The sequence below is a fragment of the Polyangium sp. y55x31 genome, from assembly GCF_029946505.1.
In the GTDB taxonomy this organism is placed as follows: domain Bacteria; phylum Myxococcota_A; class Polyangia; order Polyangiales; family Polyangiaceae; genus Polyangium.
This window is the reverse complement of sequence record NZ_JARZHG010000015.1, coordinates 1-115343: the sequence shown is the minus strand read 5'-3', so window position 1 is coordinate 115343 and position 115343 is coordinate 1. Positions and strand designations below refer to the sequence as shown.

Sequence of the window (115343 nt, the reverse complement as noted above, 5' to 3'; positions counted from 1 at the left end):
TTCGCGCCATGATCGCGCTCGGCTTGCCGCTGCCCTTGCCCGACGACGATCGCGGCGGCGATGCGCGGTACGACCTCTACCTCGTCGAAGACGCTCTCCCGCCGTTCACCGTGCCCGACGGCATTGCCACGGGCGGCGCCTGGGACCGCGCCTCTGCGTTCACCGTCCTCCCGCCGCCCGATCCCGCGGCCGGCTGTGAGCTCGACGCTGCCGTCACCCGCGCGCTCGCCCATGCCGCCGTCCTTCGCCTCGACGCGGGCGCCGAACCTTCCGCCATTGCGATGGTCGGCTCGGAGCTCGCTTCCACGATCGTCGATTGTGGCCTCCTCGACGCTGCGGCCGTCGACGATTTCCAGCGCGCTCCCGAGCGTTCGCTCACCACCTTCGCAGACCCCGACGAACCTACGGGCGCCTTCCTTTTCACGCGTTTCCTCGACGAAAACTACGGCACGGGCATCCCCTCCGGTGTCCTTTTTGGCCTCCTCGCCGTCGCTGGCCAGCGCACCGACCCTTCCGCCCTTCATTTCGCCAACGAGCCCGACGTCTTCGACGCCTTGCGCAGCAATGCTCGCGCCCGCGAAAAACCTTTCGAGGACCTCCTCCTCGATTTTGCCGTCGATCGTGCCTTCGTCGGCTCGCGGAGCGACGGCGCGCACCTCGTGGACGTCGATCGGTTCGGTGATTTCGGCCGCGTCCGCTTCGAATGGTCCGTCACCTACGACACCCTTCCGCGACGGCTCGCGCCGGTCCGGCCGATTCAACCGACCGGCGCGACGTACCTCTGGCTCGATTTGCAAGGCGCGCCCGAGGACGCCGAGATCACGTTCGCCGCGGACTGGGAACTCGGCGTGTTTTTCCACTGGGCGCTCGTGAAGATCGACCGCACGGGGGCCGAGGTCGGCCGCGTGGCCATCGCCGGCATCAACGGCGCGACCCACGCCGATCGCTCGATTCGCGACCTGCGTGGCCTCGCGGGCCTTCTGGTCGTCGGCGTGAATGCGGGCAGCATCGATCGGAGCCACCCGTTCGACCCCGATGAGGGCCCCGAATTGCCGCGCGCCTATACCGTCACGCTCTACAAATGATTCAGGTGACGGCTTTTACTCGCCGTCGAGGTGTCGCAGGAGCAAACGCGTCAGCCATGCACGGAAGCGCGGGCCCGCGTCGTCGCCTTCGAGCCCCGCGTTCGCGAGCATCGTCGGTCCGATGACCGATGAGCCGAGCAGCGCGAGCGCCACGAGCACCACGACGTGCGCGGTGTCCTCGTGTGTCTTCGGGTCGAGGCCCTTCTCGCGTCGCTTCACCTTGCGCATGGCGTGCGTCGCGTCGACGACGTCCGCGAGCCGCACGTCGACGGGCTCGGACGGCTGGCCCTCGAGCGCGAGCCACATGAGCACGCGCCCGTGGCCGCTCTTTGTCAACGCGTCGAACACGGCTTCGAGCATCGCCGCGAGGTGCGCCTCGTCGCCGCTCGAAGCCTCGATCGCCTCGATCAGTTGCCTGTGAATCGATTCGAGCGCGCGGCTGCACACCGCCTTCACGAGCGCCTCGCGGCTGCCGAAATGGTGGAGCACCGTCGGGTGCGACATGCCGGCGTCGGCGGCGACCTCCTGCAGACGGATGCCCGAGGGGCCGCTCGACACGAGGCGCTTCGCCGCCGCCTCGAGGATGAGCGCGCGCGCGCTTTCGGCGTCCCGACGAACGCGGGGCTTCGGTTTGCGACGCGAGGTGGACACGCCCCCAACGTCGCATGCTCCGGCGTCGTCGACAATCTTGTCGGTTGTTATTGACAATATTGTTCATAGGGCCCATCCTCCGGAACACCCTTGATTTGGAGGTCTTCCTCATGGCCAAGTCGCACAGCCGCATCGAGCTCGGTCGCGCGCTCCGCGCCGCCCGCACCCTCGCCGCCGATCCCGACGACCTGCCGCAGGTCTTCACCATCATCGAGGCGCTCTCGGGCGGCACGCTGCAGCGCATCGCCGACCGCATGGCAAAGAGCGACACCGGGCGAAAGCTGCTCGCCGAGCGCTCCGACATCGTCGACGTTCTGGCCGACCGCGAGGCGCTCGCGCGTTTACCCGAAGGCACGCTCGGTCGCGCCTATCTGGCCTTCGTCGAGCGTGAAAACATCTCGGCCGAGGGCATCCGCGCGGCCGCCGAGCGCGGCACGACGGGCCGAACGCCGCTCCCCGAGCCGGTCGAATGGGTGCACACGCGCATGCGCGACACGCACGACCTGTGGCACGCCGCGGTCGGCTACCAGGGCGACGTCCTTGGCGAGACGGCTTTGCTCGCCTTCACCCTCGCACAGACGTACAACCCCGCGATTGCGCTCATCGTCGCGATCGGCCTGGTGAAGACGATCGGCCGTCCCGAGGCGCGCCACGTGATCCTCGATGGTTTCCGCCGCGGCAAAAAGGCGGCGTGGCTCCCCGGCCAGGACTGGGCGTCGATGCTCGCGCTCCCGATCGACGAGGTGCGTCGCCGCCTCTCGCTCGAAGCGCCGCCGGTTTACACGCGGGTCCATAGCGTCGAGCTCAAGGTCGCCGCCGCCGCCGCGTGAGGCGCGCCGGATTCAGGTGACGATCGGCACGCACAAGCTTTGCGAGCCGTTGATCGTCCCCGCCGCATGTCCGAGCAATCCTTGCAGGAAATACCCGGGCGGGCAGGTATCCGTGAACGGCACGCCGCCGGTGCCGCCGAAGGAAGGCTCGATGCTTCCCGGCGATCCCATTTGCACCCAGGGCCGCACGCGCGCGCAGCGCACGCCGATCCGATCGAGCGTCGTCGCGGCGCGGCCGCGCACGGCGATCACGGCCTCGCTTTGCGGGCATTCCGAGGAAAACTCCTCCCCCGTCGTCGCCCCGATCATCGGCCTCTCGTCCCGATTCGCGAACGTGCCGTTCTCCAGCATTCGCGCACAAACCAGCCCGAGCGCGCCGACGGTCGTATCGATCCGCCCCCGAAGCCCGACGACGAGCTCGTTTTGCGCGCACGTCAATGCGTAAGGATCGCCGGTCGTGCTGCCGCGCAGATCGAGGAGAAGCGGCGTGGTCGCGTCGATCGTGAACGTGGTTTGAAGCCCGGCGGGCGGGATCGGAGGCGGGACCTCCGCGTCGGAATCGACCGTGTAAAGTTCGGACGGCGGGGGAGAGGGTTCGCACGCGGCGAGGGCGATGCACGCGGCGAGCATGAGCAGGAGCTTCGCAGGGGAGGGGGGCGCGGGCATGGTGAGAGGCGAGCGGGCAGCGGGTGTGCCAGGGGGCGCGCGCGTTCGGAGAAACCTCCCCCTTTGCCCCAGCGCCCAGAGTTGCTACGCCTTGGCCCCTTCTCCGAGCTCGCCGAGCCATGAGCGAAACCAAGGAAAACCCGAGCGCCGCCGATCCCGAAACGGACCAACCCCGCGAGGCGGAAACGACGGAGGAGGCCCAAAAGGCCGCCGCGGGTGAGCCAGACGTACCCGAAGAGGAAGAGTCCACGGAGGCGGAGGCGGGTTCGGAAGCCGAAGCGGAAGCGGGTTCGGACGCGGACTCGGAAGCCGGAGCGGACGCGGACGCGGAAGCGGGCGCGGACTCGGAAGCGGACGCGGACTCGGACGAAGCCGACGACGAACCCGAACCTCCTCCCGCCCCCGAACCTCTCCTCCGCCCTGGCAACCCTCTCCAGCTCGTCCGCGGCGCCTCCACGCTCGCCACCGGCGCGCTCGTCGCCTTCTTCCTCATGGCGCTGCGCCCGCAGTACCGCGCCTCCGTTCCGATCGGCATCCTCGCCATCCTCGTCGCCACCTTCGGCCTCCTCGATCTCTGCGGCACCTTCGACGACCCGGAGGACCGCGTCGCCAAGCGGCTCGCGCTCGCCGACCTCACCGAGCCCCTCGGCCTCTTCGGCGGCTCCGTCCTCGGCCTTTTCGGCGCGGTCTCCCTCGCCGTCGCTGGTTACATCGGTCCGATCGGCGCCGGCCTCGCCGTTCCTGTCTGTTTCCTCGGCGCCGTCGTCGGCGTCTACCGCATCGGCGACAAACTCGGCGCGTGGGAGAGAAGTCCCGGCGGCAAACCCATCCCGCTCCTTCGTCGTCACGGATTCTGGCTCGTCACCCTCGTGACGCTCCTTTATTTGCCGGCGCTCGGCAGCCATTCGCTCAGCGATCCGTGGGAGACCCATTATGGCGAGGTCGCGCGGGAGATCCTCGCGCGGAACGATTGGATCTCGCTCTGGTGGGCGCAGGACGGCTGGTTCTGGTCGAAGCCCATCCTCGATTTCTGGATGCAGGCGATCGCGATGGCGAGCTTCGGCGTCCGTTATCAGCCCGGCGCCATGCTCTCCGCCGTCGCCGAGGGCCGCGAGCCCTGGCCCGAGTGGGCTGTACGTTTGCCGATCTTCCTGCTCACGCTCGTCGCGACGTACCTCCTTTACAAGGCCGTCGCGCGTGTCTTCGGTCGGCGCGCCGGCTTCCTCGGCGGCCTCGTGCTCACCACGATGCCGCAATGGTTTTTGGTCTCGCACCAGACCGTGACCGACATGCCCTTCGTCGCCACGATGTCCGCGGCGATGGCCCTCTTCCTGCTCGGCATTCACGAGGACGCCGAACGCGAGGTGCGCGTCTACGAGGTCTCCGCCTTTGGCGCGAAATACCGCCTCTCGGCGTATCACCTCGTCCTCGGCGTGATCATCGCCTGCGCGCTGCCGCAGATCCTCTACCTGCTCTCGCGCAACGTCGAGATCATCCCGAAACCGTTCTCCCTTCGTTTCCACGCGGACGCCTTCCGCTCCGGCTCGCCCATGAATTGTGGCCTGCCGGGCAACCAGCCCTGCGGCGACGCCTTCCCGGTGCTGAAGGGCCTCCAGCCCGCGCTCCAGGCGATCCTCTGGATCCAGGCGCTCGGCCTTTTGCTTTACATGTGCTGGGGCGAGCGGCGCGCGCAGCGGCTTTATTTCCTGGCGGCCTGGTTCTTCGCCGCCCTCTCCACGATGGCCAAGGGCCCCGCGGGCTTTGGTTTGCCCGTGCTCTGCGCCCTCGCGTACATCGTCGTTTCGCGCCGTTATCGTGACCTCCTGCGCCTCGAAATCGTCGCCGGCCTCTTGATTCTGCTCTCCGTGGCCCTGCCGTGGTTCGTCGCGATGTATGCGCGGCACGGGCAGCCGTTCACCGATCGGCTGCTCTTCCACGACATGTTCAAGCGCGCCTTCACGCACGTGCACGACACGAACGAGGGCGACGACGTGGGCTTCCGCTTCTACGTCTGGCAGCTCGGCTACGCCATGTTCCCCTGGACCGGCCTCGTGCCCGCGGCGCTCGTCGCGTGGCTCCGGCGCCGCGAGGAGGGCGATCGCAAGAGCGACGCCTCGATCTTCCTCGCGATGTGGTTCCTCTTCGCATTCGCGCTCTTCACGCTCATGCTCACGAAGTTCCACCATTACATCATGCCGGCCCTCCCGCCGGCCGCGATGCTCACGGGCATTCTGCTCGATGAAATGGTGCAACGCTCGGGTGCGCGAAAGATCACGGATACCTTCGCCGAGCAATACGAGCGCGTCCTCTGGGGCGCCTCCGGCATCGCGGGCGGCCTGCTCGTCTTTTTCGTGGGCCGCGATCTCGTGGGCGCGCGCGAGGGCATGCTCGGGCCGGTGCGCCTGCTCCACCTCTTCACGTACAACTACAAGCGGCCGTTCCCCTCGACGCTCGATTTCCGGACCGCGCTCATCGTCTTCACCTGCGCCGCCTCCATCTTCACGCTCGCCCTCGTCTGGGCCCGCGCCCGCCGCCACGTCGTCACGGGCCTCTGCGCCGTGTCCGTGCTCTTCGCCGCTTGGGGCATCGACGTGTATTTCGTGAAGACCTCGCCGCACTGGGGGCAACGCGAGACCGTGCTCGCGTATTACCGCGCCAAACAGGAGATCCCCGGCCCCATCATGGCCTTCCAGATGAACTGGAAGGGCGAGAACTTCTACACGGGCAACTCGATCCCGGCCTTCGTCTCGAGCGGCAAGAAGTTTCAGGATTACGTGCTCGAGCAAAAGAAGAAGGGCGTGAAGACGTTCTACTTCATGACCGAGCACGGCCGCATGGGCTCGCTCGCGAACGAGCTCGGAGGCCCGCGCATCTTCGACAAACTCACGACGCCGGAGCTCAACAACAAGTTCGGGCTGGTGCGCGCGACGTTCGAGTGATCAGGGGCAGGCGTCGAGCGCGCTGATCCCCCGGGGCTTCGTCTGCGCCGTGGGCGACGCGCGCCATTGCTTGTAATACCGGCAAGCCGCGTCGTGGTCTCTCTGGGCGAGCGCGGTCGCCGCGAGGTGGAAGAAGACCACATCGCCCGGCAAAATGCGGTACGCCTCCTCGAAGAGGCGCCGCGCCTCGGCGAAGTCCCCCCGATCGGAGGCGGCGAGCGCCTCCTTGAAGGCCCGCTTCGCGAGGGTTTTCGAGGTCTCCGGACAGCCGTCCTCGTCCTCGAACCCATCCCGGTTCTCCGCTTCGTCCGGGCAATGGTCGTTCGCGTCCGCGACCCCGTCTCCGTCGTTGTCGAGGTCGGGGCAGCCGTCGTCGTCCGTGAAGCCGTCCTGATCCTCGGGTTCGCTCGGACAGAGGTCCCGGTCGTCGGGGATCCGATCGTGGTCGGCGTCGCGCCACGCCGTGTCCTCCGACGCGCCGTCCGCGCGCGCCGAAGCCGCGACGGGCGCGGCGACGTCGACGACGGGCGTCGCCGAGCGCTCGGGCTGAGCTGCACAACCGACGCAGGCGAGCACGAAGAGAAAGGACGAGCCGAGGCGCACGGCGGGAGTGTCGGCGCGATGCGTGGCCGGAGCAACGGCCTTCCGTGGGCAACATGCCCGGGGCTGTCCAGGCCCACGGGATGGGGCTACGCTTGCGCCATGCGCTCGCGCGCCACGCTCCAGGATGCCCGCTTCGAGCAGACCGATCCGCGGCGCCTGGTCGAGTACCACGACCCCGAAGAGTTCGATCGCATCGACTTCGCCATGCGCGCCCTCGACCTGCTCCGGCCGAAGCGGCTGCGCATCGCCGTCTACAAGACCGTGAACGCCGTGCAGATCGAGACCGTCGAGGACCTGTCCCGCGAGGGCTACCGCATCGCGAGCGTGGGCATCCCGCCGCACGCGAGCCGCGAGCACATCGCCTATGCGCTCGCCGAGCTCGCCGGGGTCGCGTCGGTGCCGTACGTGGTGCGGACGCTGCTCGCGATGGAGCGGTCGAGGCCGTATCGCTAGCGGCCGAATTTCTTCCGGAGCGCCTCGCTCACGGCCGGCGGCGCGTAATGGCTCACGTCGCCGCCGTGGCTCGCGATCTCACGCACGAGCGAGGCCGAGACGAATCCGTAATTCGTGCGCGTCGGCAGGAAGACCGTGTCGATGTGCGGCGCCATGTCCGCGTTCGCGTGCGCGATCTGCAGCTCGTACTCGAAGTCCGTCGCGGCCCGCAGGCCCCTCACGATCACGCGCGCGCCGACCCGCTCGCAATACTGGAAGAGCAGGCCCTCGAACGAGTCGACCGTGAGGTTCGGGATGTTCTTCGTCACCTCTTTGAGGAGCGCGAGGCGCTCGTCGAAGTTGAAGAGCGGGTTGCGCGTCGGGTGACGGCCGATCGCGATGATCACGCGCTCGAAGAGCTTGGCCGCGCGCTCCATCAGGTCGAGGTGCCCGAGCGTCGGCGGATCGAAGCTGCCTGCGTAGACGGCGATCGGATGCTGCATGGCTCAGCGCTCCGGGGCCTTCTTCGGGGGCTTCGATCCGCCCGGCGCCGCGTTGCCTGCGGGCGGCGTGTTGCCTGCCGGCGCGGGCGCGGGCGCAGGTGCGAGACCACCACCCGGCGGCGCGAGCAGGCCACCCTGCTCGCCGAAGCCGAACGGCGAGGTCGCGGGGATCCCCGGCAGCTCCTCGGGGATCGGCTGCCCGCTGCCGCTCTGGGCCAGCATGCGCTGGATGAGCAGCGTCGTGTCCTCGAGCCACATGAGGCGGCCCTCGTCGCCGAACGTCACGCGGAACGGCGCGAGCAGGCCCGTGCCGAGCACGCCGTCGATGTCGAGCGAGATCTGACGCTCGATCTGCTCGACGGGCGTGCCGAACACGCCGGGCACCTTGGGCACGTCGAAGGCGCCGAGGCGCACCATCGGGACCACGCCCTCGCGCAGCTTCTGCTCCGGATCCTCGGCCACGATCTTGAGATCCTTCGCCACGGAGCCCGCCTTCTTCCAGCCGCCCTCGTCGAGCGCGAGCGGGAAGGTCATCGACGTGTCGAGCAAGAGGCTCACGGGCTCGCCGCGCTCGCCGCCGAACTTGCCGCGCAGGATCATGCCGCCGCCGCGGATGTACGAGAGATCGACGCGCGTCGCGTCGGGCGGTGGGGGCGGCGAGAAGCTACGCGCCACGAACTGATGGCCGTCGTAGTCGATCGTCGCGTGCAGGTGCCGGAGCAGGTTCACGCCGAGCAGCGCCTTGATCGGCGCGCCCATCTGCTTCGAGACGCCCGAGAGATCCTGCGTCAGCGCAGGCACGTCGTGCACCTCGAGCTTCTTGCCGAAGCGCAGCGAGATCCAGCTCGGCTCGGGGCGCGTCGCGCTGTCGAGCACGACCTCGGCGTTGCCCGTGGAGATCATCGCGAGCGCGCTCTCGCCGTCGATCTCGACCGGCACCACGAAGAACGGCGCGAGAGGGCTCACGTGCGGGAGCTCGACGGCCGCGACGAGGGCGCCCGAGAGCGCGAACGGCGTGCGGCCCGCGCCGCGACGCGCGAGCTTCGTGATCCCCTTGGCCCAGTCGTCGACGACGTCCGGATCGTTGAGCATCGCGTCGAGCTGATCGGCGGCGGCTTCGAGGTCGCCCTTGTACCAGTGCGCGCGGCCGCGCAGGCCCGAGGCCTCCGAGCCCTTGATGCCCTTGAGGAGGCGGAGCGTCTCGGCGTAGTCGAGCCGCGCGAGCGCGATGCGGGCCGCGAGCTTGCGGACCTCGGGGTCGTCGGGGACGATCGCGAGCGCCCGCTTCACGGCGTCGTGCGCGTCCTCGATGTCGGCGACCTTGAAGTCCTGCATCGCGCGCTGGAACCATTTGTCGGCCGTGGCGGGGCGCGCATTCTGCAGCGTGCCCGCGGTGGGACACCCGGAGAGGAGCAGCGCGAGCGCGGCCGCGCCGAGGAGGGAGACGCGGCCCAGCGGCCGATCGGAATCTCGTCGAGACATACTGCTTCCCACGGACGTTTCGCTTTCTACTTTCCCGCTTCGCCGGGAGCTTCGATCAGCAGGATCCGATCGGCTCGTAACTCCCTGCGGCTGCGCGAGGGAAGCAGATAGCCGAGAACCCGCGGAGGGTCGAGGTCCGTTCGCACGCCGGTCACGCAGAACTCGAGGTCCTCGGGCCCGCGATGGGCGGGGCGGTAGCGCAGACGCACGGGTCGCCCGATCTCGGCCGCCGCGACGGCCGCCGCGATGATGGCCGGGCGCGCGTAGCGTTGTCCGATACGAACGTGCCAGAGATCCCGAGGCGTCGCGGGCGCGAGCACCTCCCGTATTTTCTTCCAGACCTCGCGCAGCGCGTGCACGTCGTCCTCGGCCCGGTGCGCGCGGGACTGCGCGACGCCGAGCGAGGCGCAGAGCGCTCCGAGCGCGTGCGTCGGCAACGCGAAGGCGCGGCGCGAGAGGATGAGGGTATCGAGGAAAAACGGAAACCGTTCGGGCCGGTTCGCCCGCGAGAGCTCCGCCTCGAGGAACGTCACGTCCCACGAGGCCGCGTGCGCGACGAGGATGCCGCCGGCGCACACGCGGAGGAGCTCGTCGGCGATCTCGGCGAACGTCGGCGCGTGCGCGAGGTCCTCGCGCTGGATGCCGTGCACGTGGGCATTGCCGAAGGTGCCGTCGTCGGGACGCACGAGCGTCGTGAGCGATGCCTCGACGCGGCCTGCGCGCGTGCGCTCGGCGCAGAGCTCGATCACGCGGTCGGACGTGGGCCTGAGGCCCGTCATTTCCAGGTCCAGGAAGACGAGCGGCGCCTCGTCGATGGGATCGTCCCACGGCGATCCCGATGGCGGCCCGGCTGCCTCCGCGGTTGCCATCAGCCGCTCGACTTGGGCTTTGCGCCAGCGCCGCGCATCATCGCGATGACGGGCTTGATCGTGTCGGGCTCCATCATGGCGATCTGGTTGAACGTGCCGCCTTCGGTAAGCCATGCGCCGCCGTCGATCGTGATCACGTCGCCCGTGATGTACGCCGAATAATCGCTCACCAGGAATGCCGCGAGGTTCGCGAGCTCCTCGTGCTCGCCGTAACGACCGAGCGGGATCTTGCTCTTGCCGAAGCTCTCCATGCCTTCCGGCACGAGCGCCTTCCACGCGCCCTCCGTGGGGAAGGGACCGGGCGCGACGCCGTTCACGCGGATCTTGTATTTCGCCCACTCGACGGCGAGCGAGCGCGTCATCGCCATCACGCCCGCCTTCGCCGACGCGCTCGGGATCACGAAGCCCGAGCCCGTCCACGCGTACGTGGCGAGCAGGTTCAGGATCACGCCGCCCTTGCCCGCCGCGATCATCCGCCGACCGGCCGCGAGCGTCGCGTGGAAGGTGCCGTTCAGCACGATGGAGACGACGGCGTTGAAGCCGTTGGGGCTCAAATCTTCCGTGGGACAGAGGAAGTTTCCGGCCGCGTTGTTGATCAGGATGTCGATCGATCCGAACGTGCGCTCGGCCTCGGCGACCATGGCCTCGACCTCGGGGAAGTGCCGGACGTCGCATCGCACCGCGAGCGCTTTTGCGCCGCGCTCGCGCACCTTTTCGCACGCGGGCTCGATGTGCCCGGGGTCGCGGCTCGTGAGCACGAGGTTCGCGCCGAGATCGGCGAGTCGCAGCGCCATCGAGAGCCCGAGGCCCGTGCCGCCGCCGGTCACGATCGCGGTCCTCCCTTGCAAGCATCGCTCTTTGAACATGCGGAGCCTGTAAGCGATGGAGAGCGCGGGGCAAAGACCCGCGGCCGGAGGTGCTCTTTTTTTTCGTGCGGGGGGCCGCCAGGCCGGGCCATTTGTTGCTACATTCAGGCTGTGCCAAGGCCTGAGCTCTCCGAGCGATTGGGGGCCTCGCTCCTTTCGACGAGCCCCTCGGATGTTGGTGACGCCGACGTGGTGGGCGGGCACGACGAGCTCGACGGCTCGTTCGAAATCGATGACGACCTCACGCTGGCGAACCCGACGCTCCTCCATCCCGAGAGGCGGAGCCGTGATCCGCTGACGCTCCCGGTTCTCGCGTTGAACCGGCATTTTCATCCTGTCCAGGTGACGACCGCGCGCCGCGCATTTCTGCTTCTCTTCGGCGGCGCCGCGCACGCCATCGACGAGGCCGGCGAGGTGCACGATTTCACCTCCTGGCGCCGCTTGCCCGTTCGCGACACCGACGACGGCCTGCCCATCGTCGGCGGCTCGCTTCGCGTCCCACGCGTCCTGCACCTGCGCCGCTACGAGCGCGTCCGCCGTCCGACGGTGCGCCTCTCGCGCCGCAACGTGATGCTGCGCGACGCACACCAGTGCCAGTACTGCTTGAAGCGGCCGCCCGTGCGCGACCTCAACATCGACCACGTCGTGCCGCGATCCCGCGGCGGCGTGGACTCGTGGGAGAACCTCGTCACCGCGTGCCGCCCGTGCAATCTGCGCAAAGGTCGGCGCACGCCGGAGGAGGCCAGCATGCGCCTGCTCCGCCCGCCCACGGCGCCGCGCTGGTCGGCCTCCATGCTCCTTTTGCTCGGCAGGCCCGAGCCGTTCAAGGAGTGGGAGCCGTTCCTGAAATCCGCTTAGAGGGTGTTCCACAGGCTGCTACGCAGCTCGATGCGTCGGTCGGCCTCGAGCCGCTCGCGACGCCTGTGAAACACCCTCTTAAAGCTCGTGCCGCTTGCGCACTTCGAGCGTGACCGCGAGCTCGAAGCGCTCGCGCGACTGCGTCGTCGGGAACCGGAGCGCCGCCACGATTCGTTCGAGGCACGCGCGCGCGTCGTCCGTGCCGTAGGTCGTCGCTTGTTGCGAGGCCACGTCGAGCGTCGCGCCGTCCTCTTCGATCCCGAGCTTCAACGCGATCACGCCCGTCGAATCATCGGGGTCGAGGCACGAGAGAAACGCGCTCTCCGCGTCGCGCAGCACGGCGCGCACCGCTTCCGCGTCGATCGCCGCCTCGGAGCGCACCGAGACGACGTCCACGACCATGCTCGAAACCGGCGCGCGCGCGCCTTTCGCCGCGGTCTCGGCCGTGGGTTCCACGACCTCGACCGGGCCGCGTTCGTCCGGACAGCCCACGAGCATCATCGCCATCGCGAAGATCGCCGCGGCTCCCGGGCCTCGATGCAGACCTCGTCGCCTCACTGGGTCAGTACAATCGCCCCTTCTTCATTGCAGTATGCCACGAGGTTCCAGCCTTCTCCGGTGCAAATAAAAAAATCCACGCAATCGGTCAGGCAAACGGTTTCGAAGCACTGCTCGGCCGCGACCGCAGGGCAGTCCGGGTTCTGCAGATCCGGCTTGCAGCCCGTGGTCTCGCCCGTGTGGTCAATCACAGGTTTGGCGCAACCATCGGGCGAAGTGCCGGCGTCCGGGTCCTCGCCGCCGCCGGGGCAGTGCTCGGCGAGACGCCAGGCGCCGTCCAGGCAATCGTAAAGGGCCGCGCATGTCGGGTCGTCGCACGTCCCGCCGCGGCCGACGGGGCAGCCTTTTTCGGGGATCTGACCGCAAGGACGAACCTCGTAGGGGTCGTCGCACGCGGCCGGGAGGGCAAATGCGAGGGGGATCACGAGCAGCGCGAGCCTGGCGGGGAGCCTACGCATGACGGAAGGATGCCTCGGCGCGCGCGTCGGGGCGAGGTGACGCACGGGAAGGAGGCAGGATCGGGTAGGATGGCCGCCATGCGAGCCTGCGCGACAGCCTCCTTCTTCGCGACGTTGAGCCTCACTTTCGCGGCGCTGTTCTCGGCGTGCGCGAGCGGATCGCCTCCCGAGGCGAGCTCACCCGAAGCTTCACCGGACAAGGCCGCGAGCAGCGAGACGGCGGCGCCGAAGGAAGAGGCGAAGCCGGGGCAAGGCGCGGCGCCCGCCGATCAAGGCGCGACCGCGGCCGCGACGCCGCCGCCTGCGCCGCGCAAGGCGCCGGAGAAGGCGTCCGACTGCAAGGACATGCTCGCCGAGATCACGAACGAACCGCCGGCGAGCGGCGTCGTGATGAACAACGCGCAGACCGCGGGCGACGCGGGCGCGAGTGATCGCTTCCAGTCGATGAGCGACCTCGTCAAGGCGAAGCGCGACGCGTTCCGCTGCTGCTTCGATCTCTGGGCGAAGAACAACCCGGGGCAGAAGGGGAAGGTGACGTTCGTCTTCGAGCTCGCGCCGGACGGCCGGCTGAAGCAGTCGCAGATCAAGCGCGAGGCCAGCGACATCACGGCGCCCGAGATCGAGAGCTGCATGCAAGAGGTGGCGAGCGGGCTCGTGTACCCGAAGTCGCCGAGCGGCAAGGACACCATTTTCTCGTACCCCTTCGAGTTCAAGGCGCGCCGCTAGGCGCCGGACGAGCCCTTGACGAGCGATTCGAACCCTCCCACACGCGGCCAGGGCCTCGGCGGCGCGCACAACGCGTACGTCGAGCTTCTGCGCGACTCGCGCGGCCTACGTCGCGAGCAACGCGAGGCGCGCGACGCCTGGTTCTCGAAGCTCGCCGAGAAGCAGAAGGACGAGATCCTCTTCGAGCTCGAGATCCTCCTGAAGGGCCTCGCGTGCTTCGCGAACCCGCGCAACCACCCGGGCTCGGGTCGCAGACAAACCATCGTCAGCCACGACTTCCGCGAGCAGCTCGCACACGCGAAGGAGGGCATGGCGCGCGTCGTGCAACTCGCGCGCATGATGCTCGGCGAGCGTGATCGCGCGTTCGTGTTCCAGCGCTACCTCGAGACCGTGCTGCCCGAGGACAACTCGCGCACGCGGCTCGTCTACGCGACGATGGCGCAGGAGTCGCCCGAGGCGGCGCTCTTCCTCTTGCGGCAGGCGTTCACGAACCTGATCGAGACGGGCACGGCGATGTTGCGCCTGCCGCGCGTGAGCTATCGCGTCTTCTACGCGCACCTCTCGATCACGATGCGCGAGATCACGCAGAGCGCGTTCTTCAACCCGCTCTCGGCGCTCGAGTTCCGGCCCGAGTTCGATCGCATCGCCTCGTCGGCGGTGCTCGAGCTCATGCAGAACGTGACGGGCGAGCATCCGCATCGGCTCGTGGCGCTCACGTTCCTGTCGCTCTACCGCATGCTCAGGTACCTGCGGCTGCTCGACGCGATCGCGCTCGACGTCACCGATCGTCGCGTGGCGGGGCGCGCGTACCTCGTGCTCGCGGTGCTGCGCAGCGACGGGCGCGCGCTCTCGAACTACCTGCGCAGGCGAGCGGGCGAGCTGCTCGCGGAGGGCTTCAACCGGGAGCTCGGGCGCGTGGGCGCGGCGGACATCGCGGCGCGGCACGGCACGCTCGTGGCCGAGGGGCAGAGGCTCTCGGCGATCAAGGATGCGCTGCTCACGGTGTCGGCGAGCCTGCGCATCGAGCTGCGACGAATCTTTGAGCACGAACTACCTCCCGCGGACGCGAAGCTCACGGAGCAGGACCTGCGCGCGCGGATCCAGGGCGCGACGGCGCTCCTGCGGCCGGCGATCGAGCTCTGCGTGCTCTTCCTCGGGCGCGCGCTCGGGGCGACGCTCGAGGAGGGGCGCGTCTTCGAGGACGTCGGCGTGCGGCGCGGGACGATCGCGCGCGTGCGGCAGAACGTGTGGATGTTCGCGCAGATCACGCGCGCGTTCACGAGCAAGCTCCGGCACGCCGATCCCACGAGCGACAGGTGGGCCGTGCCCGAGAGCTTCGGCTTCGTGCGCGACTTCCTCGGCTACTTCCGCGCGATGGGCTATCCGCTCGTCGTGCTCGGCGATTATCCACGCGCGAAGGATCTCGTCGCCTCGCTCGCGGCGCTGCGCGACACCGATCTGCTCGACCCCACGCGCCTCGACGCCGCCGCGCGCGAGTGCGAGGCCTTCTACGATTTTTCGATCCAGCTCTTCGAGCGCATGTCGCAACGCGAGCTCGCGGGCGTGCCGTTCGATCGTCCCGCGGCGGCGCGCTCGCTCCGGCTCTACCTCGGCGACTAGCTTGACGACGCTGCCGGGTTTTTCCCGCGCGCGCCGGCAAACCAGAACACGGCCGAGAGCGCGAGCGCGACGGGCAGCGTGAGCATGCCCCAGAACAGGCCCGCGCCCGACGTGCACTGCGCCTTCGAATCACCGAACGCGTCGCTCACCGCGCCGACGATCGGCGGCGAGATCAGATCGCCGAGCAGGTGGATCAGGAAGATCGACAGCGCCATCGCGCTCGCGCGCCGATCCTCGGGCACGGACTTCAAGATGGCGAGGTTTGTCGGAGCCATGCTGGCGAACACCGCGAGCTCGCACGCGCCGAGCAGCGCGAGGAAGCTCGTCGACGAGGGCGCGAAGAGCGCGAGGACGGCGAGCGGCGTGGCCACGGCCGACGAGATCGCGCAGACCCAGAGCGCCGCGCGCACGCGATCTTCACCGGGCACGCGCTCCGCGACGATGCTTCCGATCGCGGTGCCGACGAGGCCCGTCAGCACCGTGAGCTTGCCGAACGCGCCGTCGGCGACGTGCAGATCGAGGCAGAGCCTTCGATAGAGGAACGGCACGGCCCACTGCACGAAGCCACCGAGCGCGAACGTCTGCGCGATGTAGCCCGCGACCGTGAGCACGTACGAGCGGTTCCGCGCGAGCGCGCGCGTGTCTTCGAGGAAGCTCGCGACGACGCCGCGATCGTCCTTCGTCTGCGCGAGCTTGCGTGGAGGCTCGTGGAGCAGCAGCGCGACGAGCGCGAGCAGCACGCCGGGCCCGCCTGCGATGTAGAAGGCGTTGCGCCATCCGTAGCGATGCTCGAGCAAGCCGCCGAGGATGAAGCCGAGCGCGGAGCCCGCGGGGATCGCGACGTAGAAGATGCCGAGCCAGCGGTTCTTCTTCTCGGCGGGCGCGACGTCGTCGATGAGCGTGGGGCTCAGGGTCGCGTAGCTCGCCTCGCCCACGCCGACGACGACACGCGCGGCGAGCAGCGACGCGAGCGCGCTTGCGAGGCCCGAGGCGGCGGTCGCGGCGGACCAGACGAGCACGCCGGCGGCGATGAGGGCTTTGCGCGGGAACCTGTCACCGAGCCAGCCGAAGACGGGGCTCGTGACGAAGTAGCCGAGCATGAAGGCGCTCGTGACGAAGCCGAGCTCCTTGTCGGAGAGCCCGAGGTGTTCTTGGATGCGCGGTCCTACGGCCGTGACGACGAAGCGGTCGACGTAGTTCAGGAGGTTCAGGGCCGTGAGCAGCGCGAGGATCGCGCGCGGGCTCTTGATCACGGGACGAGACTACGGAAAGAGGCGCACAAAAACACGAATGGACGTCCGGTGCGTTCCGACGTCCATTCGGTCGAGGCTCTTCGATGTCCCTACCGCGACGGGTCGAGCTTCTTCGGGGCACATCACCCTCGATCTTTGTCGAGGCCCCGACTCCCGCGAGGCGGATACGAAGTCCGCCTCCGGGAGGGCTGCGAAGAGCGTTGCGAGCTGGCGACCGGACCTATTCCTCTTCGTGCGAGGCGGCCGGAGCCGGAGCGGGCGCGGACTTCGGGGCGGGGGCCTTGGCGGCGGCGCGGCCCCGTGGAGCGGCCGACTTCTTGGCCGGCGCGCGCTTCGTGGCCTTCTTCGCCGTGCGCTTCGTCGTGGCGGCGGCGCGCTTCTTCGCGGGGGCGCGCTTGGCGGCCGTCTTCTTCGCGGGGGCGCGCTTGGCGGCCGTCTTCTTCGCGGCAGCCTTCTTCGCGGGCTTCTTGGCGGCCTTCGTGGCCTTCGTGGCGGCCGGCTTCGTCGCCTTCTTCGTCGCCTTCTTCGCGGGCTTCTTCGCAGTCTTCTTCGCAGCCATCTGAGACCCTCCTGATTGGCCGCCTCGCTCTCGCTCTCGCCTGTGCTTTCGCCTGAGTCGCGAGCCCCGAGACAACAGATGTTGCACGACGTATATTGCCACGCATGGTGACGGTCAAGGAAATTCTTGCAAGGCCTGCTCTGATGTACCCCTTCGGTTGAAGGGAGATCGCTCTGCAAGCATTGCAGAGGGCGGAACGCAGGAACAGATCGGGTGTAGTGTTCCTCGCGATCCCAAGCGCCTACAACCTCCCCTTTGGTCGTCCAACGTCGCCTATTGACATTACGACCAATTTGTGCTGCGTGGCCCGCGAGACATGTCTCCCCTTGTGCGGCACATCGGACCTCGGCTACCGTCCGGACGTCCGTCAAGCGTCCAGGAGGACAGGATGTCGATGCGTCGCACGACCTCGTGGCTCCTGCTCGGATCCGCGCTCTTCGCCTTCACGGGCGCAGCGGGGTGCGGCTACTCCGAGGAGGAGATGCAAGCCAAAGTCCGTGAAATCGAGGCCCTGAAGGGCCAGCTCTCCGATCAGGAGAGGCAAAACAAGAAGGCCCGCAGCGAGCTCGACGACGCGAAGGCGCAGATCGAGCAGCTCAAGCAGCAGCTCAAGAACGCCGGCGTCGATATCTCGAAGCTCAACGCGAGCCTCGAGGAGCAGTCGAAAGCCCTCGAGGAGTACCGCCGCCGCGCCGAGCAGCTCGAGGCGATCAAGAAGCGCTTCGAGACGCTGCGCGAGAAGCTCCAAGCCCTCACGAAGCTCGGGCTCAACGTGACCGTGCGCAACAACCGCATGGTCATCCAGCTCCCGGGCGACGTGCTCTTCGACCCCGGCAAGGAGACGCTGAAGAAGGACGGGCAGGACATCCTGCTCAAGGTCGCCGAGGTCGTGCGCACCGACTCGGCCCTGTCGCAGCGCTCGTTCCAGGTCGCCGGTCACACCGACAGCGACAAGCTCACGGGCGGTCGCTTCAAGGACAACTGGGGCCTCAGCGTGATGCGCGCGCGTGAGGTGCTCTCGTTCCTCATCGAGACGACCGAGAAGGGCGGCGGCGGCCTGAGCCCCGCTCGCTGGAGCGCCGCGGGCTACGGCGACACCGACCCGGTGAAGCCGAACGACACGCCCGAGAACAAGCTCGCGAACCGCCGCTGCGAGCTCGTGGTGCTGCCGAACGTCGAGGAGATGCTCGACCTCAAGACGCTCGCGAACTGATCGAGCGTCCGTCCGATCCTTTGCCCTCCAACCATTGGAGCTCCATGCGATTCGCCGCCATCGACATCGGCACGAACTCCGTTCTCTTGCTGGTCGTCGAGCAGAGGGGCGACGAGCTCGTGCCGATCCTCGAGCGCGCCACGATCACGCGCCTCGGGCAGGGCGTCGACGCGACGCGCACGCTCGCGCCCGAGGCCGTTGCCCGCACGCTCGACTGCCTCGCGCAGTACGGCAAGGAGCTCCACGCGTGCGGCGCCGCGAAGGTCGCCGCCGTGGGCACGAGCGCGATGCGCGACGCGAGCGGCGGCGACGCCTTCCGGGCCGAGGCGAAGGCGCGGATCGGCGTCGAGCCGCGCGTCATTTCGGGTCGCGAGGAGGCGGAGCTCACGTTCGAAGGCGCGCTGTCGGGGCTCGGTCTTTCGGGCCCCGTCACGGTCTTCGATGTCGGGGGCGGCAGCACGGAGATCGTGACGGGCGACACGGCGACGGGGCTCGCGCACGCGACGAGCCTCGACATCGGCAGCGTGCGGCTCACCGAGCGGCACGTGAAGAGCGACCCACCGACGGCGGCGGAGCTCGAAGCGGTGCGGGCGGACGTGCGCGCCTCGCTCGCGCGCACGGGCTTCTCGCCGAGCGGCGCGCTCGTCGGCGTGGCAGGCACAGTGACCACGATCGCAGCCTATGCACGGGACGTCTTCCCTTACGACGCGTCTCGCGTGCATGGGGCGCGTCTCTCGCAGGAGGAGGTCATCCGCGCCGTGGGCTCGCTCGCGGCGATGCCGCTCGCCGAGCGACGCGCCTTGCGGACGATCAAGCCGGAGCGTGCGGACGTGATCGTCGCCGGTGGCGAGCTCGTCGCCGAGGTGCTCGCGTGGGCTCGCGAGGCACGCGCCTCGAGCACGCCCGCCGTGGAATCCACCGTCGAGCTCGTCGTATCGGATCGGGGCGTGCGCTGGGGGCTCGCGCGAAGGCTGGCCGAAGGGCGCGAGGCGTAACGGCGATCGCTCGCTCTGCCGCCCATCCATACGCGTGTCCGTTGCCGTTTCACCGGACCGTTGCCATATCTGTATGGAAGCTCGCCGGGAGAAGCCAATTCGGTTGACAGATCCCGGCGTTCTCACTAGAGTGCGCGCGCCTGGCGCAAACTAACCCCTCACCGGGACGTCGCGATCTCGAGACGTGAGGGGACTTCTCTCAACAACCCCGAAACCCCTTCCACCGTCAGCTCCCCCGCGGTGTCTTCGATGGTGACCGAACCAGCAGCGCTCTGCGATTTCCCGCTTCCCCCAGGCCCTTATCGTGGTCGTCGCGGCGGCGCTCCCCTCTTCGGAATGAGACACCAGATCCAACGGTTCCTGGCCGACCTCGAGCGATCGCATCGCTCGGCCCAGCGGGAACAGGGGATCGAAGCGGCGGGGCGGTAGGCAAAGGAGACAGTATGCAGGCTCGTTCGGAGATCCAGTTCAAGGTAGGCGACAAGGCGGTGTATCCGGCCCAGGGCGTGGCCGAGGTCGTCAACATCGAAGAGAAAGACATCGCCGGGAACCGCCAGCGCTTCTACGTTCTCCGCATCCTCGACACCGACCGCAAGATCATGGTGCCGGTCTCCAACGCCAGTGCCGTCGGGCTCCGTCAGGTGATCTCGGAGCAGGAGATCCGCGAGATCTTCGACATCCTGCGCGAGCGCACGATCGCGTTCGACAACCAGACCTGGAACCGCCGCTACCGCGGCTTCATGGACAAGATCAAGACCGGCTCGATTTACGACGTCGCCGAGGTCCTGCGTGACCTCTACCGCCTGAAGACGGACAAGCAGCTCTCCTTCGGCGAGCGCCGCATGCTCGACACGGCGCGCTCGCTCATCGTCAAGGAGATCGCGATCGCGCGTGGCCAGACAGAGGAACAGGTCAAGACGGAGATCGAGGCGATCTTTCTCGCCAACTGAACCGTAGAGCCGCGCGGGCAAAGGGGGCAGCGCGGTTCCCCGAAACAGGGCCGATTCCACGAGGAATCGGCCTTCGTTTTTTTTAATTATTTCCCGGACGAACCTGCACCGGCGGCAGCGCCGGAAACGGGAGATCCACGCGCCACGCTTCGTCCTCGAACACGCACGCGACCTGCGCGTGGTCCTCAGGCCCGAGGCCGATGATCTCGACGAGCGCGTGGTTGCCGGAGATCTGCGCGGCATACCGCTGCGGCTCGAACCGCACGACGAAGCGCGAGGGCACGATCATCGCCTCGGGCGCGATCTGCTTGCCGCTCGCCGCGCTGTAGCGCTGAGCTCGCTCGGCGAGGTTTCCGCGCGCGCGCTTCGAGAGCAGCTCGAACGCGCTCTTCGCCGCGGCCGGGTCGCCGTTGACGAGCCGCAAGCGCTCGACGAGCTCGCGGACCGCGCCGTCGGGCGTGGCGTTGACCGGGCGCCGGTTGCAGCCCGCCGCAGAGGCGAGCAGGCCGAGGCAAAGCAGGAGAGGTCGCATCATCGCGTTCACCCGAGCGTCGTCTGCGAGAACGCGCCGATCTGCCGCAAGGCCTCGTAGAGCACGATGCCCACCGCGTTCGCGAGGTTCAGCGAGCGCACGGGGCCGAGCGTCGGGATGCCGTAGACGTCGTCGGGGAAGCGCTCGAGCAGCGCGTCGTCGAGGCCCTTGCTCTCCTTGCCGAACACGAGCGCGTCGCCGGGCTTGTACCCCGCGTCGAGGTAGCTCTTCGTGCCGACGGCGCTGAAGAGGCAGAGCCGCGTGTTCGGGAAGCTCGCGCGGAACTGCTCGAAGTCGGCGTGTTGCTGGAGCTCGACGAGGTGCCAGTAGTCGACGCCGGCCCGGCGAACCGAGTGCTCGTCGATGCGGAAGCCGAGCTTGCCGACGAGGTGCAGCTTGCTCTTCGTGGCTGCCGTGAGCCGGGCGATGCTGCCGGTGTTCTGCGGGATCTCGGGATCGACCAGCACGACGTGCAGGGGCTCGTCGAGCGGTCGTGCGCGGAGGCGAGGGCGCTGGTCCTTGGCCACGCGGTCTTTCTAGCCCCATGCGCCCCGGGCACAAGGTTCCGCCCTCAGAGACCTTGACGGGAAAGCGGCCCCCACCGTAGCCTCGCGGCTCGGAGATCCTGGTATGCGTCGATTCGGGTGGATCGCGGCGGCTGCCGCGCTCGTCGCGGCGGTGGCGGTGCCTCGCCAGGCAGAGGCGGACACGATGGACCCCGCCCTCGCGCGCCTCGTGACGGACGAGAGTTGCCGCGCGCCGGGCGGAAACGGCGGCCTCTACTACAACCCGCAGTCGGGCTACTCCCGTTGCGGCACCGACGATCTCGCCTTCGCCAAGCTCATCGGCGAGTGGGGCTTCGCGCTCGCGCCGACGGCGATGCATCCCGCGCGGACGACGGGCTACGGCGGGTTCGATCTCGCGTTCGAGGGCGCGTTCACGAACATCTCGTCGGACTCGCAATACTGGGCGCTCGGGACGCAAGGCAAGCAGGACCCGAACAACAAGCTCTTCTCGACGCGCAACACCGGGCCCGACGACTTCCTCCAGGTCTTCTCGATGAAGACCCGCTACGGCTTCGCGCCGCTGTCCTTGCCGCTCGGCATCCTCGGCATGGAGCTCGGGACGAAGATCGGGTTCATGGCGAACTCGAACATCGGCATCCTCGGCGCCGACGTGCGCATCGCGCTGCTCGAAGGCTTCCGCACGGGCATCCCCGCGATCTTCCCGGACATCGCGGTCGGCGGCTCGGTCACGACGTTGACGGGCAACCCCGAGTTCCAACTCACGGTCGCGGCCGCCGACGCGCAGCTCTCGAAGCCCATCCCGATCGCGGGCAGCGTCGTGCTCACGCCGTACGTCGGCTACTCGTTCCTCCGCATCTTCGGCGACTCCGGCCTCATCGACCTCACGCCGAACACCGACGCGCTGAACTACTGCGGCTACCGCGGTGGCAACTCCCCGGCCACGCCCGATCCGGGCAAGACGTACCACGACGGCCAGCCCGTCTGCGCCGCGGGCACGAGCGCGGACTTCAACAACACCGCTGTCTTCGATCCGGTCCGCATGACGCGCCACCGCATCGACGCGGGCCTGCAGTTCCGCTTCCAGATGGTGCGCATCGGCGCGCACTTCGTGACCGACGTCGTCGATCCCGAGGAGGCGAACCAGGACGAGGATTCGCAGGTCTTCACGCCGGATCCGAACGACGATCCGGCCGCGAAGGTGAACAAGTTCGAGGGCATGCCCCGGCAGTACACGCTCGCCTTCGACGTCGGCCTCGTCCTCTAGAAACGAGCGCGACGCAGAAAGCAAAACGGGCCACCTCGATCGAGGCGGCCCGTTTCGTTTTCAGGCCTGCGACAGGATCACTTCTTCGTGTTCACGTCCGGCAGCGTGTAGCCGAGCTCCCGCATGATCGCGCGGAAGTTCCGGTCCTCGTCGCGCGCCGTGTTGAGGTGCTCCATGAACTTCTTGAAGTTGCCGTCCTCGGCCGCGGACGCCGCGCGTTCGTAGTTCTCGAGCACGAGCAAGAGGTGCGGGTGCGCCTTCGTCACGGCCGCGGGCACTTCCATCTTGCGGCCGACACGCGCGCGCGCCTCCGCGAGCGCCTTCACCACGAGCACGAGCTCCTTGTCGAACGTACGGGGCTGGAGCATGTCCCCTTCCTTGCGCGCCTCGTCGAGCAGAAGGGCGGCGCGGTCGAGATAACTGCCCGCCCACGCCGGCAGCACGGTGAAGACCAGCGCGAGCGTCACGAGCACGGCGAGTGCGATTCGGCGCATCCTCGAAAACCTCCTCGAATGTCTCAGGCGTCGTCCTCCGACCGGGGGAGGGCCCCGTTGGACGAACGACCCTCCGACTCGTTGGATCCCGAAGATACTTCGCCCGCCGCGTCCGCGTCACCTGACCACAAGCGCAGGATCGCGGCCCGCGCGGCCTCCTGCTCGGCGACCTTCTTCGAGCGGCCCTGGCCTTCGCCCACGACCTGCTCGTCGATCTCCACGACCACCGTGAAGTCCCGATGGTGCGGAGGTCCCTCGACGCGCACGACGCGGTAGCGGGGCGAGGGGCCGCCCGTGGCCTGCACGCGCTCTTGCAGCTCGCTCTTCGGGTCCCGCGTGCGCCGCGGGCCCTCCGTGAGGCGCGCGAGCGGCTCCGCGATCACCGCGTGCACGAAAGCGCGCGCCGCGTCGAGCCCACGATCGAGGTAGAGCGCGCCCATCATCGCCTCGACCGCGTCCGCGAGCACGTTCGTGCGGTCGCGCTCGCCTGCCGCTTGCGCGCCTCGACCGAGCCGGATCGCCGCGCCGAGCTCGACGGTCCGCGCCCACGCGGCGAGCGGATCCGGGTTCACCAGGGCCGCGCGCATCCGCGAGAGCTCGCCCTCGTCGGCGCCGGGAAAGCGTTGCATCAAGAGCTCGGCCACGCAGAGCCCGAGCACCGCGTCGCCGAGGAATTCGAGCCGCTGGTTGTCGGCGCATGCGCCCTTGCGTTGCTCGTTCGAGAAGCTCGGGTGCGTGAGCGCCTCCTCCAGATGAGGGAGCTCGCCGCTCCATCCGAGCCGCGAAAGCAGCGCTTCTCGAGAGGAATCCATCACCGCGTCGGATCCTCGCTCACGGGCCTCCGTAAAGCCGATCGGTCGCTTCGGCCATCTCCGTGTCGACGCCCGTGATGCCGCCGGCGTCGTGCGTCGACCAGACGACCGTCACGCGGCCCCAGCCGAGGTGGACGTCGGGATGATGATCATGCTTCTCGGCCGCGAGGCCGACGCGCACGACGAAGGCGAGCGAGGTCGAGAAGTCGGGGAACTTGTAGGTCTTCTGGATGGTGTCGCCCGCGCGCGACCAGCCTGCGTGCGCGGCCAGGAACGCGTGGATCGCGTCGTCTTCGAGCTTCTGTCGCTTCGACATGGTGGGGGCATTTGTAGACGGCATGGCGCGCGCTGGGAACCCGGCGCGCGCTAAACTCCTCCCCGCTCATGCCCGCCCTCGTCGCGTGCCCCTTTTGCCGTGAGATGTTCGAGCCCTCGGAGGCGCGCGTCTGCCCCGAGTGTGGCCTCGCGCTGGAGGACATCCGCAAGCTGCCGCCCTCGCGCGAAGCCCTCGAAGACGAGGCGCCGGTGCCGCCCGAGATGGAGACCGTGCCGTTCGCGTACGCCGGGCGCGGACGCGGCGCGCTCGTCGGGATCGCGGCGCTCGGGCTCGTCGCGTTTTTTCTGCCCTGGGTGCGCGAGACCGCGCCGGAGCTCCAGGTGCTCACGGGGTTCGAGTTCGCGACGCGCTTGCAGTGGATGTGGGCGCCTTTCGTGTCGTGGATCGTGATGCTCCCGCTCGTGCTCTCGCGCCGCTCGATCCACGCGATGCGCGGCGCGCGCCTCGCGGTCGGATTCCTCGCGGCGATCGTGATCATGACCGTGATCGTGCGCGTCACCGTGGTCCCCGAGAGCACGCGCAACCGGCCCGTTCGCTTCGAGTGGGCGTACGGTCTGCACGTGACGTTCGTGCTCGGCTTGCTCGCGCTCGGCGTCGCGACGCGCTTCGGCGGGCGCGCCTTCGACCTGCCGTCGAAGGAGGCGCGCAAGGGCGACGAGATGCTGCATTGAGGCCTTTTTTGCGGCCGCCTTGGGTCGACACGGCCGGGGCGCTCGCGTATTCTGTGGGCGGCGGCTTTTCTTCGCGCGGCGCGGGGCGGGTCCGTCGGAGGTGCGCCATGGCCAAGACACCGATGAGCGCGCAACGAGTCCGTCCGAGAGCGGACTCGTCCGACACCGATGCTTTCGAGGTGCCCGCGGCCGTGCTCTGCACGATCTGCGGCCAGTCGGATTGCTCGGGGTGCACGCCCGCGGACGAGACGGCCTCGGGCGTGATGGCCATCGTGCCGTGGGAGCGTCCGGGAGGGACGTCGTGGTCGCGGCTCTGGGGGACGGCGCTCGCGACGACGCAGGGCGCGGACGCGTTTTTCTCGGCGCTGCCGGACGGCGCGTTGCCGCCGGCCGTGCGGTTCGCGATCCTGGCCGAGATGCTCGCGGTCGGCTCGATGGTGGCGATGCTCCTGCCGCTCGCCGCGCTCGCGCTGCCGAACCTCGCGCTTCAGGTGATCGGGGATCCGGAGATGCGCGTGCGGGCGATCGAGTGGTTCGTCATCGGCGTACCGGCGCTCGCGCTCTGGATGGTCCTGGCGCACGCGAGCCACGGCGCGGCGCTCGACGCGGGCGCGCGCAAGCAAGGCGCGCGTCCGCAACGAAGGCGCGCGCTCCGGTTTGGCCTGTACTCCTGCGGCTGGGATCTGATGACGGGGCCGCTCGGCGCGATCTGGATGCTCGGATCGCGGGGTGCGAAGGCGGCGGCCGAGGTGCTCGCGCTCTCGATGCGCGTGCCGGGTCGGGCTTCGGACGCGCTCCTCAAGGGCGTCTACGGTTTGCCCGAGGACGCGGCGGCGCGCGCGCGGCGCACGGGCACGGTCGTCGCGGTGATCTCGGCGATCGTCTCGGCGTTCGGGCTGCTCATGGCGATCGCGCTCGCCTGAGCGCGATCGCGTCAGCGCGGGCCTACGGGCGTTTGCGAGGGCGCGGGCGGTCCTGCGGGGCGCCGCGACGAGGGCAAGGTGCCGGGGCGTTTGGCCGGCGCGACCTCGCCCATCGCGCTCACGCCGAGCAGCTCCAGAAGATCGGCGTTCGTCTCGCCGAGGTGCTCCTTGCGCAGCGAGGCCACGAGCTCCTGGATCTTCTTCTGCGTGCGCTCGTGCATCAGGATCTGCTTGATCGAGGGCGCTTCGAGCTCGATCGGGCGATCGACCGCCTTGATGCTCTGGCGCCGCCAGATGACGGCCCAGGACGAACCTTCGGCCACGGGCTCTTGCACGAGCTCGCTGTCCTTGACGCCTTCGACGGCTTTGACGAGCGCGACGTCGACCTTCACGTTCGGGTCCGTCGTCGTTCCATCCGGCGCCACGAGCCCGAGGTTGCCGCCGCGCATGTTCGTCGTCTTGTCGAGCGAGAGATCACGCGCGAGCTCGTTCCAGCGCTTCGGCGAGAGATCGGCCTTCGCCTTCTGGATCACGTCGAGCGCCTGCTCGCGTGTCGCCACGAGGATGCGCCAGATCGCGACGCGCGGCGGCGCGTGGTACTTGTCGCGGTTCGCGTCGTAGTAGGCGCGCACCTCCTCGTCGGTCACGGCGCCTTGCGCGGCGACCTCGGCGCGGATCTGCGCGACGATCGCGTTTCGCAGCACGCTTCGAATGCGCTCTCCGACCTCGGGCAGCTCGCGCATCTTCGCGGCCTCGGCGCCCTCGGCGTAGAGCGTCTCCTTAAGGATGGTCTCTTCGACGAACTTGCGTCGGATCTCGTCGTGCGTCTTGCCGAAGTAGCGGAGCTGGAACGGCGGCATCGCGGCGAGCTTGCGCTCGACCTCGCGCACCGTGATCGTTCGAACTCCCACCTTCGCGACGACCGCGTCGCCGTCGCTCGGCGCGGCCGCCTGGGCGAGCACGTACGAGCTCGCGGCCGTGGCGGCGACGAGCGCGATCGAGGAGGCGAGGATCGCGCGCAAAATCGAGGCAGGGCGCATGACGAGGCCATTCTTGCCGGGCGGGGGCCGAGGTCAAGCCGGCTCGCCTTCTTTCAGCGGCAGAACGTGAAATACGTGGCGACGAACGCGATCACGAAGAGCGGCCACGTCGTCCGCACGAACCCCGCGACGTCCGACGCGAGGCCTCGGCTCGCGCGGCGCGCGGCTTCACGCTTGCCGATCCTGCGGATCGCTTCCTTCTCGATCTCCGCGTGTTCCTCGTCGTCGAGCGGATCGTCGCCGGCGAGGTGATGCAGGTGGTGGGTGATCTCGTGGTCGATCGTCTCGTCGATCTCGGCGGCCACGTCGAACGAACGATCGCGTCGGTGCTCGGTCTGGAACGTCCGGTAAAACAAGCGGATCTCGGGCGCCCGTGGGATGCCGAGCGTCGCGTCCGTGCCGCCGGGCGTGTAGCAGCCGAGCAGCGGCTCGCCGCCGTCGTCGCAGGCGGGCACGCCGTCGTCGACGAGGAGGTCGATGTTGCGAACGCCGCGCGCGCGGTAGATGCGCTCGGCGGCCTCCGTGACCATCGCCTCGAACGTATCGAGGTCCGGGAACGCGCGGCGTGGCTTGCGAGGTTCGCCGATCTCGTAGGGGATCTCGCGTTGCCACGGGACGTCGAGGTCGTTGCGCGCGCCGCACGCGGCGCAGCGATGCACGGCGACGAGGCGCGCGGCGTAGTGCGCTTCGTAGAGGAGATCGGCGACGGCCTGGTAGGCTTCGGGCGGGGCCTCGGTGAGCGCCTTGGCGATCGCGGAGGCGCGGCGCTCGCGGCCGAGCGCGGTGATGCCCATGGCGACGACGAGCGCGGGCGTGATGCGGGTCGGCGTGGACTCGGCACGGAAGAGCGGGAGGGCCTCCTCGACCGTGCGCGCGGCGATGCGGATCGATCGGGCGAGCTCGGTGCCCACGCGGATCGCCGGGATCGCGTGCGCGGCTTCGTGATCGAAGGGCGCGTCGAGCTCGGGGTCGTCGAGCTCGCCGTCGACGAACGGAGCGATCTCGAGCAGGCGCGACGGGACCACACGGAAGGCTTCGCCGCAGTTCTCGCAAGGCAGCTCGGCGGGCTCTTCGGTTTGCGCGCCGGCGTGGACGAGCAGCGCGCGGAGCACGTGGAAGTCACGCAGGGACAAACCGCGCACGTCGAGCGGCGCGCCCGCGTCGGTCTTCGCGACGTCCTCGGCTTCGAGGATCGCGAGCGCTTCCATGCAGCCGCCGGGGCGCATATCGGGCGTGCGAGCGCGTGCTCCGGCGCGTCGAGCGGCCTCGTCGGAGAGGCGCGCCGCGCGGCCGGACGGCAGATGCACGCGGGCGGAGAGGCGGGGCACGCCGAGGCGATGAGGCCGGAGCGCGCCAGCGTCAACCCATCGGAGCATGGGCGCGGCATTGATTCGGCCGCCGGGCTCCCGTAAAGTCGATTCCTCCCCCAGCGCGTCCTCGGCGCGTATTGCTTTTCGCACAGGAGAATGGTCATGCCCCACGCGGATCGTCGGATTCGTCGCTCTCTAGGTCTGCTCGCCGTGCTCGGACTCTCCGCGACGCCGCTCGCGTGCGGGCTCGATACGAATGGATCGATCCCCGTCACGACAGGCGGCACGGCCGGCTCGGGGGGGACGGCGGGCTCCGGGGGGATGGGCAACACGGGGGGCAACGGGGGCATGGGCGGCACGGGCGGCAGCGAGGCATGTACGCCGGGCGAGACGAGGGAGTGTTATTCGGGGCCCGACGGCACGAAGAACGTCGGCACCTGCAAGGCCGGCATGGAGATTTGCGGGGACAACGGCATGGAGTGGAGCTCCTGCGAGGGGCAAGTCCTTCCCGCGGCCGAAGATTGCACCCAGCCTGGAGACGAGGACTGCAATGGTGAGGCCAATGAGGTGGCGGTCTGCCTCTGCGAGCCGGGCCAGCCGGCCCCGTGCGACACGGGTCTGGAAGGCATCTGCGCGGCGGGTATGGGCACGTGCAGCGCGGATGGAAAAACGATCGAATCGTGCACGCAGACGAACCAGCCTGGATTCGACGATTGCACGACGGAGGCCGACGAGGATTGCGATGGTACGGCCGTCGCGTGTACGGGCACGCCAATCGGTTCGGTCACGTCTCCCCAGAACACCATGGACCCGATGGACGACGGGATCTACGACGTGGCGGTCACGCCCGACGGCGGATACGTGGTCGCGGGGATCATCGACGCGAGCCTGAACGCCGATCTCTTCGGCATCGGCGGGGGACGCGCGTACGTCGCGAAGATCGGCGCGGACGGCAAGCTCGCGTGGGAGAAGTCGTTCGGCAGCGACAGTTACATCGTCGCGCGCGGCGTGGCCGTCGGCAGCGGGGGCAATATCACGATCGTCGGCGAGTTCAACGGGACGGTCGATTTCGGCGGCGGCGGCCTGCAGAGCCAGGTCGGCGATATCTTCATGGCCACGTTCGACTCCGGGGGCGCGCACGTCTGGAGCAAGAAGCTCGGCGGGACGAACGTGCAATCGGCGCAGGACGTGGACACCGACGCGGCGGGGAATCTGTACCTGACGGGGTGGCTCACGAGCGACGCCGTGAACCTCGGGGGCGGCAATCTCGACCCCAACATGGAAGACGTGTTCCTGGCGAGCTACGATTCCGCAGGGAATCATCGCTGGAGCCGCGTCTTCAACTACAACAACAACCAACGAGGGCGGCGCCTCGCGGTCACGAAGAACGGCAACGTCGCGATCGTGGGCGAGACGGAGAGCGGCGCGAATCTCGGCGGCGGCAACATGGGTGGAGCCGGCGGCCGCGACATCATCGTCGGCATGTACGCGACGGGGAACGGCGATCACGTGTGGAGCAAGATCTTCGGTTCGGCCCCGGATCAATTCCACGGAAACATCGCCGCCGCGCCGAACGGCAACGTCCTGCTCACGGGCCGCTTCTCCGGCGCGCTCGATTTCGGCGGCGGCGCGATGACGGCCGCGGGGGCGGCCGATGTGTACGTGGCCGAGCTCGCCGCGGCGAACGGAAACCACGTGAACAGCAAGCGCTTCGGAATCACCGGGACCTCGCGCGGCGCGGGGATCGCCGCGGACGGCGCGGGGAACGTGGTCGTGACCGGGCATTTCGACGGCACGGTCGATTTCGGCGGCGGTACGCTCACGGCGGGCAATGGAAACGATGTATTCGTCGTGAAGTTCTCCGCGGGGAACGGGTCTTTGCTCTGGAACAAGACGTTTGGCGTCAACGGCACGCAGGCCGCCTGGGCCGCCGCCGTCGACGGGAAAGGCAACGTCATCGTGGGCGGCAGCTTCCAGCAGGAGATCGCGTTCGGCGATCAGGTCGGCACGGTCACGAGCAGCGGCGGCGCCGACCTCTACAGCGTCCGTCTCGCGCCCTGACGAACCCCGCGGCGATCGTTACCTCCTTGGAGGACCAACGATCGCCGCGCCTCCCGCTAGCTCCGGAACAACCCGCTCGGTCGCTTCGCCGGTTTGCCCATGGCGATGCGGTGCAGCTCCCGCGCGGCGTCCTGGTGGTCCGGATCGAGGTCGAGCACGCGGCGGAGATCCTGCACCGCGCCCTGCTCGTCACCGATCCGGCGGCGCAGATATCCCCGGTAGAACAAGGCCTGCGCGTGGTCCTCGCGTGCTTCGAGCAGCGCGTCGAGCTCGGCCACGCGGGCGCGAAGATCCGCGCCGCCGAGCAGCGAGCGGATCCACACGGCGAGCGCAGCATAGTCGGGCTGCGTCGGATCGACCTCGCGCGCGAGCTGGCACGCCGCGAGCGCGCCCGCGAGATCACGCTCCGCGATGCGCGACGTCGCGAGGCAGTAGAGCGCGTGCGCCGGGCGCGCGGCGTCCGGTTGGCCCTCGGGTGGCATGGGCACGGTGGGCGCTTTGTCGCTCTCCGAGGAGGGCGCTTCGGTGGTCGGAGGCTCGGCCGCCGCGGGCTTCGGGACGGCCGGCGGCGAAGGGTCCGTCTCGACGACCGCGGACGGCGGCGGCTCGGTCACGGCCACGGCCTCCATCGGCGGAGGCGTGCCGATGCGGCGCGCGGCGAGCGTGAACGCGCTCGGACGACCACGCTTGCGCGGACGAGGCTGCACGCGCGAGCGCTCCCCGTCGCCCGCGAGATCGGGCGCCGCCGCGCCCACGCGATGCGAGGCCGCGCGCAGGCGGATCCGCGCGAGCGTCACGGGGCGCGTCGTGGCCGGCTGCGGCTCGGGCGGGATCTCCGCGCAGAGCGGCGTCGTGCCGATGCCGAGGTCGAGCGAGCGCGTGATCACGAGCGCGTAGACCATCCAGCAAAGCGTCTCTTCCGGCGCGAAGCCCGCGGCGAAGAGCTGCGCGAGCGAGAGCTCGCTCGTGCGGATCCGATCGAGGATCTCGCGCTCGTCGGGCGTCGGCGCGAACCTCTCGATCGCCGCTGCGGCGTGGATGCGGATCGTGACGTCGCGCAGGCGCTCGATCGTCTCGGCCATCATCGACGAGGCCGCCGCGTGCGCGCGCACGCCGGCCCAGAGGACCGCGAGCGGGTGCATCGTCGAGGTCGGGGCCGCATCGTCGACGAGGTCCGTGCGGCCATCGAAGTAGCTGTACGTCGTGTCGGCGCCGAGGCCGAAGAGCCGCGTCATCCGCAGCGTGAACTGACGCGCCGCCGTCTGCTCGAGCAGGTCGCGTTCGACGCACCCCGCGAGCAGGAGCGCGTCGCCGAGCAGCCCGTGCATCGAGAGCGCGCCTTGCAGCGTGGCCTCGTCGATCGCGCCGGCCTCGACGAGCATCTCGCCGAGCATCACGTGCCCGTCGCCCGGACGAACTTTTACTGGCGCGCCCGCTTCGAGCCGGATCGCGTGCTCGACGCCCGACGCCTCGCGCAGAAAAAGCGCGCCCGTGAGCTGCTTGTCCAGCACGTAGACGAGCAGGTGTGCGAAGGGCGTTCGCCCGAGATCGCCTTCTGCGGTCGGAAGGATCTCGGCAGGCATGGGATCTCGAACGTACCACGAAGCGAACCACGTTCGTACATCCCCAACGTGGGGGGCTTTTCCCAACGTGGGGGGCTCCGGTCGGCCCTGAGCCGATTCTCGGCTGCGCGGAGAATCGTCGGGCCTTCCTCTGCCCCCCACCCCCCGCTCGCTCGCTTCCACTTCGCGGGGCTCCGTTACAGCTCGCGTTCGAACCGGTGCCGTTGCGGGGGCGTTCGGCATGGGCCCGTCCCCTGCCCGGCGGACGGGTGCTAGGGTCTGCCGATGCCGCGCGGCCATGTGCTCGTCGTCGACGACGAGCCCTCCATCCTCACCACGCTCCAGAAGGCCCTCTCCCTCGAAGGTTATACCGTCGACGTCGCCGGCGGCGTCCGGATCGCCGAGGAGAAGCTCGCCAAGAAGAGCTACGACATCGCGCTCTTCGACGTCGCGCTCCCCGACGGCGACGGCGTGTCGCTGCTCGAAAAGGTCCGCACCGGGGGCTCGGACCTGCCCATCGTGATGATGAGCGGCCACGCCTCGATCGACGCCGCCGTCCGCGCCACGCGCCTCGGCGCGCTCGATTTCCTGGAGAAGCCGCTCTCGACCGATCGGCTCCTGCTCGTGCTCGACAACACGCTCCGCCTCGTGCGGGCCGAGGCCGAAGCGAAGGTGCTGCGGGCGCAGGCCGGGCAGCTCGGGGAGCTCATCGGCGAGAGCCGATCGATGGTCGCGCTGCGCGAGCAGATCGCGCGGGCCGCGAAGGCGAGCGCGACGGTGCTCGTGACCGGCGAGCGCGGGACGGGCAAGGAGCTCGTGGCGCGCGCCATCCACCTCGCCGGCAAGCGCACGAAGGGGCCGCTCGAAAAGATGAACTGCGCCGCGGTCCCGAGTGAGCTCATCGAGAGCGAGATGTTCGGCCACGAGGCCGGCGCGTTCACGGGCGCGACGAAGCAACGGCGCGGAAAGTTCGAGCGTGCGAGCGGCGGCACGCTCTTCCTCGACGAGGTCGGCGACATGCCGATGCCGATGCAGGCGAAGCTCTTGCGCGTGCTGCAGGAGCGCGAGATCGAGCGCGTCGGCGGGCACGAGACGATCAAGGTCGACGTGCGCGTCGTGGCCGCGACGAACCGCGACCTCGAAGCCGCCTGCCAGAAGGGCGAGTTCCGCGCCGACCTCTACGATCGGCTCAACGTCGTGCCGCTCGCGCTGCCGCCGCTCCGCGCGCGCCGCGAGGACGTTCCGCTCCTCGCGCGGCATTTTTTGGGCCTCGCGATGGCCGCGAACGATCGGCCCGGCATGGTCCTGACCGAGGGCGCGATCGAGGTGCTCACGGGGTATGGCTTTCCCGGCAACGTGCGCGAGCTCCGGAATCTGATCGAGCGGCTCGTGATTTTGACGCCGGACGCGCAGATCGACGCGGAGGACGTGCGGGTTTGTCTGGGCGGAGCGTCGGCCGGGACGCCGACGGGCCTGTTTCGACCGGGCACGCCGTTCCGGGTGCTCGCCGAGGAGGCGGAGCGGCGGATTTTGGAGGAGGCGCTCGCACATCACGGCGGGGCGATGGCGTCGACGGCGCGCGGGCTCGGCCTCGAGCGGAGCCACCTTTACAAGAAATGCAAAGCGCTCGGGCTGCGCGGCGACAAGGCGGAGGCCGAGGATGAAGGGTAGAGCATCGAATTCGATGCTCGGAAGATCGCGAAGCGATCTTCCCTCGGGGGGTGAATCGACCGGGCTTTGCCCGGGCGAGAGGGGGACGCGAGGCGTCCCCCTCGGGACGAGAGCTTAGTCGTGGCGCAAAAGAGGCCGCGGCGAGGAGACGGGTCATGAAGTCGAAGACGTACGTTGCTTTGATTCTTTCGGGTGCTCTGGGCCTCGGGCTCGGGGCGTGTCGCGCGACGGGGAGCAATACGACCGGGATCGGCGGCGAAGGCGGCGAAGGCGGGTCGGGCGGCGTCGGCGCGTCGGGCGGCGGCGGCGCGGGCGCGTCGGGCGGCGGCTCGGGCGGGATGACCACGTCGAGCACGGGCGTGGCGGGCGGATCGTCGTCGAGCGGCACGATGTGTACGCCCACGGGCGACGAGAACACCACGGAAGCGTGTAGCGACGGCCTCGACAACGATTGCGACGGCTTCAAGGACTGCAACGACTTCAACTGCGACAGCGTCGCGCCGTGCGCGAAGATCCAGGAAGCGTCGAACCCGCTCTGCTCGGACGGGATCGACAATGACATGGATGGAAAAACCGATTGCCAGGAGACGGCGTGCCAGGCGCTCGCGTTCTGCAAGCGTGAATGGTCGAACGGCCGGTGTTCCGACGGGATCGACAACGACGGCGACGGCAAGAGCGATTGCCTGGACACCGATTGCCAGGCCGAGGGCATCGTCGTCTGCACGGGCGACCAGCCGGCGAACCCCCTGCCGACGCAGGCCGAGTGGGAGGCGCTCGCGAACGCCGCGTGCACGAACGGGCAGAACGAGGACGGCAACAACTTCATCGATTGCAGCGACAATGCCTGTCTCGTGAACCCGGACGTGACGGCGTGCAAGAACCTCGTCAAGGAAGATTCGAACATCTTCTGCTCGAACGGGCTCGACGACGACAAGGACGGGTACTCCGATTGCGAGGATCCCGGCTGTCAGCGCGAGGGCATCATCGTGTGCGACGCGAACGTGCCGGCGAACCCGATGCCGCCGGCGAACCAGTGGACGGCGCTGGCGAACGCGGAGTGCTCGAACGGCGCGACGGACGACAACAACAACTTCATCGATTGCGCCGATTTCGGCTGCTCGCTGAACCCCGACGTCACGATCTGCCCCGAGGCGAACGACGCCGAGTGCTCGGACAACGTCGACAACAATGGCAACACGTTCGTCGATTGCGCGGACAACTCCTGCAGCCGCAAGCCGAGCATCACCGTCTGCCAGCACGAGCTCTCGTACGCCGAGTGCAGCGACGGCATCAGCAACGACGGCAATCCCTTCGTCGATTGCGACGACTTCGCCTGCGCGAACAGCGGCGCCTGCGTGAAGTGATCGTCGGCCCGGGGGGGCGGCTCTCCTAAAAATATCCGTGAATCGTGGTGGCGACGCTCTGGTCGAGGAACTTTCCGACGCCCGGGGCGGGGTGCTGCGTCCAGTGCGCGTATTCGACGAGGAACTGGAGGTTGTCGTTCATGTTGTAGCCGAGACCCGGCTGATGCATGAACTCGCTCACGCCGGCGTCGTGGTACCGCACGCCGCTCACGTTGTAGCGGGCCACGAATTTCCAGATGCGCGCCTCGCCGCCGACGAGGAAATAATCGTTTCTCGCGGAGGCGCGGCCGGGGACGGCGGGCGCCGTGGCGGTCGCGGGGACGGGCGGGATCGGCCAGTCCGTGACGCTCTGGCCCATCTGGCGCATGACCTCGCCCCATACGCTCACTGGGCCGATGTTGACCGTGGCGTCGACGGCGAACCGGAGCACGTCCTTGTTTTTCCTGTCGAGCGCCGGGATGTCCGCCTGGAAGTATTGCCCGGACACACCCAGGAGGATCGAGGTGTCCTTGTTCCAGGAATAAGCGGGCTCGGCGCGGACGATGGTGATGTGCCTTCGCCTGGCGCCGGGGATGCTGATCGTGTCGCGGCCGACGTACGAGCCGTTCGTCCGGCCGTCGACGAGGTAATATTGCGCGAAATAATTGAGGCGCAGGCCCGTCTCCTTGCCCGCGTTGCCCTCGATCGAGATGCCGTAGTTCGGGTCGAGCTTGATGCCGTCGTAGAAATGGATGGGCCCGAAAAACGAGTTGTCCCAGAAGAGGCCGAAGCGGCTGTACGACTTGCCGACCTTCACCATGACGCGCGGGTGCTTGTAGTAAAAGTAGCCTTCTTCGACCCAGGCCGGGCCTTCGTAGAACTCGCGCATGCGGGTGTCGCGCACGCTCGCGTTGAAGAAGAGGCCAAAATCGCCGATCGAGCCGTCGAAATTCAGGTGCGCCACGTGCATCCGGAGGAACGGCTTCTCCTCGGGAGGCTGGAAGGGCTGGTAGTAGAAGAGCCAGGCACCGCCGTGGAGCTCGATCTTCAGCGTGGGTTTCGAGGGCGGCGGGGTCTTCGCCGCGTCCTTGGCCGCGCCATCTCCCGAGGGCTGCGGACCGGGCTCGGGCTTGGTCGCCTTCGGCGTCGGGTTCGCTTCCGGCTGCTGGTCACGGCGCGGAGGCGTGGACGTGATGCCCTGTCCCAGGGCAAACGAGGGCGCCGCGAGGAGGCAAGCGGCCCAGACCCATCCGACGATCGCACGCATGCCCGTTCTCCGCTCGCCCAGCACGGACATCGTACCGGATCGAGGCGCGGCACCGAAAAAGTTTAAGGGACTGTAGTGAAGGTCACTTGAAAGGTGTCGTGCACGGACGCTTGACAGAGGGCGCGGGATGGGGCAAAAACGCGCCCCTACCAGCCGCGGTGAGGTAGCCAAGCGGTTAGGCAACGGTTTGCAAAACCGTCATACGCGGGTTCGAATCCCGTCCTCACCTCCAGAAACTGCTTCGTTCGGCCGGGTTCTCCCGGCCTTGATCACCAGGCGTCGTGATCGGCGCGGTACGACAGGGCGTCGACGAGAGCCTCGACGACCGCGAGCTCACTCGCCCGCAGGCGCGGCGCCTTGCGGCCGAGCTCGATGGCCGCGGCGAGGCGGCCGCCCGCGAGCACGGGGACCATCCACGCCGCGTCGCACGAGATGCCGAGGTGCAGGAGTCGATCCCGCACGGCCTGCCCCGCCGGGCCCGGCGCCGGCTCGGCGACGACCGTGTTGCCCTCCGCCGCCGCCGCGAGCGCCGGATCCACGAGGCTCGTCCGCTCACCGATCATGTCACGCGCGAAGGGGCCATGCGCGTACAGGACAACCGCTCCGTCGGGACGCACCACGTGCACGAGCCCCGCGTCGGCCCCCGTGCGCACGACGGCCGCGTTGAACAGGAGCAAGAGCGCGTCATCGAGGTCCGCCGCGCCCGCGAGGACGTCCTGGGGCATCACCTCGTCCGGAAAGACGGGCCGACCAGGCTGCGTGATGTCGTCACCCGCGCCGCCCGGGATGGTCTCCGGGGGGCGAGGATGGTAGGGCGGCGTGGGCGCCGCGGAGTCGACCGAGACCACCGCGAGCTCCGAGAGAGGTCGCCACACCTTCCACGCCTCGTGACGAACGTAGCTCTCCAGCGGCACCTTTCCCGCCTCGAGGCCCCGCGCGATGAGCTCGATGCCGACAGGACCGACCGCCGTCGCCCCATCGGACACGTACCATCGATCGACGACGCCCGCGCTGGGCTCGGTGAGCAGCTTGATGGATCGCATACAGCAAAAGATCCCTGAGCGAGGAAGGGATGTGATGGGCGGAATCTAGGCGAATTGCGCATTGTGTCAAGGATATGGCAATCAGGTGAAGACGAAAGGCCGCGCGGGGATCATGAAAAATCGGTCAGAAGGCGAAGAAGGCGGGGAATTCACGCGATCCGCGGCACGTGCCGCCGCGCCCGGGACGGTGTACCTGGTGGGCGGGGGCCCCGGAGATCCTGGACTTTTGACCGAGCGTGGGGCCGAGCTTCTATCGAGCGCCGAGGTCGTGCTGCACGATGAGCTCATTCATCCGGCCTTGCTTTTGCGCGTTCGGCCCGATGCGGTGGTGATGCCCGTGGGCAAGCGCGGCGCGGATCGAGCCTCGAAGCAAGCGAAGCAGGAGGCGATCGAGGCGGAGCTCGTGCGGCTCGGGCGCGAAGGAAAGAGCGTGGTGCGGCTGAAAGGCGGCGATCCGTACCTGTTCGGGCGAGGCTCGGAGGAGGCGGAGGCGCTCGCGCGCGCCGGCGTGCCGTTCGAGGTGGTGCCCGGCGTGTGCTCGCCGCTCGCGGCGACGGCGTATGCAGGGTTTTCCCTGACGCACCGGGACCTCGCGTCGAGCGTGACGATCGTGAGCGGGACGATGCGATCGGGCGCGGGATACGACTGGTCGGAGCTCGCCAGCGTGAAAGGCACGATTTGCGTGCTGATGGGGATGCACAACCTGGAAGAGGTCGTGGCGGGCTTGCTCGGGCCTTCGAAGCGCGCGCCGGAGACGCCGGCAGCCGTGATCCAGTGGGGGACGCGGGCCGAGCAGCGGGTCGTGACGGGGACGGTCGCGGAGATCGCGGCGAAGGCGCGCGCGGAAGGGCTCGGGAGCCCGGGGATCGTGCTCGTCGGGGCAGTGGCCACGCGGCGGGAGGCGCTGCGCTGGTTCGATACGCGGCCGTTGTTCGGGAAACGCGTGGTCGTGCTCAGGCCGCGGGGTCAAGCGCAATCGGTGGCGAAGCGGCTCCGGCAGCGAGGAGCCGAGCCCTACGTGTGGCCGGCGATCGAGATCGGTCCGCCGCCGGACGCTTCGGCGGTGACGGCGCTCGTTTCGGAGCTCGGCGCCTGGGACGTGGTGGCGTTCACCAGCGAGAATGGCGTGGAGCGGCTGTTCGAGGCGCTCGCAGAGAAGGGCCTCGACGCGCGAGCGTTTGGCCGCGCGAAGGTGGCGGCGATCGGGACGGGGACGTCGGCGGCGCTGCTCTCCAGGGGAATTCGCGCGGACATCGTGCCGGCGGATTTTCGCGGCGAGGGATTGGCGGGCGCGATCCTGGCGGACGAGGAAATCCGGAAACGTTTGTTAGGCAATGAGATTGTGCGGGTGGTGATCCCGCGCGCGCTCGTGGCGCGGGAGGCGTTGCCCGAGATGCTGCGGGCGGCGGGCTGCGAGGTGCGGGTCGTGCCGGTGTACGAGACGCGCAAGGCAGGGCCCGAGCGGACGGCGGAGCTCGTGCAGCGATTCGAGGAAAAATCGATCGACGTGGTCCTGCTTTCGGCGACGAGCACGGTGGAAGGGCTCGTGTCGGCGCTCGGGGCGCGCGCGGGCGCGCTGCTCTCCGGCGTGACGGTGGCGAGCATTGGAGAGATCACGACGGAGAGCGCGCGGGCGCGGGGGATCGAGGTCGCCGTGACGGCGGAGACGAGCACGATGGAGGGGCTCGTGGAGGCGGTGGAGCGGTATTTCGCGCGAACGTGAAATGAGCGGGCGGGTTCAGCCGAAGACGCGTTTTCGCGCGGCGTTGGCGACCGCGCTCGTGGCGGGATTCTTGATTTTTCGCTCGCCCGTGATCGCGTAAAAGCGCTCCTTCACGGCGTCGGTCCGGCCGATGACGCGAAGGTCGTACTGGGCCTGGACTTCCTGTTCGATGACCGAAGGCGCGACGAGCACGCCCGCGCCGGCCTGGCCGAAGACCTTGATCAGCGCGCTGTCGTCGAACTCGCCCACGACGCGCGGCCGGATGCGCTCGGATTCGAACCATTGCTCGAGCGAGCGGCGGAGCGTGGTGCCCTCGGCGGGCAAAAGGAATGGCGCGCCGTCGAGCACGCCCGGGAAAGACCTCCGCGCGTCGAGCGTGACCGAGGGCGCGGCGAAGAAGCTCACCCCGCATTCGCCGAGCAAATGGCTGTACGCCTTGATCTTCATGCCGGGCCCGAGCGGGGCGTCGGTGATCACCATGTCGAGGTTGTGGAGGGCGAGCTCGGCAATCAGGCGATCCGCCTTGTCCTCGCGACAAACCATACGGACGGGCTCTTCGAGGCCGAGCGCCGGTTCGAGCAGGCGGTGCGCGATGAGCTTGGGCAGGACGTCCGCGATGCCCACCACGAACCGGAGCGGCCTGCCGGTCGGGCGGCCTTTGACCGTGTCGAGCAGCTCGCGGCCGAGCGAGAAGATGTCGTCGGCATAACGATAAACGACGCGCCCGACCTCGGTGAGGACGAGGTGCCGGCCGCTGCGCGCGAAGAGCTTTTCCCCGAGCGCCTCTTCGAGGGCGCGAATCTGTCCGCTGATCGTGGGCTGGGCGAGCCGTAGCTCCTGGCTCGCCCGCGCGATGCTGCCTTCTCGCGCGACGACCCAGAAATAAAGAAGATGATGATAGTTGAGCCACTCCACAGTGGGCTCAGCATACCATCGTTTTTCCCGATGTCTCGGCCACGATCCCTCGGGTTTTGTTCGGGCAGACGACCTCGCTTTGGCTTCAGGAAATGCGGATCGGATTGGCAAGGAGCCACAAGCGCTCGCGGATGTACGACTCGCCGGTGTCGCCGACGTGCGGGCGGAGGTGCGTCGGAAGGATGCGGACCTCGACGCGATACACGCCGGGCGGCGCATTCTCGAGGCGGATCGTGTCGCCCTCGGCCGCGATCGTGGTGCCAGACGCATCGATGCGGAGCAGGCGCATGGAAATCGTCGGCGCATTGACAGCAGGATCGAGGTTATGAACCTTGGGAGCGCGGGCCACGATTGTCGCGCCGACGGATGCATCCCCACCCATTTCAACGATGGAGCCGTTTGTCTCGGCATGAAAATCAAAACCGGACGGCGCGCCGAGGATCTCGAACGCGACGTAGCTCCGGCCGGCGGCAAGCGCAGCCTTGACCGAAATCGGCGTGATCGGGCCATCGACGAGCGCGATGTTCGAGAACCACCGCATGAGGCGGCGGTAGCTGTCGCCACGCTCGCCGTCGCGGAGCATGCCCGGGAAGCTGTTTTCGTGGACGTCGGTGCCCGCGATGCCCGTGACCTTTCGCGTGGCGAGCAAGGCGTCCCAGCGCTCGCCGTAGATGGGCAGTTCTTCGAAGAAGCCGAGGAACGCGAGGTCGGGCTGCGGGCCTTCCTCGTCCTGGCGAGTGAACGGGAGGATGGAGGCGCCCCCGCCATAGGCCTCGAGGCCGAGGTAGTCGCGGCGGATGTCAGGGTCGATGGCCGCGTGGACGTTGTAGACCTCGATGCCGTCGTAAGGCATCGAAGAGAGCCACTCGGGCGTGCGGGACTCGGTGTGCGCGACGAAGACGAGGGCGCCCGCTTCATGCATCGCATCGACGGTGGCCGTGGTCTCGCCCTCGTAGAGCGCGCGGCGCATCTCCGGGTCGCCAGGGAGGTGGCGTTCGAGGCCGGCCGACATGAAGGTGTTCTCGTTGCCCGCAGTGACGAGGACGCGGCGGCCGTCACCACACGCGACGTAGTTGCCGATGGGCGTGCCGTCCGCGCCGAGGACAGGCTCGTCGCCAGGCTGGATGAAGAGCAACGAGGAGAACTCGGCATCCGCCATGTGAGCAGCGTGGTCGGTGAGGAAGACGTAGTCCTCGGCGGCGTCGCACATGCCGCGGCGAAGGTTCGCGACGCAGTCCACGCGCGGGGCGCCGCTCTCGTCGAGGCCTTTGCCGTCGCACGCGTCGTGCGAGTAGGGCGAGTGGCTGTGGATGATGCCGCGCGCCTGCGTGAAGCCACGCACGGAGCCGAGCGCGACGTCACTCGGGGTGGCGAGTTTGTCCCAGGCGCGCGGGGTGGGTTTGACGGAGGGTGTTACGTCCTCACCAGAGCAAGCGAGGGCGAGGAGCGCGAGCGGAGCCACGAGGAGCGAGAGGCGAAGCATGGCCCATGATAGGCCGCTCGCGGGAGAGTGGGATGTTACAGGGTAGTGTAGCGCCGGGGTTTCACCCCGGGCCCGACGAGGGGTTGTCCACCCCTCGACCCGGACCAGGGCGCAGCCCTGGACCGAGGGTGCATCGACCGCGATGCGGTCGATGCAGGGCTAGGCGGGGCGCGTCGCCGAGAGCTCGACGGAGACCGCGTCGACCGAGACCGACGTGGGCGGGCCGAACTTCTTGACCTGCACGGTGACGGCGACCGCAGGCGTGTCGGCGAGGATGCGCGTGATGAGGCGCTCGGCGAGAATTTCGAGCAGCTTGTACGAGGCGCGCGTGCCCTCGTCGACGACGAGGTTCGCCAGGCCGTCGTAGTCGAAGACCTTCGCGAGGCTGTCCGTCCGGGGCAGAGTCGCAACGGGGAGCGCGACCTCGACATGGACGACGAAGTCCTGCGGCAAGCCGCGTTCGGCCCGCGAGACGCCATGGCGCGCGCGGAACCGGATCCCTTCGAGCCGAATCCGGTAGCTTTGGGCGATCGACATCGCGGTCGGGCGATAGCACGCCCGAGCGCAGCCGAGCACGCGAAAAGGACGCGCGAGTGGGGTCGACGCGCGGGGGCGTCGTTCAGACGAGCCGAGCTACGCCCCCGCGGGTCGCGTCGAGCGTCACCGACGTTTCGCGAGCGCGTCGCGGTCGACCACGATGAGCCGTCGACCCGCCACGGCAAGCAAGCCGTCCTTGCGGAGCGCGCCGAGCGTGATGGTGACGGTCTCACGCGTGGAGCCGATCGACTGCGCGATTTCGAGGTGCGTGATCGGCGCGGAGATCAACGTGCCGCGCGTGTCGGGCACGCCCCAGCGATCGACGGCCCCGAGGAGGAACTCGACGAGGCGGCCCTCGACGTTGCGGAAGAGCAGCGACTCGATGCGATCCTCGGCCGCACGCTGGCGGTCGACGAGCAGGCCGAGGAGCGCGAGGCCGAGCGCGGGATCGTCACGCAGCCACGCTTGAATCGCAGCGACCGGGAAGCGCACGACCTCGCTCTCGTCGATGGCGATTGCGCTCTCGGTGTACGTCTTGGCGCCGGCGAGCGCAGCCTCGCCGAGGAGATCACCGCTGCCGCGGTAACCAAGGGGGACCGTCTGTCCAGACGGTAGTTTGCGTTCGAGGCGCGCACGTCCGTGCCCGAGGAGGGCGAGCGAGGTGACGTCGTCGTCCTGCTTCTGGATGGACATGCCCGCGCGGACGACGTCGATCTCCGCGACTTCGAGCGCGCTCTCGAACGTCGAGCGCGCCACCTTCTCGAAGAGAGGGCAGAGCTTCAGCGCACGGTTGATGCGTACCTTCGGGGCGTCGACCGAGGGACGCCGGTTATCCTGGATCGTGACCATGATTCATGGTCCATATTACCAGGATTGGGCGTAACGCGAGATCGCTAACGTGAACCCACTGAAATTACGATGTCGCGGTGCAACACGGCCTCTGCTTCGCGGACGAAGCTCTGGAAGGTGCCATACGCGTCGGGCTGCACCCGGCCGGCAGGGATGTGGATCGCCCGTTCGAAGACGAGCGTGTCGCGATCCACGCGATCGCTGACAGTCGCCGTGCGGCCTCCGTCCTGGGTGGAAGCAGCGGCGAGTTGTGTGGTGACGCGCGCTCCCTCGGGCAGCTTGACCTTCAGGCGAACATTCGAAAAGACCGAGGATTGCTCCGAGATGTAGAGCGGCGTCTCGCGCGAGGGGAGGGCGGCGAAGGGCGAGAGGCGGAGCGCGAAGGGCGGCGAGATGACCATGTCGCCGGTACGGACACGGGCGAAGTCGTTCATCTCGAGGTCCATCACGAGGACGAGCGGCGCGTCGAGGTCGGTCGCGTTCTTGATGTCGAGCGAACGAAGGCGCGCGCCGGGCAAGGCCTGGCCGATGAGCTTGGTCTCGATGGCCTCGTCGCGTTGCGCGTCGGGCAGGCTCTCGAGGGCGCTGCGGAGCATGATGGCGAACTTGCCCTCGAAGCGCTGTTCGAGCTTGAGCGTGGCCGATCCGTCGGCGCGTAGGTCGACCGTGCCCTCGTAGGTGACGCCGTCGCGCGAGCCGGTGAGCGGCGTGGTCTCGCGCGGCGCGCGCTCCGCGAGCACGACGGCAGGCTGACCGCGCAAGGAGCTCGGGAGGTAGCCGTACGGCGCGAACTTGTCGCGCACGACCATCCAGCGCACGCCACGCTCGGTGCCGAGGCGGACAGCGAGCGCGTTGAAGGACTCGGCCTCGCTGAGCGGGCCGTTCCAGGGCGGCGTGAGGCGATCACGCACCATGCCGAGCGAGGCGTCGATGCCGACGAGGCGGCAGAGGTAGAGGAAGGCCTCGGTGCGGTTGCCGCTCTTGCCGATGACGATGCGGCGTCCGTCGTCCTCGCGGCCCTGCTCGACGTTCGAGAGGACCCAGCGATAGATGCGGCGCGCCTGCTCGTCGATCGAAGCCGGGCGGGCAGGTTTGTCCGCGTCGTCGGGCGCGGCGCCGGTGACGATGCTCTCGGCGATGCGCTTGAGGCGCGGGTCGCGCGGGACCTCGTCGCTCGTGGCGTCGACGAGGCGAGCGATGTGCTCTTCGAGGTTGATGCCCCAGCCGACACGCACGTTCGGGAGGAACTCCTGCGTCGGCGCGCTGCCGGGCTCCTCGGGGAGCGCAGGGCTGCGATCGACGCGGAAGCGACGCTCGACGAAGGCGCCGTTCTCCTTGATGGCGGGCCTCGGGACGCTGCCGCCGATCTCGACGTCGAGCGGGCGGTTCTTGGGCGAGACGACGACGTACTCGCTGATGAAGTAGGGGATCTTCTCCTCGCGGAAGAACCAGCGCGGGCCCTCGAAGCTGCGGCCGCCGCGGCCGTCGCCGCGCAGCGTGTAGAGGGTCTCGGTCTCGATGTAATCGCCGACCTCGAGGTGCGGCATGGTGACGGTGGGCTTGCCGTCGACGAACTCGGGTTCGAGGACGCGGCCGTCTTTCTTGACGGTGCGGAGCTTGAGGACGAGGCCACGCGGGACGCGCTGCTCGGCGAGCTCCTCGATGGCCTCGCGCGACTGGATGCCGATGATCTCGTGCTCCAGCATGCGCGCCGATCCGTCGGCGTGGACCCACAACGTGGCGTAGTCGAGGACGCGCGCCGCGGTGCCGGGCATGGTGACGCCCGAGGCCTCGAACTGCGCGATGACCTTCTTGCCGTCGATGCGATACGGCGTGAGCTCGGTCGTGCCCTCGACGAGCTCGATGGCCTCGCGCAGCGCGGAAGGATCCGCACCGGTCTGGATCGCTTCGACGAGCGCGGAGCGGAGGGCCGTCTTGTCGCCGCGGGCGAGGCGCGCGTCGGCGAGCGCGAGGCGCGCGGAGGCGTCCTCGGGGTCGTTCTTGACCGCACGCTCGAGGGCATCGATCGACTCGCGTTGCGCGCCGGCGCGGGTGAGGAGATCGGCGATCTTGATGGCGATGTCCTGGCGATCGCGGCGGGTCTTCCCGATGCGTTCGAGCTCGCGGATGGCGCCGCCCCAGTCGCGTCGTTCGAGCGCGCGCTGGAGGGCGACCTCGGCGTCGGGGTCGAGGGCCTCGATGCGCTTGGCGATCTTGTCGGCCTCGGCGACGTCGCCGCGCTCGTCGTGGAGGCGGAGGAGCGCGAAGAGGGCCTCGGTGTCCTCGGAGAAGCGCGCGGCCGTGTCCTTGACGGTGCGCGCGTGCTCGACGCTCCAGCCGATCTGCGCGTACATGCGGCCGAGTCCCTTCAGGATGTCCGGGACCTCGCGGAACCGATCGGCGAGCTTGGCGACCTTGGCCGCGGCCTCGGGCGCGCCGACCTTGTCGGCCTCGTCGAGCGCGAGCCAGAAGAGCGAGAGCCAGAGGTCGGGGTCCTTGGCGACAGCGCGGGCGCGGACGTCCTTCACGAGGTCACGCGCGTCGTTCTGCGGGAAGATCGGGTCCTTCTCGATGAAGAGCGCCTGCGTGGAGAGCGCGGGACCGGTGGCGCGCGAGGGATCCTTCACGAGTGGTTCGAGCAGCACGGAGGCGAGGTCGTCCTGTCCCTCGATGTGCGAGAGCCACGCGGCGAGGTAACGCGCGATGGGATCGTTTGTGTCGCGGGGCGCGGGGCGCGGGGTGCGCGGCGCGGCGGGGACGCCGAGCGCGAGGAGGAAAGGTTCGAGGACGTTCGGATCGGGAAGGACGAGCGGCGGTTCGAGGACGTACGGCGCCGTAGGATCGTCGGAGGTCTCGGCGCCGAGGGGCAAGCCGTTCGGCGCGAGGATGCGGATGCCCGTCTCGGCGCTGCCGACGCGCGCGAGGATGCGGTGGCGGCCCGCGGAGAGGCGGACGCGCGCGCCGAAGCGAGGCCAGATGCCCCAGTCGCGCGGGTCACGCGTGAGGACCTCGACGTCGTCGACGCGGATCGAGAACGCGCCCTGCACGGCGACGATGAGCTCACGCTCGGCAGGGAGCTCGAGGAAGGTCTCGGCGTAGAAGACGCCGCCCGAGACAGGCTCGGCGCTGCGGATCTGGCAGCCGCGCCGCTCGGTGGCGAGGACACTTGGACGATCGGCGCGGCGCGGATCGGCCGGGAAGAGGCGAGGCCAGGGGCCGGCGCGTTCGGCCTCGTAATGCACGCGGTGATCACTCGCGGCGAGGTGGCCGAACGGGCCGGCGAGGCGTGCCTTCTTGGCGCAGCCGAAGCGCTCGGCCGCGATCTCCATCGGGGTCTTGTCCTTGCCCTCGGCTTCCTTGCGCAGGCCCTCGACGCTCCACCACTCGGCGAGGTCGCTGCGCGCGCGCCAGCCGATGTGGCCCGGTTGATCGATCGTGCGCACGACCGTGTCCTTGGCGAGATCCCAGATGCCGGGGACGCTCGTGCGCAGGCGCAGGAGGTGGCTCGCCGCGTACCAGCCGACGAGCGGCGCGTCGGGGTGATCCGTGGTGCGGGCGGCGTTCACCGCGTCGAGGTGCGCGAGGGCGGCCGCGCGGAAGCGTCCATGGGTCTCGTCGTCGATGGCGCGCGCGAGCGAGGCGTAGAGGCCCTTGTTCGAGGCAGCCTTGTCGAGCTTCGCGCGCGCTTCGCGGGCCCGCGCCGCGTCGCCGCCGGGGACGAGCAGCTCGCCGAGCAGCCAGCGGCCGAGGACCTCGCCGTCTTGCGAGGCGCTCGCGCCGGCGCGCATGGCGTCGATCGGATCGGCGGCCGTCTTGGGGACGGCCGAGCCGCAGGCGCCGAGGGCCGCCACGAGCGTGGCGGCGGTTGCGATGCGAGCGATCGCGGCGATCAGGCGAGGACGCATGGCCGACGTGTTAGCGCGGCCAGGCAGGGGGGGCGAGCCGTCAGGGGACGACGCCGTCGAGTTGCGTCGAGATTTGATGGAGAAGCACTGCCTGCTCGACCACGCCCGGTGCGACGTGCTCACCCTCGGGACCGACCGCTCGTCGCAGCGTGGCGAGCTCCTGGTGGGCCGCGAGCAGGGCTTGCTCGAGCTCGACCGCCACGGCTGCAGGCGCTCCCTCGCCGCGCTCGGCGGACGCGAGGGCGAGTTCGAGCTGCGCGATGCGCCACTCCGCGGCCTTGAGATCGGCCTCGGAGCGAGCCGCGCGGGCCGCGAGCGTGTCGAGCTGCGTCTTCATGGTCTCGGCGTCGGCGACGGGCGTGGCGTCCGCGGCCTCCGCAGGAGCCACCTCGGTCGCGGAGGCAAAACCGCCGAGCGTCGACGGGGCCGCGGGCGCTCCGTTTTGCGTTTGCGGCGTGGCTGCCGGCGGAGCCGCCTCGCCCGCGGGGACCACCGCGGCCCCGCGCAGCGTTTCGAGCTCCTCGACGAGCTCCTTGCCGACGCGCAGGCCTTCGCGCAGCTCCGCTTCGAGCGCCGCGATGCGGTGCGCTCGATCCCGGAGCTGCGCTTCGAGCGCGTCGATCTCCGGCGCGAGCGACTCGCTCGCGGCGCGCTCGGCGAGGAGCGCGGCCGTCTGCTTTTCGAGCGTCTGGACCTTCTCGGTCAGGTGGAGCCGCTCCGCCGTCGTCGCGGCGAGCGTCTCGCCGAGCTCGTCGGCGCGGCGCACGGCGGCCTGCCGGGTGGCCTCCGACCGTTCGAGCGCGGCTTCGAGCTGGGCGACGCGCGAAAGCAGGCCGGGATCCGGCTCCCGCGCGGCGGCTTCCTGCGCGGCGAGGCGGAGCTCCAGCTCGGCGACGCGGGCGCGCAGCGCGGCCCGATCGTTCGAGAGCTCCTCGATGCCCACGCCCGCCGCGCTGAGCTCGCCTTCGAGCTCCAGGGCGCGCGAGCGCGTCGAGGTGAGCTCGGCCGTGAGCTGCTCGATGCGCTCCTTCGCGCCCGGGATCTCCGGCCGGCCGCGGGCGAGCCCGAGCTCGACCTCGGCCTTCGTGCGGAGCTTCTTCTCGTCGTCGAGCTGCTTGGCGAGCTTGGTCGCGCGGTCGCGCTGGCGGCGGAGCTCCTCGTCGAGATCGCGGATCTGGTGGGTGAGCCGCTCGGCCCGCACGTGCGCGTCGCCCGCGCGCGTGTCCACGTCGCGCAGCCGTTCGAGCTTTGCTTCGAGCTCGACCACGCGCGCCGCGGTCGTCACGGCGGCGGCCGCGCGCTCCTCGGCGGATTTTTCGTCCGTGCGCCTGCGCTCGTCGTGCGCGGCGAGCGCGGCTTCGAGCTCCTTCATGCGGCCCGCGTCCGCGGCCGTCGCGCCGACCGTGCCGATCGCCTCGCGCACCTCGGACAGCGAGAGCTCCACGACCACGAAGGCGTCGACGGAGACCTTGCGCTCGCTGGCGATCGCGATGAAGTGCTCGGGCTCCTCGGTCGCCTTGAGCAGCGACGTGTCGACGCTGACCTCGAGATCCGGCCCGGCGGCGAAATCCGCCACCGTGTACCCGACGAACGGCGCTTGCCCGAGCATGCGCACGACGGGGAACTGGAGCGAGACGAGGTCGTAGAGCGCGTAGTACCCGGGCGGAGACGTGTCCTTCCCGCGCGGCGAGGACAGCGCGAGCAGCCTCCGCGACGCGTCCGGGTTCGGCGAGGCGATCACCGCGACGCCGGCCGAGCCGACGAGCTTTCGCGCTCTGCGGAGCACGTCGGACGGGTCGGCGAAGAGCGACAGATCGGGCACGACGACCACGTCGAAGGCGCCATCGCGCACGCCGAGGTCGCCTTCGAGCACTGCGTGCATCACGTGCCGGTCGCGATCCTGGGCGGTGCGCGCGAAGGCCTCGGCTGCGCGCGCCGCATCGGGATCGTAGGCGTGGACGAGCCTCGCGCCGCGCTCGACGAGCCTCTCGGCGAGCTCCAGGGTCGCGTTGCCGAGCACGGCGACGCGACGCGCGCGGACGAGGCGCTCGAGGTAGGCCCCGAGCACCATCGACGGGTGGACCGGCCTGTGTGACGCCGCGGTGCTCATACCGACGCTTCGTCCTCCAGCTCGGCGCCGTGGCACTGCATGAAGGGCTTACCGCTGCCGCAGGGGCACTCCTGCTCGGCCGCGACGAGCGGCTCTTGCGGGGGCGGCTCTTCGGAGGCGCCGGGCGGCAGCTCATCGTCGTGGTGGGCCACGGCGTGGTCGAGCTGCGCCTGGTGGCGGGCGAGGTCTTGCTCCTCGATCGCCTGCTCCTCCTCCTCGCGACGCACCTTCATCGCGAAGACCTTGGTCATCACGTTCGACTGCACGCGCGCGACCATGGTCACGAAGAGGTTGTAGCCTTCCTTCTTGTACTCCTGCTTCGGGTCCTTCTGACCGTAGCCGCGCAGGCCGATGCCGTCGCGCAGGTGGTCCATGTCGGTCAGGTGATCGACCCAGGCCTTGTCGAGCTCTTCCAGGTAGATGTGCCGGAAGATCCGCAAGAGCAGCTCCGTCCCGATCTCCTTCTCGCGGGCCTCGAAGGCCTTCTCGGCGCGATCGAAGAGGTCGTGCGCGAGCTGCTCGGGGTCGGCGTGCTCGGCGATCTCGTCGGGCAGCTCCATCCCGAAGTGCTCGCGGAAGCCCTGGAAGATCCCGCCCCAGTCCCAGTCCTCCGGGGGCTTTCGCGGCGGGCAGTTCTCCTCGACCATCGCGCCGATGATCCGGTCCATCAGGTCGAGGAAGCGCTCGCGTTGCTCGGTCAGCGCGCGCGGGACGACGTCGACGCACTCGTCGTAGATCTCGACGCCCTCGTCCTCGCGGCCCTCGAAGTTGATCTTCACGCCGTAGCGCGTGTAGAGCTCCTTCTGCAGGTTGTCGGTCTCGACGAACTTCTCGACCTTCTCGAAGTCCTTGCGCGTGAGCGTCCGCGGATTGCCGTCCTTGTCGCGCGGCGAGATCGGGTCGGCCGCGAACATGCCGAGCAGGTAGCCGACGTCCGGCACCACGTCCTCGACGAGCCTCGCGAGCGGCTTGATCGTGCGCCGCTCGCCCGTCGGCTTGCCCTCCTCGTCGACGATCTCGGGGCTGTAGCGGCCCTGGAGGAGCTGCTGGCGCACCTCGTAGATCGTCTTGCGCTGCGCGCTCATCACGTCGTCGTACTCGAGCAGGTTCTTGCGGATGTCGAAGTTGCGCTCTTCGACCTTCTTCTGCGCGTTCTCGACGCTCTTCGTGACCCACGGGTGCTCGATGGGCTCGTCGTCGGGCATGCCCATCTTCTCCATGAGGTTCTTCACGCGGTCGCCCGCGAAGATCCGCATGAGGTCGTCCTCGAGCGACAGGTAGAAGCGCGACATGCCCGGGTCGCCCTGGCGGCCGGCGCGGCCGCGGAGCTGGTTGTCGATGCGCCGCGACTCGTGCCGCTCCGTGCCGATGATGTAGAGCCCGCCGAGCTCGCGCACCTCGGCGCCTTCGGCCTCGCACTCCTTGCGGATCTGCGCGATGAGCTCCTCGAACGCCTCGGGCTCGGCCTCGGGCAGGCGGTTTTGCTCCTTGAAGCGCAGCTTCGCGAGCATCTCGGGGTTGCCGCCGAGGAGGATGTCGGTGCCGCGGCCGGCCATGTTCGTGCTGACCGTGATCGCGCCTTTGCGACCCGCCTGCGCGACGATGTAGGCCTCGTTCTCGTGCTGCTTGGCGTTCAGCACGCTGTGCTTGATCCCCTTCTTCGAGAGGATCTTCGCGATCGCGGTGCTCTTCTCGACGCTCGTCGTGCCGACCAGGATCGGCTGGCCCTTCTCGTGCTTCTCGATGATCTCGTTGACGACGGCCGTGAACTTCTCGCGCTCGGTCTTGTAGACGACGTCCTCGTCGTCCTTGCGGATCGTGGTCTTGTTCGTCGGGATGATGACGACGTCGAGCTTGTAGGTGCTGTGGAACTCCGAGGCCTCGGTGTCCGCCGTGCCCGTCATGCCGGACAGCTTCTTGTAGATGCGGAAGAGGTTCTGGAACGTGATCGTCGCCATCGTGCGGCTCTCCTCCTGGATCCGCACGTTCTCCTTGGCTTCGACCGCCTGGTGCAGGCCGTCCGACCACCTGCGGCCCGCGAGCACGCGGCCGGTGAACTCGTCGACGATGAGGACCTTGCCCTCCTTCACCAGGTAGTTGACGTCGCGCTTGTAGAGCGAGTGCGCGCGCAAGCACTGGTTCAGGATGTGCAGCGTCTCCAGGTTGACCGGGTCGTAGAGGTTCTTGCTCTTCAGGACCCCGATCGCTGCGAGCAGCTTCTCGGCGAGCTCCACGCCGTCGTCGGTGAGGGTGACGGAGTGGCCCTTCTCGTCGACGTTGAAGTGCTCCTCGTTGCGCAGGCGCGGGATCACGTCGTTGATGACGCGGTATTTGTCGCTCGACCGCTCGCCCTGGCCGCTGATGATGAGCGGCGTACGGGCCTCGTCGATGAGGATCGAGTCGACCTCGTCGACGATCGCGTAGTTCAGCGGGCGCTGATGGTAGTCGAGCGCCGAGAACTTCATGTTGTCGCGGAGGTAGTCGAAGCCGAACTCGTTGTTCTGGCCGTACGTGATGTCGCAGCGGTAGGCGTGCCGCTTGTCGGCGTCGTTCTGCTGGTTGACGACGACGCCGGTGCTCAGACCGAGAGCGCCGTAGAGCTTGCCCATCCACTCGGCGTCGCGCTTGGCGAGGTAGTCGTTCACGGTGATGACGTGGACGCCTTTGCCTTCGAGCGCGTTGAGGTAGCAGGGCAAGGTGGCGACGAGCGTCTTGCCTTCGCCGGTGCGCATCTCGGCGATCGAGCCCTGGTGGAGCACCATGCCGCCGATGAGCTGCACATCGTAGTGGCGCATGCGCAGGACGCGCCGGGAGGCTTCGCGGCAGACGGCGAAGGCCGGGATGAGGATGTCGTCGAGCTTCGCGCCGTTGTCGAGCTGGGTCTTGAACTCGGCCGTCTTGGCCTTGAGCTCGTCGTCCGAAAGCTTCTTCAGGTCTTTTTCGAGGGCCCCGATGGCCTCGACTTTCGGTCGCATGCGACGGATGGCACGGTCGTGCGAGGTGCCGAAGATCTTCTTCATCGCCCAGGTGAGCATCGTCTTTCGCCTTGGCTCCGGGGCTCGTCGTCCCGGTCGGATCGTGCGGTGCGGGGGTGGCGCGGAGCCTGCCGAACGTAGTCCTTACGGCAAGCGAGCGCAAATACCCCGGGGGATGGGTCCCCGCGGGGTGGGGCCTGAACACGCCCCCCAAGGGTGGGCCCAGGGTGGGGCCTGAACACGTACCGGTTCGAGGCGCTTCCCGCAACGGAGCGAAGCGAAGTGGAGGGGAGCGCGCGGGGTGTGTGGGGGGCAGAGGAAGGCCCGGTGATTTTCCGCAAAGCGAAAAATCGCTTCCGGGCCGACCGGAGCCCCCCACGTTGGGCAAGTGCACGAGGAGGGAGTCGAACCCTCAATCCTTGCGGCGCCGGAACCTAAACCCGGTGCGTATGCCAGTTCCGCCACTCGTGCTCGGGGACCGGCACTCTAGCAGCATGTGGCGGACCTGCGCATTCTTCCGGGCAGCGGCGGGATTTTCCGGCTTCAGGGGGCCACGCAGACCTGGTTTTCGCACTTCGGCTTGGCCGGATCGGTGCAGTGCTCGTCCTTGTCGCACTGCACGCAGACCTCGCCCTTGCAGATCGGTACGAGCGGGTTCTGGCAGTCCGCGTTCGCCACGCAGCCCACGCACTTGTTTTTGTCTTTGCAGACCGGCGTTTGCGGGTTCGTGCAGTCGGCGTTCGTCACGCACACCCGGCAGTTGTTCGCGTCGCAGACCGGCGCTGCGGCCCCGCAGTGGGTGTTTGCCAGGCACTCCACGCAGCTCTTTTCGCTCACGTTGCAGACCGGCTTGCCCGGGTCCTCGCAGTCGGCGTTCGACGTGCAGGCCGAGTGGCACTTCGCGTCGGTCCCGCAGAGCGAGCCGGACGGGCAGTGCGCGTCGACCAGGCACTCCTTGCACTCGCCTTTTTGCAGGTCGCAGACCGGCTGCCCGGCGCCGCAGTCCGCGTTTGCCGCGCATGCCCCGCACTGCTTGCGCGTCGGGTCGCAGATCGGCTTCTTCGCGTCCGTGCAGTCCGTGTTCGAGAGACAGCCGACGCAGATGCCCGTGTTCGGCTCGCACATCGGCGCCTCGCCGGGGCAGTCGCCGTTCGCCGCGCAGATCGGCTCGCACGTGAATTTGTGGGGGAAACACGCCTTGCCGGCGCCGCACTGCGCGGTCGTCTGGCACTCCTCGCATCGGCCGAGCACGCAGAACGGCGCGCCGGCGGGGCAGTTCGCGTCGGCCGAGCACTCCACGCAGCCGAGCGTCGGGCTACAGCCGGCCGCGCACTTGTCGCCGCCGAACGTGCACGTGTTCTCGCCATTGCTGCTGCCGCCCGTCGTGTTTTCGCCGTCCGAGCCGCATGCGCTCGCGAGCACCGCCGTGGCTGCGAGCGTCACACACGCGACGAGCCAGGACTTCCAAAGACGTACGTTCGCCATGGTCACCTCCGAGGGGGACAAGATCGAAAAAGCCTTGGTTTACGGGGGAAAGGGAGCGGGATGGATCAGCGGGCGATGAACACGCCGCGCAGATCTTCGGTCTGCGAGATGGGCACGCCGTCTTTGATCGATGTCGCGCGGAACTGGTAGATCATGCCCGGGGTCAGCGCGTCGCCCTTGTACTCCACGCTCACCGTCTTCGAGCCGCTCACGCTCGGCACCGCGGGGTCTTCCCAGACCATCACGCCGTACGCGTCGAACACGCGCACCTCGTACATGTCCTCGCTCGAGTCGTCGGCCCAGACGAACGTCGGCGTGCCCGTGACCTCTTCGATCCCGTCCTTGCCGGGCGACTCGGTGGCGAGCGAGCCCGTCACCTTGAAGCCCTCCTTCGTCACGCTCTGCCCGCCCGCGATCGTCACATCGAGGATGCTCGTGCCGCCGATCGAGATGTCGGGATCGCGCACCAGGCCGTCGTTCTCGAAGGCCGCGAGGATCACGTAGTCGCCGTCGGGCACGCCGGTGAACTCGTAGGCGCCCGTCACGCCGCCCACGCGCAGGCCCTTCGGCACCTCGCCGCGCGCCGCGTCTGCGACGAACGTGTCCTTCAGCGCGAGCACCACGCTCGTCGTGCTGAAGCCGTTGCCGTTCACGATCTGCACGCTGCCCGTCACCTTCGCCGTCGCCGCGCTCGAGATGCGCAGCTCGACGTTGCCCGTCTCCTTGCCGGCCTCGACGGCCACCGTCTTCGGCGTGATCTGCAGGCCCGCGGCGTAGGCCTTCACGTCCACGCTCATGTTCGCCGGCACGTTGTAGACGACGAAATTGCCCTTGAAGTCGACGATGCCCGTCGATCCGCCGGCGACGACCAGCGCGCCTGCGGGAGCCAGGTTCACGCCGGCGTCGGCCACCACCGTGCCTGCGATCGACCCGAGCCCGGACGCGTTTTGCAGCGGCACGAGCGCGATGTCCGTCGACGCGTTTTGCACCACGGGCGGGCTGCCCGCGGCCGTGTCCACGTCGATCGGCAGCGCCACGCGCGGGGCCAGCGGGAACGTCTGGTAGCCCGACGCGTCCGCGCGCAGGGTCAGCTTCGCGGCCAGCGGCTTGCCCTCCGCGTTGCGTTTGGCCGGCACGTTCAGCGTGTACGTCCCGTCCGCCGCCGAGATGGCGACCGGCGAGACGGCTGCGTCGTTCGCGTCGCGGGCCACGATGCGCGCCCCCGCCACGGGTTTGTCGTCGAGGGCGTTCACGACCATTCCTTTGAACGCCACGGGCGCAAAGCAGGCCGGATCCGATCCTTCGACCTCCTCGCACACGAGCCCGGTGCCGCAGCCGGTCTGCGCCTGGACGGAGCAGCTCTTGTTCTCGTTCTCCGGCGGATCGTCGTCGCCGCAGCCCACGAGCGCGGCGGTTGCGAGGGAAAGCGTGGCAATCGTCAATACGCGAAGCGCATGCATCATCGTGCCTCCAAGGAAACCTGGACCGGGTGAACCGGCCCGGCGGACCTCGCGTATTGCACGATTCGATCCAGGCCGTCGAGGACGGTTAAGTGCTTGAAATCACGCCGATCTTGGAGTCTCGGGAGGACGTGCGGAACGACGTTGGTTGCTCCGTCTGGTCGAAGACCTTTCCACGTCCCGACCGCTCGTTGATGGGAAGAAAGCGCGCACGGCCCTCACGCGGCAATGTCCTCGGACGACGATTGCCTGTGTTTGGTCACCGATTTGCGCGCAAGGAGGCTCACGCAAGCCTCTTTCGGGCACAGAGCGTGATCGTACGGAAAGGAAGCAGGCGGCCGCGGGGGCGCCATTTGAACCAGGGATCTTCAGGCGCCACGACGAACGCTGGTAAGCTCAGAAACCAACTCGCCGACGCCGAACCCTGACGGCACGCGCGCTGCAAGGTGCCGCGGCGCCATGCTCAACGTACCGACGATCCTGCTCTTGGATGAAGAACAACTGATGCGTGAGGCCACGGCGCTCCTGCTCACGAATCGTGGCGCGAAGGTGACGAAGACGGCGACGCTCGACGAGGCGCTCGCGGAGCTCGGGCACCGGACGTACGACGTCGCGGTCATCGATCTCTCGACCTCCTCGCCGAAGTGTGTGGAGATCCTTCAGCGGATGCGCGCGCACGGGAACGTGCCGCACCGGGTGATCGTCACGACGAGCCAGCCCTTGCCGCGCCACGAGTCCGCCGAGCTCGCGGACGTGATCGTCAAGCCCTATCCGTTCGAGCGGCTCCTCGACGCGGTCTTCGGCGCGCGTTCGTCGCGACGAGCGGCGCCGCGCTCCGGCGTCTTCCCGCTCGTTCGTCGCATCACTGCGACTCGGCGTACCGCGCAAGCGCGTCGCGGTCGGGTATGACGATCCGGCGCCTGTCGAGCTCGATGAGCTTGGCGCGGCGCAACCTGCCGAGCTCGAGCGTGACGGTCTCGCGCGTCGAGCCGATGAGGCTCGCGAGATCGGCATGGGTGAAGGGGGCGGAGAGGGCTGTCCCGTTTCGATGGGGTTCGCCCCAGCGGCCGAGCCCGTCGAGCAGGAGCTCGACGAGCCGCGCGCGGACGCTGCGCAAGAGGAGAGAGGCGAGCCGGTCTTCCGCGGCGCGCTGGCCTTCGAGCAGCGCCCGCGCCACGACGGCTTGCAAGCTCGTATCCGTGGTCGTGAGCCGGTGCAGGAACGTGGCCGGAATCACGAGCGCCTCGGCCTCGTCGGCGACGATGGCGTGCTCCGGAGCGACGTTGCCCGTGAGCGCCGCTTCCCCGACGAGGTCGCCCGGGCCTCGGTGACCGACCGGGAACACGTGGCCGCCGCCGGCGCGCTCGAGCTTGACGCGGCCCTTTCCGAGGAGGAACAGGGCGGCGGCGGGCTCGCCTTGCTGCGCGATGCGCTGGCGGCGGAGGAGGCGCTCGACTTTCCCGCCGTCGAGCAAAGCGTGTCGTGTGGGCTCGGGCAGGCCGCGCAGGCCGGAGCGCTCGAGGATCTCGAGGGCGCGGGCGCTCGGCTTGGTTGTCGTCGCTTGTGTCTCGCCTTCCTGCAGACCCATGGCACCCCCCTGTCTGACCGTGCAACGCGTGAGATGGGCTGCTCGTACAACATCATGGGCTGGGCCTCACGTCCATCCCTGACCGAGGGGCTCATCAGGATTTTCCCGAAGCGTGAGGGAGCTTCTCCAGCGATTGTGTTTCAGAACACCGTGTGGCAAGGCTTGTCGCGGGCCTGAGGATGCGCAATTTTTGAACCAAGAGTTTATAGACGAGACAAAGCAAGACTCGGGCCGCGACGGGTTTCAGTGCTAGGGTGGGATGCGGTACCGGGCACGTAGTCGGTCCGGACCTCGCTCCCCACGCCCACCGGGCTTGGGGGTCCCAGGGTGTTCGACCAGGTAGGAGCTCTCGATGGGCATGGAGATGAAGCTCCAGTTCAAGCTGTCCCAGCAGCTGGTGATGACGCCGCAGCTGGTGCAGGCGATCCGGCTGCTACAGCTGTCGCGCCTCGAACTGGTAGAGGAAATCCGCAAGGAGCTCGACGGCAACCCGCTGCTCGCCGACGACTCGGGCGAATCGGTGTCGTCGAAGTCGCGGGACACCTCGGGGACGACGAGCCGGGAGGGGCAGGATGCCGACGGTCGGTCGAACCTGAACCTCGAGCGGTCGGGCTCGGAGCACTCCGACACCGATCTCGCGATGCGAGACACCGAAAAACGGGTCAAGGAGGTCGACTGGGAGCAGTTCCTCGAGAACCGCCAGCTCCAGCAGGCCATGCCCTCGCAGCGCGGCGGGTTCGAGGAGCTGCCGCCGATCGAGCAGAACCTGACCCGGAACCTGAGCCTGCAAGAGCACCTGCTCTGGCAGCTTCAGATGAGCGACTTCGTGGAGAACGAGTGTCGCTTCGCCGAGCTCGTCATCGGCAACCTCGACGAGCGCGGCTATCTCGACATGTCGGGCGGGGAGAACCCGGACGGGACGAAGCGGCCGGACCTGACGCTCGACGACCTCGCGAACGAGGCGGGGCTCGACCCGGAGGACGCGCCGGAGGTGCTCGCGATGCTCCAGCGCTTCGACCCGGTGGGCGTGGCGGCGCGCGACCTCTCCGAGTGCCTGCGCATCCAGGCGGAGGTGCTCGGCTACGACGCGGTCGAGATGGCCATCATCAAGGACCACCTGCACAACGTCGAGCGGCGCAACTTTCCGGCGATCGCGAAGGCGCTGAAGATCTCGCTCGAAGAGGTCTACGAGGCGGTCCAGGAGATCCAGAAGCTCGAGAGCGTCCCGGCGCGAAACTTCGCCGAGGTCGACGACAAGACGATCGCCATCACGCCCGACGTCTACGTCATCAAGGACGGCGACCTGTGGGTCGTGACGGACAACGACAAGGGTCTGCAGCGGCTCTTCATCAACGAGGGCCTGGCGCAGCGGATGCTGAAGGACCCGAAGGCGAAGGAGTTCATCAGCGAAAAACTCCGCTCGGCGCAGTGGCTGATCCGGGCGATCGAGCAGCGGCGGCGGACGATCATCAAGGTGACCGAGTGCATCGTCGAGAAGCAGAAGGACTTCCTCGAGCGAGGCGTGGCCTACCTGAAGCCGATGATCCTGCGCGACGTGGCCGAGAGCGTGGGGATGCACGAGTCGACGATCTCGCGCGTGACGTCGAACAAGTACGTGCACACGCCGCAGGGGCTCTTCGAGCTGAAGTACTTCTTCAACTCGTCGATCCACCGCGTCGCGGACGAGGACATCGCCTCGGAGAGCGTGAAGCAGGCGATCAAGAAGATCATCGCGGCGGAGGACAAGTCGAACCCGCTGAGTGATCAGGCGATCGTGAAGATCCTCGAGGACCAGGACGGCATCCGGATCGCGCGGAGGACCGTCGCGAAGTACCGGGAAATGCTCGGCATCCTGTCGTCCTCGAAGCGCAAGAAGATGTTCTGAGCGCGCCCCCTGCCATGAGCGCCGAAAAACGCACCGCCGAGCTGCTGTTCGCCAGGTTTTTCCAGCCGTACTACCCGAAGGACGTCCGGTTCGACCTCCAGAAGGCCCGGACCGAGGACGCAAACCCGGGGAAAAACCCGGCGATCCTCGCGCAGATCGACGACATCGCCGAGACGTTCGCCCACCTCGCGCCGAAGGCCCTCGGCGCGCCGGACCTCGCGCTCGACTACTCGGACGCGTCGGTGCATCGGCTCGGCGCGCGGCTCATGCGCGAGAAGCGGGATGCCTGGCTCGAACCTCAGGTGAAGGGGGAACCGCCGTTCCTCGTGCAGTTCGTGACGCACGGCGCGCTCTACGTGGGCGCGTGTGTCGTGAAGAACCACGGGGGCGAGTGGCAGGTGCGGAGGCCGCTCTGGGAGTCGCTCGTGCGGCTCACGTCACGCGCGGGCACGGGAGATCTGTCGATCTTCGGGTGGTGGCTGAAGGCGCTGTCCGACGACGAGATCGATCATCCGCGGCTCGTCGATCGATACCGGACGCACGTGGAAGTGCCGACGTTCGACGCGGACGCGCTGCCGGTGATCGCGCCTCCGGATCGGCGGATGCCGCGGCTCGCGAAGGTGCGGTACGACCTGCTCTACAAGCATTTGCGCGCGCACCTGCCGGAGCTGCGCGATGTGGGCGAGGACTTTCCGTCGGCGGAGCGGTTCGCCGAGCTCGGCTTCAAGTGGCTCGATTTCGTGTGGCTCGGCGGCGGGCGGATGTTGCTCCTGCACGGACCGACGCCCGAGGGCGTGCACCTGTTCTGGCTGGATGCGAAGGGGTTCGTGAAGAGCGCGTTTTACCCCGCGGATGCGTTCCCGGCGCACGTCGTGGAGACGGACGGGGACAAACTACGGGTGATCGTGAGCATCCAGGGGCAGATGCAGGTGCACGAGATGCTCTGGTGGGGGGCCTAGGCGTCAGGGGTCGAAGACGCCGCGGTAGATGTCGTCGAGCGAGAGCGTGACATCGAGCGAGGGGAGCTTGAGGGGCTGCGAGAGCCGCACGTCCCGGAGGGTCCAGGAGTCGTCCTCGTTCCGCGTGTAGTGCGTGATGCGCCGCTCGTCCTGCGAGATGAGCAGGTACTCGCGGAGCGTAGGTATGAGCCGGTAGTGGTCGAACTTCTGCTGCCGGTCGTACTTCTCGGTGCTCGGCGAGAGGACCTCGACAATCAGGATGGGGTTCGTGAGGGTGTTCGAGTTCTCGGGGTCGAACTCGAGCTTGCCGCAGACGACGCTCACGTCGGGGTAGGTCGCGAGGCCGGTCTCTTGCACGCGGATGCGCATATCCGGGCTGAAGACGCGGCATCCGCGAGCGCCGAGCGCTTGGCTCAGCGCGCTGCTCATTCCCGTCGTGAGCAGCGAGTGCCGGGCCGTACTACCCGACATGGCGTAGATCTCGCCGTCCACGTACTCGTGCTTGGTTTCGCTCTGCTCCTCGAGCGCGATGTACTCCGCGAACGTGTACTTGAGCATGCGCGCCGGTTCGTTCATCCCAGGACCTCCCGGGACAAACCTTACTTCGTTTCCCCGAGCTCCGCCGCCAAACTCTTGGCCTCCTCCAGGCCCACTCGCTTCTTCTTCAGCTCGTCGAGCTGAGTCCTCGACTCCGCCACGACCTCGGGCGGCGCCTTCTCGGCAAAACTCGGCAGCGAGAGCTTCTTCTCCAGCGCGGCGATGTCCTTCTCCGTCTTCTTGATCTCGCGCTCGATCCGCGCCGCTTCCTTCGCGCCCTCGACGAGCCCGCGCAGATCGACGAGCACCTCGACGCCCGCCGCCACGCTCATCACCGCGCCCTTCGGACGCGCCGCGCCGCGCGCCTCGATCCCAGGCTCCGCCGCCGTCTTCACGAGCGTCTTGATCGCGCGCGCCTCGCCGCGCAGCAACGACAGCGTTGCCTCCCCCTCCGCGCGGAGCAAGAGCGGCACCTCGGCGCCCGGGTGCACCTCGTGCTCGCTGCGGATCGTTCGCGCCGCCGAGATCACGGCCATCACCGTGCCCATGTCGCGCTCGGCATCCGCGTCGCGAGGCACCGAGCCCGGCTCCGGATACTGCGCGAGCGCGATCGATTTCGGCGCGTCCGAAGGCCGCGGCAGACGCTGCCAGAGCTCCTCCGTGATGTACGGGATGAACGGGTGCAGCGCGCGGATCGACGCCTCGATCACGTACGCGAGCACGTCCTTCGTCTCGTCCTGCTCCGGCCCAGGTTGCGCTCCCGCGGCCGGGTTCAGCACGGGCTTCGTGAGCTCCAGGTACCAGTCGCAGAGCTCGCCCCAGAAGAAGTGGTAGAGCGCGAGCGCCGCCTCATCCAAGCGGAACTCGTCGAGCCCGCTCTTCGTCGTCTCGAGCGCCGCGCCGAGCCGCGAGAGGATCCATCGGTTCGTCAACGTCGTCGCCTTCGGCGGCTCGCGCCCGACGCGCGCGCCTTCGAGGTACGGCAGCGCGTAACGCACCGCGTTCCAGATCTTGTTGCAGAAGTGCCGGTTGCCCTCGATCTTCTTCGGCGAGAGCGGGATACGTCGCGCCTGCGGGGAGTACGTGCTCAGCGTGAAGCGCAGCGCGTCGGCGCCGTATGCGGAGAAGCCCGCGCCCATCTGCGCGGCCGACGGGTACGCCTTCTTGAACTTCTTGAGCGACTCCTCGCGCGGCGCGCCGGGCAGCGTCTTCTCCACGACCGCGTCGAACGTCGCGCCGTGCACGAGGTCGAGCGGATCGATCACGTTGCCCTTCACCTTGCTCATCTTGTCGCCGGTCTCGTCGACGACCATGCCGTGCAGGAGGATGCGCTTGAACGGCGGCACGCCCATGAAGTGGATGCCCATCATCATCATGCGCGCGACCCAGAAGAACAGGATGTCGTAGCCAGTCTCGAGGTCACTCGCCGGGTAGAACTTGCGGAGCATCTCCGTGTCGTTCGGCCAGCCGAGCGTGGAGAACGGCCAGAGCCCGCTCGAGAACCACGTGTCGAGCACGTCCTCGTCCTGGCGCAGCTTCTCGCCGCCGCACTTCTCACACGCCGTGGGGTCCTCGCGCGTGACCATCATGTGACCGCAGGCGTCGCAGTAGAACGCCGGGATCCGATGGCCCCACCAGAGCTGGCGCGAGATGCACCAGTCGAGGATGTTCGTCATCCAGTGCTCGTAGGTCTTCGTCCAGTCCTCGGGGATGATCTTCGTGTGGCCGTGACGAACCGCGGCGAGCGCCGGGCCCGCGAGTGGCTTCATCTTCACGAACCACTGCGTCGAGATCATCGGCTCGACGATCGATCCGTTCCGATCGCTGCGCGGCAAGACGAGCGTGTGGTTCTTCGAGCCACGCACGAGGCCCTTCTCTTCGAGCGCCTTCTTGACGGCCTTGCGCGCGGCGAAGCGCTCCATACCCGCGAACGGCCCCGCCTCTGCGTTGAGCGTGCCGTCCTTGTTCATGATGGAGATCATCTCCAGCTTGTGGCGCTTGCCCGTCTCGTGATCGTTGAAGTCGTGCGCGGGCGTGACCTTCACGGCGCCCGTGCCGAACTTCGGATCGACGAGGATCGCGTCCGTGATGATCGGGACCTTCCGATCGAGGAACGGGTGCTGCAGGAATTTCCCGTGCAGGTGCTTGTACCGAGGATCGTCGGGGTGCACCGCGACGGCCGTGTCGCCGAGCATCGTCTCGGGGCGCGTCGTCGCGACCACGAGCTCGCCTTCGCCGCCGGCGATCGGATACGCGAACTCGAAGAGCTCGCCGTTCGACTCCTCGTTCTCGACCTCGAGGTTCGAGAGCACGGTCTGCGCTTCGCAGTCCCAGTGCACGAGGCGCGTGTCGCGATAGATGAGCTCCTGCTCGTAGAGACGGACGAACGCCTCGCGCACGGCGCGCGACATGTCGGCGTCCATCGTGAACTTGCTGCGAGGCCAGTCGGGGCTCGCGCCGAGCTCGCGCTGCTGGAGCGCGATGCGGCCGCCGCTCTCGGTCTTCCACTGCCAGACGCGCTCGATGAAGGCCTCGCGGCCGAGGTCGTGGCGGCTCTTGCCCTCGCGGCGGAGCTGGCGCTCGACGACGGTCTGCGTGGCGATGCCCGCGTGATCGATGCCGGGCTGCCAGAGCGTGTTGAACCCGCGCATGCGATGCCAGCGCGTGAGGACGTCCTCGAGCGTGACGAAGAGCGCGTGCCCCATGTGGAGCGACCCCGTGACGTTCGGGGGCGGCATGGGCAGGACGTAGACGGGCCGCTTGTCCGCCGGATCGGGGTTGGCGGCGAAGACGTCGTGCTCGACCCAGTACGCGTACCAGCGGGGTTCGACGTCCTTCGGCTCGTAAGCTTTTGCGAGTTCGGCAGTGCTCATCGGGGGGAAGGCACATTGCCACACCGCGGCAACATGCACGAGGCCCCGACGAACGAGAGGTCGCGAGAAAGCGGCTGTGAACGCCGCCGTCTACGAAAATTTAGGGGGGATTTGGGGGGGTTCTCGGACCCCCCATCGCTACTTGGTCAAGCGCGCGATCTCTTCCTTGATCAGCGTCTCGGCGAGGACGGGGACGACCTCCCACACGACACGCTCGACGACCTCGCGCGAGAGCGCGAGCACGCCTTCGATCTGCGCGGGCGTCAGGCCCAGCTCCTCGAGGCGCGCGGTCATCTGACCACCGTTCACGGCGGCGGCGGGCGTGCCGGGTTTGGCCGAGACGTCCGTCTTGGAGAGCGCCGGCTCGGGCTTCGTCGCGGCGGGGGGCACGCCGGGGATGGCTGCGTTCACGCCGCCCGGGTTGCCCGGGTTGTAGAGCATCGTCTTGGCGCGCTGGGGCGGCGCGGCGGCCGCGGCGGCCGGCACGGCGGCGGCGGGTTTGGCGGCGGCCACGGGGACCGGGGTCGGCGCTGCGACCGGCGCGGCGGCGGCCTTCGGGGCCTCGGCCGGCTTCGCGGGCGAAGCCAGCATCTTCTTGACCTTGTCGATCATCGCCGTGCTGTCGTACGGCTTGTCGATGTGGTCATCGGCCTGGGCCGCCGAGCCCTTGGCCTGATCGTAGGGGTTTTGCTTGGACGACAGGATGAGGACCTGGGTCGCGGGCGAAGCCTGTTTGATCGCCTTGCAGAGGTCGTAACCGCTCTTGCCCTCGAGCGTGACGTCCGCGATCACGAGGGCAGGTTTCTCGGTCTTGAGCTTCTCCAGGGCCGCGTCGTGCCCATTGACCGCGACGCAGCGAAACTCGGGACCCGCAAACGTGATCTCGAGGACCTTGCGCATGGTCACGCTGTCGTCGACGGCGAGGATGGTGCTGGCCACGGAACGGTCTCCTCTGGGGTAAAGCGCCGCAGGGGCTGCCTTTCGCGCTATCTTCGGTCTCGCGCGCGCAGCGTGTCAACAAGCCGGATGATTTTCCGCCGCGGGCGCCCATGCGGCGTTCGATGTCGGGCACCCACGATCGAGCGTTGCTCCTAAGAGCGCGGCGAGCATAGCGCAGTCGAGGCCCGCGAGGAAAAATGGAGCGGCGTATTCATGCGCGGCACGTCATCGTGCGCGCACGGTTGGTCCGCCTCCCCGCCGATTTCCCGCATGTCCTCGCGTCCTCCGCCTCGCACCCGCCCCCGCTCCGCCCCCCGTGGTTCTCCTCGCACACCGCCGCCCGCCGGGCAGCCCGCGAGCTCGCTCGGTTCGCCCGACGCGACCTGGGTCGTCCCGCCCGACCTCGCGGGGCGCCCGCTCGACGGGGTCGTCCGGACGCTCGCCGCCGTGTCGTGGTCCGACGCACGTAGGCTCATCGAGACCGGAAAGATCGCGGTCGACGGCACGCAGATCCTCGATCCGATGCGAAAAACCCGGGCCGGCGCGGAGATCACGCGGCACCCGCGCGCGCCTTCGCGCAAGGTCGTGCGGCTCGCGGAGCTCGGCGAGGAGCTCGTGGTGCACATGGATCCCGCCGTCGTCGTGGTGCGAAAGCCCGCGGGGATCTCGACGATCCCGTTCGGCGACGAGTCGCCCGAGGAGCGTGAAAGAACGCTCGACGCGCTCGTGCGTGATCTGCTCGCGCGTCGCGATCGGATCCGCGGGCGCGCGCCGCTCGGCATCGTGCACAGGCTCGACAAGGCGACGAGCGGCCTGCTCGTCTTCACGCGCACGCTCGCGGCGAAGAAGCACCTCGCGCAGCAGTTCCGCGAGCACTCGGTGCGTCGCGTCTACCTGGCGATCGTGCACGGCGACATCGGCAAGCGGACGTTCCGATCGCGGCTCATCGCGGATCGCGGCGATGGACTGCGCGGCTCGCTCGAAGAAGGAGAGCGTCGTGGCGAGGGGCAACTCGCCGTGACGCACGTCGAGCCGCTCGAACGGTTACGCGGCGCGACACTCGTCGCGTGCCGCCTCGAGACCGGACGCACGCATCAGATCCGCATCCACCTCTCCGAGGCGGGACATCCGATCGTCGGGGAGAACGTGTACGTGCGTGACTACGCGGGCCCGCGCATCGACGCGCCGCGGCTCATGCTGCACGCGGCGGAGCTTGGCTTCATCCACCCGCAGACGGGCGACGAGGTTTTTTTCGAAGAACCTGCGCCCGAGGATTTTCAGAGCGTGCTCGAACGACTGCGCGCGTCAGGATGAACCACGCCGTCCGCCGAGCGCTTCGCTCATGGCGGTGGCCGTCGCGTCGACGAGGGGCATGACCTTCGCGTAGTCCATGCGCGTCGGACCGAGCACGCCGATCGTGCCGGCGACACGTCCATGCTCCATGTACGGCGCGACGACGAGGCTGAGATCACCCTCGCCGAGTTCACCGGCCTCGCTACCGACGAACACCGTGACCGCGCCGGCCGCGATGACCTTGTCGAGGAGCTTGAGCAGATCCTCGCGCTCGGTGAGCGCGCGGAGCAGCTTCTTCAAGCGCGAGGCGTCGGCGTACTCGGGCAGATCGATCAGTTTGCCCTGTCCCTCGATGACGACGTCGCCGCTGCGGCGGTTCACGTCGGCGGTGGCGCGGCTGCCGAGCTCGAAGGCACGACGACGCAGAGCGTCGAGCGCGATGCGTTCGTCCGCGAGGCGACGCGCGAAGAGGTCGCGCGCTTCGCCGAGCGAGCGGCCTTCGATGACGTCGGCGAGCAGGTTGTGGATGCGCGTGAGCTCCGGCTCGTTCGGGACTTCCTCGATCTGGATGAAGCGGTTCTCGACGGTGCCGTCGGAGAAGACGAGCACGGCGAGGAGCTGACCCGGGCGCGTCGGGATGAAGCGGAGTTGCGAGAGCGCGCGGAGCTCGGTGCGCGGCGAGGCGATGACCGCGGCCGTGCCGGAGAGCTCCGACAGGTAGCGCCCGGCTTCGCGCATCGGGTCTGTCGCGACCGCGTAGATCTCGGCGAAACGCTGGCCGAGCTTGGCCTGCTCCTCGGGGCTGTAGGCGCGCGCCTGGACGAGCGTGTCGATGAAGAGGCGCAGCGCGCGATCCGTCGGCACGCGGCCCGCGGACGTATGCGGCTGCTTCAGGTAGCCGGCTTCTTCCAGATCGGCGAGCACGTTGCGGACGGAGGCTGCCGAGAGATCGAGGCCGTATTTCCGCGCGAGCGTGCGACTTCCCACCGCGGTGCCCGTCGAGATGAACTCCGTGACGACGGCGAGCAGGATCTTCCGAGAGCGGTTCGTCAGGTCACTCATGATCGCATCCGTCCGTACGAGTCACCCGGGGTCGTCGTCTCGCTCCCCTGTGCTAGCTTGCTTCGCTTTTTGTAGGCCTGCTCGATGGCGAGGTCAAATCCGACCGACGAATCCCGGGCAAATTCCTCCCGGAGCCACCGAAGTGCCGGATTCGTGCCCAATTTTTAGGGAGGTCGCCTTCCCGGTCGTCCAAGGAGCGTCTTTCCCTGGCCTGCTTCCACCTTCAACGGAGCGCGCCCTGGATCCCGGCTTCTCGATGCAGGTTCCCGGACACGCTCGCCCGCTGTGTCGCTATGGTAATCCGCGTGCTGCGCTCCCGTCGAAAGTCGTCCGCCCGACCGGCGGGCGCGTTCCTGGTCCTGCTCGTGCTCGCGCTCTCCTTCGCCGTGGCCGGCTGCCCTTGCGCCGGCACCGTGGTGAACGCGAACCCGCAGCTCCGCTGGTGGCTCTTCTCGAACTTCGGGGCGAGCCGGATCTGCCCGGAGATGCTCAAGCTCGGCGTGCCCTTGAAGACCGACTCGGCCTCGCCGGCGATGGGCCGCTTCTTCCCGATGACGTGCAGCTACACCGTCGACGACGCGCGTCAGACGGTGGCGGTGAGCTTCTCGGGGACGGGCTACGGCTACATGAACCCGGCCAAGCGTGTCGGGTTCTCGGCGTCGACGACGATCGAGCTCCGACCGGACTTCGCGATCGCCGACGAAGACATCTACGTGTGGGGTCGGCTCAACCGCATCATCTCGGGGCCGGACTTCCGCGTCGGGTACATCGAGAACGCCGCGTTCAACGTGGCCTCGAACATCCCGCCGTTCGGCACCTTGACGAACTTCTTCGGCAACCAGGTGATGACGGGCGAGTTGACGCGCGGCTTCACGGTCGTCGCGAACGAGGATCGCGGCAACGAGTTCACGCTCGGGATCCTCACGCCGCCGAACAAGCCCATCAAGCCGTTCAAGGTGCACGACGACGAGCGCTTCACGTTCGCGAACGAGAGCGTCGACATCCACGGCAACGCGCGCGACTACCTCGGCCCCTTCGAGGTCGGCTCGGGTCAATCGCTCTACCTGACGATGAGCGTGCAGGGGCCGACGGTCGACGTGATGATCGTCAGCAAGATGGTCGGTGATCCGTGGCGCGAGGGCTACCAGACGGGGCAGCCGCTCGGGGCGGCGCCGGGTCCGGTGCTCGGCGGCGCGCCGCTCGCGCCGGGGCCGGCGCAGACGCGCAAGTTCACGCTGCCGCCGGGGCTCTACTACGTGGTGCTCGACAACACGCAGTACGCAGGCCTCGTGGCCCCGCCGGTGCAGGTCTTGAATCCGCTCTACGATCCGATCGCGCGCGTCAGTTACGTGGCGCAGGTCGGCGAGTGAAACCTCAGCCCCTCTCCCGCGCGGGAGAGGGGCTCGCCCCTCACGACACCTTCTTCTGACAGTCGGCGCAGGTGCCGTACATCTCGTGCTTGTGCGAGCTCACCTGGAAGCCGTAACGACGCGCGACCTCTTCCTGCAGCGTCTCGATGCGCGGCTCCTCGAACTCGACGATCGTGCCGCAACTGATGCAGATCAGGTGATCGTGGTGAGCCTTCGCGTCGTCGGCGAGCTCGTAACGGCTGAGGCCGTCGCCGAAGCGCCGCTCGGAGGCGACGCCGCACTCGGCGAGGAGCTTGAGCGTGCGATAGACGGTGGCGTAGCCGATGCCTTTGTCGCGCGCGCGGACCTCCGTGAGCAGGTCCTCGATCGTCATGTGCGACGCGCCCTCGAAGAACGTGTCGACGATGAGCCGCCGCTGCGCGGTCGAGCGCAGACCCTTTTTGGCCATGTACGCCTGGAGTCGAGCCCGCAAGCGATCCACGGCGGCCCTGTCCAGGGTCACGGCTTCCTCCCTCAGGCTCGCGACCATGGCGTCATTTATCCCGTCCACGTTTCCGTGCGTCAAGGGGCGGTTGGGCCGTTTTCCCACGTGTGTCCTCGCGTCGTTCCGGACTCTCGCACGCGATCGAGCGCTCGCACGTGCAAAACCGCCATCGCTCCTCCGAGCAGCGACGCGAGCGGCGCATACGCCGGCGGAAGCACGCCGAACGCCACCGCGATCGCCCCGACGAGCGCAGGCAGGACGGCGATCGCCAGGCCCACGCGCGCTTCGAGGCGCGCGCGGTGCGCGATGGCGAGCGCGAGCGCGGCGTCCCGCACGTCGTCCGAGGCGAGCGAGACGGAAAGATCGCCCGGCGACGAGCCCGCCGCGCCGAGCGCAACCGCAACATCGGCCGCGCCGAGCGCGCCGTCGTCGACGCCCGGATGACCGAGGACCGCGACGGACATGCCCGCGTCGATGAGCCTGCGGACCTCGGCCGCGCGTTCGGTCGGCAAAACCTCGGGGCGAATGTGGTCGACGTCGAGCGAGTGGCCGATGGCCTCGCACGTCTCGCGCGCGTCGCCCGACATGATCACGGGTTCGATCTGCGCGTCGAGTAGATGTTGCACCGCAGCACGCGCGCCGGGGCGGAGGCCATCCTGCAAGCCGAGGATGCCGACGAGGCGCGCGCCGACCGCGACGAGGACGACGGTGCGTCCGAGGGCCTCGAGCTCGGCGATGCGTTGCTCGGCCGCGGCGATGGAGATGCGGTTCGCGAGGAGGAGGGCGCGGCTGCCGACGCAGAGATCCTCGCCCGAGCTCGTGACGGCCGTGACGCCGAGGCCCGGGACATGATGCGCGTTGCGCACGCCGTCGGGGCGAACGGAGCGGGTCACGGCGGCGCGCACGATCGCGGTGGCGATCGGGTGCTCTTCGCCGCGCTCGGCGCCGGCCGCGAGCGAGAGGACGTCGAGCGGTTCGAGCTTGCCGCCCGGGGCTTCGAGCTCCGCGAGCTCGGGCTCGCCGAGGAGGAGCGTGCCGCGCGCGCAGAAGACGGCGACGTTGACGCGCGCCGCGCGGTCCCACGCGCCTTCGCTCTTGTACGCGATGCCGCGACGCTGCGCGTGCAGGATGCCACGCGCGACGTGCACGCCCGCGACGCCCGCGATGAGCGTGGTCGCGAGCGCGGCGTGCGAGGCGACGGCGGTCATCGTGATCTCGACGTAGCTGCGGCCGCCGGCGATGAACGCGGAGAGCGCGCCGGTCACGAGCGCCGCGAGCGACCAGCGTTCGGCGAGGGCACGCGAGGCGCGCGCGATGGGCGCGAGGGCGTCGGCGCGGCGGCGTGGATCGAGCAGGACACGCGCGAACGCGCGGTCGTTGCCGGCGAACGTGCACGTGCCGCGGAGCCTGCCGCGCACGACCTTCGCGCCCGCGACGACGGGCTCGCCCGCGCGCCTGCGCACGGGCGTGGTCGCGCCGAGCCAGGGCAGGACGAAGACCTCGCCCGATCCGACGACGAGGTCGACAGGGACGACCTCGCCCGGCTCGACGAGGACCTGCTCGCCGGGGCAGAGGTCGAAGACTTTGTTCTTGGCGATCTCGCCGGTCGCGCCGTCGTCGGGCGCGCGCCTGCCGGGAACGGCGAGCGATTGCGCGACGAAGGCGCGCTCGGCGAGAGACGCGTGCCGCGCGCCTTCGAGCAGCCACGCGCCGACGGCCGTCGCCGTGACGATGATGCCGGCGAGCGAAGCGGCCTCGGCGCCGAGCGAAGGATGCGCGCGGAGCGCGGCGAAGGCGGCGAGGACGAGCGAGATGATCGAGGGCGCGAGGATCGGCGCGGGGTGCGGATCGGAGGGCTCGCGCGGCGTCGTGGCGGCGCGGCCGACGAGCATGCCGGCGCCGACGGACGCGAGCACGATACGCGCGCCGATGACGAGGGCCGCGTCACCCGCGAGGCCGAGCGCGACCGCGAGCGTGCCGGCGATCGTGGCGATGACGAGCAGGAGCGCGCCGATGTCGCGCGGCTCGGGCACGTCGATGCGAGAAGGCTCCTCGGTGTGGATGGCGTGCGCGATGGGCTCGACGAGGGTCCTGTCGTCGAAGGGCGCGGGCGGCTCGGGGAGCGCGGCGTCGCTCGAAGCGGGCGCGTGGAAGGGGACGATGGGCGCGTCGATGTGGCCGCGCGAGGGCTCGGGCTCGGACCTGCGCGGCGCGAAGAAGGAGAGCGGGACCCGCGCCTGGCGCGTGCCGTCGGCTTCGCCGGGGGGCTCGCCGAGGAAATGCGCGCGGCAGGCGTGGCGATCGCAGAAGAAGTGGAACTTGCTGTCGAAGATCGCGACGTGGCCGGCGCGCAGCGGATCGAGCAGCTTGCCGCACCCCGAGCACGGCACGGGATCGGCGACGGGTCCGAGCGCTCGCAACGTCGAGCCTCAGCCTGCCGCGCCGCCGCGGCCGACAGCGTACGGCGGCGGGCCGAAGCCCGGCCCGAGCGCGGCCCATTCGAGCAGCGCCTTGCTCGTGTGCAGACGCGACTCGACGGCGTCCCACACGAAGCTCCGCGGGCCTTCGAGCACGTCGGCGTCGATCTCCTCGCCGCGATGCGCCGGCAAGCAGTGCAGCACCACGACCTCGGGCGAGGCGAGCGAGACGAGATCCTGCGTGATGCGGTAGGGCGAGAGCGCGCCGATGCGGTACTCGCGCTCGTCTTCCTGACCCATGCTGACCCACACGTCCGTCAGCAGGACGTCGGCGCCCTTCGCGGCTTCGCGCGCGTCGGTCGTGATCGTGACGTTGCCTCCGCGGGCGCGCGCCTCCTCGACCTCGGGCAAGGGCGGGGCGAAGGCGGGCGGCGTCGCGAGCGTGATGTCGAGCTTGAGCAGGCCCGCCGCCTCGATCCACGAGCGCGCCACGTTGCTCGCGTCGCCGACCCAGCAGATGCGCAGGCCTTCGAGCCGGCCGCGCGCCTCGCGTGTCGTGTGCAGATCGGCGAGGACCTGCATCGGGTGTGCGTCGTCGGTGAGCGCGTTCAGCACGGGCGCGCGACATGCGCGGGCCATGGCCTCGAAGCGCGCCGTGGTGCTCGTGCGGTACGTGACGGCGGAGACCATGCGGCCGAGCACACGCGCGGTGTCCTCGGTGGGCTCGCCGCGGCTCATCTGCGTGTAGTCGGGCGTGACGATGATCGGGTGACCGCCGAGCTCGTAGGTCGCGACCTCGAGCGAGAGGCGCGTGCGGGTCGAGGGCTTGTCGAAGAGGAGGGCGACGGCGTGGCCTTTGAGCGGCTGCGGGTGCTCGGCTTTGCCTCGCGCGCGGGCGTAAAAGGCCGAACGATCCAGCATGGCGACGATGCCGCCGTCTCCGAGGTCCGAGAGTCTCGTCAAATCACGCTTCAAGGCTTCATCTCCGCGAGCACACGGCCCGTGATGGTGAGGGCTTCATCGATTTCGGCCTCGCGCACGACGAGCGGAGGCGTGTAGCGGAGCGTGCTCGCGCCGGCGACCGTGAGGAGCAGTCCGTGGGCGCGCGCGCGGCCGAGGACAGTGCGCGTGTCGACGCCCTGGGCGAGCGTGAGGCCTTGCAAGAGGCCGCGGCCGCGTTGTCCCGCGCAGAGCGTGGGGTGCTCCTTCGCGAGCGCCGCGAGGCCCTCGGCGAGGCGTTTTCCCTTGGTGACGGCGCCTTCGACGAGCTTCTCCTCGTCGAGGACGGCGAGCACGGTGCGCGCGGCCCGCGACGCGAGCGCGTTTCCGCCGAACGTCGAGCCGTGCGTGCCTGGCGTGAGCGCGCCGTTGAGGCGCTCCTTGATGAGGAGCGCGCCGATCGGAAAGCCGCCGCCGAGGCCCTTGGCGAGCGCGATCGCGTCGCCCTCGACGCCCTCTTGCGTGGAGCCGAGGAACGCGCCCGTGCGGCCGATACCCGTCTGCACCTCGTCGAGGCAGAGGAGCGCGCCGTGCTCGTCGCAGAGGCTGCGCAGGCCACGGAGAAAGCCTTCCGGCGGCGGCAGCACGCCGCCCTCGCCTTGCACGGGCTCGACGAAGATCGCCGCGACATCCGGGCCCATGGCGGCCTTCACCGCGTCGAGATCGCCGTACGGAACGTGCGTGACGCCGGCGAGCGGCGGGCCGAACCCTTCGCGGTACTTCGGCGTGCCGGTGAGCGCGACGGCGCCCATCGTGCGGCCGTGGAAGGCGTTGTCGAAGGCGATGACGCGGTAGCGATCGGGCTCGCCCTTCGTGAAGAAGTAGCGACGCGCGAGCTTGAGCATCGCCTCGTTCGCCTCGGCGCCCGAGTTGCAGAAGAAGGCGCGGTCCATGCCGCTCTTCTTGCAAAGCTCGTCGGCGAGGCGCGCGTTCTCGGCGTTGTAGAAGTAGTTCGACACGTGCATCAGCCGCGCGGCCTGCTCGGCGATGGCGGCGACGAGGCGCGGGTGCGCGTGGCCGAGCGAGCAGACCGCGACGCCGGCGCAGAAGTCGAGGTAACGACGCCCCTCGGTGTCCCAGACCTCGGAGCCCTTGCCTCGATCGAGGACGAACGGGGCCTGGCGGTAGTTGCCCACGAGCCTGCGTTCGGCGAGAGGGAGAAGGTCTTCGGGTTCGGGTTCGAGCAGCTCGACGATGGGGCTCTCGGCTCCGTATGCGGGGGCGAGGGACATGCGAGGCGATCTACGCCGACCGCCCCGCCGGGGCAAATGCCACGCGTGGCCCGCGCGACGCGAGCTCGCCTGTCAGGTGGGGTGGCCCCGTTGCCAGCCGATCTTGGGAGGTTATAGTGGCCCGCACCCATGTCCGAAGCCGAGTCCACGACGAAGTCTGCCCAGGATCCGAACGGTCAAAACGGCGAAGCGACGAACGGCGAGCAGCCGTCGGCCGCGACGGAGCCACAGGCTCCGCCGACGCCCACGGCGGAGCAGCGCCTCGCAGACGCCCTGGCCGAGGCCGCCCGGACGCGTGATCAGCTCCTCCGCACGGCGGCCGATTTCGACAATTTCCGCAAGCGCTCGCGGCGCGAGGTCGACGACGCCCAGCGGCGAGGCCGGGAGAGCACGGTGAAGGAGCTCCTGCCCGTCTTCGACAATTTCGAGCGCGCGCTCCAGCACGCCGAAGGCTCCGCCGACGCGAAGGCCGTGGCCGAGGGCCTGCGGATGGTGCTCAAGCAGTTCCTCGATACGCTGGAGAAGATGGGGATCCAGCGCGTCGTCGCGGTCGGTCAGCCCTTCGATCCCGCGCAACACGAGGCCATCCAGCACCTCGAATCGCCCGAGCACCCGGCCGGCGTGGTCCTGTACGAGGTGCAGCCCGGCTATCGCATGGGGGACTACCTCGTCCGTCCGGCGATGGTCGTCGTCTCGAAGGGCCCGCCCGGCGGCGGCGCGGCCGCGGCGAGCTGATCTTCCTAGGACGTCACGCAAAACCCGGCCCCGAGGTCCACCGAGGACCATCGTTCGCCGCGTCTTTGATATCCTCGCCCCGCCATGGGAAGGATCGTCGGCATCGACCTCGGGACCACCAACTCGTGCGTGGCCGTCGTCGACGTGGCGTCGGCTTCGTCGGCGAACGACGTCAAGGTGATCCCCAACGCCGAGGGCGCGCGGACGACGCCCTCGGTCGTCGCCATCGTCGCGAGCGGCGAGCGGCTCGTCGGGCAAGTCGCCCGCAGGCAGGCCGTGACGAACCCGCAGAGCACGGTCTACGCGGTCAAACGGCTGATGGGGCGCAAGATCGACACGCCCGACGTCGAGCGCGCCGCCTCGCTCGTGCCGTACCCGATCGTGCGCGCGCCGAACGGCGACGCGTGGGTCGATCTGCGCGGCAAGGCGCATTCGCCGCCGGAGATCAGCGCGATGATCCTCGCGCAAATGAAGGAGACCGCCGAGCGGTTCCTCGGCGAGCCGGTCACCGAGGCGGTGGTCACGGTCCCCGCGTACTTCGACGACGCGCAAAGGCAGGCGACGAAGGACGCCGGCAAGATCGCCGGCCTCGAAGTGCGCCGCATCATCAACGAGCCCACGGCGGCGGCGCTCGCGTACGGGCTCGACAAGAAGGCCGCGGGTGCCGAGACGATCGCGGTCTACGACCTCGGCGGCGGCACGTTCGACATCTCGATCCTCGAGATCAGCGGCGGAGTCTTCAACGTGAAGGCGACGGGCGGCGATACGCATCTCGGCGGCGAGGACTTCGACGGGCGGCTGATGGACATGCTCGTCGGCGAGTTCCAGCTCGAGTTCGGCGTGGATCTGCGCACGGACCGGATGGCGATGCAGCGCCTGAAGGAGGGCGCGGAGAAGGCGAAGCACGAGCTCAGCTCATCGCTCGAGACGCAGATCAACCTGCCCTTCATCGCGGTCGGACCGGACGGCGCGCCGCTCCACCTCGAACGATCGATGCAGCGCAACGAGCTCGAGATGCTCACGCAGGATCTCGTCGAGCGCACGATCGAGGTCTCGCGCGACGTCCTTCGCGACGCGCAGCTCGCGCCGAGCGCGATTCACACCGTGGTGCTCGTCGGCGGCATGACGCGGATGCCGGCGGTGCAGGCGGCCGTGAAGGAGCTCTTCGGCAAGGATCCGTGCAAGGGCGTGAACCCCGACGAGGTCGTGGCCGTGGGCGCGGCGCTCCAGGCGGCCGCGCTCTCGGGGCAGGCCGACGAGATCCTCCTGCTCGACGTCACGCCGCTCTCGCTCGGCGTGGAGACGGGCGGCGGCATCATGACGAAGCTCATCCCGCGCAACACGACGATCCCGACCTCGCGCGGCGAGATCTTCACGACGAGCCTCGATCGGCAGACGTACGTGCCGATCCACGTGCTGCAAGGCGAGCGCGAGATGGCCGCCGACAACCAGAGCCTCGCGCGCTTCGAGCTCACGGGCATCCCGCCCGCGCCGCGCGGCGTGCCGAAGATCCAGGTCGTCTTCCACATCGACGAGGACGGGATCGTGCACGTCGAGGCCACGGATCTCGGCACGAAGCGCGCGCAGAAGGTGCGCGTCACGCCGACGAGCGGGCTCGCGCCGTCGGAGGTCGAGCGGCTCGTCGGCGAGGCCGAAAAATTCCGCGAGGAAGATACGAAGCGGCGTGATCGGGCCGAGCTCAAGAACCAGTCCGAGACCCTGCTCTACACGACCGAGCAAGCCATCGAGGCGTACGCCGAGCTCGTCGACGAGGCGACGCTCTCCCGCGTGCGCGAGGGCTGCGTGATCCTGCGCAAGCTGCTCGACGAGGACGCGTCGAGCAGCGACCTGCGAGGCGCGTTCGGCAAGCTCGAAGCTGCGGCCTATCTCCTCTCGGAGGCGATTTACGGCGGCAGCGCCGGCAGCGCGTGAGCGCGGATTTCGGCTTGGTTTGGGGTCCCCGGATACGAGCGAGGTGGTAGGATTCATGTCCGCCGCGGGCATGCTCGGGGGACGAACTTGGAGAGACAGTTCGGGCGTTATGTGCTCCTCGAACGGCTCGGCGCCGGGGGGATGGCCGAAGTCTGGAAGGCGAAGAGCTTCGGCGCCTTGGGCTTCGAAAAGACGCTCGCGCTGAAGCGCATCCTGCCCGAGCTCGCGCGCGAGCCCGAGCTGCTCGAGATGTTCGTGCACGAGGCGAAGCTCTCGGTGCGACTGTCGCACGCGAACATCGTGCAGGTCTTCGACCTCGGCCGCGTCGAGCAGGAGGGCGAGCCGCCCGGTTACTACATCGCGATGGAGTACGTCGCGGGGCTCGATCTCGCGACGCTGCTCGCGCGGTGTCGGCGGACGAAGACGCGCCTGCCGTTCGGGCTGGCGGTGTTCGTCGCGGCCGAGGTGGCGAAGGCGCTCGATCACGCGCATCGAAGGCGCGACGAGCAAGGCAAGCCGCTCGGCATCGTGCACCGCGACGTCTCGCCGCAGAACATCCTCGTGTCGTGGGAAGGCGAGGTGAAGGTCACGGACTTCGGCATCGCGAAGGCCAAAGGCTTCATGCGCGAGGACGAGCAGGCGGGTGAATCCGTCCTGCGGGTGCGCGGAAAACTCTCGTACATGAGCCCCGAGCAGTCGCTCGCGCAGCCGCTCGACGGGCGCAGTGATCTGTTCTCGCTCGGCACGGTGCTCTACGAGCTCGTCGCGGGGACGAACCCGTTCGCCGGCGCAGGAGACGCCGAGACGCTCCGGCGCGTGCGCGCGGCCGAGGCGCCGCCGCTCGAGATCGCCCGGCCCGAAGTGCCGCGGGAGCTCGCCGCGATCGTGCGCCGCCTGCTCACGCGGCGGCCCGAGGATCGCGTGCCCGACGCAGGCCGGCTGCACGAGCAGCTCCTCGGGTACTTTTATGCGACGGGGGATCGTTTTGGATCAAACGATCTCGCGGAGCTCGTCGCGCCGTTCCAGGACGAGGCGAGGAAGGCGCCCGAGATCGAGGCGGGCTCGGTGCTCGGCGATCCGCAAGGCACGGAGCACGAGCGCACGCCGGTCGAGGTGCCGACGACGTCGGCGTCGCTGAAGGTCGCCTCGGAGAACGTCGCGACGGCGAATTTTTTGGAGCCCGCGGGCGAGCGGCGCGAGGGGACGGTGCTCGTCGTCGCGGGGACGTGCCGCATCCCGGCGCTGCCGTTCGACGTGGAGGGCGCGCGCGAGGTGATCACGCGGTACGGCGGGGTGATCCTGGAGCAGGAGCCCTCGCAGATCGTGGCGGTCTTTGGTCTCGAAGACGCGGATGGGCGCGACACGGAGGCGGCCGTGCGCGCGGCGCTCGTGATCCTTCGTGCTCAAAAGGGTCGCAGCGCGTCGGCGGGCGTGCACGTGGGGCGCGTGCTCGTGGACACGCGTGGCGTGCCGATCGTCGACGCGCGGCTCGGGACGCTGGTCACGCAGGCGCAAGGGCTCGCGCGCGCGGTGACGGAGCAGGTCGCGGTCTCGCACCCGGCCGCGCGGATCGTGCGCGCGGCGTTCGGCTTCGACGAGCTGCCGGGCGGAGCCGCATCCGTGCCGGAAGGCGGCCGCGTGATCGCGTCGGCGCGACCGCCGATCGGGGCGAGCGGAAAGTTCGTCGGTCGTCAGGAGGAGCTGCGCCGCATCGGGGAGATCCTCGCGGCCGCGACCCGCAAGCGCGCGCAGGTGATCACGGTCCTCGGCGAGAAGGGCATCGGCAAGTCGCGGCTCTGCGCCGAGATCGAGCGGCGGCTCGGGCGCGGCAACTGGTCGGTGGGGTTTTACGCAGCGAGCTGCCCGCCGAGCGGAGCGGAGCTGCCGTGGAGCGGGCTGCAGGCGATGCTGCAGGTGCTCTGCGGCGTGCAGGAGGGCGATGGCGAGCAGGCGATCCTCGCGACGTTGCCGCGGCTCCGCGCGCTTGGTCTGCAAGAGGAGGAGTCGTCGGCGGTGCTGCGTCAGCTCGGCGCGCGGCTCGGCGATCGGCCGTCGCGCCCGGTGGGCGGGATGGGGACGGCGCTGCGCGCGGCGTTCACGCGCATGGTGCACAAGCTCTGCGAGGACCGGATCCACTGCTTCGCGTGGGACGACGCGCAGGCGATGGACGCGGCGACGGCCGAGGCGATCGCGAGCGTGGCGAGCCGCAACGAGGGCGCGGCGTCGAACATCCGCGCGGTGTTCATGCTGGCGACGCGCACGGCGCCGCCGAGCGTGCTCTTGCCGCTCGCACGTCATCACGTGGTCGCGCTCGGCCCGCTCGGGGCCGAGGAGAGCGAGCGTCTCGTGGCGGAGCGGATCGGCGTGCGCGCGGCGCCCCGTGAGCTCACCGCGTTCTGCCGCGAGCGCGCCGCGGGGCATCCGCTCTTCATCGAGGAGCTCTTGAAGGAGCTCGTGGATGCGCGCGCCGTGGAGGTCGAGGACGGCCGCGTTCGGTTGCGGCTCGACGGCGCGCGAGCGGTGCCGCGAGCGCTGCGCGCGCTCATGGAGGCGCGCGTGAGCCGCCTGCCGCAGCGCGAGCGTGGAGCGTTGAACGCCGCGGCGATCCTCGGCGATCCGGTGCACACGCAGGTGCTCGCGGCGCTGCTCGGCGAGAGCTTTTCCGTCGTCGATCGAGGGATCGGCGAGCTCGTTGCGCGCGGCTTTTTGCGCGCGGCCGGCGCCGCGGAGGTGAGCTTCCCGTCGCCGATGCACGGCGAGATCGTCCTCGACACGATCCCGCACGAGGCGCGGCGTGATCTGCACGGCAAGGCGGCCGAGGCATACCGTGCCGTCTTTGGCGACGAGGTCGCCGAGGCGCACGGCGAGCGCGTGGGGAACCACCTCTACCACGCGGGCGATCGCGACCGCGCCGCCACGTTTTACGCACGCTCGGCGTCGCATCGCGTGCGCCTCTGCCAGCTCGAGCCGGGCATCCGCCTCTTGCTCCGCGCGATCGATCTCGCCGACCTCGATCGTCGACCCGCGACCGAGATCGCGGCGTGGTTGCGTGAGCTCTGCATCGCGGTCCTGCCCGTCCGCGCGGCGCCCTCGCTGGAGGATGTTTCAGCGCGGGCGCTGCGTCGCATCGATGCCGCGGGCACGCTCGAACAACGCGTCGCGGCTCGCGTCGACGTCGCGCGCGCGCTCGGCGCCGTGAACCGCTTCGATCGGGCGTACGCGGAGATCGACCTCGCGTTCAAGCTCGCCGCGGAGAACGACGAGCTGCAGCGTCGCGCGCTCGTCGCGGAGATCGATCTCGGCGCGCGGAGCGGTGATTTCGCCCGTGCAGCGCGCGCGGCCGATCGGCTCGAAGCCATGGGACCGGCCGAGGATCCACGCACGCTCCTCGCCATCGCCCACGTGCGCGCCGCGACCGGCGTCGCTGCGGCCGCGCTGCTCGCCATCGATCGCGCCGAGGCCAAGAGCCCGAGCGGCGACATCACGCTCGCGAGCGAGCGCGAGAAGGAGCGCGTGCTCGTGTACGCGTTCATGCGTGATTTTCGCGCCGCGGCCGAGGCCTCCGCGCGCGCCGTCGAGCTCGCTCGTGCCGCGGGGCTACGCGCCGAGATGGCGGCATCCCTTCACAACCTCGGCGACACGACGCGGCGCCTCGGCGACTTTCCACGCGCCTACGCCACGCTCACCGAGTCACTCCAGATCGCCGAGGAGGCAGGGTACGAGCGCATCGCATCGCTCAACCGCGTCCACCTCGCGTACCTCGACGGGCGGAGCGGCAAGCCCGGCGCCGAGACGCGGATCCGCGATCTCGTGAAGTACGCGGAGGCGCGCGGCTACCACGCCGATGCGATCGAAGGACGCTCGCTCCTGGCATCGCTCCTCGCCGAAGGGGGCGCGCATGACGAGGCGAAGCGCGAGTTCGAGCTGGTGCTTCGCATGGCCGAGGCCTACGGCAACGGCTTCATCGCCGACGACGCGCGCGAGGCGCTCGCAAAGCTCGGCTAGCTCGATCGGTTCACGCTCACGGCGACTTCGGAGGCGCGAGGCCCGTGAGGGTGACGGGCGCGGCTTCGCCGGTCGCGGTGATCGCGCGCCGCACGATGCGGCTCTTGTTCGTGTCGGCGACGACGAGGTCCTTGCCGGAGACCGTGATCCCCGCCGGCTCGGCGAGGCCCGTGAGTACGGTGCGTGTCGTGCCCTTTGCCGGGTCCACGCGCTTGACCTTGCCGTTGTACGAGTCGGCGACCCAGAGCGCGCCTTGCCCGTACGTCATGCCGATCGGGTGCTGCAGCCGCGCCTTGGAAGCCTCGCCGTCGACGTCGCCGAACACGAAGAGGTCGACGCCGATCACGGTGCGCACCTCGGCCGTCGTGAAGTCGATCGCGCGGACGCTCGACGTCTCGCTGTCGAGCACGAACAAGCTCTTCTCGTCCGTGGCGAGCGCGCTCGGCTGGGCGAACGCGGCGGCCTGGGCCGGCCCGTCCTCGCGTGCCTCCCGGCCGCTGCCCGCATAGAGGCGCACCGTGCCCATCTTCGGATCGAAGACCGCGATCTGATGCGAGCCGGCGAGCGCGACGTAGATCGATCCTTTGTGGTGCAATAAATCCCACGGCGAGCGCAGCGGGGCCGTTCGCGCAGTGTGCTCCTGCAATCCGAGCGGCTCCGTGCCGAGCTCGCCCGTGCCGGCGACGGTCGTGACCTCCCGCGTGCGCCGGTCGATCTTGCGGATCAGGTGGTTGCCCGTATCGGCCACGTAGAGATCCGAGCCGATCTCCGTGAGCCCCTGCGGCCGCTGAAATGTCGCGCTCTCCGCCGCTCCGTCCTTCGCGCCTGCCTCGCCCGCGCCGAATACGGCTTCCACCGCGCCCGCGGCGTTCGTCAGCACGATGCGGTGATGACCCGTATCGGCGATCGCGAGGCCGCCGTTCTGCAACGCGAGCACCTTGCCCGGGTATCGCAAGACGCCCGCCGGCCCGCGATCGGGACGCAGCCCTTCGATCGGCGCCTTCGCGAGCACGTTCGCGGCTCGCCCTTCGGCGAGCGCTTCCTCGACGGCGCCGCGGAGGTCGCCTGGATCCGGCTCGCCCGATCCGACCCACGCGAGCCTGCCTTCCGCGTCGATCACCGCGACCGTGGGCCACGCGCGCACGCCCCACGCGTCCCAGATCGTCATGTTCGCGTCGACGGCGACGGGGTGGACGATCTCCAGATCGCGAAGCGTGTCGCGCAGTCGCGCCGCGTTTTTCTCCTCGTCGAACTTGGGCGAGTGCACGCCCACGACGAGCACCGGATCCTTCGCGAAATGCCGCTCGATCGCGGCCAGCGTCGGCAGCGTTTGCAGGCAGTTGATGCAGCAGCTCGTCCAGAAGTCGACCACCACCACGTGGCCACGCAGCGTGTCGCGGCGCAGCGGTCGATCCACGTTGAGCCACGCCGTCGCGCCGTTCCATTCGGGGATCGAAGGCCTGTCGCCCGGCGGCAAGAGCAAGCGCTCCTTGGGCGCGCTCGCCTCCTTCGACGCCGCGTCGAGGATGGGCAATTCGACCTTCGGGGCGGGCTTCGTGACGGGCGCGGGGGCAGGGGAGGCGCACGCGCTCGTGGCGACGAGCAGCGCGAGGGACGGGATCCAGCGCATGGCCCCAGTCTACGCGCGGCGGGCCTTCGGGGATGCCGCGAGGCGCGGGAGGCTCAGGAATCGCCGGCGAGCTTGCGCTCCAGGGCTTCGAGGTGGGCGCGGACCTGGGGGTCGGTGTCGCGCTGGGCCTCGATCTTCCGGACGGCGCTCATCACGGTCGTATGGTCGCGATTGCCGAAGGCGCGGCCGATCTCGGGGAACGAGACCTTGAGCCGCTGCTTGCACAGGTACATCGCCACGTGCCGCGCGAAGGCGATGCTCTTGTGGCGATCCTTGGAGGTCAAATCGATCGAGCGAAGGTGGAAATGGTGGCAGACCGCGCGCTGGATGTCCTCCACGCTCATGATCGAGGCGCGCGGCGTGGCGGCCGTGATCTCGGCGCGGGCGAAGGCGAGATCCACCGGGCGGCCGGTGAGCGAGGACTTGGCGGCGAGGCGGATCAGCGTGCCTTCGAGCTCGCGCACGTTCGAGCGGATCACCTGGGCGAGGTAGAGCGCGACGTCGTCGGGAAGGACGATGCCTTCGAGCGCGGCCTTGTTGCGCACGATGGCCACGCGCGTCTCGAGCTCGGGCGCCTGGATGTCGGCGACGAGGCCCCACGAGAAGCGCGAGACGAGCCGCTCCTCCATGCGCTCGAGGTTCTGCGGGTACTTGTCGCTCGTCACCACGATCTGCCGATCGAGGCCGTGGAGCGCGTTGAACGTGTGGAAGAACTCTTCCTGCGTCTGCTCGCGGCCCGCGAGGAACTGGATGTCGTCGACGAGCAGGAGATCGCAGTGGACACGGTACTTCGCGCGGAAGTCGTCCATCCGGTGATGCTGGATCGCCGTGATGAAGTCGTTCGTGAAGCGCTCGGCGGAGACGTAGATGATGCGGGCGCCGGGGCGCTCGTCGAGGACGCGGTGCGCGATCGCGTGGACGAGGTGGGTCTTGCCGAGGCCGGTGCCGCCGCAGATGAAGAGGGGGTTATACCGCCTGCCGCCGCCGCCCGCGGCCGCGATCGCGGCGGCGTGCGCGAGCTGGTTCGAGGGGCCGACGACGAACGTCGCGAAGGTGTGCTTCGGGTTCAGATCCTCGGGCAGGGCAGGTCTGCGCTGAGGGGCGGGCGCGGGGGCCTGGGCGCGGGGCTCGGCCGCGACGGGCGCGCTCGGAGATGCGGGCGCGCTCGGCGGATTCGTCGAGGGGCGCACGACGAGGGAGCGGGGGCGCACGGGCGGCATTTGCGGGACGTTGGCGATGGGAGCCTCGAGGTGCTGGTCGATGGTCCAGGCGACCTGGACACTCCAGCCGGTGAGCTCACGGATCTTGTCGGTGATCGTGGGCAGGAAATTGGTCTTCACCCACTCGAGGACGAACTCGTTCTGTACCCGGAGCGAGAGGACCCCGTCGGTGAGGTCGTCGAACTGCACGCCGCCGAACCACTGATCGAACGTCGCAGGGGAGAGCCCGCGCGTATGCTCGATCGCCCGTTCGAAAATCGCTCGCGATTCGTCTCTCGAAGTGGTCATTCCTGCCCAGAAATCGCTGCGAATACAGTGCCGCGGCGATCCTCGTCGAGGATCGCCCCCAGGTTTTCCACAACCCGCATCAGCGATTCGTCTCGCTATCGTGCGGAATCAATACGGGATCTTTACTTCCCGTGACGAATTCCCCGCGTTGTCCACAAGATATCCACAGAATGCCGAGGGGAGCGCATGCTGCGGGCGCGAAGAGCACGATCAGGGGCCTGTGGCCCGGCGACGCTTCGGGGCTCGCCCGGCTCGGGGATGGGGGTCGCCCCGCGTGGGCGACCCGCCCATTTCCAGGGGGGCTGTTCGAGCTTCGCGCAATGGTTCATCACGGAACGCGAAAACGACAATACAGGATCAAGCCTCCCCTGCGTAAGCCCTTGGGAGGTTTCCTTCACGATCGTCAGGAAAAATCCGAGCCCCGACGGGCCCCGCCGAGGGGCCGCGACGAAGACGAACCGGAGGTAGCACCGGGGATGGGCGGGCGTCCATCCCCATCGAAAACAAATGCGCCAACCACCTGATTTTACGACGGTTTTTCCGGGTTCGACGATCCGACGCGTAGCGCCGTTCGCGCTCCCTCGGGCGTCACGTTGCGGCGAGGGCCGAATCCATAGCGTCCGGAGGGAGCGCGCCCTCCGGACGCCCGCGAGAGGCGGGCATTGGCAGACGCGTCCGTCCGTCAAGAGGGAAGATTGTCCATGATTTCCGGCGTTTGCCCGCGACGGTTGTCCCCTGCCCCGAAGCCGTTTTCCGCGGGACCCGAGAAGTTGCCCTGGGCCTCGACATGTGGCTAAGGCCCCCCCATGCGCCAGGTGAGCAGAAGAGGCACCACCACCGCAGTCCTGTCCGTGCTCCTGGTCGGATCGTGGGCAACGCGCGCGAGTGCGCAGGAAAGCGCCCTCGCCCCGCAGTTCGCCTACTCCTACGGAGAGAACGAGACCGCGCGGAGCCTCGCCATGGGCGGCGCGACGCGCGCCGTCGGCAACGGCACGACGGCGATCTTCTCGAACCCGGCGAACATGGCGCTCACGCGCCTCTACCACATCGAGGCGATGGGGCAGTTCACGCCCGAGGTGACACGCGCCATCGGCGGCGGTGCCATCGTCGACTCGATCACGTCGTCGACCCGCATCGCCGGCGGCCTCGCGTTCTCGGGCGGCATCATCGATCCCGAAGGCGTCGATCGCGGGTTCATCGACGCGCGCGCGGCCGCCGCATACCCCATCGGCGATCGCGTGTTCATCGGCGTCGGCGGTCGCTACCTGCGCATGATCCAGGACGGCTTCGGTCCACTCGATGACGCGGCGACCGGACGTTACAGCTCTGTGTCGGGCGGGCTCGTCGACGCCGCGGGCAAGCGCATGCCGTCGGTCGACGCGCTGACCTTCGACGCAGGGCTCACCATCAAGATCACGCAGTCGGTGCACCTCGGCATCGCGGGGCAGAACCTCACGCACCCGGGTCACGGCCTCTTGCCCACCACGATCGGCGCCGCGCTCGGGTACGGATCGAAGGACATCACGGTCGAGGTCGACGGCGTCGCCGATCTCGACTCGTGGAACAAGGCGACGGCGCGCATCATGGCCGGCGCCGAGTACCTCGCGGCCGACCATTATCCGATTCGCCTCGGCTACCGCTTCGATCAAGGCGCGGGCGTCCATCAGCTCTCCGGCGGCTTCGGCTACATCGGCCAGGAGATCGCCGCCGAGGTCTCCGTGCGCCGGACGCTCTCGACCGAGATCAACAGCACGATGATCGCCGTCGGCCTGACGTATCACCTCGAGTCGAGCGGCCTCACCCGCAACCGCGTGAGCGGCGAAGGGTCGAGCGGCGAAGGGTCGAGCGGCGAAGGCACGAGCGGCGAAGCGGAGAAGTGACGCAGAGCGTCCGAGCGCGCGGGCGCATCCAGGACGGAAGGATGCGCGGCGTGTCTTGCGCCCGGAAACGTGGTGCCATAGTTCGGGCGTCGTGCTCTGCCTGACCCGACCGACCGATCCCACCTGGGCTGCCTTGGCCCTCGCGGACCTCGCCACCCTGCTCCGGGATCACGCGCACTGCGAGATGAAGGCGGCGTCGAACGCTCTCTCGCTCGCGGCGCGATGGCCGGAGCGAACGGAGGTGGCGCGCGCCCTCGTCGAGCTCGCCGAAGAGGAGCTGCGTCATTTCCGAGGCGTGCTCGACGAGCTGACCCGGCGCGGGCTCACGCTCGGCAAGCCCGAGGTCGACGTGTACGCGGCGGAGCTACGCAAGGCGATCGGCGTCGGTCGCAAGGGCGCGCCCGAGGATCCGCTCGTCGATCGGCTGCTCGTCGGCGCGGTGATCGAGGCGCGCTCGTGCGAGCGGTTTCGCCTGCTCTGCGAGGCCTTGCGGGCGCGGGGCGACGAGCCCGAGCTGCTCGCGTTCTACGAGGAGCTTTTCGCTTGCGAGGCGCGGCACTACCGCACGTTCGTCGACCTCGCGACGAGCGTGAAGGCGGACGCAGCCGCCGTGCGCGCGCGCCTCGAAGAGATCGCGCGGGCCGAGGGGAAGCTCGTCGAGGTGCTGGGCAAAGAGCCCACCGTGCACGGGTGAAGCAATGGATCTGCCTCCGCACGAGATCGATCGTCTGATCGCGCGCGCCACGGACGAGCTGCGCCAGAAGGAGCGCGCCTTCCGCGTCGAAGGACCCGCCCACCGCGGCAACGTGCTCGAAGCCTTCCGCGCGGTGAGCACACGCTCGATGTGGATCGAGCTCGGCGAGCGGGGCGCGAAGGATCCGATCCTCGCGGCCGCGCGCGCGCACGCCGCAGCACTCACGATCACGCGCGTCACCTGGGCCGAGCGCGTGCGCGTCGCCGAGGCGTGGCACGCGCCTGCGATCGAGATCGAAGATCCCGTGCCCGAACGCGTGAGCCCACGCGTGACGCTCGAACGTCTGCTCGACGAGACCGTGCCGGCGCGCCGCCACGTCCTCGCCGATGCGTTCACGCGCGGCTCCGGCGATCTCTCGGACGCCGCGCTCGTCCACGAAGAGCGCCGCGCCGAGGCGTTTCGCCGTCTCGGGGTCGAGGACGTCGATGCCCTCGAGATCCCCGTCCATCCCCCGGCCTCGCTCGCGCGGATCGCCGAGCGCCTGCTCGACGTGACGGCCGAGCTCATGCCGAAGCGCGCGCCGCGCTGGGACGACGCGCTCGCCGCGATGCTCGCGCGTGACGCCGGCGAGGGCTGGCCTGCGCGCCTCTCGCCGCGCTGGTTCCAGGAGCTCTTCGGCAAGACGGGCCTCTTCGATGGCCTCTCGATCCCGCCGTTCCCGCTCCCGCGCCTCCTCGGCGCCGCCTCCTTCGCGCGCGCGCTCGCTCGTTTCGGACGCGCCTTCGCCGAGGCCGACGTCCCGCGCGCGGCGCCCTTCGTGCTCGCGCGTCCGCCCTTCGATCTTCGCTCCGCGCGCAGGGCTGCGCTCTTCGGCGCCTTGCCCGCCGATCCCACGTTCGGCGCGCGCTTGCTCGGCCTCGGACGCTCACGTGCGCGATCGCAAGCGCAAGACGTCGCTCGTGCGCTCCTCCTCTCGCTCCGCCTCGACGCAGCGCGCGTCCTCCTTCGTGGCTCGGTCACCCTTCCGCACCGCGCGCGACGCGAGCGCTTCGAGGAGCTCACCGATCGTGCCCTCGGCGTTTCCCTGCCCGGCGTGCTCGCGTTCGTCCTTCCCGCGATCGATCCTCAGGATCCGACGCGCCTCGCGGGCGCGCTCCTCGCCCTCTCGGATCGCCGCGCGCTCATCGAGCGCTTCGATGAGGACTGGTTCCAGAACCCGCGCGCCGCTCTCGCCTTGCGTGAGGAGCATGCCGTCCTGCCGCGTGATCCGACGAGCCCCGAGGCCGCGATCGAAGCGGGCTTGGTCGAGCTCTCGCGCTCGCTCGCCGACCTCTTCCGCTGATGCGCGCTCGTGACTCCGGCCGCCCGATCCGGTAGGTATCAGGCCGTGGTGCAGAAGTACGGGATCCCCATCGCCGACCTGCCGGGTCATTGCCTCGACGCCGTGGATGCGGCCGAACGCGTCCGCGCGCGCACGCTCGTCACGCGTGAGGGGCATCCGATCGCGGCCATCGTCCCGATGAGCGACCTCGACAAGATCGACCCACCCGATCCTGCGGTCGACGGCGTCGACCCGCTGCTCTCCTTGTGCGGCACGTGCCGCCACGACGAGTTCGTCGACTCGCTCCTCACCGACATCTCGCAGACCGGTCTCTGGCGTCGGGGCTGAGGCGCGCGTGGGTTACCTCTTCGATACGGCCACGCTGGCCGAGGTCCTCCGCACGGTCCCTTCGCGGCTGCTCGTCAAGCGCCTCGCCGGCGTGCCGACCTCCGAGCGCTGGACGACGTCGATCACGGTCAGCCAGATCCTGATCGCCGCGCGCCGCACGCGGCACCCGAAGCTCATGCAGGACGTCATCCGCCTCGTCGCGGCGGTGAAGGTCGCGCCGTTCGACACGCTCGCGGCGCAGTCCTTCGCCAAGCTCCGCACGACCGTAGCGCCGGACGTCGACACCGACGACGTCATGATCGCGGCCATCGCCGTCACGCACGACTTCACGCTCGTCACGCGCAGGCCCGCCGCGTTCCGCATCTATCCGCACCTGCGCGTCGAGGACTGGACGCTCTAGCGACGTGTCGCGCGGCCGGGCGGGTTCGTCCGCGCGACCCTTTCCTTTGTGGGATGTCCGTCGGGGCCGACCTCGGACCGGACGCACATTTTTCGGGAAACGGCAGGCTCGGACCCGGCTCCTTTGCCCCCTTTCTGCGCCGCGCGGGTGGGCCTGCTTCCGGCGAACAAAAGGGGCCTTCCCGTTCCCTTCGTCACGTGCTAGTTGCCCCCGCGCCCATCGAGAGGGTGTCTTTTTGCCTCTCGCGCGGCCCGTGACGTTCGGAGGCTCTCTCCTCGGGATCAACCGAGGGTCATGACCCCTGGCCTCCCCGTCTCTCGAGCCGATCGAGACATCGAGGCCCTCCGGAGACCGCCGGATCCCGTGAACCACCTCGCCTCAGCCAAGCTCTTCGCCTCGGCGATCAACGTCGATTTCGACCCGACGTTCATCGCCCAGTTCATCCTCTTCACGACGTTCGTCGTCGTGCTGCGGCCCTTGCTCTTCGATCCGCTCCTGCGTGTGTTCGAGGAACGCGAGAAGCGCACCGAGGGCGCCAAGGTCGAGGCCCGCGCGATGGACGCGAAGGCCGGCGAGCTCCTCACGAAGTACGAGGCGGAGCTCGAGAAGGTCCGCCGCGAGGCGGGTGTCGAGCGCGAGAAGCTGCGCCGCGAGGCCAAGGATCTCGAGACGAAGATCATGGCCGAGGCGCGTGACGAGGCGGCGCGCATCCTCGATTCGGGCAAGGCGCGGATCGCCGCGGAGGTCGAGCAGATGAGGAAGGAGCTGAAGGACGCGCAGCCGGCGCTCGCCGCCGAGATCGCGTCTCGGGTCCTCGGTCGGGAGGTCGGTCGATGATGTCGCGCAGGCTCGCGAAAGTCTTCTTCCCGCTCGCGGTGGGTCTCGCGGGCGCCTCGGCGTTCGCGCAGACGAACCCGAACCAGGGTTTGCCCGCGGGGCATCCGCCGCTCGACGTCCCGCCGGGCCAGGCGCGGCCGGCGCCGGGGCAGCCGGGGCAGATGGGCCGCCCGATGCCGGGTGGCATGCCGGGGCAGGGGATGCCGGGTCGCCCTGGTTTTCCGCCGGGCATGCAGCGGCAGCCGCAGCGCGCGCCTGCGCCGGCGCACGCCGAGGCGGCGGGTGATCACGGCGGCGGGCACGGCGGGCATTGCCCCGGCCACGGCCCGCACGACGCCCCGCACTTCGACCAGATCAACTGGTGGCACGGCATGATCGCCGTGAACAACGAGAAGGCGATCCAGCCGGGCTTCGTGAACAAGCTCCTCTGGCGCTACGAGAACCACGCGGATCCTTGCGATCCGAAGAACGAGCCGCCGCCGTTCCTCGCGTCGATCCTGAACCTCGGCGTGCTCGGGTTCATCCTCTACCGCTTCGGCAAGAAGCCGATCGGCGAGGCGCTCGTGAAGCGCAAGCAGTCGATCATGTCGGAGATCGACAACGCGGCGCGGCTGAAGAACGAGGCGCAGAAGCGGCTCGACGAGTACGAGAACAAGTTCGAGCAGATGGCCGAGACGCTCACGGCGCTCAAGGCCGAGTACGCGGCCCAGGCCGAGCTCGAGAAGAAGCACATCGTTGCCGAGGCCGAGGAGCGCCGGGCGCGCATGCGCCGCGACGCCGAGTTCCGCATCGAGCAGGAGCTCCGGACGGCGCGGATCGAGCTCATGCGCGAGGCGGTGCAGGGCGCGACGGCGGCGGCCGAGGAGATCATCCGCAGCCGCACGGCGCAGGCCGATCTCGATCGGATGAGCGAGGACTACCTGACCTCGGTGCGTGAAGCGCTCGCTGCGAGCGGGCCTGCGGGAGGAGCGCGATGAGCAGCGAGACGATCGCCAGGCGGTATGCGCGTGCGGTCTTCGAGCTCGGCAAGGAGCTCAAGAATCTGCCCGTGGTGGCGCGGGACCTCGCGGATTTTTCGGCGAGCTTCGAGAAGTCGGACGATCTCCGGATGGTCCTCTCGAGCCCGCTCATCGCGGAGGATCAACGCGAGGCCGTCCTCAAGGAGGTCGGCCAGCGCATGAGCCTCTCCGAGACGGCGCTCTCGACGCTGCGCCTGCTCGCCAAGCGCAGGCGCCTCTCGGCGCTGCCGGACATGGTCCGTCAGCTCGAGAAGCTCGTGGACGAGGACGCGGGCACGGTCCGCGCGACGGTCACGAGCGCTGGTCCGCTCAGCGAGAGCTACCTTGCGAAGCTCCGCGCCGAGCTCGAGAAATCGACTGGCCGCAAGGTCGTCATCACCCACGTGCAGGATTCCTCGCTCATCGCAGGCATCGTCACCCGCATCGGCGACCGGGTGATCGACGGGAGCGTCAAGGCCCGCCTCGAGAGCTTCCGCGAGTCGCTGCTCCGCACCTAGTCGATAGGCCGACCGAGGCCCCCAAACTTCCACCGCCCCTCGCACGGGCCGGGTCGAACCAGGATCAAGGACTTCCCCCATGCAGCTCAGAGCCGAAGAGATTTCCCAGATCATCAAGAAGCAGATCCAGAACATCGACAAGGCCGCGCTCGTCACCGAGGTGGGCACGGTGCTCACGGTCGGCGACGGTATCGCCCGCGTGTACGGCCTCAGCCGCGCGATGGCCGGTGAGCTCGTCGAGTTCGTGGGCGCGGGCGGCGAGACGCTCGCGGGGCTCGTGCTGAACCTCGAGGCCGACAACGTCGGCTGCGCGATCTTCGGCGACACGAGCCTCATCAAGGAGGGCGACTCCGTCAAGCGCACGGGCCGCATCCTCGACGTGCCGGCGGGCGAGGCGGTCGTCGGCCGCGTCGTGAACGCGCTCGGCATGCCGATCGACGGCAAGGGCCCGATCGAGACGAAGGAGCGCCGCCGCGTCGAGGTGAAGGCGCCCGGCATCATCCAGCGCCAGCCGGTCAAGGACCCGCTCCAGACGGGCATCAAGGCGATCGACGCGATGATCCCGATCGGCCGTGGTCAGCGCGAGCTCATCATCGGCGACCGCCAGGTCGGCAAGACCGCCGTCGCCATCGACGCGATCATCAACCAGAAGGGCAAGGGCGTTTACTGCATCTACGTCGCGATCGGCCAGAAGCTCAGCACGGTCCGGCAGGTCGTCGATCGGCTCGAGGCCTACGGCGCCATGGAGTACACGACCGTCGTCGCCGCGACCGCGAGCGAGACGGCGCCGCTGCAGTACATCGCGCCGTACACGGGCGTCACGATCGGCGAGTACTTCCGCGACACGGGCCGCCACGCGCTCTGCGTCTACGACGACCTCTCGAAGCAGGCCGTCGCGTACCGCCAGCTCTCGCTGCTCCTCCGCCGCCCGCCGGGCCGCGAGGCGTACCCGGGCGACGTCTTCTACCTCCACTCGCGCCTGCTCGAGCGCGCGGCGAAGATGGCCGACGTCTTCTGGGTCGTGAAGAAGGGCACGCCGGCGCCGCCGCCCGGGGACCGCGACTATCGCGGCGCCGACGGCAAGATCCACATCGGCGAGCAGGGCAAGGAGTCGTCGCACCACAGCCTGAAGGAGATGGGCAGCGACTACGAGATCATCAAGGACAAGTGGTCCGGCGGCTCGCTCACCGCGCTGCCAGTGATCGAGACGCAGGCCGGTGACGTCTCGGCGTACATCCCGACGAACGTCATCAGCATCACGGACGGTCAGATCTTCCTCGAGGCGGACCTGTTCTTCTCGGGTGTTCGTCCGGCCATCAACGTCGGTATCTCGGTCAGCCGCGTCGGCGGCAACGCGCAGATCAAGGCGATGAAGAGCGTCGCCGGTACGCTCCGCCTCGACCTCGCGCAGTACCGCGCGATGGCGGCGTTCGCGCAGTTCGCGGGCGACCTCGACGCGAAGACGCGCAAGCAGCTCGAGCGCGGCGCGCGCATGGTCGAGATCCTGAAGCAGGGCCAGTACGTCCCGCTCTCGGTCGAGAAGCAGGTCCTCATCATCTACGCCGGCATCAACGGCTACATCGACGACCTGCCGGTCGATGCGCTCGCGCAGTTCGAGGACGAGCTCTACAAGTACGTCGAGTCGAAGCACTCGACGCTCTTGCCGGAGATCGCCGAGAAGAAGGCGCTCGACGACGAGCTCAAGAAGAAGATGAACAAGGCGATCGAGACCTTCAAGAAGACCTTCGTCCCCGGCGGCAAGTCGAAGCCTGCCGTCGAGGAGGAGGAGGCCGAGGCCCCGAAGGCCGAGGCGAAGGCCGATGGCAAGGCGGCCCCGAAGAAGGCCGCGAAGAAAGCGAAGTAACCCGTGCCTTCGCTCAAAGCGATCCGCAAGCGCATCACCAGCGTCCGCTCGACGCAGAAGATCACGCGCGCGATGAAGATGGTTGCTGGTGCGCGGCTCAACCGCGCCCAGCAGCGCATCACCGAGCTGCGCCCCTACGCCGTCAAGACGCAGGAGGTCCTCGCGGCGATCACGGCCTCGGCGCGCGCGGCGAGCGCGCAGGATGGCGGGCAGGGCGTCCCTTCGGATGCCGACGTCGTCCTCGAGCGTCCGCTCCACCCGCTGCTCGTCGAGCGCCAGGAGCGCCGCGTGATGCTCCTGATCCTCACGAGTGATCGTGGGCTCTGCGGCGCGTTCAACACGAACATCAACAAGCGCGCCGAGCGCGAGTGGAAGAGCCGCGTCGAGCAGGGGCAGGAGGTCGTCATGAAGGTCATCGGCCGCAAAGGCCGTGACTACATGAGCCGCCGCAACGCCCCGAACCTCGGCTACCTCCCGGGTGTCTGGGAGAAGCTCGCCCTCGAGACGGCGCAGCGCGTGGGCAAAGAGATCCTCGCTCCCTTCCTCAAGGGCGAGGTCGACAGCATTTACGTCATCTACAACGAGTTCAAGAGCGCGGTCACCCAGCAGGTCGTGGTCGAGCGGCTCTTGCCCGTTCGTCCGCTCGCGGAGGCCGATCAGGCCGAGGCGACCTCGGCGACCGAGTTCATCTTCGAGCCGAACCGCGAGGCGCTGCTCGACGTGCTCGCGCCGATGTACGTCGACATCTCGCTCCTGCGCGCGCTCTACGAGTCGATGGCGAGCGAGTTCGGCGCGAAGCTCACGGCGATGGACGCGGCCACGAAGAACGCGAAGGAAATGGTCGAGCGCCTGACGCTCGAATACAACCGCGCGCGTCAGGCTGCGATCACCAAGGAGCTCATGGAGATCATCGGCGGCAGCGAGGCGTTGAAGGAATAAGTCCTTCCTCGTCCCGCTCGTGGGGCGCGTCGCTCGGAAGCGTCGAGCCGCGCCCCACGGCCCGCAGTCCTCACCTTCCGAGCCGCACCCGTGGCCATCCTCCTCCCCATCAACCCCGAGCACCCCGAGCCTCGCAAGATCCGGCGCGCCGTCGAGATCTTGGAGAAGGGCGGCGTCATCGGCTACCCGACGGACACCGTCTACGGGCTCGGCTGCGACCTCTTCAACAAGCAGGCGATCGAGACGCTCTACCAGATCAAGGGGATGCAGCGAGACAAGAACCTCGCCTTCATCTGCCCGGATCTCGGGGACATCGCGCGGTACGCGATCGTCGAGAACGCCGCCTACCGCGTGCTCAAGCGCTTCTTGCCCGGCCCGTATTGCTTTGTGCTCCAAGCGACCCGCGAGGTGCCGAAGATCGTGCAGATGAACAAGAAGACGGTGGGCATCCGCGTGCCGTCGCACCCCGTCACGCTCGCGATCGTGCGCGAGCTCGGGCGCCCGATCATCAGCACGACCGCGGCGCCGCCCGGCGAGGATCCCATGGTCGATCCGTGGGAGATCAAGGAGCGCTTCCCCGCGCTCGAGCTCGTCCTCGACGCCGGCGCCGGCGGCAACCAGCCCACGACCGTCGTCGACCTCAGCGAAGGCGACGTGCGTATCCTGCGCGAGGGCGCAGGGCCCATCGACGAGCTCGTTTGAGCTCGAACGAACGCCTCCCGCTCAAGGCTCCTTGACGTGAACCTCGTCGCCCTCGCCGGGCGGCCCTTCCGGCTTCAGCGTCGGCACCGGGATGACCGGGAGCGGCTCCTCGGCGCCCGCCTCCGCGCCTTCTTCGGCTGCGCCCGCCTCGCCCGTCTCCGCGTCCGCTTCGCCGTCCGGCGCGGCGTCGACGCCTGCGTCGGGCGAGGTGTCCTTCAAGAACACCTCGTCGATCGCGTTCTCTTGCCCCTCGTACGCGAGCAGGCCCGTCTCCGGATCGATCTGCTTGTGCTCGAGGCCCGGGGGCTCCACCGGCGCTCGCTTCGGTTTGCCCGCGTGCGCCTCGCGCATGAAGTCCACGAACGCGGGCAGTGACGCGACCGCGCCCGTCTCGCCTGCTCCGAGCGGCGCTGCGTCGTCGAAGCCCGTCCACACCGCGCACGCGATGTCCATCGAGTAACCGACGAACCACGCGTCCTTCGACTGATTGCTCGTCCCCGTCTTGCCGGCGATCCACCGATCGAGCGCCTTCGCGCGTGTCGCCGTGCCTCGCTCCACCACGCTCCGGAGCAGGCTGTTCATCAGGAACGCCTCCTCCTCCGTGAGCACGCGCTTCGGCTCCGGCTCCGCGTCGAGCTGAATGTCGACCCCGTTCGGCCCGGTGATCCGCGTGATGAGCCGCGGCTTCTTGTACTCGCCCCCTGCGGCGAACGACGCGTATGCGGCGGCCATCTCGCGCGGCGTCACCTCGTAGGCGCCGAGCGCGAGAGACAGATCCGCGCCGAGCTTCGACTCGATCCCGAGGTCTTGCGCGAACGTCATCACGTTCGCCGGACCGAGCTCCTGGATCGACCACACCGCGGCCACGTTCACGCTGTGCGCGAGCGCCTCGCGCAGACGCGCCGGCGTCTTCCCTTCGCTCTCGTCGTAGTTGTTCGGCTGGTAGCCCTTGAGCGCCGCGGGGCTCGTCTCCAGCAACGTGGCCGGCGTCAGCTTGCGCGTGTGGATCCCGTACGCGTAGACGAACGCCTTGAACGTCGATCCGGGCTGCCTCTTCGCGAGCGTCCGATCGAGCCCGGCGCGCACGCCCTCGTAGCCTCCGACGAGCGCCACGATGTCGCGCGACGCGACGTCGATCGCCACGAGCGCCGACTGCGGCCCGAGCTCGAGCCGTAGCCCTGCCGGCTGCGCCTTCTCCTTCGGCGTTTGTTCCGGCGGCGGCTCCTCGTGCGTCTCGGGCGCGCCCTGACGCGGATCCGCGGCCGACGCGGCGGCCTCCTTCGGATCCACGAGGCTCACGCGCAGCACCTTGCCGACCTTCGCGAACTGGCTCGGCAAGAGATCCTTCGGGTTGTACCGACTCTTCCCCCGCAGATCGACCGCGCCCGCGAGCGCGCCGATCCGCACGAACAAGAGCCCCTTCGTGTCGTCGTGTCCCGTCACGACGCCCGCGTACACGCGATGACCGACGGGCTTCGGCGCGCCCTCGAACGCGGGCGGCTCGCGTTTGCCCGGCGCGAGCGGCGCGACCATGTTGTGCCGCTTCAAGTACCCATCGAGGCTCGCGCGCACCGCGCCGCGCGCCTTCGACTGCAGCGTCGGATCGATCGTCGTCGTGATCGTGTAGCCGCCGCGATCCGCGTCCGGCCCCACGAGCGCGCGCAGCGTGCGCTTCGCCTCCTCGACGACCTCGGGCGCGAGCTCGCGCATCTCTTCCTGCGCGGGCGCGAGGTTCACCTCCTCGGCCCGCGCGCGCTCCACCTCTTCGGCCGTCGCGAAGCCCTTCGCGAGCATCTGCCCGAGCACGTACTCGCGCCGCTTCTTCGCGCGCTCGAGGCTCACGCGTGGCGAGTAGATGCTCGGCCCCTTCACGATGCCCGCGAGCAGCGCGGCCTGCGCGAGCGTCGCGTCGCGGATCGACTTGCCGAAGTAGTACCGGCAAGCCTCCTCGATCCCGTAACGCCCGTGCCCGAAGTAGATGTGGTTCAGGTAGAGCCCGAGGATCTCGTTCTTCGTGAGCTCCTGCTCGATGCGACGCGCGAGGATGACCTCCTTCATCTTCCGATCGAACGTGCGCTCGGAGGTGAGCAGCACGTTCTTCACGACCTGCTGCGTGATCGTGCTCGCGCCCTGCTTCGCGCTCGCGCCGCGCAGGTTCTTGTAGAGCGCGCGCAGCATCCCCGGATAATCGAGCCCCTTGTGCTCGTAGAAGGATGCGTCCTCCGCGGCGAGCGCCGCGTAGCGCACGTGCGGGGGCAAGGACTCGACGTCGATGATCGTGCGTCGCTCGACGAAGAGCTCGCCGAGCACCACCTGACCGTCCCGCGCGAGCACGCGCGTCACCTGCGGCGGCCTGTAACTCTTGAGCTCCTCCGTCGACGGCAGGTCCGCCTCGTAGTGCCGGATCGTCAGCGCCACGCCGAGCATCGCCGCCGCCGCGAGCAGCACGATCGCGATCCCCGCGCGCCGCGCCCAGCGCTGGATCGCTCGCTTGCGCCTGCGCGCGGCGCGGCGCTTCTCGCGTTCCTCGTCGTTCGTGCTCTTCGCTTCGTGCGTGCTTTGCGCCTCGTTCGGCGCAGCGGGCGAGCTCTTCCCGGTGTCGCTACCGTTCTGCTCTTCGGAGGGGCGATTCTGCTCTTCGGAGGGGCGATCGGCCGGCATGGTGGGTGTCTCGGAAACGCCGAGCGCGCTTCGGATCGTCCGCTAGCGGAGCAGCTTGAGGACGACGACGGCGAGTAGCACGCCCACGATCAAGAAGCCCACCGCCACGCCGACGAGCATCAGCGTCGACGGCGTGCCTTTCGCGACGACCGGCGCGGGCGCGGGCGCCGACCTCGACGCCGGCGGCGCGATGCGCAGCGACGACGGGCCCTCGTTCGTCCCCGACTTCGTCGGTGGCCGCACCGCGTGCGGCGACGGCATCGGCCGCGGCGACGACACCGGGTTGTTCGTGCTCGTCATCGGCGACGGCGGCCGCGGCGCCGACGCCGGATTGCCCGTGCTCGTCATCGGGTTCGCGCCGTTCGGCTTGCGGTTCGAGGGCGCGCCGTCCATCGCGGCCGGCGCCGGCGCTCCACCTTGCTTGTTCGACGGAGGCTGACGCTGCGACTCCGGCTTCGCCTCCGGCATGTGCGCGACCTCGGCGTGCGAGCGCGAAGCCTTCTCGAGCACCTCGACGCTGCTCGCCGGGAACAGCCCGGAGAAACCCTTGCCACCGCCCGGCGCGTACGGCTTCAGCGCGTCGGCGAAGTCCGCGGCCGTCGTGTATCGATCCTCGGGCCGCTTCTCGAGCGCCTTCGCGATCACCGCGCCGAGCCCTTGCGGGAAGGTTTTCCCTGGGACGCGCGTCTCCAGCGCGAGCGGCGGCTTCGTCACGTGGTGCTGGATGAACTCCATCGGCGTGCGCGCGTCGAACGGGAGCTTCCCGGTGAGCATCTCGTAGAGGATCACCGCGAGCGAGTAGATGTCGCTGCGCGCGTCGAGCGGTTTGCCCTGGGCTTGCTCGGGCGACATGAACTCCGGCGTCCCGAAGACCATGCCCTCCTGCGTGAGCATCACGGAGCCGGGACGCAGCTCGCGCTCGGTGACCTTGGCGAGGCCGAAGTCGAGCACCTTCGGGAAGTCGCGCAGACCTCCGTTGGTGGACAAAAAGATGTTCTCGGGCTTCAGGTCGCGATGGACGATCCCCTGCGAGTGCGCCTCTTGCAGCGCGCCGCAGACCTGGATGAGCACCGGGATCGCGCGGTCGAGGCCCATCGGCCCCTCTTTGCGGACGATCTGGTTGAGGTTTTTCCCCTCCAGGTACTCCATCACGATGTAGAGCGAGCCGTCTTCGAGCTCGCCGTAGAGCAGCACCTTCACCGTGTTCGGGTGCGTCAGGTGGCTCATCGCGCGCGCCTCGCGGCGGAACCTCGAGACGAGGTCTTTGCGGTTCGCGAGCTTCGGATGGAGGATCTTCACGGCCACCATCCGGTTCATCGCCGGTTGCGCGGCCTTGTAGACGGATCCCATCCCGCCCGAGCCGATCTTCTGCAGGATCTGGAACTGACCGCCCAGAATGTCTCGGCCGATGTTCGGGTCTTGCGGGCGCATCGGATCTTCAGCCGGAAAATATCACCTCGCCGGCCTCGCTCGTCCATGACAGCCTCACGTCCGGCGAGGAAGATCCGTGAAAAGCCCGAATGGAGAGCAGGCGTCCCAACGCACCACGCCATCCCGGGATTCCGGTAACCCCCCGGTCGAGGACCTCGCGGCCCCCCCTCCGGGCCCCCCCCTGGCGAGCGCGCCGAGCCCTGTTTTCTCGGCACTTCTCGACGCCGAGGGCTTCCGCCACGCGTTCTTCACGCGCTCGGGCGGGGTCAGCTCTCCCCCATGGGACTCCCTCAACGTCGCCGCCGCCGCCACCGGGGATGACCCTTCGGCCGTGCAGGAGAACATTCGTCGTTGCGCAGAGGCCCTGGGTGTGCCCCTGTCGCGCCTCTACATCCTCAGCCAGGTTCACGGCACCGACGCGCACATCCTCGACGGCACCGAAGACCGCGAGGAGGTCGTCAAACGCCTCGGCGACATCACCGCATCACGCACGCCCGGCGTCGCGTGCGGCGTGCGCTCCGCCGACTGCGTGCCCGTCCTGCTCGCCGATCGACAGAGCGGCGCCGTCGTCGCCGTGCACAGCGGATGGCGCGGCACCGTGGCGAACGCAGCCGCCGCAGGCGTCGCCGTCCTCCGCACGCTCGCGCCTTCGCCGAGCATCGTCGCGGCGGTCGGACCGCACATCGAGCCGTGTTGCTTCGAGGTCGGCGACGACGTCGCGGCCTCGCTCGCGTCCGCATCCGACGCGGGCGACGACGTCGTCGATCGCAGCCGCGAACGCGCGCACGTCGACCTTCGCCGCATCGTCCGCGCGCAGCTCACAGCCGCGGGCGTCGAGCCTGCGCGGATCGACGACGTCCGCGGCTGCACCGTGTGCGATCACGAGCGCTACTTCTCGTATCGGCGTGATGCCGCGAAGAGCGGACGGCTCCTCTCGGCGATCGTCGCGCGCGCTTGATCAGCGGCTCTGCGGGACGAGGACGATCTTGCCGCCGCGGCCTTCACGCTGCGCGTGCGTCACGGCGTCCTTGATCCGATCGAACGTGTACGTCGCCTCGACCGGCACGTTCACCGCGCCCGTCGCGACCAGGCCCGCGAGCCGCTTCCAGAGCTCGCGCAGCTCCTCCTTCGGGATCGTCGCGAGGTGCGAGGCGAGCCAGAAGCCACGCAGGTGGATGTCGCGGAACACGAGATCGTTCGTCGCGATGTGCCCCGGTTGTCCGCTGAGCATCCCGTAACTCACGACGGTGCCGCCGCGGCCGAGGCAACCCGCGATGCGTGTCGTCGCGCCGCCCGCGACCGCGTCGAGCCCGAGCTTGATCGACGCGCCGCGTGTCGCCGCGGTGATGCGCTTGCCGAGCTCGGCGCCGTCGACGAGCACCACGTTCGCGCCGAGCGCGCGCAAGGGCTCGCATTGCGACGCGCGCCGCACCACGTTCACCGTCTTGATGCCGCGCTCCTTCGCGAGCGTGACGATCCACCTCCCGATCGCCGAGTTCGCCGCGTTCTGCACGAGGAAGTCGCCGGGCCCGAGGTTCACGATCGCCGTCAGCAGGAAGTGCGCGGCGAGCGGATTGAACGTCGCCATCGCGACCTGTTCGGCCGGCACGCCTTCCGGCCCAGGGATCACGTCCTCGGCCAGCACCTTCACCCGCTCGCGCCACGCGCCTACGCCGATCGGCAAGAGCACGCGGCTGCCTCGCTCGATCCCGCGCACGCCGGGGCCCACGTCGTGCACGCGGCCCACGCCTTCTTTTCCGGGCACCGTCGGCAGACGCGGCAGCGCACCGTAGATGCCCGACAGGATCAGGAGGTCGGACGGGTTGATCGGGGTTGCCTCGACCGACACCGTGATCTCGCCCTCGCGCGGCGGCTCCGGCTCGGGCACCTCGAGGTAACGGACCACCTCGGCCGGGGGCCCGAACGCATCGACTCGAATTGCCTTCATGTCTCGCTAAAAGGGCCGCTTCTTCAGGTCCTTGACGTCGCCGAGCGGGTCGTCGGGTTTGTCCTTCATGAGCCCGCGTAGCACTTCCTTCACGTCTTTCTGAGGCGGCCGATGGGGTTCGTCCGAGGGCGATTGTTTCTCGCCGCTCCGCACTTGTGCGGACGCGTTCCCGCTCGCGCCGGCCTCGCGGCTTTGCTTCGCGTCGCCGAGCTGCGAGGCCGCCATCGAGCGCTGCAGGAGCACCTGCGCGATCTTGCGGTGGTAGGCCTGACGCGTGTTGTGGAGCAGCGACTCGTACGCCGTGTCCTGCACGAGCACGTACTTGAACGTGTACGTCGCGCGCGGGATGCGGCCGCGCTGGTAGAGCACGTCCGCCTCGACGAGGCGATCGAGCTCGCGCTGCAGCGCCGCCGGATCGATCGGCGAGACGGCTTCGATGAGGTCGTAGGTGAACTCGCGCCCGAGGATCGCGCCGAGCTGCGCCACGCGTTTGGCCGAGCCGAGCCGGTCGAGCCGCGCCATGAGCGAGTCGCGCAGGGTCGCGGGGATCGCGAACGCGGGCAGCGGGCCCGTGAGCACGTAGCGACCGCCGCGCTCTTCGAGCAGCCCCGACTCGAGCAGCATCTTCGTCACTTCCTCGACGAAGAGCGGCACGCCGTCCGTCTTCTCCACGAGCTGGTCGAAGACCTCCTGGGGCAGCTCTTTCCCCTTCGTGATCTCCTCGACCATCATCTTCACGCGCTTCGGCGTGAGGCGGCTCAGCGTCACGGTGCTGACGTGCGAACGCGCGGGCCACGGCGGGACGAACCCGGGGCGCGCCGTGCCGAGCAGCAACGTGCTCACCGTCGGCAGGTCGTGCACGATGTCGCCGAGGATCGCGAGCGTCGCGGGATCGGCCCAGTGCAGATCCGCGAACATGATCACGACCGGCCTCTTCCGCGCGAGCGTCTCGATCGCCGTGAAGAGCACCTCTTGCAGCTTCGCGCGCTGGTCGTCGGTGGCCATCGCGATCGGCGGATAACGATGCCAGACCGGCAGGCCGAGCAGCGCGCCGAAGATCGGCATCACCTCGGGCAGTTGATAGCCGTAGTGCGTGAGCGCGCGCTCGAGCTTGCTGATCTTCTCCTCGGGGCTGTCGCGCGGGACCAGCACGAAGAGCTGGTTCACGAGCCCTGCGATCGGGAAGAGCGGACGGTCGCGCTGATCTTGCAGGCAACGCGTCTCGAGCCACGTGTGCGGCGAGGTCTCGAGTCTGTCGCGGAACACGCGCGTCAGGCGCGACTTGCCGATGCCCGCTTCACCCGAGATCAGAAGGAGCTGCCCCGAGCCCTCTTCCACGCGGGCCCAGCGATCGAGCATCAGGCCGAGCTCCAGATCGCGGCCGACCATGGGCGTGAGCCTGCCCGTGGTCATGCCCTCGATGCGGCTCTTCGCGCCGCTCTCGTCGCTCACCTGGTACGTCTCGACCGGCTGCGGGTAGCCCTTCAGCGTGCGCAGGCCGAGGCCCTGGCACTGGTAGTAGTTGCGCACGAGCCGGAACGTCGTGCCGCTGATGAGCACCGTGTTGCGTCGCGCCAGGTTGGCCAGGCGCCAGGCCATCGTCGGCGTCGCGCCTGCGATCGCGGCGGGCTTGCTCCCCGCCTCGTCGATGATCTCCCACGTCAGCACGAGGCCCGTGTGCACGCCGACCCGCACGTCGAGCAGCGGTTTGTCGTGGCGGCTGTTCAGCTTCTGCGCCGACTCCACGAGCTCGAGGGCCGCGCTCACGGCGCGCCGCGCGTCGTCCTCGCGCGCGATCGGGTAACCGAAGTACGCGATCTGTCCGTCGCCGAGCGGCTGCGCGGTCTGGCCCTTGTAGCCCTTCATCACCTGCGCGAACGCGTCCTCGTACTCCTTCATCGACTCGCGCAGCTTCTGCGGATCGAGCTTCGAGGCGTTTTCCGTCGACGGCAAAAGCTCGTACGAGACGATCGTGAGCTGCCGGCGCTCGCCCTCGGGGATCAGCGTGTCGCTGCCGGCGCGCAGCACCGTCCCGATGCCCACCTGCATCGGCTCCGAGCCCTTCGGCGCGGGCATCGGCGTCACGATCCCGGGCTGCGCCTTCGCCTCGGCTTCGGCCTTCGCCTCGGCCTCGGCCGCCTTCTTCATGTTGTGCCGCGAGCGCGACGAGGGCCGCGTGTGCGTGCGCTCTCGCTCCGATCGCGGCAGCGCGCCCGAGGGCATCGTCGCCGGCGGCGGCGGGTTGCTCGGCGTGTTCGGCAGGTTCTGCGGGCGGAGCGTCTCCGCGTGCTCGATCGTCTCGGGGGCTTGCGGCGTCTGGCCCGTGAGCATCGTCCGGTGCGCGTCGCCCGCCTTCTCCGGCGGCCCGATCCCGAGGCTCTCCGCCAGCGCCTTGACCTGATCCCACACCGTCGCGAACCGCTTCTTCGGATCGCGATCACACGAGCGCAAAAACCACGCGTCGAACGCCTGCGGCAGGCTCGGATCGCGGAGCGACGGCGCCTCCATGGGCTTCGTCAGGATCTCGACGAGCAGCTCCGCCATCGTGTGGGCCTTCCAGTAGACCAGGCCCGTGAGCAGCCGGAAGGCGATGAGCCCGAGCGCCCACATGTCCGCGGGCGGCCCGACGCGCGGCGTGTCGCCGGTGGCTTGCTCGGGCGGCATGTAGAGCGGCGTCCCGAGCACCGCGCCCGTGCGGGTCAGGCGCGCCTCCTCGATGTTGCCGTCGTCGCCGGCCATCTTCGAGATGCCGAAATCGAGCACCTTCACGATCACGCGGCCGTCGTAGTGCTCGTGCAGGAAGATGTTCTCGGGCTTGAGATCGCGATGGACGATCCCGAGCGCGTGCGCCTTGCTCAGCGCGTCCGCGACCTGCCAGTAGATGCCCACGACCTCGGAGGCGGGCACCTTTTGCATGCGCTGCACGTACGCTTCGAGATCCGAGCCGCGCAGGAGCTCCATCACGAGGAACGGCGCGTTGCCGAGCTCGGGAGCGACGTCGGCGTCGATCACGCGCACCACGTGATCGCTGCGGATCCGCGCGGGCAGCCAGGCTTCGCGCTTGAAGCGCTTGACGAGCTTCGCATTGGTGCCGACGTGGGCTTGCAGCACCTTCATCGCCAGCTCTTCGCCGGTGTACACGTGCTCGACGAGGTACACCGTCCCCATGTTCCCCTCGCCAATGGGGTGAACGACGCGATATCGCGAGGCGATGAGCTCGGGGATCTTCTCCGGCAGCATAGTCAGCGACGCGCACCACACCGAGCGGCGGGCCGGGCAACTTCGTTCCCGTACGCGTGCGCGTGGCAAGCAGGCCTCGGCGCGCGCGCGGCAGGGACGGGGAAGGACATCCCGAGCATCGTATTCCTCCTCTTTGCGGCTTACCAGCCTTCTACATGCGGATCGTTCGACCGTCCGCGCCTGCTCTGCTTACGAAACGTCGGCAATTCTTTCGCACCTGGTCACTCTGCTTGCCATCGCCCGCGCGAGGCGGCCCCTCCGGTTTTTCGTACGACTCCATCGGACTCGCTCCCCGCGGGATCGATCGCTCCATTCTTGGCCTCGGGGTACACCTCCAAGGTACGCTCGTGTCCCACGCGACCGGAGGTTCTCCTACATGACGAACGAACGACGCAGGAAACGGAGCGAGCTGGTCCAGGAGGCGGCCAGCCTCTATCTCGAAGCCGTGCTCGAGCGGAGCCGGATCAAGGCCATGGCGCTCGCGAGCGACGAGGGTCTGCTCGTGGCCGGGGCTGGGGCCGGCTACGACCACGAGTGGCTCGCGGCGCTCGGCATCGTCACGGGGGAGCCTCATTTCGATGACGTCATCGCGGAGATCACGCGGGGCGAGGGGATGATCTCGTTCGACGTCCCGGTCCATGGCCGCGTCCTTCGGCTCTCGGCCGTGGGCAAGGTTCCTCCTTCGATCGAGGACGCGAGCGCGGCGCTCTCGCGTATCTTCGCGCCGCTCTTCGGGGCGAGCATGCCGGTCGTCGCGACTTCCTGAGCTCGCTCCCTTCCTGATACGTTCGGGGTCGTGCTTGCCCTTCGCTCGACCTCTTCGCTATTTGCGCTCCTCGCCTCGTTTATCGCTGCCGGCTGCGCGCCGGCGCTCTCCAGCATGCAGCCTGCGCACGTGGCGCCGAAAGGCCACGTCCAGGCCGAGATCGGGATGGACGTCTCCGTGCCGACGGGGCCCATTTCGGACCTCGTCGACGTCGCCACGGTGCTCGTCGACGCCGTCGACGATCGGGAGCTCACGCAGGCGGAGGTCGATCAGATCTACGACGCGGCCGGCGGCCTCTTCCTGAATCCGCCTTCGGTGACGCCGCACGTCGGCGTCGGCTACACGGCCGTCGACAACCTCGAAATTTCGCTCCGTTTCGCCACGAGCTCCATTCGCCTGGGGGGCCGTTATCAATTCTTGAACAAGGACCGGCATGGCGTCGACGCCACGGTCGGGCTCGGGCTCGGCTATTACGTCTTGCCCTTGCCGCTCGGCGATACGCTGCAGGTCATCGAGCTCGAGGATTTTTCGCGCTGGCAGATCGACGTCCCGATCGCGTTCGGCAAACATGGCAACTGGTATCGGCTCTGGGGCGGGCCGCGGTTCATGTACACGCATTTCGGCACCTCGCTGAGGCTCGCGATCCCGGAGATCGTCTCGAAGGCGATCCCGGGCCGCACCGAGATCGCGTCGTTCGGCGGAAATGCGTTTTACGTGGGCGCACAGGGCGGCGTGGCCGTCGGATACAAGCACGTCTTTTTCGGTTTCGAGCTCACCCTGGTGCAGCTCATCTCGAACGGCACCCTGAAGGTGCTCGACAAAACCGTGCGCGAGCTCGACCACAATAGCTTCATCGTGTATCCGGCGCTCGGCTTCATGGGCGAGTTTTGAAGGGAAGACACCCCGCTCCGTGCATCGTCCCTGGGCGGGGGTAAGATGTCGGCGCGCCGGCCCGCGGCGCCCGAGGAGGGACGATGATCGATCTGCATTTCTGGCCCACGCCGAACGGTCGCAAAATCACCATCATGCTCGAAGAGGTGGGGCTCCCGTACCGGATCATCCCGGTGAACATCGGGCGCGGTGAACAGTTCAAGCCCGAGTTCCTGGCGATCAGCCCGAACAACCGCATGCCGGCCATCGTCGACCAGGACCCCGAGGGCGGCGGCGCGCCGATCAGCGTCTTCGAATCGGGCGCCATTCTGGTCTACCTCGCCGAGAAGACCGGCCGCTTCCTCCCGAAGGACGCGCGCGGCCGGGCCGAGACGTTGCAATGGCTCTTCTGGCAAATGGGCGGGCTCGGGCCCATGGCCGGCCAGGCCCACCATTTCCGCATGTATGCGCCCGAGAAGATCGAATACGCGATCGATCGATACACGAAGGAGGTGAACCGCCTCTACGGCGTCATGGACAAACGCCTCTCGGACCGTGAATACCTCGCGGGCGACTATTCGATCGCGGACATGGCCGCCTGGCCGTGGGTCGTGCCTTGGAAGGCGCAGGGGCAAAACCTCGACGATTTCCCGCACTTGAAGCGCTGGTTCGAGGCCATCGAGGCCCGCCCGGCCGTCGAGCGCGGCCGCGCCGCCGGCCGCGAGCTCGTGCAGAACCAAAGCTCGACGATGGACGACGAGGCGAAGAAGGTTCTCTTCGGACAAACGGCCGCGACGGTACGCGGCCAGTAAAAGGAATTCGGGGCTCCCTCCCTCTCCACCGCGTGGAGAGGGAGGGCAGGGGTGGGGGAGGCGTCAGACCGCGGGCTCGGCCGCGCGCTTCGCCAGGTAGTCGATCAGATCGATCTTCGAGATGATGCCGACGACCTTCGTGCCGTCGGTGACGATGGCGACGCGCGCGTCGTTCAGCACGCCCTTCAAGAGCTCGACCTTCGTGTCGACGGTGACCGTCGCGTACTCGCTCTCGATGAGCTCCTGGATGTGCGAGTCGAGGCTGCCCTTGCCGCCGACGAGGTGGCGGAGCAGGTCGACCTCGTGCACGAGGCCGCAGAGCTTGCCGTCGTCGACGATGGGGATCTGGCTGATGCCGTGGGTCTTCAGCGTGCTGATGACCTCGCCGACCCGGTCCTGCGGCCGCGCGGAGACGACCTCGCCGAGGGGTTTGCCCGCGAGCAGATCACGCACCGTGCCGAGGCTCTTCTCCTCTTCGAGGAAGCCGTTCGAGCGCATCCAGTTGTCGTTGAAGATCTTGCCGAGGTACTTCGAGGCCGCGTCGGGCAGGAGGATCAGGATGTTCTCCTTCCGGCCGCTCTGCCGCGCGTACTTGATCGCGCCCGCGACGGCCGCGCCCCCGGATCCGCCGACGAACAGGCCTTCCAGACGCACGAGATCACGCGTCATGAGGAAGCACTCCTTGTCGTCGACGCGGATGACCTCGTCGAGGATCTGCAGGTTCATCGTGGTCGGGAAGAAGTCCTCGCCGATGCCCTCGACCTTGTAGCTGAAGGGCTTCGTGATGCGGCCCGTCTTTACGAAGTCGTAATAAAGCGAGCCCACGGGATCGACGCCGACGAGCTTGATCGAGGGCTTCTTCTCGCGGAGGTACCTGCCCGTGCCGCTGATCGTGCCGCCCGTGCCCATGCCCGCGACGAACACGTCGAGCTCGTCACCGCACTGCTCCCAGATCTCGGGGCCCGTCGAGAGGTAGTGCGCGCCCGGGTTCGAGGGGTTGTGGTACTGGTTCGCGTAGAAGCAGTTCGGCGTCTCTTCCGCGATGCGCTTGGCGACCTGGTAGTAGCTGCGCGGATCGTCGGGCTCGACGGCCGTGGGACAAACGACGACCTTCGCCCCGAACGCGCGCAGGGTATCGACCTTCTCCTGCGACATCTTGTCGGGCATGACGAAGATGCACTTGTAGCCTTTGACGGCCGCGTTCATCGCGAGCGCCGCGCCGGTGTTGCCGCTCGTCGCCTCGACGATCGTTCCGCCCGGCTTGAGCCCGGCCGCCTCGGCGTCCCGGATCATGTTGATGGCGACCCTGTCCTTGTGGCTCCCGCCGGGATTCAGGTACTCGCACTTGACGTAGATGTCGCTCTCGATCCCCTCGGTCACCTTGTTCAGCTTGACGATGGGAGTCCGACCGACGGCCTTGGTGATGTCACTCAGGGCGCCTCGCATCATGGGGGTCGTTTCTAGTAGGCCACGGGAACCGACACAAGCTTTGTCGGGCAGACCCGCACGCCGCGGCGCGTCTCGGTGGGCGCGGGGACGGACCGGAAAAAGTGCCACGATCGCCGGCGATTGGCCTTACCCTCGAAGCGTGGCCGCGCGCGGCCGAGCGCGCGAGGTGGCCCATCCCTCACCATGGCGGATCGAGAGATACGCGCGAGATACGAGCTTCTAGGTGCCGTCCACGACGCGCCGGTGAGCCTCTTCCGCGCGCTCGATCGTGTCACGGGCAAGGCCGTCGCAGTCAAGATCCTCCGCGGCGCTTCGAGCGATGACGCAGCGCGTTTCGCGCGCGAGACGAGCATCCTCGCGACCCTCGACCACCAGGCGATCGTCCGGTACCTCGACCACGGCACGACCGAGGCAGGCGAGCCGTTCCTCGTGATGGAATGGCTCGACGGCGTCACGCTCGCCGAGCGCCTGGCCGAGCCCGCGCCCCTCACGATCTCCGAGTCGATCACCATCGCCACACGCGTCGCCGAGGCGCTCGAAGCCGTGCACGCGCTCGGGATCGTGCACCGCGACGTGAAGCCGGAGAACGTGCTGCTCGTCTCGGGCGGGCCCGACGACGCGCGCTTGCTCGATTTCGGCATCGCCCGCGCGTCGAGCCCCGCGCGCGCCTTGACGTGTGACGGGCTCGTCGTCGGCACGCTCGGGTACATGGCCCCCGAGCAGGCGCGCGGCGCGGGCGAGATCGACGCGCGGACCGATCTCTTCGCGCTCGGCTGCCTGCTCTTCGAATGCATCGCGCGGCGCCGGCTTTTTTCGGGCGCGAGCGAGGGCGAGGTCCTCTCCGCGGTGCTGCACACGGCCGCGCCGCGCCTCTCCACGATCGCGCCGGGCGTGCCGCCTCCGCTCGACGATCTGGTCGCGCGCCTGCTCCACGAAGACCCGGCGTCGAGGCCGCAGAGCGCGGCCGCCGTGCTGCGCGCGCTCGCCGCGATCGACGTCGAGGAGGCCATCTCGGAGCGACCTCCGGGCGCGCCGCCCGTGCTCACCGAGCGCGAGGTGCGCACGCGGGACGTCACGGCGGCGCGGGTGTTCGGCGCGGCGTCGGCCTTGCTCCTCGACGCGCCGTTCGTGGGCCGCGAGCGCGAGCTCGGTGTGTTGTTCTCCGCGCTCGAAGCATGCCTCGAAGAGGTGTCGCCGCGCGCGGTGCTGGTGACGGGCCCGCCGGGCATCGGCAAATCGCGGCTCGGACGTGAGCTCGTGCGCGGGGTGCGCCGTCGCGGGATCACGAACGTGGCGATCACGCAGGCGGGTCGCTTGACGGCCGACGCCTCGGTCGATTGTGCCGAGGCGCTCTCCATGGCCCGCGCCGGCCGCCCGGCGATCGTGGTCGTCGACGACCTCCAGTGGTGCGACGCGCGCTCCGTCGACGCGCTCGGCGACGCGCTCTGCGAGCTCCACGATTGCCCGCTCTTCGTGCTCGCCCTCGCGCGGCCCGAGCTCTTCGACGAGTTCGGCCACACGGCCGCCGTCACGTTCACGCAGGTCATGCCCCTCGCGCCGCTGCCGCGCAAAGCCGCGGTCGAGCTCGCGCGCGTCTGGCTTGGCGATCGGGCCGAAGCCGCGCGCGTGGACCGCCTCGTCGAGCGCGCCGCGGGCCTGCCGCTCGTGCTCGAAGAGCTCGCGCGCGCCGAGCTCGAAGGCCGTGGCGACGAGCTGCCGACCTCGGCGCGTTCGCTCCTCGAAACGCAGATCGGCGCGCTCGACGCCGAGGCGCGGCGCACCTTGCGCGCGGCAAGCATCTTCGGCGACGTCTTCTGGTCGGGCGGCCTTTCGGCGCTGCTCGGCCACACGCGCACGACGACCGAGAGCGGAAGGCTCCGCGTGCTCGTCGATCGGGGCTTCGTCGTGCCGCACGCGGGCAGCCGTTTTCCCGGCGAACAGGAGCTCGCCTTCCGCCACACGCTCGTCCGGGAGGCGGCCTACGGCATGCTCACCGAGGCCGATCGCGCGCTCGGGCACGCGCTCGCCGCGGCGTGGCTCGAGCAAAAGGGTGAGCGGGACGTCGTCCTCGCCGAGCATTTCCACCACGCCGGCGACCGCGCCCGCGCCACGCTCCACGCCGAGCGGGCTGCGCGGACCGGGGACGTCCACTTTCGTCGGGGGCCCATCCGCTGGTAGCATCGATCTCGATGACGGACGCGCACGGCAAGCGGCAACCTCTCCTCGTCGCCGTCGCCGGGAGGCCGGAATCGTCGCCGCGTGTCGTCGCGCCGCTCTCCCGCCTCGGGCGCGCCGCGCGCATCGTGCCCACGACCGCGGCCGAAGCGCAGAGGCGCGCGCCCGATCTCGCGGCCAAGCTCGCGGGCGAGGGCGGCTGCCTCGTGCTCGGCGACGACGTGCCGGAAGACGCTGCGCGCGCGCTCGTCGCGACGGCGCCCGGCGTGCGGATCGTCGTCCCCGCGGCGCTCGCGCAGGCGCTCGGGGACACGGCTTCTCCCGACGTGATCGACGCGGGCGCGCTCGTGCTCGAACCGTTGTTCCTCGCGCTCGTCGAGGAGGCGCGACGCGAATCGATGGGCGCGCTCGTGGGTTTGTCCGTGCGCTCGCCGGCGGGCCGCCGCGTCCGGCGCGCGGCCTCGACACGCACGCCGTTCGTCGCGGGCGCGCGCATCACGTTCGACCTTCCTGAAGCCGCCGCGGCGCGGATCGCCCGCCTCGCTGCGGTCCCGTTCGCGCTCGCGGACGCGGTCGTACCGGGCGCGGCGCGCGGGCTCGAAGTCACGGAGGTCGTCGCGCTCGCGGGCGCCGATCGGCTCGTTTGCAATGCACGGATCGGCGACGTCGTGGTCGAGGTCGACCTCGACGAGGAGATGCAGGGCGAGGGCCCGCTCGAAGTCGAGGCCGTCATGCGGCGTGGCACGCTCGTTTGCCGCTGGAGCAAGCAGGGCGCATCGCTCACGCGAAAGGCGCTCCTCCGGGACGGCCCCGTGCGGCTCGACGTCGTCCCGAGCGCGTTCGAGGTCGCGACGCGCCACGCATTGGCGGCGCCCCGCATCGAAGACGCGCCCTCGCCGGCCTCGCTCGCGGGCGCGGCCGCGTCCGTCGCCATGGCGCGGGCGAGCCTCGTGCGATATGCGACGCGCGCGACGAACCGACCCATCGAAATGGTCCTCGTCCACGTCCCGCGGTATCGAAACAGCTACGACGAGCTGGAATTGCCCTCGCTCGCGTCCGCGCGGCTCACCGCATTCACCCGCGGCCACGGTTTTTCCACGCGCGTCTTCGATCTGCAAATCACGCACGCCGACGACCGGCTCGATGGCTTCGTCGACAATGCCGCCGTCGACGGCTGGCTCGCCGGCGCCGAGAGCCCCGCGGTCGCGGCGGCGGCCGAGCATTTGTGGAATTCGTTCGGCCCGGAGCTCGTGCGCGCCGCCGAAGCCGGCCGCCGCGCGCTCGTCGGCTTCTCCATCGTCGATTACTTCGGCCATTTCCAGATGAACATCGCGGCCTGCCTCGCGCGGCTCGTCAAGGAGCGCACGGGTTTTCCCACGGTCCTCGGCGGCGAGCGGGATCAGGTCGACGGCGATCGCGCGCTCGGCACCGAAAAGACCTTCGATTACGTGGTCGACGGCGACGGCGAGATCCCGCTCCTCGGCCTTTTGCACCTCGAGGCCTACCGGGATCGCCGCGCGGCCGACATTCCGGGCGTCTGGTCGCGCGAGGGCGAGAGCGTCACGAAAAACAAGCTCGTCCGCTCGCACCTCAACGCCATGCCGCGCCCCGATTTCGACGACGTCCCGTTCGAGCTGTACCGCGGCAAACCCACCGAGCGCCTCCTCGCCGCCCTCGCGCGTGATGGCCTCCATCATGGCGAGCCCGTCGAACCCTTCGCGTATCTCCCTTACGGATTCGTGAAGGGTTGCACCGCGAAATGCGAGTTCTGCAGCGCGAAGGAATGGCTCGACGTCCAGTCGCCGGAGAAGACGGCGGACGAGCTCATCGAGCTCTCCGAGCGATACGGGGTCCGGGACTTCATGTTCCTGAACAACCTCGTCAACGTGAGCCCGCGCCTGCTCGAACGCCTCTGCCGGCGGCTCGTCGATTCGAAGGCGGGCCTGCAATGGACCGACTCCTGCCGCCCCACCGACATCTCCGCCGAGCTCGCCGCGCTCATGCGTGAATCGGGTTGCCTCCTGCTCAATTACGGCGCCGAGAGCGGCAGCGACAAGATCCTCGAATTGATGAAGAAGGGCCTGCTCTCGCGGGACATCGTCGAGACGCTGCAGAACACCCACAAGGCCGGCATCATCAACCGCGTCAATTTCATCGCCGGGTATTTCCACGAGACCGAGGAGGACGTCGACGCCACGGTGCGGCTCGTGGAGACGCTCGCCGAGGAGATCGACATCGTCGGCTGCTTCCAGGGGTTTTACCTGTTCCCCGGCATGGGCGTCGTCCCCGAGGACGCCGGCATCGTGCTGCGCCCCGGCTTCGACCGATTGAAGACGGGGCAGGTGACGCTCGCGTACGACGAGATCGGCGGATTGAAATGGGAGGAGAAACGCGACGTGATCGATGCGTCGCGCAATCGAATCCTCGCCCGCATGGACGACCTCGGCATCCGCACGCTCGACAAGATCAACGAGTATGATCTCTTCTGGATGTCGCGGCGTTACGACAAGGCGACCGTCACGAAGTACCTGCTCGAAATCCCGCCGCGGCCGGTGGGGCGACGCAATCAGGCGGCGATCCCCCCGGGCGGCCAGCGAGGTCGCGTCGACGCAATGCCCGGCGGTTCGGGGTATCTCGGCTGAGGTTTACCCGGACAACCCGCTGAACGGCAAGAGCGCGCCGAGCCGCGGCGAGGTTCGTCCGAGTCGACGCGTGAAGGAGGCGCCGCGCACCTCGAACGCATCGTCCGTGCACTCGAGCGTGCCGCCGCCATTAAAAAGCGCACCGAAGAGCTTTCGTGCGAAGAGTTCGCCTTCGGGATCGAGCGGGGCTGGGGCGGGGAGGAAACGCGCGGATTCGAAGGTGATCACATTGCCGTTTGGCTGGGCACCTTCGAGCGCGACGGCGCGCGCCTCGTCGAGGTAGAGCACGGGCCGCGTGAGCGCGCGGGTGAGCGCTTCGGCCTGTTCGCGCGGGAGCGCGGCGACGACGCGGCTGGCCACGGTCGCCGCACGCTCGCAGCCGAACGAACACGGGGTGAAGGGGACGACGCGCCGGACAGCCACGTCGAGCAGCGGATGAAAAGCCGCGCCGAGGGCGCGGGTGCGCGCGGCCGTGACGTACACGAGCGCCGCGTTGTTCCGGCGATCCGCGAGCGCCACGAACGCGGCCGTGCAGCAGGGCGGATACCCGAGCAGCTCGCCGATCGCGGCTGCGTTCCGGGACGAACCCTGCTCCCAGAGCGAAGCCGCGCGCGCGGCGAGATCCGGGTTGGTCGAGAAAAACGCATGCACGGTCGCCTCGCCCGACGCGCCTTCGATGCGCCGGCCCGTCGCGCCCTCGACCGCGAGCGGCAAAGCCTCCGCGCGCGCGAGCGCCATCGCCGCGCCCGGGTGCCGCGCGCGCACGGCATCGAGCGAGCGGGCAGGAACGACCAGATAAAGCACGGGTTTGTCCCCGTTCGCGAACGCGACCTCCTCCAGGTTCTCGGACAAACCCGGCACGGGCGCATCCATCGGCAGCGGCGCCGCGGCCTCTGCGGCTTCTTCCCAGGCGGCATCCACGTCGAGCCCGATCGCGGCCGCTCGCCTGCTTTCTCCCGCTGCGACGCGCACGGCCGCTTCCCACGCCGCGACCTCGGGCGCGCCCACCTGAACACGCTCGCTCCCCGCTGGCACGCGCCCGTATCCGCGCGCGTCGTCGTGCACGAAGAGCTCGCGCCCGAAGCTCCGCGCCCGCGCGGCGAGCTCCTTTTCGTGCGCCTCCGAGAACGCGCCGCGACGCAGGACCACGGCCTTCACGCCGCGTTCGAGGCACAGGCTCGCGCGAAAAAAACCTTCGTCGCCGCCCGAGGTCACGACGGCCGCGCGTGGGCTCCGGGCGACGAGCGCCTCGAGGGCTTCGAGGCCGCCGCCTGCGGGCTCGACGAGCACGTCCCCGTCTGCCGCCGCGAGCGACACTTCGCCTTTGCCGAGGAGGATGACGGGCTGCCGCACCCGGTGTAGCCTACGGGCTTCCGGGCCCCGATGCGATCCTTGCCGCTCGTTCGCGAGGCGGGTGTGCCGCCGCTTTCCTTGCCTGCCGAAGACACGCGTGGCGAAGGCGCGCTGCCGGCGGCCGTCCTCAGCCTGCACAGCCACCGCGATCGGTCGTTCCTCGACGACGTGGGCCTGCACCACATCGCGGGCGCCATGCGCGCGGCAGGGCTCTCGGGCGACCTCGTCGTGGCGTACCTGCCGCAGGGTGCCGAAGCCGAACCGAGCGCCGCCTGGGACGCGCTCGTCCGCGCGCTTCGTCCTTACCCGACGATCCTTTACGAGCGGCTCTGGAGCGCGGCCATCGTCACGCGCCTCGCCCGCGAATTGCCCGACGCGACGTTCGTCCGCCTCGTCGGCGAGCACGACCTCTCCGATGCGCCGGCGAAGCACGTTTGTCCCGCAGAACCGAAGGCCGTGGTCGCGCTCCTCTCCGCGCTCGTGGGCCGCGCGCCGCCGAACGAACCGCTGCCGCGATATGCGCCGCTGCTCCGGCCCGTGTACGCGAGCGAGGACGCGCGCCCGCGGTTCCCTTCGTTTCCGATCACGGGCAACACGGGCTGCCCGTACCAGGCCGACGCGCGGGAAAACCCGCTTTATGCGGGCACGAAGATCCCCGAAGGCGCGGGCCGCGGCTGCGGGTTCTGCACCACGGGCAACCATTACGAGCACAAGTCGCGCGACGAGGCGCTCGCCTGGGCCCTCGTCCAGCTCCGGTATCTGCGGGCGAACGCGCCGGAGATAGAGGCGCTCGTCCTGCGTGATCAGAACCCATTTTATTACCTCACCGAGCTCGTCGAGGCGGCCGAGGCCGAAAAGCTCGGGCCCTTCACGCTGCTCATCGAGTCGCGCGCCGACTGGTGGCTCCAGAACTCGGCCCGCTTCACGCGCGCGCTCGCGTCCGCGCGGCGCTCGTCGATCCGCCTCGCGCCTTTCCTCGTCGGCGTGGAGAACTTCTCCCAGCCCGAGCTCGATCGCTTCAACAAAGGCGCGACGCAGGAGACGCTCGTCCGCTTCCTCGAAGCGCTCCGCCGCTGGAACACCGAATACGCGCCCGCGATGGACCTCTCGCACGCGGCCTTCGGCTTCATCCTGTTCACGCCGTGGACCACGATGGAGGACCTCCGGACAAACCTCGCCTGCATCCGGCAAACCGGCATGCACGAGCTCCGCGGGCACCTGCTCCTCTCGCGCGTGCGGCTTTATCCCGACACCGCGCTCTACTGGCTCGCAGAGCGGGACGGCCTGCTCGCCGACGCTTACGAGAACCCCGAGGACGACGCGAGCGCGCGTTATGGGTATCTGCCCGCGCGGCCGTGGCGGTTCCAGGACAAACGTGCGCAACGCGTCGCCGACCTCGCCGCCGCTTCGATCCGGCGAAGTGGGGGGCGCGACGAGCTCATGCTCTTCGAGACGTTGCTCGCGCTCGTCTCGTCCGCGGCCGATCCGGCGCTGCTTTTGGTCGACGACGTCGAGCGCGCCATGGCCACGAAAGGCCCGCGCGGCCGCGACGTGGGCCGTACGAGCGGCGTCGTCTTCCGGGATCCGCCGAGCGTCGAGACCGAGGCGGCCGAGAAGAAACGCGAGCTCGCGCGGGCGCTCGTGAACGCGCCGTCGCTGCCCGTGGACCTGCCCGCGTTCGGGCTCGCGCTGCTCGACGTGAATGCGGACAAACATCACGTGGAGCTCGTGCTCGGCAAACGGGATCCCGTCGCGCGCCTGCGCCTCGGCTGGGACAAGGCTTCCGGCAAAGCCACCGTGGAGGTTTGTCCGAGCGTACCCGAGGCCGCGCGATGGTCGAAGGCGTTCGAGGCGATGGCGGCGCGGCTCGTCGTGGCGACGACGAAAGAGCGATGGGAGCGCGCCGCGGGGATTGCAAAGGAGCTCGCGCGGCTGCCTCTCGGCGTGCCGCTCGGCTTCTTTCGGCAGATCGTCGCCGGCGTCGAGCCACCCGAAGGTATCGTGCGGACGGGCTTCGGCTGCAACCAGGATTGCGGCATGTGCTGGCAGGGCCGCGATTGGGGGCGCTACGGGCCCGAGCAGGTCGTTCGATGGATCGAGGACCTCTGGGCGGCCGGCGCGCGCTCGCTCATCGTCTCGGGCGGCGAGCCCATGCTCGACCCGGAGCTCATTCGTTACGTGGAGCGGGCGCGCGCGCTCGGTTTTACCGGGGTGACGCTCGAGACGAACGCCATCCAGGCGAGCAAACCGGGGTATGCCGCGCGCCTCGCAAAGGCGGGCGTCACGCAGGCGTTCGTCTCGCTCCATAGCGGAGACGCGAAGGTATCGGATGCGATCACGCGAGCGCCCGGCACGCATGAGCGTACCGTGCGGGGCATCCATGCGCTGCTCGACGCGGGGATCCCGATCGTGCTGAACGCCGTGACCACGGCCGAGGGCATCGACGCGCTCGGCGCGCTCCCCGATTTCATCCACGACACGTTCGGCCGCCATCCGAAGCTCCGGCACCTCACCATCTCGTACCCGACGATGCCGTTCGATCGTGCGCTCGTCGGGACGATCGTGCCGGAGCCCGCGCGCCTCCGGGCTGCGCTCCGCGAAGCGCTCGATCGCGCGTTTGTCCTGGGGATCCCGGTGCGCGGGCTCGATGGGCCGTGTGGACCGCCGCTCTGCGCTTTCGACGCCGACGAACGGTTCATCTCGGGCAAACCCATCCCCGGGCCGGTCGAGTTTCGCCGGAAGGTCCCCGCGTGCGAGCGTTGCGCGGTGAAATCGGAGTGCTTCGGCATCCGGCACATGGACGTCGAGCGTTACGGCGAAGCGTGGGTTCAGCCGATCGAGCGCCGTTCGTCGCGGTCGACCTAAAAAATCGGGGCCACCTTTCAGGGCGGCCCCGATTTCGGGATCGGTGAGATACGGGAGGGAGCCGCGTAGCGAGCTCGCCTCGGGGGGTGAATGGGCCGGGTTTTGCTCGGCCAAGAGGGGGACGCGAGGCGTCCCCCTCGGGACAAACATCAGCGTTTACGGAGACCGAGCTGCACCTGGAGCTGACGGCGGAGCTTGCGGACCTGATCGGCGGGGAGCTTGCGAACGAGCTCCGCGGCGTGCGCGCGCTCGTCCTCCGCGGGGAAGGTCAGCAAGTAAAGCGGCGGCAGCGAGAGCCCCCGGGCGAGCCGGGAGATCGTCTGGATCGTGATGGCAGCGAGCCCGTGTTCGACGCTGGAAAGGTGTCCTTTCGACAGCTCGCTCGCGTCCGCGAGCTCGGCCAGGGACATGCCTCGTTCCAGACGAAGCTCACGGATGCGGCCACCCACCTGCGTTGCGAAAGGATCCGGTACGGTTCGTCGCGGCATGGCGTTTCTTTCGGGACGTCCTCACGGACGACCCCGCCGGCCCTCCTCGTGCCGGATCAAGTAAGTGGTTGATTGCTGGGCCTCGTGCCTGGTTTGTCGTCGGGCGGGCGCGGGCCCCACGTCCACCCTGTTATGCTTTTGGGCGAGCACGACCCTACTAGAAGTCATCTCATAAATCGTCCAGGAGTCTCCTGAGGTACACGACGATGCATCCGAGGTGGACGAAGCCGAGGAAGTTTTCGACGTGGCGCTCGTACCGTACCGCGATGCGGCGGAAGC

At 69.1% G+C, this 115343-nt stretch carries 91 protein-coding genes and 2 tRNA genes (1 of these 93 running past the window's edge); 44 read left to right on the top strand and 49 right to left on the bottom strand.

What is annotated here, in order from left to right; translation table 11 throughout:
• A protein-coding gene (locus tag QHF84_RS25325) for a hypothetical protein (protein WP_281315980.1) crosses the window boundary here: on the top strand, positions 1–1085 show its 3' portion. It extends 49 nt beyond the left edge of the window; 1085 of the gene's 1134 nt are visible here — the last part of the coding sequence; its start codon lies beyond the left edge, outside the window; its stop codon occupies positions 1083–1085.
• Positions 1086–1100: 15 nt separating this feature from the next.
• Here QHF84_RS25325 and QHF84_RS25320 read toward each other — a convergent pair whose 3' ends face one another.
• Entirely contained in the window at positions 1101–1736 is a 636-nt protein-coding gene (locus QHF84_RS25320) for a TetR/AcrR family transcriptional regulator (protein ID WP_281315979.1), read from the bottom strand.
• Between the two features lie 110 nt (positions 1737–1846).
• On the opposite strand from QHF84_RS25320, the gene QHF84_RS25315 reads away from it, so the two are divergent.
• A complete protein-coding gene (locus QHF84_RS25315) occupies positions 1847–2566 on the top strand; it encodes a Coq4 family protein (RefSeq protein WP_281315978.1) in 720 nt (239 codons plus the stop codon).
• A 12-nt stretch (positions 2567–2578) separates the two neighbouring features.
• Here the strand turns inward: QHF84_RS25315 and QHF84_RS25310 are convergent, their stop codons facing one another.
• On the bottom strand, positions 2579–3232 hold the full coding sequence (locus QHF84_RS25310) for a hypothetical protein (protein WP_281315977.1): 654 nt from the start codon (positions 3230–3232) through the stop codon (positions 2579–2581).
• 119 nt (positions 3233–3351) lie between these two features.
• Between QHF84_RS25310 and QHF84_RS25305 the strand changes: the two genes are divergently transcribed.
• The gene (locus tag QHF84_RS25305; protein ID WP_281315976.1) at positions 3352–6171 is read left to right on the top strand and encodes a glycosyltransferase family 39 protein; all 2820 of its coding nucleotides are present in this window, start codon (positions 3352–3354) and stop codon (positions 6169–6171) included.
• On the opposite strand, the gene QHF84_RS25300 is transcribed toward QHF84_RS25305, so the two are convergent.
• On the bottom strand, positions 6172–6774 hold the full coding sequence (locus tag QHF84_RS25300) for a tetratricopeptide repeat protein (protein WP_281315975.1): 603 nt from the start codon (positions 6772–6774) through the stop codon (positions 6172–6174).
• A 99-nt stretch (positions 6775–6873) separates the two neighbouring features.
• Here QHF84_RS25300 and QHF84_RS25295 point away from each other — a divergent pair, with 99 nt between their 5' ends.
• Positions 6874–7227 (top strand): hypothetical protein, encoded by a 354-nt coding sequence (locus QHF84_RS25295; protein WP_281315974.1) that lies wholly within the window; start codon positions 6874–6876, stop codon positions 7225–7227.
• Here QHF84_RS25295 and coaD read toward each other — a convergent pair.
• The 4 genes from coaD to QHF84_RS25275 are packed head-to-tail and all read right to left on the bottom strand — an operon-like array spanning position 7224 to position 10926.
• Positions 7224–7709, bottom strand: a complete 486-nt coding sequence (gene coaD, locus QHF84_RS25290) for a pantetheine-phosphate adenylyltransferase (RefSeq protein WP_281315973.1) — start codon at positions 7707–7709, stop codon at positions 7224–7226. The genes QHF84_RS25295 and coaD overlap by 4 nt on opposite strands.
• Before the next feature lie 3 nt (positions 7710–7712).
• On the bottom strand, positions 7713–9191 hold the full coding sequence (locus tag QHF84_RS25285; RefSeq protein ID WP_281315972.1) for a hypothetical protein: 1479 nt from the start codon (positions 9189–9191) through the stop codon (positions 7713–7715).
• Between the two features lie 26 nt (positions 9192–9217).
• Complete coding sequence (locus QHF84_RS25280; protein WP_281315971.1) at positions 9218–10060, bottom strand: 3'-5' exonuclease; 843 nt, start codon at positions 10058–10060, stop codon at positions 9218–9220.
• Positions 10060–10926, bottom strand: a complete 867-nt coding sequence (locus QHF84_RS25275) for an SDR family oxidoreductase (RefSeq protein WP_281315970.1) — start codon at positions 10924–10926, stop codon at positions 10060–10062. Before QHF84_RS25275 ends, QHF84_RS25280 begins: the two co-directional genes overlap by 1 nt.
• A gap of 111 nt (positions 10927–11037) precedes the next feature.
• On the opposite strand from QHF84_RS25275, the gene QHF84_RS25270 reads away from it, so the two are divergent.
• The gene (locus QHF84_RS25270) at positions 11038–11784 is read left to right on the top strand and encodes an HNH endonuclease (protein WP_281315969.1); all 747 of its coding nucleotides are present in this window, start codon (positions 11038–11040) and stop codon (positions 11782–11784) included.
• 78 nt (positions 11785–11862) lie between these two features.
• Here the strand turns inward: QHF84_RS25270 and QHF84_RS25265 are convergent, their stop codons facing one another.
• Together QHF84_RS25265 and QHF84_RS25260 are read right to left on the bottom strand one after the other, a co-directional pair.
• Positions 11863–12342: a hypothetical protein gene (locus QHF84_RS25265; RefSeq protein WP_281315968.1), complete on the bottom strand. Its 480-nt coding sequence runs from the start codon at positions 12340–12342 to the stop codon at positions 11863–11865.
• Entirely contained in the window at positions 12339–12800 is a 462-nt protein-coding gene (locus tag QHF84_RS25260; protein ID WP_281315967.1) for a hypothetical protein, read from the bottom strand. Before QHF84_RS25260 ends, QHF84_RS25265 begins: the two co-directional genes overlap by 4 nt.
• A 78-nt stretch (positions 12801–12878) precedes the next feature.
• Here QHF84_RS25260 and QHF84_RS25255 point away from each other — a divergent pair, with 78 nt between their 5' ends.
• Both QHF84_RS25255 and QHF84_RS25250 read left to right on the top strand, forming a co-directional pair.
• Complete coding sequence (locus QHF84_RS25255; RefSeq protein ID WP_281315966.1) at positions 12879–13526, top strand: AgmX/PglI C-terminal domain-containing protein; 648 nt, start codon at positions 12879–12881, stop codon at positions 13524–13526.
• Between the two features lie 15 nt (positions 13527–13541).
• Complete coding sequence (locus tag QHF84_RS25250) at positions 13542–15146, top strand: hypothetical protein (protein ID WP_281315965.1); 1605 nt, start codon at positions 13542–13544, stop codon at positions 15144–15146.
• Here QHF84_RS25250 and QHF84_RS25245 read toward each other — a convergent pair.
• Both QHF84_RS25245 and QHF84_RS25240 read right to left on the bottom strand, forming a co-directional pair.
• A complete protein-coding gene (locus QHF84_RS25245; protein WP_281315964.1) occupies positions 15143–16399 on the bottom strand; it encodes an MFS transporter in 1257 nt (418 codons plus the stop codon). The genes QHF84_RS25250 and QHF84_RS25245 overlap by 4 nt on opposite strands.
• A gap of 220 nt (positions 16400–16619) precedes the next feature.
• Positions 16620–16958, bottom strand: a complete 339-nt coding sequence (locus tag QHF84_RS25240; protein WP_281315963.1) for a hypothetical protein — start codon at positions 16956–16958, stop codon at positions 16620–16622.
• 388 nt (positions 16959–17346) lie between these two features.
• Between QHF84_RS25240 and QHF84_RS25235 the strand changes: the two genes are divergently transcribed.
• The 3 genes from QHF84_RS25235 to QHF84_RS25225 all read left to right on the top strand — a co-directional run bounded on the left by QHF84_RS25235 (position 17347) and on the right by QHF84_RS25225 (position 20116).
• Complete coding sequence (locus QHF84_RS25235; protein WP_281315962.1) at positions 17347–18171, top strand: OmpA family protein; 825 nt, start codon at positions 17347–17349, stop codon at positions 18169–18171.
• Between the two features lie 44 nt (positions 18172–18215).
• A complete protein-coding gene (locus QHF84_RS25230) occupies positions 18216–19166 on the top strand; it encodes a Ppx/GppA phosphatase family protein (protein ID WP_281315961.1) in 951 nt (316 codons plus the stop codon).
• Positions 19167–19609: 443 nt separating this feature from the next.
• On the top strand, positions 19610–20116 hold the full coding sequence (locus tag QHF84_RS25225; protein ID WP_136920397.1) for a CarD family transcriptional regulator: 507 nt from the start codon (positions 19610–19612) through the stop codon (positions 20114–20116).
• Between the two features lie 82 nt (positions 20117–20198).
• Here QHF84_RS25225 and QHF84_RS25220 read toward each other — a convergent pair whose 3' ends face one another.
• Both QHF84_RS25220 and QHF84_RS25215 read right to left on the bottom strand, forming a co-directional pair.
• Positions 20199–20651 carry a hypothetical protein gene (locus tag QHF84_RS25220; protein ID WP_281315960.1) on the bottom strand — a complete coding sequence of 151 codons (453 nt, stop codon included), beginning with the start codon at positions 20649–20651 and terminating at the stop codon, positions 20199–20201.
• Positions 20652–20656: 5 nt separating this feature from the next.
• The gene (locus QHF84_RS25215; RefSeq protein ID WP_281315959.1) at positions 20657–21175 is read right to left on the bottom strand and encodes a tRNA (cytidine(34)-2'-O)-methyltransferase; all 519 of its coding nucleotides are present in this window, start codon (positions 21173–21175) and stop codon (positions 20657–20659) included.
• A 103-nt stretch (positions 21176–21278) separates the two neighbouring features.
• On the opposite strand from QHF84_RS25215, the gene QHF84_RS25210 reads away from it, so the two are divergent.
• Positions 21279–22439, top strand: coding sequence for a hypothetical protein (locus QHF84_RS25210; RefSeq protein ID WP_281315958.1), 1161 nt, complete (start codon positions 21279–21281; stop codon positions 22437–22439).
• A 77-nt stretch (positions 22440–22516) separates the two neighbouring features.
• On the opposite strand, the gene QHF84_RS25205 is transcribed toward QHF84_RS25210, so the two are convergent.
• The 3 genes from QHF84_RS25205 to QHF84_RS25195 are packed head-to-tail and all read right to left on the bottom strand — an operon-like array spanning position 22517 to position 24061.
• The gene (locus tag QHF84_RS25205; RefSeq protein ID WP_281315957.1) at positions 22517–22933 is read right to left on the bottom strand and encodes a hypothetical protein; all 417 of its coding nucleotides are present in this window, start codon (positions 22931–22933) and stop codon (positions 22517–22519) included.
• 23 nt (positions 22934–22956) lie between these two features.
• On the bottom strand, positions 22957–23745 hold the full coding sequence (rnc, locus tag QHF84_RS25200) for a ribonuclease III (protein ID WP_281315956.1): 789 nt from the start codon (positions 23743–23745) through the stop codon (positions 22957–22959).
• A 19-nt stretch (positions 23746–23764) separates the two neighbouring features.
• Positions 23765–24061 carry a 4a-hydroxytetrahydrobiopterin dehydratase gene (locus tag QHF84_RS25195; protein WP_281315955.1) on the bottom strand — a complete coding sequence of 99 codons (297 nt, stop codon included), beginning with the start codon at positions 24059–24061 and terminating at the stop codon, positions 23765–23767.
• Positions 24062–24129: 68 nt separating this feature from the next.
• On the opposite strand from QHF84_RS25195, the gene QHF84_RS25190 reads away from it, so the two are divergent.
• A complete protein-coding gene (locus QHF84_RS25190) occupies positions 24130–24753 on the top strand; it encodes a hypothetical protein (RefSeq protein WP_281315954.1) in 624 nt (207 codons plus the stop codon).
• 107 nt (positions 24754–24860) lie between these two features.
• Positions 24861–25676, top strand: a complete 816-nt coding sequence (locus tag QHF84_RS25185) for a hypothetical protein (protein ID WP_281315953.1) — start codon at positions 24861–24863, stop codon at positions 25674–25676.
• 11 nt (positions 25677–25687) lie between these two features.
• Here QHF84_RS25185 and QHF84_RS25180 read toward each other — a convergent pair whose 3' ends face one another.
• Positions 25688–26716, bottom strand: a complete 1029-nt coding sequence (locus tag QHF84_RS25180) for a peptidyl-prolyl cis-trans isomerase (protein ID WP_281315952.1) — start codon at positions 26714–26716, stop codon at positions 25688–25690.
• Positions 26717–26769: 53 nt separating this feature from the next.
• Positions 26770–28044, bottom strand: coding sequence for a metallopeptidase family protein (locus QHF84_RS25175; RefSeq protein ID WP_281315951.1), 1275 nt, complete (start codon positions 28042–28044; stop codon positions 26770–26772).
• A 192-nt stretch (positions 28045–28236) separates the two neighbouring features.
• On the opposite strand from QHF84_RS25175, the gene QHF84_RS25170 reads away from it, so the two are divergent.
• Complete coding sequence (locus tag QHF84_RS25170; protein WP_281315950.1) at positions 28237–30087, top strand: hypothetical protein; 1851 nt, start codon at positions 28237–28239, stop codon at positions 30085–30087.
• Between the two features lie 56 nt (positions 30088–30143).
• On the opposite strand, the gene QHF84_RS25165 is transcribed toward QHF84_RS25170, so the two are convergent.
• Complete coding sequence (locus QHF84_RS25165; protein ID WP_281315949.1) at positions 30144–31670, bottom strand: hypothetical protein; 1527 nt, start codon at positions 31668–31670, stop codon at positions 30144–30146.
• Between the two features lie 264 nt (positions 31671–31934).
• On the opposite strand from QHF84_RS25165, the gene QHF84_RS25160 reads away from it, so the two are divergent.
• Positions 31935–33320 carry a sigma-54 dependent transcriptional regulator gene (locus QHF84_RS25160; protein ID WP_281315948.1) on the top strand — a complete coding sequence of 462 codons (1386 nt, stop codon included), beginning with the start codon at positions 31935–31937 and terminating at the stop codon, positions 33318–33320.
• A 155-nt stretch (positions 33321–33475) separates the two neighbouring features.
• Positions 33476–34684, top strand: coding sequence for a hypothetical protein (locus QHF84_RS25155; RefSeq protein ID WP_281315947.1), 1209 nt, complete (start codon positions 33476–33478; stop codon positions 34682–34684).
• Between the two features lie 25 nt (positions 34685–34709).
• Here QHF84_RS25155 and QHF84_RS25150 read toward each other — a convergent pair whose 3' ends face one another.
• Complete coding sequence (locus QHF84_RS25150) at positions 34710–35930, bottom strand: hypothetical protein (RefSeq protein WP_281315946.1); 1221 nt, start codon at positions 35928–35930, stop codon at positions 34710–34712.
• A gap of 157 nt (positions 35931–36087) precedes the next feature.
• Here QHF84_RS25150 and QHF84_RS25145 point away from each other — a divergent pair.
• A tRNA-Cys gene (locus QHF84_RS25145) sits at positions 36088–36162 on the top strand.
• Positions 36163–36199: 37 nt separating this feature from the next.
• On the opposite strand, the gene QHF84_RS25140 is transcribed toward QHF84_RS25145, so the two are convergent.
• On the bottom strand, positions 36200–36973 hold the full coding sequence (locus QHF84_RS25140; protein WP_281315945.1) for a GAF domain-containing protein: 774 nt from the start codon (positions 36971–36973) through the stop codon (positions 36200–36202).
• Positions 36974–37058: 85 nt separating this feature from the next.
• Between QHF84_RS25140 and cobA the strand changes: the two genes are divergently transcribed.
• Positions 37059–38696, top strand: a complete 1638-nt coding sequence (cobA, locus tag QHF84_RS25135) for a uroporphyrinogen-III C-methyltransferase (RefSeq protein ID WP_281315944.1) — start codon at positions 37059–37061, stop codon at positions 38694–38696.
• Between the two features lie 15 nt (positions 38697–38711).
• On the opposite strand, the gene nhaR is transcribed toward cobA, so the two are convergent.
• From nhaR to QHF84_RS25085, 10 genes are all read right to left on the bottom strand, one after another.
• On the bottom strand, positions 38712–39611 hold the full coding sequence (gene nhaR, locus QHF84_RS25130; RefSeq protein ID WP_281315943.1) for a transcriptional activator NhaR: 900 nt from the start codon (positions 39609–39611) through the stop codon (positions 38712–38714).
• Between the two features lie 85 nt (positions 39612–39696).
• Positions 39697–41094 carry a hypothetical protein gene (locus QHF84_RS25125; RefSeq protein ID WP_281315942.1) on the bottom strand — a complete coding sequence of 466 codons (1398 nt, stop codon included), beginning with the start codon at positions 41092–41094 and terminating at the stop codon, positions 39697–39699.
• 159 nt (positions 41095–41253) lie between these two features.
• Positions 41254–41631, bottom strand: a complete 378-nt coding sequence (gene folB, locus QHF84_RS25120; protein WP_281315941.1) for a dihydroneopterin aldolase — start codon at positions 41629–41631, stop codon at positions 41254–41256.
• Between the two features lie 123 nt (positions 41632–41754).
• Positions 41755–42480, bottom strand: coding sequence for a Crp/Fnr family transcriptional regulator (locus tag QHF84_RS25115; RefSeq protein WP_281315940.1), 726 nt, complete (start codon positions 42478–42480; stop codon positions 41755–41757).
• A gap of 44 nt (positions 42481–42524) precedes the next feature.
• Positions 42525–46385 carry a hypothetical protein gene (locus tag QHF84_RS25110; protein ID WP_281315939.1) on the bottom strand — a complete coding sequence of 1287 codons (3861 nt, stop codon included), beginning with the start codon at positions 46383–46385 and terminating at the stop codon, positions 42525–42527.
• Between the two features lie 40 nt (positions 46386–46425).
• A complete protein-coding gene (locus QHF84_RS25105; protein ID WP_281315938.1) occupies positions 46426–48495 on the bottom strand; it encodes a hypothetical protein in 2070 nt (689 codons plus the stop codon).
• Positions 48492–51530: a preprotein translocase subunit SecA gene (secA, locus tag QHF84_RS25100; RefSeq protein ID WP_281315937.1), complete on the bottom strand. Its 3039-nt coding sequence runs from the start codon at positions 51528–51530 to the stop codon at positions 48492–48494. The genes QHF84_RS25105 and secA overlap by 4 nt, the downstream gene beginning before the upstream one ends.
• Positions 51531–51859: 329 nt before the next feature.
• Positions 51860–51941 (bottom strand) — tRNA-Leu (locus QHF84_RS25095).
• A gap of 72 nt (positions 51942–52013) precedes the next feature.
• Entirely contained in the window at positions 52014–52955 is a 942-nt protein-coding gene (locus QHF84_RS25090; protein WP_281315936.1) for a hypothetical protein, read from the bottom strand.
• Positions 52956–53020: 65 nt separating this feature from the next.
• On the bottom strand, positions 53021–54418 hold the full coding sequence (locus QHF84_RS25085; protein ID WP_281315935.1) for a hypothetical protein: 1398 nt from the start codon (positions 54416–54418) through the stop codon (positions 53021–53023).
• Positions 54419–54874: 456 nt separating this feature from the next.
• Between QHF84_RS25085 and QHF84_RS25080 the strand changes: the two genes are divergently transcribed.
• Positions 54875–55324, top strand: a complete 450-nt coding sequence (locus QHF84_RS25080; protein WP_281315934.1) for a response regulator — start codon at positions 54875–54877, stop codon at positions 55322–55324.
• Here the strand turns inward: QHF84_RS25080 and QHF84_RS25075 are convergent.
• A complete protein-coding gene (locus tag QHF84_RS25075) occupies positions 55278–56003 on the bottom strand; it encodes a Crp/Fnr family transcriptional regulator (RefSeq protein ID WP_281315933.1) in 726 nt (241 codons plus the stop codon). The genes QHF84_RS25080 and QHF84_RS25075 overlap by 47 nt on opposite strands.
• Positions 56004–56355: 352 nt before the next feature.
• Here QHF84_RS25075 and rpoN point away from each other — a divergent pair, with 352 nt between their 5' ends.
• Positions 56356–57888: an RNA polymerase factor sigma-54 gene (gene rpoN / locus QHF84_RS25070; RefSeq protein WP_281315932.1), complete on the top strand. Its 1533-nt coding sequence runs from the start codon at positions 56356–56358 to the stop codon at positions 57886–57888.
• A 14-nt stretch (positions 57889–57902) separates the two neighbouring features.
• The gene (locus QHF84_RS25065) at positions 57903–58847 is read left to right on the top strand and encodes a hypothetical protein (protein ID WP_281315931.1); all 945 of its coding nucleotides are present in this window, start codon (positions 57903–57905) and stop codon (positions 58845–58847) included.
• A 3-nt stretch (positions 58848–58850) separates the two neighbouring features.
• On the opposite strand, the gene QHF84_RS25060 is transcribed toward QHF84_RS25065, so the two are convergent.
• The 3 genes from QHF84_RS25060 to QHF84_RS25050 all read right to left on the bottom strand — a co-directional run bounded on the left by QHF84_RS25060 (position 58851) and on the right by QHF84_RS25050 (position 63196).
• Entirely contained in the window at positions 58851–59423 is a 573-nt protein-coding gene (locus QHF84_RS25060; RefSeq protein WP_281315930.1) for a Uma2 family endonuclease, read from the bottom strand.
• 23 nt (positions 59424–59446) lie between these two features.
• Positions 59447–62257: a valine--tRNA ligase gene (locus tag QHF84_RS25055; protein WP_281315929.1), complete on the bottom strand. Its 2811-nt coding sequence runs from the start codon at positions 62255–62257 to the stop codon at positions 59447–59449.
• 138 nt (positions 62258–62395) lie between these two features.
• A complete protein-coding gene (locus QHF84_RS25050; protein WP_281315928.1) occupies positions 62396–63196 on the bottom strand; it encodes a response regulator in 801 nt (266 codons plus the stop codon).
• 447 nt (positions 63197–63643) lie between these two features.
• On the opposite strand from QHF84_RS25050, the gene QHF84_RS25045 reads away from it, so the two are divergent.
• Positions 63644–64510, top strand: coding sequence for an RluA family pseudouridine synthase (locus QHF84_RS25045; protein WP_281315927.1), 867 nt, complete (start codon positions 63644–63646; stop codon positions 64508–64510).
• Here QHF84_RS25045 and hrcA read toward each other — a convergent pair.
• Positions 64502–65551, bottom strand: coding sequence for a heat-inducible transcriptional repressor HrcA (hrcA, locus tag QHF84_RS25040; RefSeq protein WP_281315926.1), 1050 nt, complete (start codon positions 65549–65551; stop codon positions 64502–64504). The two genes, QHF84_RS25045 and hrcA, sit on opposite strands and share 9 nt — an antisense overlap.
• 305 nt (positions 65552–65856) lie before the next feature.
• Between hrcA and QHF84_RS25035 the strand changes: the two genes are divergently transcribed.
• Positions 65857–66921: a hypothetical protein gene (locus tag QHF84_RS25035; protein ID WP_281315925.1), complete on the top strand. Its 1065-nt coding sequence runs from the start codon at positions 65857–65859 to the stop codon at positions 66919–66921.
• A gap of 40 nt (positions 66922–66961) precedes the next feature.
• On the opposite strand, the gene QHF84_RS25030 is transcribed toward QHF84_RS25035, so the two are convergent.
• The 4 genes from QHF84_RS25030 to QHF84_RS25015 form a co-directional block, all read right to left on the bottom strand.
• Complete coding sequence (locus QHF84_RS25030; RefSeq protein WP_348652878.1) at positions 66962–67417, bottom strand: transcriptional repressor; 456 nt, start codon at positions 67415–67417, stop codon at positions 66962–66964.
• 65 nt (positions 67418–67482) lie between these two features.
• Positions 67483–69825, bottom strand: a complete 2343-nt coding sequence (locus tag QHF84_RS25025) for an HAD-IC family P-type ATPase (RefSeq protein WP_281315923.1) — start codon at positions 69823–69825, stop codon at positions 67483–67485.
• 9 nt (positions 69826–69834) lie between these two features.
• Positions 69835–70797, bottom strand: a complete 963-nt coding sequence (gene argF / locus QHF84_RS25020) for an ornithine carbamoyltransferase (protein ID WP_281315922.1) — start codon at positions 70795–70797, stop codon at positions 69835–69837.
• Positions 70794–72053: an aspartate aminotransferase family protein gene (locus QHF84_RS25015; protein WP_281315921.1), complete on the bottom strand. Its 1260-nt coding sequence runs from the start codon at positions 72051–72053 to the stop codon at positions 70794–70796. The genes argF and QHF84_RS25015 overlap by 4 nt, the downstream gene beginning before the upstream one ends.
• A 129-nt stretch (positions 72054–72182) precedes the next feature.
• On the opposite strand from QHF84_RS25015, the gene grpE reads away from it, so the two are divergent.
• From grpE to QHF84_RS25000, 3 genes are all read left to right on the top strand, one after another.
• Positions 72183–72788, top strand: coding sequence for a nucleotide exchange factor GrpE (gene grpE, locus QHF84_RS25010; protein ID WP_281315920.1), 606 nt, complete (start codon positions 72183–72185; stop codon positions 72786–72788).
• Positions 72789–72872: 84 nt separating this feature from the next.
• Positions 72873–74720: a molecular chaperone DnaK gene (dnaK, locus tag QHF84_RS25005; RefSeq protein ID WP_281315919.1), complete on the top strand. Its 1848-nt coding sequence runs from the start codon at positions 72873–72875 to the stop codon at positions 74718–74720.
• 87 nt (positions 74721–74807) lie between these two features.
• Entirely contained in the window at positions 74808–78725 is a 3918-nt protein-coding gene (locus QHF84_RS25000) for a serine/threonine-protein kinase (protein ID WP_281315918.1), read from the top strand.
• 16 nt (positions 78726–78741) lie between these two features.
• Here QHF84_RS25000 and QHF84_RS24995 read toward each other — a convergent pair whose 3' ends face one another.
• Positions 78742–80355 (bottom strand): thioredoxin-like domain-containing protein, encoded by a 1614-nt coding sequence (locus tag QHF84_RS24995; protein WP_281315917.1) that lies wholly within the window; start codon positions 80353–80355, stop codon positions 78742–78744.
• 53 nt (positions 80356–80408) lie between these two features.
• On the bottom strand, positions 80409–81863 hold the full coding sequence (gene dnaA, locus QHF84_RS24990; RefSeq protein WP_281315916.1) for a chromosomal replication initiator protein DnaA: 1455 nt from the start codon (positions 81861–81863) through the stop codon (positions 80409–80411).
• An 806-nt stretch (positions 81864–82669) separates the two neighbouring features.
• Between dnaA and QHF84_RS24985 the strand changes: the two genes are divergently transcribed.
• The 11 genes from QHF84_RS24985 to QHF84_RS24935 all read left to right on the top strand — a co-directional run bounded on the left by QHF84_RS24985 (position 82670) and on the right by QHF84_RS24935 (position 92364).
• On the top strand, positions 82670–83743 hold the full coding sequence (locus QHF84_RS24985) for a hypothetical protein (RefSeq protein WP_281315915.1): 1074 nt from the start codon (positions 82670–82672) through the stop codon (positions 83741–83743).
• Positions 83744–83834: 91 nt separating this feature from the next.
• Positions 83835–84437 carry a tRNA isopentenyl-2-thiomethyl-A-37 hydroxylase MiaE gene (miaE, locus tag QHF84_RS24980; protein ID WP_281315914.1) on the top strand — a complete coding sequence of 201 codons (603 nt, stop codon included), beginning with the start codon at positions 83835–83837 and terminating at the stop codon, positions 84435–84437.
• A gap of 4 nt (positions 84438–84441) precedes the next feature.
• The gene (locus tag QHF84_RS24975) at positions 84442–85779 is read left to right on the top strand and encodes a hypothetical protein (RefSeq protein ID WP_281315913.1); all 1338 of its coding nucleotides are present in this window, start codon (positions 84442–84444) and stop codon (positions 85777–85779) included.
• Between the two features lie 45 nt (positions 85780–85824).
• Positions 85825–86106: a hypothetical protein gene (locus QHF84_RS24970; protein ID WP_281315912.1), complete on the top strand. Its 282-nt coding sequence runs from the start codon at positions 85825–85827 to the stop codon at positions 86104–86106.
• A 7-nt stretch (positions 86107–86113) separates the two neighbouring features.
• Positions 86114–86506 (top strand): PIN domain-containing protein, encoded by a 393-nt coding sequence (locus QHF84_RS24965; protein WP_281315911.1) that lies wholly within the window; start codon positions 86114–86116, stop codon positions 86504–86506.
• Between the two features lie 294 nt (positions 86507–86800).
• A complete protein-coding gene (locus tag QHF84_RS24960; protein ID WP_281315910.1) occupies positions 86801–87343 on the top strand; it encodes an ATP synthase F0 subunit B in 543 nt (180 codons plus the stop codon).
• Entirely contained in the window at positions 87340–88320 is a 981-nt protein-coding gene (locus QHF84_RS24955; protein ID WP_281315909.1) for an ATP synthase F0 subunit B, read from the top strand. The genes QHF84_RS24960 and QHF84_RS24955 overlap by 4 nt, the downstream gene beginning before the upstream one ends.
• Positions 88317–88859 (top strand): ATP synthase F1 subunit delta, encoded by a 543-nt coding sequence (gene atpH / locus QHF84_RS24950; RefSeq protein ID WP_281315908.1) that lies wholly within the window; start codon positions 88317–88319, stop codon positions 88857–88859. The genes QHF84_RS24955 and atpH overlap by 4 nt, the downstream gene beginning before the upstream one ends.
• 79 nt (positions 88860–88938) lie before the next feature.
• Positions 88939–90723 carry a F0F1 ATP synthase subunit alpha gene (gene atpA / locus QHF84_RS24945; RefSeq protein ID WP_281315907.1) on the top strand — a complete coding sequence of 595 codons (1785 nt, stop codon included), beginning with the start codon at positions 88939–88941 and terminating at the stop codon, positions 90721–90723.
• Positions 90724–90726: 3 nt separating this feature from the next.
• Entirely contained in the window at positions 90727–91662 is a 936-nt protein-coding gene (gene atpG / locus QHF84_RS24940) for an ATP synthase F1 subunit gamma (RefSeq protein ID WP_281315906.1), read from the top strand.
• A gap of 90 nt (positions 91663–91752) precedes the next feature.
• On the top strand, positions 91753–92364 hold the full coding sequence (locus QHF84_RS24935; protein ID WP_281315905.1) for an L-threonylcarbamoyladenylate synthase: 612 nt from the start codon (positions 91753–91755) through the stop codon (positions 92362–92364).
• Positions 92365–92385: 21 nt separating this feature from the next.
• Here the strand turns inward: QHF84_RS24935 and QHF84_RS24930 are convergent, their stop codons facing one another.
• Entirely contained in the window at positions 92386–95025 is a 2640-nt protein-coding gene (locus tag QHF84_RS24930) for a PBP1A family penicillin-binding protein (protein ID WP_281315904.1), read from the bottom strand.
• 42 nt (positions 95026–95067) lie between these two features.
• Positions 95068–96456: a serine/threonine-protein kinase gene (locus QHF84_RS24925; RefSeq protein WP_281315903.1), complete on the bottom strand. Its 1389-nt coding sequence runs from the start codon at positions 96454–96456 to the stop codon at positions 95068–95070.
• Between the two features lie 76 nt (positions 96457–96532).
• On the opposite strand from QHF84_RS24925, the gene pgeF reads away from it, so the two are divergent.
• The gene (gene pgeF, locus QHF84_RS24920) at positions 96533–97414 is read left to right on the top strand and encodes a peptidoglycan editing factor PgeF (protein WP_281315902.1); all 882 of its coding nucleotides are present in this window, start codon (positions 96533–96535) and stop codon (positions 97412–97414) included.
• Here the strand turns inward: pgeF and QHF84_RS24915 are convergent, their stop codons facing one another.
• Both QHF84_RS24915 and QHF84_RS24910 read right to left on the bottom strand, forming a co-directional pair.
• Positions 97415–98404, bottom strand: coding sequence for a zinc-dependent alcohol dehydrogenase family protein (locus QHF84_RS24915; protein WP_281315901.1), 990 nt, complete (start codon positions 98402–98404; stop codon positions 97415–97417).
• A 6-nt stretch (positions 98405–98410) separates the two neighbouring features.
• The gene (locus QHF84_RS24910) at positions 98411–101644 is read right to left on the bottom strand and encodes an AAA family ATPase (protein ID WP_281315900.1); all 3234 of its coding nucleotides are present in this window, start codon (positions 101642–101644) and stop codon (positions 98411–98413) included.
• A gap of 376 nt (positions 101645–102020) precedes the next feature.
• Between QHF84_RS24910 and QHF84_RS24905 the strand changes: the two genes are divergently transcribed.
• The 3 genes from QHF84_RS24905 to QHF84_RS24895 all read left to right on the top strand — a co-directional run bounded on the left by QHF84_RS24905 (position 102021) and on the right by QHF84_RS24895 (position 104092).
• Entirely contained in the window at positions 102021–102410 is a 390-nt protein-coding gene (locus QHF84_RS24905; protein ID WP_281315899.1) for a hypothetical protein, read from the top strand.
• 30 nt (positions 102411–102440) lie between these two features.
• Entirely contained in the window at positions 102441–103301 is an 861-nt protein-coding gene (locus tag QHF84_RS24900) for a hypothetical protein (protein ID WP_281315898.1), read from the top strand.
• Between the two features lie 83 nt (positions 103302–103384).
• Positions 103385–104092 (top strand): glutathione binding-like protein, encoded by a 708-nt coding sequence (locus QHF84_RS24895; protein ID WP_281315897.1) that lies wholly within the window; start codon positions 103385–103387, stop codon positions 104090–104092.
• A 63-nt stretch (positions 104093–104155) separates the two neighbouring features.
• Here QHF84_RS24895 and QHF84_RS24890 read toward each other — a convergent pair whose 3' ends face one another.
• Entirely contained in the window at positions 104156–105541 is a 1386-nt protein-coding gene (locus tag QHF84_RS24890) for a cystathionine beta-synthase (protein ID WP_281315896.1), read from the bottom strand.
• Positions 105542–105724: 183 nt separating this feature from the next.
• Between QHF84_RS24890 and QHF84_RS24885 the strand changes: the two genes are divergently transcribed.
• Both QHF84_RS24885 and QHF84_RS24880 read left to right on the top strand, forming a co-directional pair.
• Positions 105725–107719 (top strand): serine/threonine-protein kinase, encoded by a 1995-nt coding sequence (locus tag QHF84_RS24885; protein ID WP_281315895.1) that lies wholly within the window; start codon positions 105725–105727, stop codon positions 107717–107719.
• 11 nt (positions 107720–107730) lie between these two features.
• Entirely contained in the window at positions 107731–110358 is a 2628-nt protein-coding gene (locus QHF84_RS24880; RefSeq protein WP_281315894.1) for a radical SAM protein, read from the top strand.
• Between the two features lie 3 nt (positions 110359–110361).
• On the opposite strand, the gene QHF84_RS24875 is transcribed toward QHF84_RS24880, so the two are convergent.
• A complete protein-coding gene (locus tag QHF84_RS24875) occupies positions 110362–111711 on the bottom strand; it encodes a hypothetical protein (RefSeq protein WP_281315893.1) in 1350 nt (449 codons plus the stop codon).
• Positions 111712–111741: 30 nt separating this feature from the next.
• Between QHF84_RS24875 and QHF84_RS24870 the strand changes: the two genes are divergently transcribed.
• The gene (locus QHF84_RS24870; RefSeq protein ID WP_281315892.1) at positions 111742–114576 is read left to right on the top strand and encodes a radical SAM protein; all 2835 of its coding nucleotides are present in this window, start codon (positions 111742–111744) and stop codon (positions 114574–114576) included.
• Between the two features lie 149 nt (positions 114577–114725).
• On the opposite strand, the gene QHF84_RS24865 is transcribed toward QHF84_RS24870, so the two are convergent.
• On the bottom strand, positions 114726–115064 hold the full coding sequence (locus tag QHF84_RS24865) for a helix-turn-helix transcriptional regulator (protein ID WP_281315891.1): 339 nt from the start codon (positions 115062–115064) through the stop codon (positions 114726–114728).
• Positions 115065–115343 lie beyond the last annotated feature (279 nt).

Bases quoted from the DNA above. Each gene is read 5' to 3' on its own strand.
- QHF84_RS25180 (WP_281315952.1), bottom strand. From the start codon at position 26,716: ATGCGCCCTGCCTCGATTTTGCGCGCGATCCTCGCCTCCTCGATCGCG.
- QHF84_RS25305 (WP_281315976.1), top strand. From the start codon at position 3,352: ATGAGCGAAACCAAGGAAAACCCGAGCGCCGCCGATCCCGAAACGGAC.
- QHF84_RS24925 (WP_281315903.1), bottom strand. From the start codon at position 96,456: ATGCGCCCGCAAGACCCGAACATCGGCCGAGACATTCTGGGCGGTCAG.
- QHF84_RS25090 (WP_281315936.1), bottom strand. From the start codon at position 52,955: ATGGCGAACGTACGTCTTTGGAAGTCCTGGCTCGTCGCGTGTGTGACG.
- dnaA (WP_281315916.1), bottom strand. From the start codon at position 81,863: ATGACCACTTCGAGAGACGAATCGCGAGCGATTTTCGAACGGGCGATC.
- QHF84_RS25165 (WP_281315949.1), bottom strand. From the start codon at position 31,670: ATGCCTGCCGAGATCCTTCCGACCGCAGAAGGCGATCTCGGGCGAACG.
- QHF84_RS25185 (WP_281315953.1), top strand. From the start codon at position 24,861: ATGGCCAAGACACCGATGAGCGCGCAACGAGTCCGTCCGAGAGCGGAC.
- hrcA (WP_281315926.1), bottom strand. From the start codon at position 65,551: ATGAGTGACCTGACGAACCGCTCTCGGAAGATCCTGCTCGCCGTCGTC.
- QHF84_RS24905 (WP_281315899.1), top strand. From the start codon at position 102,021: ATGACGAACGAACGACGCAGGAAACGGAGCGAGCTGGTCCAGGAGGCG.
- QHF84_RS25015 (WP_281315921.1), bottom strand. From the start codon at position 72,053: ATGTCCCTCGCCCCCGCATACGGAGCCGAGAGCCCCATCGTCGAGCTG.
- folB (WP_281315941.1), bottom strand. From the start codon at position 41,631: ATGTCGATCGCCCAAAGCTACCGGATTCGGCTCGAAGGGATCCGGTTC.
- QHF84_RS25255 (WP_281315966.1), top strand. From the start codon at position 12,879: ATGCGAGCCTGCGCGACAGCCTCCTTCTTCGCGACGTTGAGCCTCACT.
- QHF84_RS25055 (WP_281315929.1), bottom strand. From the start codon at position 62,257: ATGAGCACTGCCGAACTCGCAAAAGCTTACGAGCCGAAGGACGTCGAA.
- QHF84_RS25105 (WP_281315938.1), bottom strand. From the start codon at position 48,495: ATGAGCACCGCGGCGTCACACAGGCCGGTCCACCCGTCGATGGTGCTC.
- QHF84_RS25195 (WP_281315955.1), bottom strand. From the start codon at position 24,061: ATGTCGAAGCGACAGAAGCTCGAAGACGACGCGATCCACGCGTTCCTG.
- QHF84_RS25285 (WP_281315972.1), bottom strand. From the start codon at position 9,191: ATGTCTCGACGAGATTCCGATCGGCCGCTGGGCCGCGTCTCCCTCCTC.
- QHF84_RS24880 (WP_281315894.1), top strand. From the start codon at position 107,731: ATGACGGACGCGCACGGCAAGCGGCAACCTCTCCTCGTCGCCGTCGCC.
- QHF84_RS24930 (WP_281315904.1), bottom strand. From the start codon at position 95,025: ATGCCGGCCGATCGCCCCTCCGAAGAGCAGAATCGCCCCTCCGAAGAG.
- QHF84_RS24895 (WP_281315897.1), top strand. From the start codon at position 103,385: ATGATCGATCTGCATTTCTGGCCCACGCCGAACGGTCGCAAAATCACC.
- QHF84_RS25060 (WP_281315930.1), bottom strand. From the start codon at position 59,423: ATGAACGAACCGGCGCGCATGCTCAAGTACACGTTCGCGGAGTACATC.
- dnaK (WP_281315919.1), top strand. From the start codon at position 72,873: ATGGGAAGGATCGTCGGCATCGACCTCGGGACCACCAACTCGTGCGTG.
- QHF84_RS25080 (WP_281315934.1), top strand. From the start codon at position 54,875: ATGCTCAACGTACCGACGATCCTGCTCTTGGATGAAGAACAACTGATG.
- QHF84_RS24910 (WP_281315900.1), bottom strand. From the start codon at position 101,644: ATGCTGCCGGAGAAGATCCCCGAGCTCATCGCCTCGCGATATCGCGTC.
- secA (WP_281315937.1), bottom strand. From the start codon at position 51,530: ATGCTCACCTGGGCGATGAAGAAGATCTTCGGCACCTCGCACGACCGT.
- QHF84_RS25065 (WP_281315931.1), top strand. From the start codon at position 57,903: ATGAGCGCCGAAAAACGCACCGCCGAGCTGCTGTTCGCCAGGTTTTTC.
- QHF84_RS25225 (WP_136920397.1), top strand. From the start codon at position 19,610: ATGCAGGCTCGTTCGGAGATCCAGTTCAAGGTAGGCGACAAGGCGGTG.
- QHF84_RS25235 (WP_281315962.1), top strand. From the start codon at position 17,347: ATGTCGATGCGTCGCACGACCTCGTGGCTCCTGCTCGGATCCGCGCTC.
- rpoN (WP_281315932.1), top strand. From the start codon at position 56,356: ATGGGCATGGAGATGAAGCTCCAGTTCAAGCTGTCCCAGCAGCTGGTG.
- QHF84_RS25240 (WP_281315963.1), bottom strand. From the start codon at position 16,958: ATGGCTGCGAAGAAGACTGCGAAGAAGCCCGCGAAGAAGGCGACGAAG.
- QHF84_RS25155 (WP_281315947.1), top strand. From the start codon at position 33,476: ATGAAGTCGAAGACGTACGTTGCTTTGATTCTTTCGGGTGCTCTGGGC.
- QHF84_RS25280 (WP_281315971.1), bottom strand. From the start codon at position 10,060: ATGGCAACCGCGGAGGCAGCCGGGCCGCCATCGGGATCGCCGTGGGAC.
- QHF84_RS25160 (WP_281315948.1), top strand. From the start codon at position 31,935: ATGCCGCGCGGCCATGTGCTCGTCGTCGACGACGAGCCCTCCATCCTC.
- QHF84_RS24885 (WP_281315895.1), top strand. From the start codon at position 105,725: ATGGCGGATCGAGAGATACGCGCGAGATACGAGCTTCTAGGTGCCGTC.
- QHF84_RS24865 (WP_281315891.1), bottom strand. From the start codon at position 115,064: ATGCCGCGACGAACCGTACCGGATCCTTTCGCAACGCAGGTGGGTGGC.
- QHF84_RS25140 (WP_281315945.1), bottom strand. From the start codon at position 36,973: ATGCGATCCATCAAGCTGCTCACCGAGCCCAGCGCGGGCGTCGTCGAT.
- coaD (WP_281315973.1), bottom strand. From the start codon at position 7,709: ATGCAGCATCCGATCGCCGTCTACGCAGGCAGCTTCGATCCGCCGACG.
- QHF84_RS25220 (WP_281315960.1), bottom strand. From the start codon at position 20,651: ATGATGCGACCTCTCCTGCTTTGCCTCGGCCTGCTCGCCTCTGCGGCG.
- QHF84_RS24890 (WP_281315896.1), bottom strand. From the start codon at position 105,541: ATGATGCGAGGCGCCCTGAGTGACATCACCAAGGCCGTCGGTCGGACT.
- QHF84_RS25075 (WP_281315933.1), bottom strand. From the start codon at position 56,003: ATGGGTCTGCAGGAAGGCGAGACACAAGCGACGACAACCAAGCCGAGC.
- atpA (WP_281315907.1), top strand. From the start codon at position 88,939: ATGCAGCTCAGAGCCGAAGAGATTTCCCAGATCATCAAGAAGCAGATC.
- QHF84_RS24975 (WP_281315913.1), top strand. From the start codon at position 84,442: ATGGATCTGCCTCCGCACGAGATCGATCGTCTGATCGCGCGCGCCACG.
- QHF84_RS25115 (WP_281315940.1), bottom strand. From the start codon at position 42,480: ATGGTCACGATCCAGGATAACCGGCGTCCCTCGGTCGACGCCCCGAAG.
- QHF84_RS25230 (WP_281315961.1), top strand. From the start codon at position 18,216: ATGCGATTCGCCGCCATCGACATCGGCACGAACTCCGTTCTCTTGCTG.
- QHF84_RS25275 (WP_281315970.1), bottom strand. From the start codon at position 10,926: ATGTTCAAAGAGCGATGCTTGCAAGGGAGGACCGCGATCGTGACCGGC.
- QHF84_RS25210 (WP_281315958.1), top strand. From the start codon at position 21,279: ATGCGTCGATTCGGGTGGATCGCGGCGGCTGCCGCGCTCGTCGCGGCG.
- QHF84_RS25295 (WP_281315974.1), top strand. From the start codon at position 6,874: ATGCGCTCGCGCGCCACGCTCCAGGATGCCCGCTTCGAGCAGACCGAT.
- QHF84_RS24915 (WP_281315901.1), bottom strand. From the start codon at position 98,404: ATGAAGGCAATTCGAGTCGATGCGTTCGGGCCCCCGGCCGAGGTGGTC.
- QHF84_RS24995 (WP_281315917.1), bottom strand. From the start codon at position 80,355: ATGCGCTGGATCCCGTCCCTCGCGCTGCTCGTCGCCACGAGCGCGTGC.
- QHF84_RS24955 (WP_281315909.1), top strand. From the start codon at position 87,340: ATGATGTCGCGCAGGCTCGCGAAAGTCTTCTTCCCGCTCGCGGTGGGT.
- QHF84_RS25110 (WP_281315939.1), bottom strand. From the start codon at position 46,385: ATGCGTCCTCGCCTGATCGCCGCGATCGCTCGCATCGCAACCGCCGCC.
- QHF84_RS24870 (WP_281315892.1), top strand. From the start codon at position 111,742: ATGCGATCCTTGCCGCTCGTTCGCGAGGCGGGTGTGCCGCCGCTTTCC.
- QHF84_RS25150 (WP_281315946.1), bottom strand. From the start codon at position 35,930: ATGCGTGCGATCGTCGGATGGGTCTGGGCCGCTTGCCTCCTCGCGGCG.
- atpH (WP_281315908.1), top strand. From the start codon at position 88,317: ATGAGCAGCGAGACGATCGCCAGGCGGTATGCGCGTGCGGTCTTCGAG.
- QHF84_RS25125 (WP_281315942.1), bottom strand. From the start codon at position 41,094: ATGCTTCGCCTCTCGCTCCTCGTGGCTCCGCTCGCGCTCCTCGCCCTC.
- rnc (WP_281315956.1), bottom strand. From the start codon at position 23,745: ATGGATTCCTCTCGAGAAGCGCTGCTTTCGCGGCTCGGATGGAGCGGC.
- QHF84_RS24960 (WP_281315910.1), top strand. From the start codon at position 86,801: ATGACCCCTGGCCTCCCCGTCTCTCGAGCCGATCGAGACATCGAGGCC.
- QHF84_RS25190 (WP_281315954.1), top strand. From the start codon at position 24,130: ATGCCCGCCCTCGTCGCGTGCCCCTTTTGCCGTGAGATGTTCGAGCCC.
- grpE (WP_281315920.1), top strand. From the start codon at position 72,183: ATGTCCGAAGCCGAGTCCACGACGAAGTCTGCCCAGGATCCGAACGGT.
- QHF84_RS25315 (WP_281315978.1), top strand. From the start codon at position 1,847: ATGGCCAAGTCGCACAGCCGCATCGAGCTCGGTCGCGCGCTCCGCGCC.
- QHF84_RS25260 (WP_281315967.1), bottom strand. From the start codon at position 12,800: ATGCGTAGGCTCCCCGCCAGGCTCGCGCTGCTCGTGATCCCCCTCGCA.
- QHF84_RS25085 (WP_281315935.1), bottom strand. From the start codon at position 54,418: ATGATGCATGCGCTTCGCGTATTGACGATTGCCACGCTTTCCCTCGCA.
- QHF84_RS25310 (WP_281315977.1), bottom strand. From the start codon at position 3,232: ATGCCCGCGCCCCCCTCCCCTGCGAAGCTCCTGCTCATGCTCGCCGCG.
- QHF84_RS24985 (WP_281315915.1), top strand. From the start codon at position 82,670: ATGCGCCAGGTGAGCAGAAGAGGCACCACCACCGCAGTCCTGTCCGTG.
- QHF84_RS25205 (WP_281315957.1), bottom strand. From the start codon at position 22,933: ATGCGCCGAATCGCACTCGCCGTGCTCGTGACGCTCGCGCTGGTCTTC.